Origin of the sequence: Ruegeria sp. HKCCA5491 (genome assembly GCF_013034565.1) — a bacterium.
In the GTDB taxonomy this organism is placed as follows: Bacteria; Pseudomonadota; Alphaproteobacteria; order Rhodobacterales; family Rhodobacteraceae; genus Ruegeria.
Window position 1 is genome coordinate 57,672 of sequence record NZ_WQGG01000007.1, and the last position, 113,615, is coordinate 171,286.

The window sequence follows — 113,615 nt, forward strand, 5'->3', positions numbered from 1 at the left end:
CGCGCCCGTTTCTAGCCCTGCGATCAAGCGCAGGACTGTGGTCTTTCCAACACCCGACCCCCCCAGCAAACAGGTCCACTGTCCCGACCCAAGGGTCAGGCTAAGCGGCGCGAACAGCGTCGCTCCGTCAATGGTGGCCGTGCCGCTTATGGTTAGATCCGGTGCAGAGGTCATGGTGTCAGGCCCATTTGCCAGAAATTGACCTCTAGCTCTGTGGCGGTTCGGAAGGTCTGGCACAGCCTGTCCCACCGGGGCGAAGTTTCAAAATCCGGTCCAATACGTCGTGTTAGAGCCTGATCCAGCAATGTTCCCACCGCCTTGCATGCGTCTTGGTAGTCTGGGCCTGCATAGGTGTTGATCCAGTCGCGATAGGTCTCCGACGTGGCCTCGATCGCCAGCCGTGCTCCGATCTCGCCATAGCCCATCACGCAGGGCGCTAGGGCCGCTAGCAGATCCAGCAAATCGCCGCTATAGCCCGCCTCGAGCACGAACCGCGTATAGGCCAAATTCTCGGCACGTTCAGGGGTGGCGAACAGTTCCTCGCCCGAGATACCTTCGGCCTCGCATATACCAATATGAAGCTGCATTTCCTCGGCCACCAGCGCGTTCACGGTGCCGACTGCAGTCAGCATCTCGGAATGGGTTTCCGATTTTACCACCGCCAAGGCCCAGGCACGAGAAAAGTGGATCAGAAACACATAGTCCTGACGCAGATAGTGCAGGAACGCGTCACGCGGCAGGTTTCCATCCTTCAGCCCTTCGACAAAAGCGTGGCGGGTATAGTCCCGCCACGGCCCTTGCGCCGCGTCGCGCATCAGCGCGAAGGCCTTGCCGTACTCGCTCATTGTGCCGTCACGTCGATAGTGATGTCGCTGACTGGGTTGATGCTGTCGATCATGCCGCTGTCCTTGAGGAATTCTTCGAACCGGGCATAACGGCCAGCGTCAAAACCCGCTGGACGCAGGGCAAAACGGGGCAGAGTGTCGACCCATGCGCGTGCATTCAGTTCGTCCTGCAGCTCAGGCGACGTGGCGGCGAAAATTTCCCAGCTTTTTTCGGGGTTGTTGACGATGTACTGGGTGGCTTTCTCGGTCGCTGCCAGAAAACGGGCGATCATGTCGGTGTCCATCTTGTCGGGATTGGCGACATAGATCAGTTCATCATAGGGCGGAACGCCTTCTTCCTCGATATAGAAGCAACGGCCTGCGACGCCTTCGATATCCATCTGGTTCAGCTCAAAGTTACGGAACGCGCCGATCACAGCATCGACCTGACCGGTCATCAGCGACGGCGACAGCGAAAAGTTGACGTTGATCAGCTCGATATCGTCCAGTGCAACACCATGTGCGTTCAGCATCGCAGTCAGGATCGCCTCTTCCACGCCTGCGACCGAGAATCCAACCTTCTTGCCCTTCAGATCGGCAAGCGATTTGATCGGGCCGTCCTCAAGCACCAACAGACAGTTGAGCGGCGTCGCAACCAGAGTGCCCACCCGCTTGAGCGGCAGCCCCTCGTGGATCTGCAGATGCAGTTGCGGTTGATAAGACACGGCCAATTCCGCCTGACCCGCAGCAACCAGACGCGGAGGCGCAGACGGGTCCGCTGGTGGGACGATCTCGACCTCAAGCCCCTCATCTGCGAAGTAGCCATTTTCCTGAGCGACGATGATGGGACCGTGATCAGGGTTGATGAACCAGTCCAGCAGCACGGTCATCTTGTCCTCGGCCCATGCAGGCGCGGCGGCCAGCAGAGCGATGGCTGTGATCAGCTTTTTCATGTCTCGCGTTTCCTTCTGTTCACGAGGTTGCGGCCGCGACGAGGACAATCTCGCCGGACCAATCCGGTTGTAATTCTTCAGCGGCGCGCCAGGCGCGCAAACCTGTGGCGCAGCACAAAGCCAGTGTTTTCTCTTTGCTAGGCTCTGATTTTAAGGCGTTGAGCGACAGGCGCTGCGCATTCGGATGCACGGGTTTCGGTGCTTCGTCTTCGCCGCGTAGTTCAACGATCAAGTCGTCCTCGGTCAGATCGCCCGGGGAGACAAATCTGAAATGCCGATCGGGCTCGGGCGCATTGTCAAAGCGAAAAGTGGTGCTGCGCAGGGTTCGCGCGTCGAACTGAACCATCTGACCCAAGGGCGAGGGGTCCAGCCCCAATATCAGGTTCAGCGTCATTTGCGCCTGCATCGCACCGATCATTCCCACAACGGGCCCCAAAACGCCCGCTGTTGCGCAACTTGCCCCATTGTCCGGCGCATCCGGAAACACAGCGCGCAATGACGGGGCACCGCCGCAGAACCCGCCGACATAACCCGACAGACCCAGAACCGACGCGGTGATCAGTGGTTTTCCCGCGCCAAAACACGTGTCGGACAGGATATAGCTGGCGGCATAACTGTCAGCACAATCCAGAACCACATCTGCCTGCGCCACCAAGTCGGCTGCGTTTTCGCTTGTTAGGGCCTGTTCACTCGCAATTACGTTGATCTCGCCATTCAACGCGCGGCACCGTTCAGCAGCGACCGCAGCTTTGGGCCGCCCACAATCCGCTTCGGCAAACAACGTCTGGCGGTGCAGGTTTGACAAGGCAACCGTGTCACCATCTACAATCGTGATCTGCCCGATACCGGCACCGGCAAGTAGGGGAAGAACCGGTGCCGCCAGACCTCCGGCGCCAATCACGATAACCCGCGCGTCGGACAAGCGCGCCTGACCTTCGGCCCCGACTTCGGACAACAGGGTTTGACGCGCGTACCGGCTCATCGCGTGACCTCGATCCATTGGCGCACGCGGGCTTCGGGATCGTCGTTCAAGGTGATGTCGGTCACAACCGAAACAATATCAGCACCCGCCTGCAATACGCTCTGTGCATGCTCCACACTCATGCCACCGATACCGACAAGGGGAATGTCGCCTACCCGTGCCTTCCACTCTGTTACGCGCGGCAAACCCTGCTGTTCCCATTTCATTTTCTTCAGAATCGTCGGGTAGACAGGGCCAAGCGCCACATAATCCGGGTCCATCGCCAGAACACGCTCCAGCTCATCATCGTCATGGGTGGACACACCCAGCTTCAACCCAGCCTTACGGATGGCTTTCAGGTCGGCATCGTCTAAATCCTCCTGACCCAGATGAATCCAGTCACACCCCGCATCAATGGCGGCCTGCCAATAGTCGTTCACTACCAGCACCGCGCCGTGTGCTCGACAGAGGTCCAGTGACGCAGAAATCTGTTCCCACACCACCTCATCCGGCTGATCTTTGATCCGCAACTGGACCAGTTTGACGCCCAGCGGCAACATGCGGCGCAACCAGTCGGAGTGATCGAAAATTGGGTAAAACCGGTCCAGCGTCATGACAGAAACGCCTTTCCGATCACTGGGGTCGAAGGTTCGGCCATATCTCGGGCCTCGATCGGATCGGCCTCATGCGCCAGTTGCCCCGCCTCGATCGCCAACATCATAGCCCGCGCCATCGCCGCCGGGTCGCCCGCCCGCGCCACGGCTGTATTGAGAAGCACCGCGTCATACCCCAGCTCCATCGCGTGTGCCGCGTGACTTGGCAGGCCGATCCCCGCATCAATCACCAACGGGACATCAGCAAACTCGGCGCGCAGCGCGCGCAGCGCGTATTCGTTGTTCAGCCCGCGCCCCGACCCAATCGGCGCGCCCCAGGGCATCAGCACCTCGCACCCGGCCCCCAACAGGCGTTCTGCCACAACCAGATCGTCAGTGGTGTACGGGAAGACCTGAAACCCATCTCCGGTCAGGATGCGGGCCGCCTCGACCAATTGAAACACATCCGGCTGCAGGCTGTCGGTATGGCCTATCAGTTCAAGTTTGATCCACTTGGTATCAAACACCTCGCGCGCCATATGCGCCGTAGTCACGGCCTCTTTAACGGTATGGCAGCCAGCGGTGTTGGGCAGAACCAAAACGCCAAGGTCGCGGATAATTTGCCAAAACGTCTGCCCGGTACCAGATTCGCGCCGCAAGGACACGGTGGCGACCCCGGCTCTACTTTCCCGAAATGCTTTTTCTAGTATTGCCGGGCTGGGATACTGCGCAGTCCCCAGCATCAATGGATTCGGCAGTTTGGTGCCATAGAACGTCTTCACCTTCAGCCCCCCTGCATCGGCGCAACAACTTCGACCTTGTCGCCGTCAGTCAGTTTATGGGCGACGCGTAGGGTCGACGGTACAAAGTCTTCATTCACCGCCGTCGCGACACGACCGGTAAACCCGCATTCCAGCAACAAGTCCGACAAGGTTTCGGCGCGCACCTCGCGTGGTTCACCGTTAAGCACGATCTTCATCGACCATCTCCGAATGTTTGTTCTCAAGCGCCAGATCAGCCACACCCTGCGCAAGTGCCGGGGCCAACAGGTAACCATGACGATACAGCCCGTTCGCATAAATCGTATGCCCCAGACGCCGAATGCGCGGCAGGTTGTCGGAGAAAGCCGGGCGCAGGTCGACACCGATTTCCAGCACCTCCGCTTCTCCGAAGGCGGGGTTTAGCGCGTATGCGGCGCTTAACAATTCCAACATGGACCGCGCGGTGATGCGGCTGCTGTCCTCAGATTCGATCATTGTCGCGCCCAGCATGTAGACGCCATTGCCGCGCGGCACGATGTAAAGCGGCATCCGCGGGTGCAACAGGCGTACGGGCCGAGACAGGGTAACGTCAGGGCACCGGATCACAAGCATCTCACCCTTGACCCCACGAAGGTCATGCAATGTCTCGCGCGCGTGCAAACCCCGACAATCAATGGTGTTTTTCAAACCCGACGGGGCAAGTTTCTGATGAAATACCACACCCTCTGATTGCAACCGCCGATACAGGTCCAGCAGCGCGCGACGCGGATCCAGATGCGCCTCGTTCGAAAAGAACAGGCCCTTAGGAAAACCCGTTAAATCAGGCTCTAATTCGACTATTTCCGGCTGATCGACGTCCTTAAATTCACGCGTCCGACGCGAGAACCGGCGCAGATCAGGCAAATCTCTTGAATTGGCAACAACCAGAGTGCCGCGCCGATGTACCACGGTGCGCGTGCCCCACCATTCCAACGCGCCTTGCCCCAGGCGCAGCACTGGTTCCTCGGCATTTTCATACTCGCACCACGGAGCCAACATACCGCCAGCCCACCAGGAACACCCATGCGCACCCGGAGGGCCGCCGGGGTCAAAAACCTGCACCTTCGCGCCACGCGACACAAGCTCGCTGGCGACGGTCAAACCGGCAACACCGGCCCCTATGACCGACCAAAGCGTCATGCCGTCCACACCCGATGAAAGTGATGAACCGGCCCGTGGCCCTGTCCGATATTCAGCTCATCCGCCTTAGCGATTGCCCCCTGAAGATACTCATGCGCCTGCGCGACCGCATCGGGCAGTGCAAGAACTTTGGCCAATCCCGCGGCAATCGAGGATGACAACGTGCAACCGGTGCCGTGCGTGTTGCGGGTCTCAACACGTGGGGCTGTATATTCGCCAACAACGCCCGAAGCGTCCAGCAGTACATCGTGGCAAAAATCCCCTACGCCATGACCGCCCTTCATCAATACGGCCTTTGCCCCCAATGCACACAAGCTACGCCCCTGATCCGCCATTTCCGCAGGAGACGTAGCCGCTGCGCTGCCCAACAGACACGCAGCTTCCGGCAAATTGGGCGTCAATACCGAAGCGCGAGGTAAGAGCACATCCCGCAAGGTTTGGACCGCGTCCTGCGCCAACAAGGCATCCCCCGACTTGGCGACCATCACGGGATCCAAAACAATCGGACCTTCAAAAGCTGCGATGCTGTCGGCCACGGTATGGATAATCTCAGGTGTCGCCAACATTCCAATCTTGATGGAAACAACCTTCAGATCAGTCAGAACAGCATCAATCTGCGCGGCGATAACCTCCAGCGGTATTCCATGCACGGCGGTCACCGCACGGGTGTTCTGCGCCGTTACCGCCGTAACAACACTCGCGCCAAACACACCCAGCGCCGACATCGCCTTAAGATCGGCCTGTATTCCGGCGCCGCCGCCGCTGTCCGATCCTGCAATTGTCAATGCAATAGGCGCCATTTGGTTGCTCCAGTTCAGTAGGGGCAACGGTGGCGTGGATAACGTCAGTAAACTGTACGACCGTTCCCTCCGCCGGTATTGCCCGGATCAGGTTCGATGGGTTGGCGCATTTGCACCTCTCAGCCCCATGATCAGGGCACCCCAACGGTTGGCGCAGAACATCTCAGGCGCGGTCGGATTAATCAAGAGGATTCTGCGAGGCTCTGCCTCGCGCTCCGGGATATTTCTGGCCAGATGAAGAACGGATCCCCTGCTTCATCTGGCTAAAAGTATCCCGGGGGAGTCGCCCGAATGGGCGGCGGGGGCAGAGCCCCCTGACTGAAGGCTTCAGCCCTTCATCCCGTCCCAGAACGATTTCACTGAAGAGAAGAAGCTTTTGGATTCGGGATGATTGTCTTCGCCCAAGTCGTCGAACTCTTTCAAAAGCTCTTTCTGACGGCTGGTCAGGTTCACCGGTGTTTCCACAGCCAATTCGATGAACATATCGCCGACACCGCCACCGCGCAGCGCGGGCATACCCTTGCTGCGTAGACGCATCTGTCGGCCCGACTGACTTCCAGCCGGAATCTGCACGCGACCACGGCCGCCGTCGATCGTCGGCACCTCGATCGACCCACCCAGCGCGGCCTTTGCCATGCTGACAGGTACACGGCAATAAAGGTTCACGCTGTCACGTTCGAACAGTTTGTGGTCCGAAACCTCGACAAAAATATAGAGATCGCCAGGAGGGCCACCACGCATCCCGGCCTCACCCTCGCCTGCCAGACGAATGCGCGTACCGGTTTCAACACCGGCAGGGATGTTCACGGACAATGCGCGCTCTTTTTCGACGCGGCCTGCGCCGCCACAGGATTTACAGGGATTCTTAATGATCTGGCCAAGGCCCGAACAGGTCGGACAAGACCGTTCTACCGTGAAAAAGCCCTGTTGCGCGCGGACCTTGCCCATGCCGGAACATGTGGGGCAGGTTGTAGGCTCGACGCCACTTTCCGCGCCCGAACCGTCACAGGCGGAGCAGGCAACTGCAGCGGGGACGTTGATGGTTTTCTGAAGCCCCGAGAATGCCTCTTCCAGCGTCACGCGCAGGTTGTAGCGTAGGTCTGATCCACGTGCAGCACGACGGCCGCCGCTGGCCCCGCCACGCTGACCACCCATGAAATCACCGAACAGGTCGTCAAATACGTCAGAAAATGCGCTGGAAAAGTCGCCCTGACCAAACCCACCACCGGGACGGCCACCACCACCCATGCCGTTTTCAAACGCGGCATGGCCAAAGCGGTCATAGGCGGCCTTTTTTTCGGCATCGCGCAGAACGTCATAGGCTTCGTTCGCTTCCTTGAACTGCGCCTCGGCATCCGGGTTGTCCTTGTTGCGGTCGGGATGCAATTCCTTGGCTTTCTTGCGAAAGCCTTTCTTGATCTCGTCCGCTGATGCGCCCTTTGATACGCCGAGCACATCATAGTAGTCGCGTTTTGACATCAGTATTTCCTTCTGCCTCAACGTAATCGGGCCGGCCCGACAACCGGACCGGCCCGAATTGGCCCGGTTACCCGTTAGTTACGCTTGTCGTCGTCCAGATCTTCGAACTCGGCGTCGACAATATCATCATCGCCCGGCGCTGCGTCTGCCGCTGCAGGCTCATCCTCACCTTCTTCGGCTTGCGCCTTGTAGATGGCCTCGCCCAGCTTCATGGCCGCTTCGGTGACGTTCTGGATGCCCGACTTGATCTTGTCAGCATTCTCGGTTTCCAGCTCGTCTTTCAGCGCGGCAATCGCCAGCTCGATGGCTTCGATGGTGGTCGGGTCGACCTTGTCGGCATGCTCTTCCATCGACTTCTCGGTCGAATGGATAAGGCTTTCCGCCTGGTTCTTGGCGTCCACCAACTCGCGGCGTTCCTTGTCGGCCTCGGCATTTTCCTCGGCGTCCTTGACCATCTTTTCGATGTCCGCGTCGGACAGACCGCCCGAAGCCTGGATAGTGATCTTCTGCTCTTTGCCGGTGCCTTTGTCCTTGGCCGAAACCGACACAATGCCGTTGGCGTCGATGTCAAAAGTCACCTCGATCTGAGGCATACCGCGCGGTGCGGGCGGGATATCTTCCAAGTTGAACTGACCCAGGATCTTGTTGTCCGCAGCCATTTCACGCTCACCCTGGAACACGCGAATGGTCACGGCGTTCTGGTTGTCCTCGGCGGTCGAAAAGACCTGAGACTTTTTCGTCGGGATGGTCGTGTTGCGGTCGATCAGACGGGTGAACACGCCACCCAGCGTTTCAATACCCAGCGACAGTGGGGTAACGTCCAGCAGAACCACGTCTTTAACGTCGCCCTGCAGAACACCGGCCTGAATGGCGGCGCCCATGGCAACCACTTCGTCCGGGTTTACGCCTTTGTGCGGCTCTTTACCGAAGAATTTGGTGACCTCTTCGATCACTTTCGGCATCCGGGTCATACCACCGACCAGGACAACCTCATCCACGTCGCCAGCCGACAGACCCGCATCTTTCAGTGCAGCCGCGCAAGGCTTCATCGACTTCTTGATCAGATCGCTCACCAGCGATTCCAGCTTGGCACGGGTCAGTTTCATGACCATGTGCAGCGGCTGGCCGTTGGCGCCCATCGAGATGAACGGCTGGTTGATCTCGGTCTGCGAGGTCGAGGACAGTTCGATCTTGGCTTTCTCAGCGGCTTCTTTCAGACGCTGCAGGGCCATTTTGTCGCTGGACAGATCGACACCGTGCTCTTTTTTAAACTCATCCGCCAGGTAGTTGACGATGCGCATGTCAAAGTCTTCACCACCCAGGAAGGTGTCGCCGTTGGTCGACTTGACCTCGAACAGGCCATCGTCGATTTCCAGGATGGTCACGTCGAAGGTACCGCCACCAAGGTCATAAACCGCGATGGTTTGGGTTTCTTCCTTGTCCAGACCATAGGCCAGAGCGGCCGCTGTCGGTTCGTTGATGATCCGCAGCACTTCCAGACCAGCGATTTTACCAGCGTCTTTGGTAGCCTGACGCTGTGCGTCGTTGAAATAGGCTGGAACGGTGATAACCGCCTGCGTGACTTCCTCACCCAGATAGCTTTCGGCGGTTTCCTTCATCTTGCCCAGAGTGAAGGCCGAGATTTGGCTTGGGGAGTACTTTTCACCACGGGCTTCAACCCATGCGTCGCCATTGCCGCCATTGACGATGGCATAAGGCACCATTTTCTTGTCTTTTTCGACTTCTGCATCATCCACACGACGGCCGATCAGACGCTTGACGCCAAAGATCGTGTTGTCGGGGTTGGTGACCGCCTGACGTTTTGCAGGCTGACCGACCAGTCGCTCATCTTCGGTGAAGGCGACGATCGAGGGCGTGGTCCGCGCCCCTTCGGCGTTTTCGATGACCTTCGGCTGCGAGCCGTCCATGATGGCCACGCACGAGTTGGTGGTTCCGAGGTCAATCCCGATTACTTTACTCATATGTTCAATCCCTTTCTCTTCAAGGCGATGTCCGAGGTCCGGACCCGTTATGGCACCCGCCCCCGATCTGATTTGCGCAATAGCCCTACACCATCACGCGTCCCGGCGTATATAAGGGCGGGACCAAAAGCCTGCAAGCGGTGTAAATCGCAGGTTTTCGGGATTCTGTGGCCTTTTTTCGCAAGGTTTTGGCAAGGATTGAGGATTCTGCGATGGCGCGGCTGATTTTGCGCGATTTCGACATCAGAAAAGCCTATCTGGACAGCACTGAACAAACAGGGCTGGTCGAGGTACTGCGCCCGATTCTGAAGTCCGCGCCTTTGTTCCGGCCCGTTACGCCTTCGGGCAAGGAAATGTCCGTTCGCATGACCTCGGCCGGATCGTTGGGTTGGGTGACAGATCGCGCGGGCTACAGGTATCAGTCGCAGCATCCCAAAGGGGTCGGTTGGCCGTCAATCCCCGAACCCATTCTTGCAGTCTGGCGCGATCTGGCCAGCGCGGAACGTGACCCGGATTGCTGCCTGATCAACTATTACGGCGAAAATGCCCGAATGGGGCTGCATCAGGACAAGGACGAAGCAGATTTTTCCTGGCCGGTTCTCTCAATTTCGCTTGGCGATGACGCCTTGTTCCGCATTGGCAACAGCGCCCGAGGCGGCAAGACCGAGTCGATCTGGCTGAACTCGGGCGATGTCGTGATTATGGGTGGCCCTGCGCGCCTGACCTATCACGGCGTGGATCGCATCCGGTTCGGGTCATCCAAGCTGTTGCCGAAAGGCGGAAGGATCAACCTGACCCTGCGCGTAGCCAGTTAGCGGCGCGCGTTCCAGCTCTGCGAGATTTGCTGGCGCGTGTAGAAAATTCCCAACAGACCAATCAGCAACAGCGTCAAGCCAACCCAGATTGGATATTCCCAGTTGGTGTTGCGCGGAAAATAGTTCCGAAACACAAATCCGCGGCACTGGTCGATGATATGAAACAACGGGTTCCACGCAAACATCGTCAACATGAAACCGCCCAGCGCGTTTGCCACGAACATCTTTCCCGAAAAGACCATGTTCAATCTGCGATAAATCGTGCTCAGAATCGTCGAAGTCGTTGGAAACCACGGCTTCAGGGCCATGAACACCACACCTACAGCGCACCCCGTGAACCAGGCCAATATCAGCATGTAGAACGCACCGCCTGGATCTTGAACTTCCAACGGGGCAACGACGACTATGTAACCGAACAGGATCACGAAAATGGATACCAACTGCGTATAAAGCGTTCCAAACGCGGCAGCCAACAGAACCACCATCATGTTCATCGGCGAATGCAGCATCATCGGGTTGTCGCCGGTACCAACACCGGACACTGCACCAACCGCTTTGACATGTGTGAGGAACAGAAAGATACCCGACAGCAGAAACAAAATGAACTCACCCCGAACCTTCGCAACGCGGGTCCCAAGAAAGGACATTATCAGGTAAAAGACAGTGAGCAGTGCCAGAACCTGAATGACATTCTTCACAATTGCGATAATTGCGTTGGAATGACCCGCGCGGATGTTGCGCACGACGGCGTGAAACACCAGTTCAGCCGTTGTGAACGCGCCACCCAAAAGGGTCTGATTTCGCTTAAAATAAAACACGCGTGCGTCGTTTCCTGCCCAATCGCCTGTAAACTGTCACGAAATTCTTGCCGATCCGTAACTGGCACATCATAAGGCCGACAGAATATTCAATCAACAAATCACAGGAACGGAGCATTTTTGTGACGTACGACGCCCTTATCCCCGTCATCCGCCGATTGGCTTTGGAAGCTGGCGACAAGATCATGGAAATCTATAATTCGGATGATTTCGACGTGAAGGTCAAATCCGACTCCAGCCCAGTGACCGAAGCTGATGAGGCCGCAGACGCCCTGATCTCGGCGGGTTTGCGCGACGCTTTCCCGAATATTCTGCTGGTGACCGAGGAACAGGCAGACTCGCACTCGGAAAAAGGCGACACGTTCCTGATCGTCGACCCACTGGACGGGACCAAGGAATTCATCAACCGCCGCGGCGATTTCACCGTGAACATCGCACTTGTTGAAAATGGCACGCCGACCCGAGGTGTGGTCTATGCCCCTGCCAAAGGACGCATGTTTTACACGCAACCCGACGGACAATCGGTTGAGGAAACCGGCGCGCTCGATAAGGACAATATCGACGAAACGACCTCGATCTCAGTCTCTAAACCGGACAATTCCGCACTTTTGATCGTGGCTTCGAAATCACACCGGGATCAGGCGACCGAGGATTACATCAATAAGTATCAGGTGCAGGACAGCAAAAGCGCCGGCTCATCGCTGAAATTTTGTCTGGTGGCAACGGGTGAGGCCGATCTGTACCCCCGCGTCGGCCGCACGATGGAGTGGGACACAGCCGCAGGTCACGCCGTTCTGGCAGGCGCTGGCGGTAATGTGGTTCGCTTTGACGACCATACACCTCTGACCTACGGCAAGGACGGCTATGCAAACCCGTTCTTCATCGCCTACGCTCCGGGTGTTGACCTGAAGGAAGCCTGATGTCCGTTCTGATCGCCATTCCCGCCCGCTATGCCTCGACCCGCTATCCGGGCAAACCCCTGGTTCCCCTGACCGGAGCAAGTGGCAAAGCAATGACCCTGATTGAACGGTCATGGCGCGCGGCCTGTTCCGTATCCGGTGTGGACAAGGTGGTTGTCGCCACCGATGACGACCGCATCCGTGACGCGGCCGAAGAATTCGGGGCCGAAGTTGTCATGACCTCGGAATCTTGTGGAAATGGCACCGAACGCTGTGCAGAAACCCACGCCAATCTGGGCATGGGCTATGACATCGTGGTCAACCTACAGGGCGACGCACCGCTGACCCCGCATTGGTTCGTCGAAGACCTGATCGCAGGGCTGCGCGACGCACCAGATGCAGGCGTCGCCACACCGGTTCTGCGCTGCGACGGTGATGCGCTGAACAGCCTTCTGAACGATCGCAAGCACGGGCGCGTCGGCGGCACGACCGCCGTCTTCGCCGCAGATCACAGCGCCATGTATTTTTCGAAAGAAGTGGTTCCCTATACCGCCCAGACCTATGCATCGGCGGACGACACCCCAGTTTTTCACCACGTCGGCGTTTATGCCTATCGTCCCGATGCTCTGGCTGCTTACCCCACATGGCCCGTTGGCCCGCTGGAACAGTTGGAAGGTCTGGAACAACTGCGCTTCATGGAAAACGGGCGCAAGGTTCTTTGCGTCGAGGTTGAAGCCAAGGGTCGTCAGTTCTGGGAACTGAACAACCCGCAGGACGTGCCGAAACTGGAACAGATGATGGCCGCCATGGGGCTGGACTGACCGCGGTGCATATCAGAAATAATCGGCCTTTCTGGGCGGCAAGACAAATTGGACTTTTGAATGACTAATATTCTTGTGACCGGCGGAGCCGGCTACATCGGGTCGCATGCCTGCAAAGCGTTGTCGCAAGCAGGATACACGCCTGTGACCTTTGACAACCTGATTACCGGTTGGCAGGACGCTGTGAAATTCGGCCCCCTTGAACAGGGCGACCTATTGGACCGCGCCCGGCTAGACGAGGTTTTCGCCAAATACCAGCCCGCCGCCGTGATGCACTTCGCGGCCCTCAGCCAGGTGGGTGAGGCGATGTCGGAACCGGGCAAATACTGGACCAACAATGTCACCGGATCGCTGTCTCTGATCGAGGCCGCCGTTGCCGCCGGGTGCCTGAACTTCGTGTTCTCATCGACCTGCGCCACTTATGGCGAACACGACAATGTCGTGCTGGACGAAAACACGCCGCAGGAACCGCTTAACGCATATGGTGCATCCAAACGGGCGATCGAAGATATTCTGCGCGACTTTCAGGCAGCGCATGGTCTGAACCACGTGATTTTCCGGTATTTCAACGTTGCAGGCGCGGACCCTGACGGTGAGGTGGGCGAATTCCACCGCCCTGAAACTCATCTGATCCCGCTGATGCTGGATGCCATCGACGGCAAGCGCGACGGCCTGACGGTGTTTGGCACCGACTATGACACACCGGACGGAACCTGCATCCGCGACTATGTCCATGTCTGCGATCTGGTCGATGCGCATGTTCTGGGTCTGAACTGGCTGGAACAGGACAAGGGCAGCCGCGTGTTCAACCTTGGGACAGGCAGCGGATTTTCCGTGATGGAGGTTATCGGACATTCCAAGTCCGTCACCAATCGCGACGTGCCCTATTCCATCGGACCGCGCCGGGCCGGGGACTGCACCAAGCTGGTCTCAGGGTCGGTGCGCGCCGGTGACGAACTAGGCTGGGCGCCGAATAGATCTACGTTAGAGACGATGATTGCCGATGCGTGGCGCTGGCATCAAAACGGCCATTACGAGAAATGAGCCCCCTGTGACCGGTACCGAGGATATTCTGCCGCCCCTTTCATGGGTGCAGAAGTACCGGCTGCGCCTGAAACGACGGCGGCTGTTGTGGAGATCATTTCGCAGCCGCCGCCAGTTGACTCCGCTATTGGATCGAACCCGCGCGATCAAACCGGGCGACATTCTGGCCTTTACGACCCTTCGGAGCGAAATTACCCGCCTGCCCTGGTTTCTGCGGCACTATCGGGCCTTGGGTGTGGATCACTTTCTGATTGTGGATAACGGCAGCGAGGACGGGTCGGTCGTGTTTCTTTGCGACCAGCCGGACGTGTCGCTGTGGCAGACGCATGCCGGCTATCGCGATGCGCGGTACGGGCTGGACTGGCTGACCTGGTTACAGATGCGGCATGGGCACGAGCACTGGACGCTAATGGTGGATGCCGATGAGCTGCTGATCTACCCAGAGCATGATACGCAATCCCTTCATGATCTGACGTCCCTTCTGGACCAACAGGGTCGCGACGCGTTTGGCGCGCTGATGCTGGACCTTTATCCCAAGGACCAGCTGGGGGTTCAGGGCTATGAACCCGACACTGACCCAACTGCAGTTCTGAGCTGGTTTGACCCCGGTCCTTACCGCGCAAAACGGCAATCTCCCTTGGGAAATCTATGGGTACAGGGCGGCGCGCGCGAACGAATGTTCTTTGCCGACACGCCGCGGCAGTCCCCGACGTTGAACAAGCTTCCTCTGGTTCGGTGGTCCCGGCGGTATGCCTATGTCAATTCGTGCCATTCGGCCTTACCGCGAAATTTGAACGCGGCCTATGACGGCCCAGATGACAGCAGACCGTCGGGCGTATTACTGCACACCAAGTTTCTGCCCGAGGTGATCGAGAAATCGAAGGTCGAAAAAACCCGGCGGCAGCATTTCCATAACCCCGATCAGTTCGCGGACTATTATGACGGAATAATTAATCGCCCCTTAATGTGGACACCTCAGTCAGAGCGTTACACAGGCTGGAGGCAACTGCAGCAGCTTGGGTTGATGGGCAATATTGATTGAAAATTCGGCCTCTTCGGCTAACGGCTTGTAAATGCGTTGCCTCGATAGATGGAAAAGTGGCATAACCCGATAATGACCCGGCACCACTCTGGCTGATCCAGGCACCGGGTATGCTCGCGTAAATCAAAAGGTAGGGCAGTCACGTGAGCCTGTTGGATTCTTACCGAATGAGATTGCGGCGCAAGCGCCGTATTTTGCGCTGCCTTAGAAAACGGCGTGATCTTACGGCCGTTTCGACGAAAACACAGAATATCAAACGGCGTGATGTCCTGTTGGTGAGCGTCGTGCGAAACGAAAAAATTCGCCTGCCATTCTTTCTGGAATATTACCGCCGTCTGGGGGTCAATCACTTTTTGTTCGTCGACAATGACAGTGATGACGGAACCGGCGCATTTCTAGCCGATCAACCGGATGTTTCAGTCTGGCGGGCTGATGCAAGCTATAAGCGGGCTACGTTCGGCATCGACTGGTCGAATTACCTGCTGCGCAAATACGCGCATGGTCATTGGGTTCTGACAGTCGACCCGGATGAGTTCTTTATTTACCCGTTCTGCGACACCCGCCCGGTGCGGGCATTGACCGATTGGCTGGACGGATGCGCCGTACGCAGTTTTGGCACGATGCTGATCGACATGTACCCGCGTGGCCCTGTTGAAGCCGAACCCTATAATGAGGGTCAGGATCCGTTCGAAATCGCCCGCTGGTTCGACTCGGGCAACTACATGATCACAAAGAACCACGACTACGGAAACCTGTGGATTCAGGGCGGCCCACGCGCGCGGGTGTTTTTCCGGGACAACCCATCCAAAGCCCCCGCGCTGAACAAGATACCGCTGGTCAAGTGGGACCGGCGCTATGTTTATGTCAGTTCGACCCACTCTCTGCTGCCGCGCGGCCTTAACCAAGTTTATGACGAATGGGGCGGCGAAAAGACCAGCGGGGCGCTGCTGCATGCCAAGCTGATCGACACTTTGGGAGATAAGGCCCGAGAAGAAATGGAGCGCGGCCAACACTATCGAAGATCGGGGGAATACCGCGCCTATGCCCAAGGGTTGGACGACCAGCCCGTCTTTTGGTGCGACTGGTCCGAGAAATACATCAACTGGCGGCAGCTCGAAATTCTGGGGCTCATGTCCAAAGGAAACTGGGCATGAGCAAACTTGGCATCGTCATGCTAGTTCATTCTGCGCTGCACCGGGTCGAGCAGGTTGCGCGACATTGGGCCACCGCCGGGTGTCCTGTTGTCATTCACGTCGATCAAAAAGTCTCGGACAAGGCATATTCCGATCTGGCCACATCCTGTGCGGACACGCCGCTCATCCGATTTTCCGAGCGACACACGTGCCAGTGGGGTGGGTGGAGCATCGTGGCAGCCTCGCAATCCGCGGCCGAACTGATGCTGGACGCGTTCCCGGATGTTCACCACGTTTACTTGTCGTCGGGTGCCTGCCTTCCACTGCGTCCCGTTTCCGAACTTGTCGACTATCTTGCGGAACGTCCGCGTGTGGATTTCATCGAAAGCGCAACCACTGCCGATGTTAGCTGGACCATCGGAGGGCTGGATCAGGAAAGGTTCACGCTGAGGTTTCCGTTCTCGTGGCGCAAGCACCGCAAGCTGTTCGATCTGTACGTCCGGCTGCAACGAGCGCTTGGGATGCGGCGCCGCATCCCCAAAGGATTGGTGCCACACATGGGCAGCCAATGGTGGTGCCTGACCCGTCAGACGCTGTCCGCCATTTTGCAGGACCCCAAGCGCAAGGTGTATGATCGGTATTTTCGCCGGGTCTGGATACCCGACGAAAGCTATTTTCAGACATTGGCGCGCCTTTATTCGATCCAAATCGAAAGTCGGTCACTCACCCTGTCTAAATTCGACTATCAGGGGCGTCCGCATATATTCTACGACGACCACCTGCAGCTTTTGCGCAGGTCTGATTGTTTTGTGGCCCGTAAGGTCTGGCGCGACGCGGATCGACTGTATCAGTCCTTTCTCGCCGATCAGGCTGGCACAATGAAACTGGCAGAACCCAATCCGGGGAAGATCGACCGCGTATTCTCGAAGGCGGTCGAACGCCGCACACGGGGACGGGACGGGCTGTATATGCAAAGCCGCTTTCCCCGTCATGGCAGCGAGAATGGCCTGACCTGTTTCCCATATTCCGTCTTTCAGGGCTTTGCTGAACTGTTCGAGGATTTTGAGCCTTGGCTGACTGAGACAACAGGCGGGCGCGTGCACGGCCACCTTTTCGCACCCAGCCGGGCAGAGTTCTCGGGCGGAGAAACCATCATTAACGGCGCGTTGAGCGACTGTGCAAAATTGCGGGACTATAACCCGACCGCCTTTCTATCCAACCTTGTCTGGAATACCCGAGGCGAGCGGCAATGTTTTCAGTTCGGGCCCCGTGATACGCAAAAGATCAGCTGGTTTCTGGCACGTGATAAGAATGCCCAAGTCTCAGTGATCACTGGCGCATGGGCCATCCCGCTGTTTCGGTCCAACCTGAATTTTTCGGATATTCGCAACGAGGCCGCCCGGCTTCAGCAGATCGAAACCAAACAGCTTGAGGTTTTGAACTCGGTGTGGACTAAGGCACGGGTTCGAACGTGGTCTCTTGCGGAATTTGTTGAAACACCGATGGAACCACTTCAGGCGGTGGTCGGGGAAATAGGCATTCAAAACCAAAGCCATCTCACACAGACCCCGACCATGGTTGACCTTTCGGGATTTGGCCAATTCCTGCAAAACCTCAAGAACCAGGGGATGCATCCCTACATGATGGGCGACTTTCCGTCAGACGACGTGTTCGGAAAACAGGTCAGGCCATATCCAAAACCTTATTTGGTGCGATAACCGGATATGAGCCAAAAATTCGACTATTTCGTTATTCTTGCCGCCATGCGCACGGGCTCAAACCTGCTGGAGGCCAACCTGAACGCATTGGACGGGGTCACCAGCCACGGCGAGGCGTTCAACCCGCATTTCATAGGGCGATTGAAAACCGAAGAACTGCTGGGCATTTCGATTGAGCAGCGGGACCAGAATCCGACCGACCTGCTGGACGCGATCCGCGAGGCGCCTTTTGGCCTGAATGGTTTCCGCTTTTTTGATGGCCACGATCCACGCGTGTTAGAGCCTGTTCTAAGCGATCCCCGCTGCGCCAAGATTATCCTGACGCGAAACCCCTTGGACAGTTTCATATCGTTGCAAATTGCGCGGGAAACCAAGCAGTGGCAGCTAAAAAACGTGAAACGCAGGCGTGAGGCCCGCATCGAATTTAAAGTGATCGAGTTTCAGAAATACCTGGACCAACAGCAGAATTTCCAACTTTTGCTGCTTCATCACCTGCAAGACTCGGGTCAGACCCCATTCTACATCGCGTATGACGATTTAAATCGGCTGGAATCGCTGAATGGTCTGGCAGAATGGCTGGGTGTTGCCGGGCGGCTTACGGAACTTGATGACACGCTGAAACCTCAAAACCCCGAGGCGACCCAGTCCAAGGTCACAAACCCGGATCAGCTTGAGCGTGACTTGTCCCAAGTCGACAGGTTCAATCTGTATCGCACCCCCAATTTTGAACCCCAGCGTGGTCCGGCAGTAGCCAACTACGTGGCCGCGCCGAACACACCACTGATGTACCTGCCTGTGCGCGGAGGGGTTGAAGCACAGGTTTCGCAATGGCTGGCTGATCTGGATGGGGTGGACATGGATGCCCTGATCACCAACCAGAACCGAAAGCAGGCACGGAGGTGGATGATTTCCCATCCCGGTCACCGGAAGTTCACCGTGCTGCGCCATCCGTTGGCCCGTGCGCATTCCGTTTTTTGTTCTAAAATCCTAAGCACCGGACCGGGTTCTTATCTGAAGATCCGCAATATGCTGCGCAATCGGTTCAAAATTCCCATTCCAGGCCAATTGCGCAAAGACAACTACCCTATCGACCAACACCTAGAGGCATTTTCCGCTTTCTTGCAGTTTCTGCGCCAGAACCTTGCGGGTCAGACGCCGGTTCGCGTTGACGGAATGTGGTGCAGTCAGGCGCAGGTGTTGGAAGGAATGGTGTCATTTGCCCTGCCCGATGTGATCCTGAGGGAAGAAGAACTGGCATCAGCCCTTCCCAATCTGGCCCGGTCGCTGGGGCACGAAACCCCGCTGGTGCCAACAATAACCGACCCTGACAGCCCTTACACGCTGGGCGAGATCTACGACGAAGCGCTCGAAACGCTGGCGGCAGATGCCTACCAGCGCGACTATATGCAATTCGGATTTGGTGCGTGGAAACCTGTTAAGGGCGCAGAGTGATCAGCGTACCGCGGTTCACCATTGCGTAGATTTCTTCAATCTCTTCATTCTTGACCGCAATGCATCCGGCCGTCCAATCCGGCGTCTTTTTCGCGCGTTTGCGTTCAGATCGCTTGTTGGGCTGGCCGTGGATAAAGATATCGCCACCGGGATCAACGCCTGCTGCCTTTGCCTGTGCAACGTCATCCGAGTTTGGGTAAGAAATCCCGAGGGACAGGTGATAACTGCTGTTGGGATTGCGGCGGTCGATCAGGTACGTGCCTTCGGGCGTGCGACCATCACCGCGTTTGGTCTTGGTCCCCGCGGGCGAAAAACCCAGATCCACCTTGTATTCTTTTAGAACGTGTTCGTTGTGCAGAAGATACATCTTCCGCGCACTTTTGTTGATGACCAAAGATGTCACTTCGGGTCCATCATATGTCAGAAATCTGGGGTTTGCAGAGGCGCAGGCCGAAAGGCCCAGCGTTGCCATAGCACCCAATCCAAATGCTCGACGATCCATGTTTCACTGCCTGCCGTTTTGTTTTTTTCAGGATTATGCCAGAAATCCGAAAAACTGAAATCACTTTTTGATGTTCGACTGCTCAATTAAGCGACGTTCGATGGTTTCAAGGCGCTCTAGCACCTCATCGCGGTAGGCATCGGTCTTTACCTCATCCTCGGCGTGGTGGGCATCTTGCATCGAGTTCACGATCAAACCCACCAGCAAGTTCACAACGGCAAAGGTCGTGACCATGATGAATGGCACAAAGAAAACCCACGCATAGGGATAAACCTGCATAACCGGGCGCACGATGCCCATCGACCAGCTTTCCAGCGTCATGATCTGGAATAGCGTATAGGCTGACAGGCCAAGATCGCCGAACCAGTCCGGGAAAGACTCCGAGAACAGCTTGGTCGAAATCACCGCGCCAATATAAAACAGGATCGCCATCAGAAGGAACACACTGGCCATGCCCGGCAAGGCTGAAATGAACCCTTCGACCACCCGGCGCAAACGGGGCGCAACCGAAATCACGCGCAGCACCCTGAGAATACGCAGCGCCCGCAAAACCGACAGGCTGCCCGCACTGGGCACAAGGGCGATGCTCACAATCAGGAAATCAAAGTTGTTCCACCCGTTCTTGAAAAAATTCCGCCCCGTGGCAATCAGCTTCATCGAGATTTCGGCAACAAAGATGGCCAGACATAGCTGATCCAATGTCACGATCACCGGGCCTGCCAGCTCCATCAGGGTCGGAGATGTCTCCATCCCCAGCAGGACCGCATTGAACAGGATGACTCCGGTGATGAAATGGCCAAAAGCCGGGGCGTCGATGATTGTCTGCAGGCGTTGGGTGATCCCCATTCGGGTGCTCTCCTGTCAGGGTTATGAGTTCAGAGTAAAGCGGGCGGCAAGTTCGACATGTGACGACCACCGAAACTGGTCAACCACTTGTACCCATTCAAGGGTGTAACCCGCGTTAACCAGCGTTTTTGCGTCACGGGCGAATGTAACCGGGTTGCAAGAGACATAAGCAATCACTGGGCGTTTTACCTGCGCCAGCTCGGACACCTGCGCCTCGGCCCCTGCGCGCGGCGGGTCCAGCACGATCGCGTCAAAATACCTAAGTTCATCCGGCATCAAGGGTCGGCGGAACAGGTCGCGCGCCTCGGTCGTTACCCGCTTCAGCCCTTTAGCCTTGCGCCACCCCTGATCCAGCGTGGCCGACATGTCGGCCTCGCCTTCCACTGCGTGAACTTCGGCGGTCTGCGCTAGTGGAAGCGAAAAGGTACCGCTGCCTGCGAACAGGTCGACAACGCGCTTTGCCCCCTCGGTTGCCTGCAAAACAGCCTGTAATAGAGCCTGTTCGCCGTCCTTGGTGGCCTGCAGAAACGCGCCGGGCGGAGGTACGACTTCGGCCGTCCCAAAGCGTTGAACCGGCTGCTGCCGCGTGGCGATAACCTCGTCATCCCAACTGAGCCGTGCAAGACCATGGTGTTCGGTCGCCTGCGCAAGGGCCAGCTCAAGCGGGCCGTCCAATGGCTTGCCGCCTTTGACTGCCACGTCCAGACCACCCTCGGACAGGGTCAGCGTCACAGCCAGAACCCCTTTTCGGCTGCCCCCCAGCAGGGCCAACGCCTCGGCCACCGGGATCGCCGCGATCAGGTCGGGATGCAGCAAATGGCAATCCGGGATTTCGGAAATCGTATCGGATGCGCGGCCATGGAACCCAGCCAAAGTGCCCTTTTTCGTGCGCCGCACAGCAACGGTTGCCCGACGCCGGGACCGTTCGGGTGAGGTATGGATCGGGCGCATGTCCGCTTCGATCCCCTGCGCATCCAGCGCCTTGCGCACAATTTCGACCTTCCAGTCGGCGACAAATGCGTCTGATGCATGTTGCAGTTGGCATCCGCCACAAGACTTGTAGTGGCGGCACAGCGCCTTGACCCTTTGATCCGAGGGGGTTTCGACCCGGACCTCGGTCAAAAGCTGCCCGACAACGGTGCCGCTGACCGCTTCACCCGGCAAGGTGCGCGGTGCAAAAACGGGGCCTTCGGCAATGCCATCCCCCTGATGACCAAGGCGCGTTATGGTGAATGTCTGCGTCATGATCCGCCTGATACCGGGGCTTTGCCCGCAACAAAACCCCTTTGACACCGTCACGGTCGGGTTGAACATAAAAACGCCGCCGGACCACCCGAGCCAATCAGCTAAAAGCTATTCCGCAGCCTCTGCTTGAATGAAGCCACCAGACTGACGATGCCAGAATCGTGCATAAAGGCCGCCCTGTTCCAGCAGATCGTCATGAGTGCCGGATTCGACAATGCGCCCCTGATCCAGCACGATGATCCGGTCCATCTCTCGCAGCGTTGAAAGCCGGTGTGCAATCGCAAGGACGGTCTTGCCCCGCATCACGCGGTGCAGGGCGGCTTGGATCGAGGCTTCTACCTCGGAATCCAGCGCAGATGTCGCCTCATCCAATACAAGGATCGGCGCGTCTTTCAGGATCGCACGCGCCAGGGCGATCCGCTGGCGCTGTCCCCCGCTGAGTTTTACGCCACGCTCACCCAGATGGGCATCATATCCTGTGCGACCGTGGGCGTCCTGCAAGCCAAGAATAAATTCGTGCGCCTCTGCCTTTTGTGCCGCGGCGATCATCTCGGCTTCTGTGGCATCAGGACGGCCATACAGGATGTTTTCACGCGCCGAGCGGTTGAACATCGCAGTTTCCTGCGTGACCATCCCGATATGCCTGCGCAAGCTGTCCTGTGTCACTTGGCGAACATCCTGACCGTCGATGCGAATTGTGCCCTTTTCCCCGTCATAGAGCCGCAATAGCAAGGAAACCAAAGTTGACTTCCCTGCCCCGGATGCGCCGACGATGCCCAACTTCTCACCCGGATATACGGTCATATTCACATCGCTTACACCGCCGACATCGCGCCCATAAGCAAAGCTGACATGGTCAAACTCGATCCGACCGTCCTGCACCTGCAGATCGGACGCGTTTGCTGTGTCCACAATCCGGTCCCGTTTGGCAAGAGTCATCATTCCATTCTCAATCTCACCAACATTCGCATAGAGGCCCATCAGCGTGAAACTGACCCAGCCTGTCATCTGGGCAACACGGATCGAAACTGCGCCCGCCGCAACGATATCGCCTGCCGTTGCAGTTCCCGCCTGCCACAACCCGATCGTTGCGCCCATCAGCACAACCGGCAGCACACCTGCCAGCGTCATCAGAATGAACCTGAAACTAGCGGAAAGACTGCCGAACTCCAGCGACCGTTCCCGCAGGTCGACCATCGCATTGCGGGCAGCCTGATCTTCATAGGCAGAATGCGCAAACAGCTTTACGGTCTTGATGTTCGTGATGGTGTCGACCACCTGCCCCGACACCATCGCCCGCGCCCCAGCCCGCGCGGCCGAGCGTTTGCGGATGCGCGGCAGATACCAGCGGACAAGCAGGAAATAAACGGTGAGCCAAGCCGTGAAGGGTAGCATGACAAGCGGATGAATAGACCCTAACAAAAGGAACGAACCCACAAGCGAGGCGAGGGCAAAGACGATCGCACTGATGGTCTCGGACACGACCGACGCCATCGCATTCGAAGTTTGCATCTGTTTCTGGGCGATCCGTCCGGCGAAGTCGTCGTCGAAATAGGTGATGGACTGCCCCAATGTCCAACGGTACAGCTTGGCCAGAACCAGCGGCGTGATATTGGGCATTACGATGTAATTGTTCGACAGTGAGGACAACCCGAACAATGCCGGGCGCAACAGCATGAAAAAGGCAACTGCGCCGAGTATCATCCACATGTTGCTAGCGGTCAGAAAGTTCTCGGGCCCGCCTGCGGTTGCAATGTCGACCACCAATCCCAGAATCCAGGCAGTTCCGGCCTCCATCGCGCCAGCGGTTGCGGAAAAGAAGGCCGCGACAAACAGCATGGGCCACGCGCCGGACAAGCACCAGCGAATGAACGCCCCCAGTGTTTGCGGCGGGGGCGTTTCGATGTTTTTGAACGGATTTATGAGGTCGGCGATCCTCATTCCGCGGCCTCCGGGTTCAGGAAGCCCCCAGATTGCCGCGCCCAGAACTGGGCGTAAAGCCCACCATGGGACAACAGCTCGGCATGGCCGCCTTGCTCTACAATTCTTCCGTCGTCCATGACCAGAATGCGGTCCATCTGGGCAATGGTACTCAGCCGGTGGGCAATGGCGATCACGGTTTTACCTTGCATCATGCCGTAAAGAGTTTCCTGTATCGAAGCTTCAACCTCGGAATCTAGAGCAGATGTCGCTTCATCCAACAGCAGGATCGGCGCATCCTTCAGGATCACGCGCGCCAAGGTCACCCGCTGACGTTGCCCGCCAGACAGTTTAACGCCCCGCTCACCCACATGCGCGTCATAGCCCGTGCGCCCTTGTGGGTCTTGCAGATCAAGGATGAACTCATGCGCTTCGGCCTGTTTGGCAGCGGCGATCATCTGAGCCTCGGTCACGTCAGGACGACCATAGAGGATGTTATCTCGGACCGAGCGGTGCAGCAGCGCGCTGTCTTGTTGCACCATGCCGATATGACTGCGCAAACTGTCCTGCGTGACCTGCGCGATGTTCTGACCGTCGATCAGGATCGCACCCTGCTCGACGTCGTAAAACCGCAAAAGCAGCTTTACTAGGGTCGATTTCCCGGCCCCGGACCGCCCGATCAGACCGATCTTTTCACCCGGCTGAATGGTCAGATTGATGTGGTCCAAACCCCCGGTCTTGCGCCCGTAATGGTGGGACAGATCGCGAATGTCGATCTGACCATTGGACAATTGCAACGGTTTGGCGCCGGGCAAATCCAACAGATCAATGGGTTGCGCAATCGTCTGCATCCCCTCGGCCACAACACCAAGCTGACGGAAAAAGCTGGTCAGCGCCCACATGATCCAGCCAGTCATCGCGTTCAGCCGCAGGGTCAAAGCGGTAGCAGCCGCAACCACCCCGACCGAGGCGCTGCCTTGCATCCACAGGGCGATCGCCCATCCGACAACGCCAACGATCAGCAGACCGTTCAGCGTGACCAGAACCGCATCCATGATGGTGAAGATCCGCATCTCGATCTGAAAGGTTCGGCGTGTTTCTTCGATGGCTTCGCGGGCATAGTCCAGTTCCTGCGCGTCATGGGCAAACATCTTGACCGAGTGGATGTTGGTGTAGCTGTCGACCACCCGCCCCGTCACGGCAGACCGCGCATCGGACGCCGCCTGCGACGCGGGACCTACCCGAGCAACCGTCCAACGAACCAGCAATCCATACAGGACAAACCAGACCAGCAGTGGCAGCAAAAGGCGCGGATCAGCCGCCATAAGCAGCACCGCCGCCCCGATCAAATAGGCCAGCGAGAAAGAGATCGCGTCAAAGACCTGAAACACCGCCTCGCCCGCTGCCGGGGGCGTTTGCATGATCCGGTTGGCGATGCGGCCCGCAAAGTCATTCTCGAACCAGCCCACGGACTGACGCAGCACATGTTTATGCGCGCGCCAGCGGATAAGGGTGCCAAAGTTCGGCAGAATCGTGTTGTTCAACAACAGCACATCCACGACATGCAACATGGGCCGCAGCAAAAGGACAAAAAGGGCCATCAGGATCATTTCAGTCCCGTGGGCCTTCCACACCTCGGCCGGCGGTCCGGTCAACAGGTCAACTACGCGACCCATATAGTAGATCAGCCCGACCTCAACTGCCGCTACGATGACTGAAATCAGCCCCGCCCAGAAGAATACCCGATAGAACGGCTTGGAGTATTCCAACATGAATGGCCACAACCGCGTGGGCGGCGTGTCAGATTCCTTGTAGGCGACAAAAGGGTCAACGAGGTTTTCGAAAAAGCGAAACATGGAGAGTGCTCCGATTGAGCAGAAAATTGGTCATGCGAAGAAAGATGGCGCTAGAACACCACCCCAACGGGTCAAGGTGTCCCGGCTTTAGCCGAACCAGATCCCGTAATACATTCGCATCCCTCCATTTAAGTGACAGGCGAACGTAAGCACAAAGACTGCGACTTGTCATCCCTTTTTGAGACTACGCCTCAGCCGCTCAGCAAATCGTCGCGGGTCAGCACGAAACCCGAAGCAATCCAGCGGGCCTCAAGCTCGGCCAGTTTCCGGCCCAGCGCGGGGCCGGTGAATTCGGGGATCAGGTCTGACGCGGTGATTGGAAATTCGGCTTTGGCCCCGGCGTGAAGGTCGGTGCGCATCTCCTCGGACCAGGGCTGTTCGAAAAAGGCGCATCTCAGAAGCACTTTGTGCAGACCGCTTTCCTCGCCATATCGGAACCCAAGCTCTGCGGTAGACGCGTTCCCGCTTGCCTCATCCCGCATCTGAGTAAGTCGCTGAAGCTGCGCCTTGCTCAGGCGCAGGGTCTTTGCAATTTCGGGCGTCGCAATCGCGGCGAGCCGCCGGATGGGATCTGGTGCGGCTCCTGCCTGCTGCTCCAACATAATCAGTGGCGCAAGGGCCCGATCATCTGCACCCGGCACAAGTTGCGCCAGAACGCCGACGCTGCGCATGGCCGCGACAGAGGGTGCAGGATCGGGGGCACCCAGCAATTTCAAAAGCTCGGCCCCGACACGTTCGCGGGACAAATCCGACAATCCGTCCAAATTGGACGCAATCGCCGCCAGAGCATCCGCGTCAAACCCAGCCTCTGCATCACCATACCAAGCGTGGAACCGAAAATAGCGCAAAGACCGCAGGTAATCTTCACGGATGCGGTGTTCTGCGGTTCCGATGAAGCGCACCCGCCGTGCCCGCAAATCCGGCAGGCCATTCAGCGGATCCAATACCGTCCCGTCAGGCTGCGCATAAAGTGCGTTCATGGTGAAGTCCCGGCGTGCCGCGTCCTCTTGGATATTGTCCGAGAACGCCACAACCGCGCGGCGGCCATCAGTTTCGATGTCACGGCGGAAGGTGGTGATCTCATGCGGGACGCCATCACAGACCACCGTGATCGTTCCATGATCAATCCCGGTTGGGATCGCTTTCAGCCCCGCGTTTTGCGCAAGCTCGACAACCTGCTGCGGGCGGGCGTCCGTCGCAATGTCGATATCGGACACGGCCGCGCCCAAAAGCGCATTTCGCACACAGCCACCGACAAACAGCGCCTGCGCCCCGCCGTCCGTCAACACCGCGCAAACCTTTTGTGTCGCCGGATCGGAAACCCAGCTTTCGGAAATTTGCGTCATTCGCTCACCCGCGCGGCCAGACCCCGTAGCATGCGGGCCGTCGCGCCCCAAATATAATAGGGACCGAACGGCACCGTAAAATAATACCGTTTGTGACCCCGCCAGCGACGCGACTCAATAATGTAGTTTGCGGGATCAAGGACATGCGCCAGCGGGACCGAAAACACCTCAACCACTTCGCCCGGTTCCGGTACCGGTTGAAACCTGTCCCGCAGAATGGCGAGTACCGGGGTGACCGTGAAGGATGTCACTGTCTCATGGGTCGGCAAATGGCCCAGAATGTCCGGCAGGTCCGGAGGCAAACCGATCTCCTCCTGCGCCTCACGCAGGGCGGTGGCCGTGACATCGGCGTCACCTTTGTCCTGCTTGCCGCCCGGAAAGGCAATCTGACCCGGATGATGTTTAAGCGCTGACGAACGCTTGGTCAGGATCACACGCGGAGTGTTTCCGACAACGGAAACCGGAACCAAAACCCCCGCCGGGCGCAGCTTCCGACCTTCCGGCAATACAGTGTCGGGGTTCAGGTCAAAATCACTTGACCCGTCGCCGGGGCGGCTCAGCGCCGCCCGCAGCACGTCTGTCGGATCAGGGCCGGTCAGCATCAAAACCGACGGTGCCGGGATCCAGCACGTAATGCGCGCCGCAGAACTGGCAGTCTGCGGTGACTTTGCCCTCGGGCGTCGTCATCTTTTCAATGTCCTTCGCCGAATAGATCGACAGGCTCTGCCGCACGCGATCTTCAGAGCAGGTACATCCGAATTGCACCGGCTGGGCGTCATAGACGCGGGGCTGTTCTTCGTGAAACAAGCGCACCAGCAAGTCGGTCGGCGCGGTTGACGGGCCGATCAGTTCCAGATCCTCGACCGTATCCAGCAGGATATTCACGCGGCCCCAGTTTTCACCTTCCTCGCCATCGACCAGATCGCTGGCGGTCAGAATGTCTCCGGTGCCTTCGCCCGTTGCCGCAAACGGCGAGGCTTTGGGCATATGCTGCAGCATGATCCCGCCCGCGCGCCAATGTTCGCCAACGCCCGGTTCGGTCGATTTTCCAAAACTCAGCGAGAACCGTGTCGGCAACTGCTCGGACTGGGCAAAATAGGCTTCGGCACAGGCGCTGAGCGACCCGCCGGCCAAGGGAGTGATCCCTTGATAGGGATGCGTACCTTCGCCCTGGTCGATCATGATCGCAAAATACCCTTCGCCCACCTGATCGAACGGGCTGGCATCGGTCAGCCTGTCCCGATCAAAGCTGGCATAAGCCCGAATGCGCGCCGGTTCGCCTTCTTCGGTGGGCGCATAGTAATCGGTGGCAATCATGCGAACGGCGCCCTTGGACTGTACCTGAAGGGACAGCTTCCAGCGCAATGACACCGTCTGACCGATCAACGCGGTCAGCAGGGCCATCTCAGCGACCAGAGCCTCGACCTTTTCGGGATAGTCGTGTTGTTTCAGGATGCCATCCAGCACCCCGTCCAGACGGGCCACGCGGCCACGCATGTCCGATACATCGAGTTGAAAGGGCAGGACGGTATCGTCCCACGCGATTTTGGTTCCAAGAGACATGGGGTTTCCTTACACGCCATAGGTTGGCATACCGCCAGCATATAGGTCGAACAATTCGGGTTGTAAGGGGCAATACATGATCAGACGGTTCGGTGAAACCCCACAAGCGGGTCGTAAATACATACGAAGGGTCGGCGTTTACGCGTTGCTGCCCCGGGGTCGGCACCTTTTGCTGACTTGTCAGATGGAACCCGGCCCTGATCTGCAATTGCCCGGCGGCGGTAATGATCCCGGCGAATCGCCTATAACGGCCCTTCACCGAGAGGTTTTCGAAGAAACAGGCTGGCTGGTGGCCAATCCACGTCGTGTCGGCGCATTTCGCCGGTTCACCTATATGCCGGAATATGACTTATGGGCAGAAAAGGTCTGTCTGATCTACCGCGCTCGTCCCGTCCGCAATATCGGCGCCCCGACCGAACCGTTTCACGAAGCGTTGTGGATGGATACTGCAGACGCGGTTGAGATGTTGGGCAATGGCGGCGACCGTCATTTCGCCAGTTTGCATCTGGATACGCTCTAGGGCCCTCCGTATTCGAAAAATACGGCCGAGACATCGTCACCCATGCTGCTGCCGGGGGCCATGGCTTGGGTCAGGTCTCGAAAGATGTTGTCAAGAAAATCGGACCCTGCGGCACCCTTGGTGCATTTGATCGCCATTTGACGCAGCCCTTCTTCTTCAAGCAATTGCCCATCCGCCATTGTGCATTCCGTAAAGCCGTCGGAATACAAAAGAAGCCTGTCGCCGGGGTTCATATAGGTTTCAATCCGCTGAAAAGACACGTCCGGCAACAACCCGATCGGCAGCCCGCCTTCGCCCAGAAACGCAGTTCCTCCATCCTGACGAAGCACCAATGGGTGGGGATGGCCCGCCTGCACCATTTTCAAGTGCCCGTTGCGCAGGTCGATGATCCCATAGACCATGGTAAAGTATTCTTCGATCCCGGCATCCGCCATCAATCGGGAATTTAGGGTCTCGGCGACCTTCTCGGGCTGCAACAGCGCATAGAATTTATCGAACCGCTTTTCCATCGCTACATTCTGATCGAAATGCTTGCTGGACAGATACCCGCCCAGCCGCGCTGTCATCATGGCCGAGGTGATGCCGTGGCCCGACACATCAATGCTATAAAATCCCAACCTGTTCACACCGGGTGAGAACATGCCGACAAGATCGCCGCCGATGTGACCGCAGGGTTTCAGCAACAGGCTGACTCGGGAATTCCCGAAGCTGCGCGTCAGTTCCGGCACCAGAGATTCCTGAATCTTGCGGGCCTGCATCAGGTCTTTGTCGATGGCGTCATGCGCCAGCTTCAGGTCTTCCAACGCTGATTCAATCAGGCGATTTTTCTCGGACAACTCGCGCTGCATATCCAGAATTCGGGCGCCTGCTGAAATACGGGCTCGCAGTTCGTCCGCCTCGAGCGGCTTAATCAGAAAGTCGTCTGCCCCGGCGTCCAGCCCGCGCGCGACCTCTTGCTTTTCGCTCTTGGAGGTTAGCAGGATGAAATAGCTGTACACCTCTCGATTCAACGACCGAAATGCCCGACAGAATTCCAGGCCGCTCATCCCCGGCATGACCCAATCGCTCAGGACCAGGTCCGGCGATTCCTTTGCGCAGATTTCCAGCGCGGCAGCGCCATTATCCGCCTCAAGAACCTGAAACCCCCATTTCTTGAGCGAGGCCACAAGAATGCGCCGCTGAAGTCGGCTGTCATCTACGACAAGCACCTTCTGGATCACTCCAAAATCCAACTCTGACCTGGCTTCTGCTTGACTGACCTCTGCTCCCTAGCTGCACCCCCAGCGCAATAAGACTGTAGGCTTCGGCTGTTTAACATCAGGTGAAGGTTGATTTTTGCGTCGCTTAACCTGCCCTTTACCGGTACAACGCTACCAAAATCATGTCGCGGTTTTGTTTTGGAGATTTCGGGCATGATCAACTGGTCCAGGGTCAATCAGTTGCGGAACGAAGTGGGCAGCGCCGAGTTTGACGAGGTCGTTCAGATCTTTCTGGACGAAGTGCAAGAAGCGATCGACCGACTGGAACAGGACACGTTGCGGAAAGACTTGGAACAAAACCTGCATTTTCTCAAAGGCAGCGCCCTGAGCCTTGGGTTTGACCACTTCTCAAGGCTGTGCCAGGACGGTGAGCGGTCGGCGGCCTCTGGCCAAGCGGTCGAAGTCAACCTGCCTGAAATTCTGACCGCATTTGAAGAATCTCGCGCCCGTTTCTTGACCGAAAAGGCGCAGAACCTGACTTAGATGACAAACTGCGCCAGCGTTTCGTCGTCTGTTATGTCGGTATAGGTAAACCCCGCTTCGTCCAGATGCGCGAAAAGACGTGCAAAATTCTCGGGCTTCCGGGTTTCGATACCAATCAGGACCGAGCCGAAATTGCGCGCGGATTTCTTCATATACTCAAATCGGGCAATATCGTCATCCGGGCCGAGGATGTTCAGGAATTCCTTCAACGCGCCGGGACGCTGCGGCAAGCGCAGAATAAAGTACTTCTTCACGCCCGAGTAGCGCTGCGCCCGCTCTTTCACTTCGGGCAGACGCTCAAAATCGAAATTCCCGCCCGAGGTGACGCAAACCACGGTCTTGCCGCGAATGAAGCTTTGCACATCGGCAACCGCCTCAACCGCAAGAGCACCCGCAGGTTCCAGAACAATGCCTTCGACATTCAGCATTTCAATCATCGTGGCACAGATGCGATCTTCGGACAGGACCAACACATCCGAAAGATGGCGTGACTTGAGCAATTCAAACGGCTTGGCACCAATCCGACCAACCGCGGCGCCATCAACGAAATTGTCTACGTGGTCCAGCGAAACCGGGTGACCCGCCGCCATCGCCGCATGCAGGCACGCCCCACCTTTGGGCTCGACAAACAGGCAATGCGTTCGATCGCCAAACCACGTCGCCACACCTGATGACATTCCTCCACCCCCAACCGGCAGGATGACGTGGTCTGGCACGCGGCCCAGTTGCTCTTCGATCTCAACCGCAAGGGACGCCTGCCCCTCGATTACGTCCTCATCATCGAAGGGTGACAGAAAATAACCGCCCTGCTGCGCACACCACTGTTGCGCCGCTGCCAGAGTATCATCGAAATAGTCTCCGGACAGATGAACCTCGATATTGTCGCCGCCGAAGATGCGGGTTTTTTGAATTTTCTGCTGCGGCGTTGTCACCGGCATGAAGATCACACCGCGCACGTTCAGGTGTTTGCACATGAACGCCACACCCTGCGCATGATTGCCTGCGCTGGCGCAGACGAAAAGGTCATACCCCTTTTGCTTGCGCATGGCGTTGAACGCACCGCGAATTTTATATGACCGCACCGGGCTGAGGTCTTCACGCTTGAGCCAGATATCAGCCCCATAGCGGTCAGACAGGTGGGCATTCCGCTGCAAGGGCGTCGGCGGAAAAACCAATCGCATTTCCTGTTCGGCGGCGCGGGCACGGGTCATGAAGTCACTCATGACGGTTTCACTGCCGCATCACCGCCGAAAGCGCAAGGAATACATATGTGTACGAGCGGCTAGGTCAGTTCGCGCTTTTCGATGAACACACCGAACATCGTGGTCAAAATACTGACGTTGATCAGTGGCAACACCAAAGTACCGAAGAACAGGGTCAGCAAGATGCCCAGCAAGGGAATAAACGCGAGCGCGGTGAACGCAAGCTGCACCAGAAACTGAAACAGAAAGTTCACGATAAGAAGCAGGATGATTGCACCGCCCATTCCTTGTGTGCTGTTCCACGCATCCCTAAGCGTTACTGGATGGCCAATCGCAGCCGCTGGCAGAATGATCGAAAGGCGATAGAATGCAACGATCAGAAAAAAGGCGAAAGCGACCATTACCACCAAAGTCAGTGCGCCAGCTCCCATCGCGGCCATAACCATGCTTAGCGGCAAGAAGGCAAGGCCCATCAGCAGGCCCAACAGCAACACGCGCCCAAAATACGCGAGAATCCTGTCAAACCGGAAAGTCGGAAAAATACCGTGGGGGTATTCTTCCAGCAGGATAAAACGATGCCAGGACACGGCGATCCAGAACATCGTGATTATTCCCACGATGGCCACGCTTGCGACGAAGAACACCAGCGATCCGTATGACGTTCCCGGTGGCAAGGTACCGCTTTCCGGATCAAGCTGATCCCAGGGTATATCCAGAACCATAAACAGCGCGACGATGGCGGCGGTTGCCGCAAGTGCCGGCCCAAAGGTAACTTGCAGAACCTGCTTAATATTTCCAAAAACCATTCGCACGAAATGCACAAAAATCTGCCAGCCCAACATCGTAAAAACTGCCCTTTCAACCAATCCTTGTTCTCTATCCGTCCGTTTCACCTGAAATCGCTGCCTGCGTCAACGCAGATAACTTGCCCCCGCTTTCAAAACCCGTTAGGGGCCAATAGTTCTACGCATAAAGGGAAGTCAGATGTCCGCGCCCAAGAAAGTTGTTCTGGCCTATTCCGGTGGCCTTGATACCTCGATCATTCTGAAATGGTTGCAGACCGAGTATGGCTGTGAGGTCGTCACCTTCACCGCCGATCTGGGTCAGGGTGAGGAACTGGAGCCTGCCCGCCAGAAGGCCGAACTGCTGGGGATCAAGCCCGAGAACATCTATATCGAAGATATCCGCGAGGAATTCGTCCGCGATTTCGTCTTCCCCATGTTCCGCGCCAATGCGCAGTACGAAGGTCTGTACCTGCTGGGTACGTCCATTGCGCGCCCGCTGATCTCGAAACGTCTGGTTGAGATCGCGGCTGAAACCGGTGCCGATGCCGTGGCCCACGGCGCAACCGGCAAGGGCAACGACCAGGTTCGTTTCGAATTGGCAGCCTATGCTCTAAACCCTGACATCAAGGTCATCGCGCCGTGGCGGGAATGGGATTTGACCAGCCGCACCAAGCTGTTGGAATTCGCCGAACAGAACCAGATTCCGATTGCTAAGGACAAACGCGGTGAGGCTCCGTTCTCGGTCGATGCGAACCTGCTGCATACCTCGTCCGAGGGTAAGGTTCTGGAAGACCCCGCCGATATGGCGCCGGATTACGTCTATCAGCGCACCGTCCACCCCGAAGATGCGCCGAACGAACCCGAATTCATCGAAATCGGCTTTGAAAAAGGCGACGCAGTCAGCATCAATGGCGAAGCGATGAGCCCGGCCACCATCCTGACCAAACTGAACGAATATGGCGGTAAGCACGGCATTGGCCGTCTGGACCTGGTCGAAGGCCGTTTTGTTGGCATGAAGTCGCGCGGTATCTACGAAACGCCCGGCGGCACCATCCTGCTGGAAGCGCACCGTGGCATTGAATCCATCACCATGGACCGCGGCGCGATGCACCTGAAAGACCAGTTGATGCCGCAATATGCTGAGTTGATCTATAACGGCTTCTGGTACTCGCCCGAACGCGAAATGCTGCAAGCGGCCATCGACAAGAGCCAGGAACACGTAACCGGCGCCGTGCGGGTGAAACTGTACAAAGGTCTGGCCTCGACCGTGGGCCGCTGGTCGGATCACTCGCTCTACTCCGAGGCGCACGTCACCTTCGAGGAAGACGCGGGTGCGTATGACCAGACAGATGCGGCGGGCTTTATCCAGTTGAACGCCCTGCGTCTTAAACTGCTGGCAGCCCGCGACAAGCGTTTGTCCAAGTGACCGAAGACGACGGCATCGGTGATGAGCTTGATCTGTTCATCGAAGCGCAGGACACGGTTTGGTCCGACGTCCTGCGCGAGTTGAAGCAGGGGCAGAAAACCAGCCACTGGATGTGGTTCGTCTTTCCGCAATTGGCCGCGCTTGGCCGGTCCGACATGGCGCAGCTCTACGGCATTGAAGATCTGGACGAGGCGACCGCCTATCTGGATCACCCAGAACTGCGCAAACGCCTGATAGAAACAGCGCAGTTGATGCTGCTGCACAAGGGCCGCGATGCCACGGACATTCTGGGCGGGATAGATGGCAAGAAGTTGCGGTCTTGCATGACGCTGTTCTCATCCGTACCCGATGCCCCGCCGGAATTTCTTGCCGTTCTGGACGCATTCTATGACGGTCAGCGGTGCGAACGCACTGTCCAGCTTTTGCAGGGGTCATAGGCAGTGGTTCTCGTGGGGTCATCCTTGCCTGGCTAACCGGTTTAGCCTTACGCACAGGTCAACCGAGGAGAGATACCATGTTGCAGTCAATTGCGGACGACATTCAGAAAAACCTGGTTGGCAAAAGCTTCGAAGGCTCGTTGAAGTTCGATTGCGGCGATGACGGTGTGATCGTCCTGTCTGACAATCAGGCCACCACACAGGATCGGGAAACCGACTGCACCATCCGTATTTCGCAGAAGAACCTGACCAAACTGCTGACCGGCAAGCTGAACCCGATGACAGGAGTGGCTTTGGGCAAGCTCAAGATTTCGGGAAATATGGGCGTTGCGATGAAACTAGGGCAGTTGCTCGGATAAACTCCTCTCACCAGCGCGTGACAAACGATGTCAGGTGATTGCGTCGGGCAAAAAGACAAGGCAGCTTAATCTCAGAAGGAGACCTGCCATGACCCGCATCGCTTATCTCGACTACGTCAAACCGACGCTTCTTTTTACTTTGATCGCAATTGCCGCTCTGTTGCGAGCGACCCCGGCACCCGCCGCGGGAACCGAAACCCTGACGGTAGCCGGCGGGTGTTTCTGGTGTGTCGAATCCGACTTTGAATCCGTGAAAGGTGTGACAGGGGCAGTTTCCGGATTTACCGGCGGCAAAACCGCAAGCCCTACGTATGATCAGGTCTCCAAAGGGGGCACCGGTCATTACGAAGCCGTCCAGATCACCTTTGACCCATCGGTCGTTTCCCGTGAAACGCTGTTGAACCTCTTTTTCCGGTCCGTAGACCCTACCGATGCCGGAGGGCAGTTCTGTGATCGGGGGGATAGCTATAGAACCGCCATTTTTGTCTCTAATGCAGGCGAAAAAGCGTCTGCTGAACAGGCCAAGGCAGATGCACAACGTGCGCTGGGGCAGACCGTGGTTACGCCGATCCTGCAGGCTGGCACGTTCTATCCTGCCGACGCATATCATCAGGATTACTACAAAGGGTCCAAGCTGGTTCTCACGCGGTTTGGCCCCAAACGCCAACACAGCGCATACAAGGCTTACCGCAAAGCCTGCGGCCGGGACGCCCGTGTCAAGCAACTTTGGGGCGGCGACGCGCCATTTGCCGGATCCTAATCGAGCTTCGCGTCCCGGACCTCTTTCAAATCCGGGATGACATCTGCTGTACCGTGCCGCGTGACCATCAGGGCCGCGGCACGGTTTGCTTGGGAAATCGCCTGCGGGATCGGCATCCCGCGATCCATCCCGGCCAGAACATAGCCGGTAAAGGTATCCCCCGCGCCGGTCGTATCCACAGGCTGCACTTTATAGGCCGGGAAATCCGACGTCGCAGCGCGATGATGGTACCGCGCGCCTTTTGATCCCAAGGTGACAATTACATGCTCGACCTTCAAATCCGAGACCGATTGACCGGTGGCTTGACGCAGTTGATCGGCCTCAACTTCGTTCAATATCAGGAAATCCAGATAGGACAGCACGGCCTGCACCGCATCGGCCTGAAACGGGGCTGCGGCATAGCAGACAGTCAAACCCATCTCACGACCCATCTTCGCGGCCTCAACCTGAAGATTGGTTTCGTTCTGCATCACCAGCAAATCACCGCGCGAAGCTGAAGACAGCGCCTGCCCCAACTGATCCTGCGAGATTGCGTGGTTCGCCCCCTGAAACAGGATGATGTTGTTCTCACCTTCGGCATCCACGGCAATGATGGCGTGACCTGTCGGCACGTCGACCTGGGCGATATGGCGTGTGTCCACGCCATATTCCGTCAAACGATCCAACGCCCAGCGCCCATCCGACCCCACGGCCCCAACATGCGACACCTGCGCCCCGGCCCGCGCCGCCGCCACGGACATGTTCGCGCCTTTGCCGCCCAGACAACGATCCAAACGGTTGGCCGAGAGCGTCTCCCCCGGCCCGGGAAGGTGCGGTACGTCGTAAATCATGTCCGCGTTGATCGAGCCGAGGTTCCAGATCGTCATCGCTTATCCAATGTCACAAGACGCCAGGATAGCCATGTTCAAGATGTCATTCGCCGTCGAAACGGTCGAGCAGATCTGAATCGGCTTGTCGACACCTGACAGGATCGGACCGATGACCGTAGCACCGCCCATTTCCTGCATCAGCTTGGTCGAGATCGACGCCGAATGGCGCGCGGGAACGATCAGGATATTTGCCGGGCCTGTCAGACGCTGGAATGGATAGCTGGCCTGTTGATCCACATTCAGGGCTACGTCGACGGTCATCTCGCCCTCATATTCGAAATCAACGCCACGCTGGTCCAGAACCGCAGGCGCACGGTGCATTTTTTCAGCCCGCTCCGACATCGGATAGCCGAATGTCGAAAAGCTGACGAAGGCCACGCGCGGCTCGAGCCCCATGTGGCGCGCAACGGCGGCCGAGCGCTCAGCGATGTTGGCCAGATCATTCTCGTCAGGCCATTCATGAACCAGTGTATCGCCGATCAACACGATCCGCCCCTTGTGCAATAACGCCGTTACACCAGCCGCGCCATGCGCCGCGTCCGCGTCGAACACGTGATTGATCCGGTCCAGAACATGCGCCGACTTGCGCGTGGCCCCGGTCACAAGACCATCGCCATGCCCATGCGCAAGCATCAGCGAGGAAAACACGTGACGGTCCCGCGCGGCAAGGCGGTGAATGTCCTTGCGGTCGAAACCCTTACGCTGAAGCCGATCGTACAGGAAGTTCGAGTAGGTCTCGAGATGCGCGGTATTGGCAGCGTTTACCACCTCAAGCTCACGCACGGCATCGCCCAGACCGGCCTCTTCCAGCTTGGCCTTTACGTCATCGGCACGCCCCACAACCAGCGCCTTGCCAAAGCCCGAACGCTGATAGGTGACAGCCGCGCGCAGCACGCGGGGATCGTCGCCCTCGGCAAAGATCATCCGGCTTTGCGCCTGACGCGCCCGCGCATTAAGGCCCCGCAGAATGCTGGCGGTCGGGTCCATGCGGGACTTGAGGCTCAGCTCATAGGCATCCATGTCGATGATCGGACGCCGCGCGGCCCCGGTATCCATACCGGCCTTAGCGACGGCAGGTGGAATACGGTGGATCAGGCGCGGGTCAAACGGCGTAGGGATGATATAGTCGCGCCCAAAGGTCAGCGATTTGCCATAGGCCATCGCAACCTCATCCGGCACATCCTCGCGCGCCAGGTTGGCAAGCGCGTGGGCACAGGCGATCTTCATCTCATCATTGATGGCGCGGGCATGGATATCCAGCGCGCCGCGGAACAGATAGGGAAAGCCCAGAACATTGTTCACCTGGTTCGGATAGTCGCTGCGCCCGGTGGCAACAATGGCATCAACACGAACTTCGTGCGCCTCTTCCGGGGTGATCTCGGGGTCGGGGTTGGCCATGGCGAAAATCACCGGGTTATCGGCCATCGACGCAACCATATCCTGCGTCACGGCCCCTTTGACCGACACGCCCAGAAACACATCCGCGCCCTTCATGGCTTCTTCCAGCGTGCGCAGTTCGGTCGTGATCGCATGAGCCGATTTCCACTGGTTCATACCTTCGGTCCGACCCTGATAGATCACGCCCTTGGTGTCACACACGATGCAGTTCTCGTGCCGCGCGCCCATTGACTTAAGCAGTTCGATACAGGCGATCCCCGCCGCACCCGCACCGTTCAGAACAATCTTCACATCTTCGATCTTCTTGCCCGAAATATGCAGCGCATTCAGCAAGCCCGCCGCACAGATCACCGCTGTACCATGCTGATCGTCGTGGAAGACGGGGATATCCATCTCTTCCTTGAGGCGCTGTTCAATGATGAAGCACTCGGGCGCTTTGATGTCTTCAAGGTTGATGCCGCCAAATGTTGGCCCCATCAGGCGGACCGCGCGACAGAACTCATCCGGATCTTCAGTGTCCAGTTCGATGTCGATCGAGTTCACGTCGGCAAAACGCTTAAACAGAACGGCCTTGCCCTCCATCACCGGCTTGCCGCCCAGCGCGCCCAGATTGCCGAGACCCAGCACAGCCGTCCCGTTCGAGATCACGGCGACCAGATTGCCCTTGTTGGTATAGTCATAGGCAGTCTCGGGTGCTTCGGCGATAGCTTCACAGGGAACGGCCACGCCAGGGCTATAGGCCAATGACAGATCGCGCTGCGTGGTCATGGGAACGGTGGCCTGCACCTCCCACTTGCCGGGGGTGGGGTCCAGGTGAAAGGCCAGCGCCTCTTCTTTGGTGATCTTCGCTTTGGGCATCTTATCGGTCGTTTCCATGAATTCGGGGCTGTTGCGTCATAGCGCAGGCGAGGCTGCGCCTCAACGACAATACGTTTTCACCTTTCGTCGCGGTTGGGGGATTTGTAAGGTCGCCACCGGAAGACGCCAAAAGGGGGCCGCTTTTGTCCACAGTCACGCCAATGATGGCGCAATATCTTGAGATCAAAGAGGCCCATTCAGACGCCCTGCTGTTCTACCGCATGGGTGATTTCTACGAGATGTTTTTCCAGGACGCGGTGAATGCCGCCGAGGCGCTGGACATCGCCCTGACCAAACGCGGCAAGCACAATGGCGAGGATATCCCCATGTGCGGCGTTCCCGTTCATGCGGCCGAGGGCTATCTGCTGACGCTGATCCGCAAAGGCTTTCGCGTGGCTGTGTGCGAGCAGATGGAAAGCCCGGCCGAAGCCAAGAAAAGAGGCTCTAAATCAGTGGTTCGGCGGGATGTTGTGCGTCTGGTGACGCCCGGCACACTGACCGAGGACGCCCTGCTAGAGGCCCGTCGCCACAATTTTCTGGCCGCCTACGCCGAGGTTCGTGATGAAGCCGCGCTGGCCTGGGCCGATATTTCGACCGGAGCGTTCCACGTGATGCCTTTGACCTCGATCAGGCTTAGCCCCGAACTGGCGCGGCTTGCTCCGTCCGAGCTGATCGTGGGCGACGGGATGGAGCAGGCGTTAAATGAAACCGTCCGCGATCTGGGCATTTCGCTGACCCCGATCGGACGCGCCAGTTTCGACAGCACTGCGGCGGAAAAACGCATCTGCGGGTTGTTTCACGTGGGCGCTTTGGATGCGTTCGGGTCATTTGGGCGCGCCGAAGTGTCGGCTATGGGCGCGCTGGTCGACTATCTTGAGATCACGCAAAAGGGCAAACTGCCCCTGCTGCAAACGCCGCTCAAGGAATCCGAGGACCGCGTGGTGCAGATCGACGCCGCCACGCGCCGGAATCTGGAGCTGACCCGGTCGCTCTCCGGTGGGCGCGCCAGATCACTGCTGTCAGTGGTTGACCGTACCGTAACCCCGGGTGGTGCCCGGCTGCTGGAACAGCGTCTGTCCAGCCCGTCCCGCAATCTGGACGTGATCCACGCCCGGTTGGACGCGGTAAGTTTTGCCGCCGAAGACAGCCTGACCACCTCGGACTTGCGCGAGATCCTGCGCAAAACCCCTGATTTGGACCGTGCCCTGTCGCGCCTGTCGTTGGAGCGCGGAGGCCCCCGCGATCTGGCTGCCATTCGCAATGGGCTGACACAGGCATCGGCGATCGCTGAATTGTGCGAAGGTCAGGATCTTCCGGTCCTGCTGGCAACCGCAGTACAAAACCTTGTCGGCTTTGATGATCTACTGAACCTGCTGGACGAGGCGCTTGTTGCTGAACCACCCTTGCTTGCGCGCGATGGTGGCTTCATCGCCCCCGGTTTCGATGCCGAACTGGACGAAGCGCGCACGCTGCGCGACGAAGGTCGATCCGTCATAGCCGGGTTTCAGCAAAAATACGCAGAGCACACGGGCATCACATCGTTGAAGATCAAGCACAACAACGTGCTGGGCTACTTCATCGAAACCACGGCCACTCATGCCGAAAAAATGCTGAACCTACCGTTCAGTGAAACCTACATCCATCGTCAGACCACTGCGAACCAAGTCCGGTTCACCACGGTAGAACTGTCCGAGATCGAAACCCGCATCCTGAACGCCGGAAATCTGGCTTTGGAAATCGAAAAGCGGCTCTATCAAAGGCTTTCTAGCGAAATTCTGTCCCTCGCGGCCCGCCTCAACCAAGCGGCCCGAGGGTTGGCCGAACTGGATCTGACTACTGCTCTCGCTGATCTGGCGCGCGCAGAAAACTGGTGCCGTCCGCAGGTCGACAATTCGCGTGCATTCGGCATAAAAGGGGGTCGCCACCCGGTTGTAGAACGCGCGCTCCGCCAGCAATCAGGCGATGCCTTCATAGCCAACGACTGCGACCTGAGCGCCGATCAGGGTTCAGCGATCTGGCTGCTGACTGGTCCCAACATGGCCGGTAAATCAACCTTCCTGCGCCAAAATGCCCTGATCGCCCTGCTGGCCCAAATGGGCAGTTACGTTCCCGCCGAACGGGCCCATGTCGGCTTAGTTAGCCAACTTTTCAGCCGAGTGGGAGCGTCAGACGATCTGGCGCGGGGGCGTTCGACTTTCATGGTCGAAATGGTGGAAACCGCCGCAATCCTCAATCAGGCCGACGACCGCGCGCTGGTGATCCTCGACGAAATCGGGCGCGGCACCGCCACCTATGACGGCCTCTCTATCGCTTGGGCCACACTGGAACATCTGCACGCCGCCAACCAATGCCGCGCGCTGTTTGCCACCCACTACCACGAACTCACCGCCTTGGCCGGAAAACTCGAAAGCGTCGACAACGCCACTGTCGCTGTCAAAGAATGGGAGGGCGAAGTCATCTTCCTGCACGAAGTCCACAAAGGCGCCGCCGACCGATCTTATGGCGTGCAGGTCGCGCAATTGGCTGGGCTTCCCGCATCCGTGGTCGACCGCGCCCGCGTCGTGCTGGACCAATTGGAAAAAACTGAACGTGAAGGCGGAAAGCAAAAGGCATTGATCGACGATCTCCCCCTATTCTCAGCCGCATCACCCCCGCCGCCGCCCGCGCCAAAAACCTCACCAGTCACGAATATGCTGGACGACATCCTGCCCGATGAACTGACACCCCGCGAAGCGCTCGACCTGATCTACAAACTGAAAGAGGCGGCCAAATCCTGACCACCCCTTCTTCTGTTCAAAAATACTTCCGCCGGAGGCTTGGCCTCGCAGAGGTCAATCAGCTTGCTGGTGTTGAAGAAACGCCCACCTGCGCCGGACGCAGCAAACGGTCGTGCAGCATGAACCCCTCAGCCGAGACCTGAATGATATCGCCAGCCTTGGTGCCCGGAACAGGGGCCTCGAACATGGCTTCGTGAAGATTGGGATCAAACCGGTCGCCGACTTCGGGTGTGATCACCTCGATCCCGTGTTTCTGGAACACGTTCGTCAGTGCGCGCATGGTCAGCTCGACACCTTCGATCAAACCGGCAGCAACCTCTTTCTGCTCGTCGGTTGCGGCCTCAAGCGCACGTTTCATGTTGTCATATACCGGCAGCATATCGCGCGCCAGCTTGGACCCGCCATACTGCTCTGCATCCCGACGCGCTTTGTCGCCCCGTTTGCGCGCGTTTTCAGCATCAGCCAGTGCGCGCATGAACTTGTCCTTGAAATCATCACGCTCAGCGCGCAGGGCATCAATTTCCAGCGCCTCTTCACTGATTTCAGCAAACTCCTCGGCCAACTCTTCTGCCTCGGCTGTTGCGATATCGTCCAGAAAATCTTCGTTTTTGGGTTCCGCCATCTCTTACCCTCTAGCTCCGGTCGGAAATAAGCTTGCCGACCAGTTGCGCCGTATAATCCACGATCGGCACGATCCGTCCATAGTTGAGTCGTGTGGGTCCAATAACCCCGACCGCACCGATTATCTTTCGATCAGCGTTCATATATGGAGACACCACCAAAGAGGAACCCGAAAGTGAGAAAAGTTTGTTCTCAGAGCCGATAAAAATGCGCACACCCTCGCCTTCCTCGGTCAATTCAAGGAATTCGGCAATATCGCGCTTACGTTCCAGGTCATCAAACAAGGTGCGGATTCGATTCAGCTCTTCCGTTTGACCGGGTTCATTCAGCAGATTCGCGCGTCCACGCACAATCAATCGCGCTGAATCGCCTCCGTCTCCGTCCCAGGCGGCAATGCCGCTCTCGATCATCTCGCGCGCCAGTACGTCGATTTCCTGCTTACGGGCGTCAATCTGCGTCTGCATCTGCCGGCGGACTTCGCTTAGCGTTCGCCCCTCGATCAGCGCGTTCAGAAAATTCGCGGCCTCTCGCATCGAACTGGGTGTCTGTCCCGGCGGAGGAGTAAACAGCCGGTTTTCGACAGTTCCATCAGCAAAGACCAGCACGACGAGGGCGCGGTCATGAGCCAGAGAAACAAACTCGATATGCTTGATCTCGGATTCCTGTTTGGGCGTCAAAACCAATGAGGCACCATGGGTGACATGTGACAAAGCCGATCCCACACGATCCAGCATACCGCCCACATCGCCTGCGTTAGAGCCTAAAGTCTCATCCAATTTCTGCCGATCATCTGCCCCCAGATCGCCGACCTCAAGCAGCCCGTCGACAAACATCCGCAGTCCTTGCTGCGTAGGAATCCGCCCCGCGCTGACATGGGGGCTGTCCAACAGGCCCAGAAATTCCAGATCCTGCATCACATTGCGCACGGTCGCGGCGCTGACTTTTTCCGACAAGGTGCGGGTCAGGGTGCGGCTGCCCACCGGTTCTCCGCTATCCAAATAGCTTTCGACGATCAGCCGGAAAACCTCACGCGACCGGTCGTTCATCTCGTTCAGAATTTTGCTCGCTTCGCTCATCGGCGGTCCCCTGCTGGATCATCATTAAATCGCAGGCAAATGAAAGGTCAATCGGGGTTGCATCGTAACGCCACGGGGCGGTATCCCCAACCCAGCAAACAAAGGATTTTCCATGCGACCCTCAGGACGTAATCTAGACGAAATGCGCGCTGTTTCCATCGAGACAGGTTTCACCAAACATGCCGAAGGTTCCTGCCTGATTAAAATGGGCGATACCCATGTGCTGTGTACCGCCACGATCGAGGACCGCGTACCGCCCTTCATCAAAGGCTCGGGCCTGGGTTGGGTGACAGCGGAATACGGGATGCTGCCCCGCGCAACCAACACACGGATGCGGCGTGAGGCGGCAAGCGGCAAACAAGGTGGCCGCACCGTGGAAATCCAGCGCCTGATCGGCCGGGCGCTACGCGCTGGTGTCGACCGGGTTGCTTTGGGCGAACGTCAGATCACCGTCGATTGTGACGTGATCCAGGCCGATGGCGGCACGCGCTGCGCTTCGATCACCGGGGGCTGGGTCGCGCTGCGTCTGGCTGTGAACAAGCTGATGAAAGCGGGTGATGTAATTTCTGATCCGCTGGTCGATCCCGTCGCTGCTGTGTCCTGCGGCATCTACGCAGGTCAGCCGGTTCTAGATCTGGACTACCCCGAAGACAGCGAAGCAGGCGTTGATGGCAACTTCATCATGACCGGCTCGGGCAAGCTGATCGAAGTGCAGATGAGCGCTGAAGGTTCCGTCTTTAGCCGCGCGCAGATGGACCAGCTTATGGATCTGGCCGAAAAAGGCGTCGGTGAACTGGCCGCCACGCAAAAGGCCGCCACCGCATGACCCGCAAGTTCGACGGTGACAGGCTGCTGGTCGCCACGCATAATAAAGGCAAGCTTGAGGAGATGGCGCATCTGCTTGAGCCCTTTGGCGTGACCGTGGTCGGAGCGGCAGAGATGAACCTGCCCGAACCGGACGAGACCGAGGATACATTCGTCGGCAATGCACGCATCAAGGCGCATGCCGCCGCCAAGGCCACCGGCCTGCCTGCCCTGTCGGACGATTCAGGGATTACCATTGATGCGTTGGACGGCGCGCCTGGTGTTTACACCGCCGATTGGGCTGAAACCGGTAATGGCCGCGATTTCCTGATGGCAATGACCCGCGCGCATGATGAGCTGGAAGCAAAAGACGCCCCGCACCCCCGCGCCGCTCAATTCCGATGCACTCTGGTACTGGCCTGGCCCGACGGTCACGACGAAGTGTTCGAGGGTATAGCCCCGGGCCATCTTGTCTGGCCGATCCGGGGTAAAGACGGGTTCGGTTATGACCCGATGTTTGTCCCTGACGGCCACGATATTACCTTTGCCGAAATGGATCGCTGGGAAAAGAACAAGATCAGCCATCGCGGCCGCGCGGTTGAGATGTTCGTGAAGGGCTGTTTTGGCGGATGATTGGCGCAACGGGGGCTTTGGCCTGTATGTGCATTGGCCCTTTTGCGAGGCCAAATGCCCCTATTGCGACTTCAATAGCCATGTTTCCAGAAATATTAATGAAAAACAATGGCTTAACAGCTATTTAGGCGAATTGCGACGCTCCGCCCTGGAAACGCCAGATCGGGTGCTGAATACGATCTTTTTTGGCGGTGGTACGCCGTCCTTAATGCATCCAGACTCCGTAGCCGCCATTATTGATGAGGCCCGCAGCCTGTGGCGACCTGCCAATGACATGGAAATCACGCTTGAGGCCAATCCCGGTTCGGTTGAGGCCGGGCGGTTTGCTGCCTATCGCGACGCTGGGGTCAACCGGATCTCGATGGGTGTACAGGCGCTGAATGACGATGACCTACGCAGATTAGGTCGAATCCACACGGTCGCTGAAGCACAGGCAGCGTTTGATATCGCCAGAACTTGCTTTGACAGAGTCAGCTTTGACTTGATCTATGCCCGCCAGCACCAAACCCTGGCCGCTTGGCGTGCTGAACTGACCCAAGCTTTGTCCATGGCCGTCGACCACCTGTCCTTGTATCAACTGACCATCGAAGACGGCACCGCTTTCGGCGACAGATATGCCGTTGGGAAATTGCGCGGCCTGCCCGAGGATGACAGCGCAGCCGACATGTATCTTGCAACACAAGAAATTTGCGAAGCCCACGGCCTGCCTGCTTATGAGGTTTCTAATCACGCCCGACCGGGGGCAGAATCCCGGCACAATCTGATTTATTGGCACTATGGCGATTACGTTGGCATCGGTCCCGGTGCCCATGGCCGAATTACGCTTGGCGATAGAAAACTGGCGACTGAAACCCACCTGATGCCGAACACTTGGCTGGACGCTGTGCGTAACGGCAGTGGAGAGCGGGAAAGAACCGAGCTTTCAAATCAGGATCAAGCAGTTGAATACCTTATGATGTGCCTAAGGCTAAAAGAAGGTCTATATATAGATCGTTATGAAGCCTTGTCTGGTTCTTCATTGCCGCAAGCAAAATTGGACGATCTGAGTGCCATCGGTATAATCGAACAGGTAAGCGGACGGGTCATCGCCACCAAAGATGGGCGTGCAGTATTGAACTCCATAATTCGCGAATTGTTGGGATAAGACATGCAATACGTCTGGGCGGCATTGGGATTGTTGAGCGTTGCACTTGCCGTCGTCGGCATCGCCCTTCCATTGCTACCGACCGTTCCGTTCCTGCTGTTGGCCGCTTTTTTCTTTGCACGCTCGTCTTCCCGGCTTCACAACTGGCTGATCACGCACCGGGTCTTTGGCCCGATGATCCTGGATTGGCAGAGTTCCGGTGCCATCCGTCCCGCAGCAAAAAAGGCGGCAACCCTCTCGATTGCCGCCGTTTTTGGAATTTCGATTATTCTCTCGGTCCCGAATTATGTATTGGCAATTCAGGCGATTGTCTTGGGGGGTGTTCTAACCTTTATCTGGACTCGGCCTAGCGGCTGAGCTTTGCACAAAGATCGTCAAGCTGGTCCAGATTTTCATATGTCAGAACGACCTGCCCGGTTTCTGTCCCAGACTTGTGGTTGATGGCCACTTTCATCGCCAAGATAGCAGAAAGGTCTTTTTCAAGCGCCCGCGTATCGGCGTCTTTACCTGCATCCAGATTTCTGGATTTCGGCGTAGCTTTAACCGGGTCGGCCTGCTCTTTTTTAACAAGCGCTTCGGTCGCACGAACCGACAATCCGTCGCGTACCACGATCTTCGCCAATTCAGAGGGGTTGCTTGACGTAATCAACGCCCTTGCATGCCCTGCAGAAAGCTTACCTTCGACCACCAATTGCTGAACATCCATCGGCAACGACAGCAAACGAAGAAGATTCGCAATGTGACTGCGGCTTTTGCCAAGGGCCTCGGCCAGCTTTTCCTGCGTGTGCCCGAAACGATCCATAAGCTGCTTGTATCCGGCCGCTTCTTCGACAGCATTCAAGTCAGCTCTTTGAATATTCTCAATAATCGCAACTTCCAACACTTCGGTATCGTCGAAATCACGAACAATGACAGGAATATCATGCAGTTGCGCCATTTGCGCAGCACGCCAGCGGCGCTCACCCGCGACAATCTCATAGTCGCCTTCCGCAATCTCGCGGACGATCAGCGGCTGAATAATGCCCTTTTCCTTAACCGAAGCAGCAAGTTCATCCAGTTGTTCACGCGAAAAGGTACGGCGCGGCTGATTTGGGTTCGCATGAAGTTTTTCGATCGGAACCTTCATGTCCGCACGCCGCGGTTCAGATGGGCGCAACCCTTCTGTTTCCTGCGTTACGTCGGCCATCAAAGCCGATAGACCGCGGCCCAATCCCCTAGGTTTTGTTTTCTTAGCTGCCACTGGACCCTCCTACTGCCACTTATGCGGCTTTCTTGTTCTTGTGCATGACTTCGCGCGCCAAATGCCGATATGCCATCGCCCCCAGAGATCCGGAATCATATTGAAGTACAGGCAATGCGTAAGACGGCGCCTCACTGACCCGCACATTTCTGGGTATTTTGGTTTTAAATACCATCTCGCCCAGATTGTCACGCGCGTCTTTTTCGACCTGACGGGACAAGTTGTTGCGGTTGTCATACATCGTCAACACAACACCTTCGATCCGCAGGTCCGGATTGGCAGTTTGGCGGACCTCGCGAATAGTCAGCATCAACTGGGACAAACCTTCCAACGCGAAGAACTCACTCTGCAATGGAACAAGCACAGAATGCGCCGCGACCATCGCATTGACGGTCAACAAATTAAGGGACGGTGGACAATCTATCAGGACATAGTCCAGCTTGAACTGGTCAACTGACGTTTGCCGCAGCGCGTCGTGCAGCAGATAGCTTCGCTTTTCGTTGGAAATAAGCTCAATATCGGCTGAACTCAGGTCGACTGTGGCAGGGACCACGTATAAGCCGCCAATTTCAGTCTCCTGAATGACGGCTTCCAACGGGGCGTCGTCCAATATCAGGTCGTAGGTTGTCCAATCCCTGTCTTCAACGCCCAGACCTGTTGACGCGTTGCCCTGAGGATCCAAATCAACCACAAGAACGCGGCATCCGGCTTCGGCCAATCCCGCTGCAAGATTTATCGCAGTCGTCGTCTTCCCAACCCCACCCTTCTGATTGGCTACCGCAATAATCCGGGGCCCTGAGGGACGAGACAGATCAACCACGTGATACTCCTTTGATTTTAAGGATAACGGCCTGAGGTTCAGTTAAACTTGTAATCGGCTCGGCTTGGAAATTCCATTCCTTGCGCGCGTCTTCCAGTTCTTTTTTCCACGTTGCGCCTTTCGGCAACAGAGCCGTTCCAGAACTGCCTAAATGCCTGTCACAAAAGGACAATAAGACCGTCAGATCTGCTAAAGCACGCGCAGATAGGACATCCGCACCCAAGGGATCCACGGTTTCGATTCGTTTGGAAACAACGGAACACTTTGCACCACATTCCCGCGCCACTGTTCGCAAAAAGGCGGATTTCCTTTGATCACTTTCCACAAAAGTGAACTGCGCATTCGGGTTCTCTTCTATTGCCATGATCGCGCAAACCATTCCGGGGAACCCACCCCCGCTTCCCAAGTCCGCCCAATTCTGAAAGAATTCAGTGCAACGATATACCTGGATAGAATCTTTTATGTGCCGCGTCCAAATCTCGGGCAGGCTATTTCGGGAAACCAGGTTAATTTTCGGATTCCATCGCTTTACCAACTCAACATATTTGGCCAAACGCTCAAATGTTTCACGTGAAACATCCAAATCGCCAAATTGCACGTCACTCATGCCTTGCGGACCTTTTGTTCGCGACGCAGTTTCGCAAGAACAAGCGTCAAAGCGGCCGGAGTAACTCCTTCAACGCGACTGGCTTGCGCTATATTCTCTGGTCGCGCATTCGACAACTTTTGCTTCATCTCTGAAGACAAGCCATCCAGAGCGAAATATTCGAAATCCCTTGGAATTTCATGAGATTCGTCGCGCTTCATAGCTTCGACGTCCCTTTGCTGGCGCGCAATGTAGTTTGCGTACAGGGCATCCCTTTCAACCTGCTTCTGGATTTCAGGATCTGTATCCCCCAAGCTTGGAACCAGTGGTATAAGATCCCCAAACGAAACATCCGGGAATGCGAGAATAGCCATCCCATTTCGCCTATTTCCGTCCTGATTGACGCTGATACCAACTGATCGCATGTCTTTTGGGGTATAAGTCCTGTCCATCAGAATGGATTTTACCGCCGTCAATTTTTCCATCTTGTCGGAAAAGTGGCGCTCTCTAACGTCCCCTACGCAACCGATTTTCAAGCCAATCGGTGTTAACCTTTGATCTGCATTATCTGCGCGTAACGACAGTCTGAATTCCGCACGAGACGTAAACATACGGTAAGGTTCTGCTACTCCGCGCGTCGTCAAATCGTCTATCATTACACCGATATAGCTATCTGCACGCGTGAAATGAACCGGATCCCGATCAAATGAAAACAAGGCGGCATTCAAACCGGCGACCAAACCCTGTGCCGCGGCTTCCTCGTATCCAGTGGTACCGTTAATCTGCCCCGCAAGATATAGGCCCGAGATTTCCGGAACGGACAGGGATGAAGTTAAAACGCGCGGATCTACATAATCATATTCAATCGCGTAACCCGGTTGCAGAATTTCTGTATTCTCTAGCCCCTTAATGGACCGGACATATTGAAGTTGAACATCCTGGGGAAGCGATGTCGAAATCCCATTCGGGTAGATCGTATGATCATTAACACCTTCAGGCTCAAGGAATATCTGATGAGAGTCCTTATCGGCAAACCTGACTATTTTATCCTCAATTGAAGGGCAATACCTTGGGCCAACCCCATCAATATGCCCCCCGTACATTGCTGAACGGCTTAGGTTTTTCTCAATAATTTCATGCGTTCGCGCATTTGTATGCGTTATACCGCAAGAAATTTGGGGGGCCACAACAGACTTAGACAGAAATGAAAATAATGTAGGTTCATCATCTCCATCCTGGCGCTCCAGATCGGACCAGTCGATCGTGCGGCCATCAAGTCGGGGCGGAGTACCTGTTTTCAATCTTCCCAACGGAAGCTGAAAACTGTCTAAGCGTTGCGCCAATTTAACTGACGGATTGTCCCCCATTCTTCCGCCAGGGCGGGAAACGTCTCCAATATGTATCACACCCCGAAGGAACGTACCGGAAGTAAGTATGACTGCCTTGGCTCGAATCTCGGAACCATCTGCCAATCTGACTCCGCGCACGCTCTGCCCTTCCATCAGAAAATCGACAACTTCGCCTACCACAATCGAAAGACGTGGCTGGGCGTCGGTCTCTTTCTGCATCGCTGCGCGATACAACGCGCGGTCCGCCTGTGTCCTCGGCCCTTGAACTGCGGGTCCTTTGCGCCGATTCAACAGACGGAATTGAATTCCGGCTTTATCCGCTACACGGCCCATAACTCCGTCCAGGGCATCAATCTCTCTCACTAGGTGACCTTTTCCAAGGCCTCCAATCGCTGGATTGCAAGACATCACCCCGATGTCAGAAGCAGACAAGGTGACAAGCGCCGTTTCCGCCCCCATGCGGGCAGATGCATGTGCAGCCTCAGTTCCGGCATGACCCGCGCCGATAACAACAACATCAAAGTCTGAATGTTTCACGTGAAACACTCCCTATTTTCCCAGACAGAAGCTTGCGAAGATTTCATCCAAAAGATCTTCCACGCCTATTCTACCGACCAATGCCTCTAGCGCACGAATGGCTGTGCGCAATTCTTCGGCAGCGATATCATACAAGTCCGGGCCTGATTCCAGAACAGACATTGCTGCACCCAACGCCTCCTGAGCATTATTGAGCGAAATACGGTGCCTTTCGCGGGTTGCAATACCATAACTTGTGGCACGGCCACCCAATATACGCGATATATCGGAGATCAACTGATCCAAACCCTTACCAGTTTTACCTGATATCCCACCTTTTATATCATCCCTGAGGTCAGCCTTCGGCAAAACCTGAATATCACCGTCGCGCACTGAAACACCCAAAGACATCGGGTCCTCGGTCAGGAATACCCGTAAATCCGCGGCCTCTGCACGTTTAATCGCCAATTCGATTCCAAGGCTTTCAACATGATCTTCGGTTTCGCGAAGCCCGGCTGTGTCCAAAAGCGTGACTGGCAACCCCTCAAGATCCATTCGGACCTCAATCACATCGCGGGTCGTTCCGGCATATTCCGACGTTATCGCCGCATCTCGCCCGGCAAGTGCATTCAGTAAGGTGGACTTCCCTGCATTAGGAAGGCCGACAATTGCGACTTCGAACCCTGAGCGAATACGCTCCGCAATTCGAACTCCGTCGGCTTCGCGTTGCACATCAGCCATGACACCAGTGACCAAAGAACGGACTTCGGGCGTAACATCCGTCGGAACCTCTTCGTCAGCGAAATCAATGACAGCTTCCAAAAGGGATGCGGCGCGGATCAGATCACGACGCCAGCGTTCTGCAAGGGAACCCAGTTCGCCGGCTAATATTGTCTGTGCCTGTTTGCGCTGCGCTTCGGTTTCGGCATCAATCAAGTCGGCCAAGCCTTCGACCTGCGTCAAATCCATCTTGCCGTTTTCAAGCGCGCGACGCGTGAATTCCCCCGGCTCTGCAAGCCGCAAACCTTCAGTATCGCCAAGACTGCGCATCACCGCATTCACAGATGCCATACTTCCGTGAACCTGCAACTCTGCCACATCTTCACCGGTAAAGCTCGCAGGGGCCTGGAATGTTAGTACCAGACCCTCATCCAGAATTGAGCCGTCAGTTGCAAACAAGGCGCGCACACGCATGCCGCGGGCTGGCAGAGTATCCCTGGTTAATGCAGCCGCTGCGGAATGCGCCAAATGACCAGAAAGGCGGATGACCGCCACCCCGGCTTTGCCCTGCGCGCTGGCCAAGGCGAATATCGTATCCATTCGAAGGCCTCGCGTCAGTTAAGACCTGTGTCAGGTGTTCATTGAATCGAAGAACTCGCCATTCGTCTTCGTCTGCTTCAGCTTGGATAGCAGGAACTCGATCGCGTCGGTCGTACCCATCGGGTTGAGGATACGGCGCAGAACGAAAGTTTTGGCCAAATCGCCCTTGTCGACCAGCAAGTCCTCTTTCCGGGTACCGGATTTGAGAATGTCGATGGCCGGGAACACGCGCTTGTCGGCAATTTTGCGATCCAGCACGATTTCCGAGTTACCGGTGCCTTTGAATTCTTCAAAGATCACCTCATCCATCCGGCTGCCGGTGTCGATCAGCGCGGTGGCGATAATGGTCAGCGAACCGCCCTCTTCGATATTCCGCGCGGCACCAAAGAACCGCTTGGGCCGTTGAAGGGCGTTCGCATCAACACCACCTGTCAGAACCTTGCCCGACGATGGTACCACTGTGTTAAACGCCCTACCAAGTCTTGTGATCGAATCGAGAAGAATAACAACATCTCGCTTGTGCTCGACCAGACGCTTGGCTTTTTCGATCACCATTTCCGACACGGCCACGTGGCGCGTTGCGGGTTCATCAAAGGTCGAGGATACAACCTCACCCTTTACCGAACGCTGCATGTCGGTCACCTCTTCCGGGCGTTCGTCGATCAGCAAGACGATCAGATAACATTCGGGGTGGTTCTGCTCGATCGAGTGCGCAATGTTCTGCAAGATCACCGTCTTACCCGTCCGCGGGGGCGCCACGATCAACGACCGCTGGCCCTTACCAATCGGTGCCACAAGGTCGATGACACGAGCAGATTTATCCTTGATGGTAGGATCCTCGATCTCCATCTTCAGACGCTCTTCTGGATACAAGGGCGTCAGGTTGTCGAACAGGATCTTGTGCTTGGCCTTCTCGGGCTCTTCAAAATTGATCTTAGTAACCTTGATCAGCGCAAAATAGCGTTCGTTGTCATCAGGTGCCTTGATCTCACCTTCAACCGTGTCGCCGGTACGAAGCGAATGCTGGCGGATCATGTCGGGTGAAACATAGATGTCGTCTGGACCCGGCAGATAGTTCGCCTCGGGCGAGCGCAGGAAGCCGAACCCGTCCTGCAAAACTTCCAGAACGCCGTCACCACCGACGGTCCAACCCTCATCCGCGCGTTCGCGCAGAATCTGGAACATCATCTCGCCTTTACGCATGGTCGAGGCGTTCTCGATCTCCAGCTCTTCGGCCATTGCCAGAAGGTCTTTGGGGCTTTTGGCCTTAAGGTTGGCCAGATTCAGAGTTTCATTGGACATGATACAAACCTTCACCGCTGTCAGCGCGGCACGAAGTGGAATTTCAGTACGGAAGATACGCCGCCCGGACGGGCGTGTTGACCCCTACATAAGCGTGGCTTCAGGTGGAGTCAAACCACCTGTCTGACCCTTATACGCAAAAAAGCCCTCAGAACTTCAGAATGACCGCCAGAACGATGATCACCATCAAAACGGTCGGAACCTCGTTCATCATGCGATACTGCCGCCCAGTGAGCTTATTTTGCCCCTCAAGGAAGTCTTTGCTCCGAGCCATCAGCCAATGATGAAACCAGGTCATACCAATCACGGATACGCCTTTGACCCAAGGCCATGCAAAATCCCAACCGACAATACCCGGTGTAAACACCATGATCAGGCCACAGACCCAAGCCACAATCATTGCGGGGCGCATGATCACACGCAGTAGCTTTTCTTCCATTTCAAAGAAGATTGCCTCAGCCCCTTCGACAGTCTGTGCTTTTTCGACGTGATAAACGAATAGTCTAGGCAAATAGAACAGGCCCGCCATCCACGAGATCACTGCCATGATGTGAAGAGACTTCACCCATGGGTAAATCGTGAAAAGAAAATCCGTCATCTTGGCTCCGAAGATTACTCGGAACCCTCCCTAATAAAAAAATAAGAAAAGAAAAAGGAAGATGGTTTTGTAGGGTGAACAAAATCAGTGGATTACTTTTTTACACATCTGTTTTCCCCAGGTGGATAGAATCCGGTTTAGATACGGTGATTCTGTTGAGGGAATAAATTTCACAACAATTACAGTATTTTATATATTAACCGAGTATGAACTTCTGGGGATAAGTCTTTGGGTAACCTTGGAAAACCGGGTTATTCCTGTTCTTGGACTTATCCTTGTCCCTGCTGGATACCATTCGGGCGAATCCGGGAAGTTTAGCGTGAAAATCCCGGGCTTGCGTGTCAACTGGAAAACCATACAAACCATCCCGGAACAGTTAACGGTTTACTCAAGGGGTTTTCCACATGTCTGTCCCCATCATTCTGGCCTCTGGGTCGTCGATACGAGCGCAGCTTCTCAGGAACGCGGGCGTGCCCTTCACCGTGCAAACCGCGCGCGTGGATGAAGAGACAGCCAAACGGGCATTGCTAGCCGAGGATGCAAGCCCGCGCGATATTGCGGATACGCTGGCCGAAATGAAAGCACGCAAAGTCAGTGACAAATTTCCGGGTGCAATGGTGCTGGGCTGCGATCAGGTGCTGAATTTCGACGGTCGGTTGCTGTCCAAACCCGAAACGCCAACGGATGCACTGTCGCAACTCAGGGCGATGCGTGGCAAGCGACATATGCTGCTGTCTGCCGCTGTGATTTATCAAGACGGGGAACCCATCTGGCGACATGTGGGTCAGGTTCGATTGCGGATGCGGATGAGCTCGGACGCATATCTGCGAGATTATGTTGATCGCAACTGGGACAGTATCCGGCACGCGGTCGGGGCATATAAATTGGAGGAAGAAGGCGTGCGTCTGTTCGCAACCATTGACGGAGACTATTTTAACGTCTTGGGTATGCCCCTATTAGAGCTGTTGAATTTTCTGGGGGTCAAAGGGGTGATTGATCAATGAGTGAAGGCCGTATTCCTCTGGCAGGTGTGATTGGACACCCGGTTGCGCATTCAAAATCCCCGACCCTTCATGGACATTGGTTAAAATCCTATGGTCTGGCTGGGCACTATATTCCAATGGATGTTGCCCCGGATGATCTTGAAGTTGTCCTGCGCAGCTTACCTAAGGCTGGGTTTGTAGGGGCAAATGTAACGGTACCCCATAAAGAAGCGGCCTTGCGATTGGCGGATAACGTATCGGATCGGGCGCAGAAAATCGGTGCTGCGAACACGCTGGTCTTTCGTGAAGATGGCGCGATCCATGCCGACAATACCGATGGCTACGGATTCATGGAAAACCTGCGCAGCGGGGCACCGGATTGGACGCCGGGCGATGGTCCGGCCGTGGTGTTTGGCGCTGGCGGAGCTGCGCGCGCCGTTTTGCAAGCATTGGTCGAGGCCGGAGTGCCTAAGATCATGCTGACCAACCGAACACGGACCCGGGCGGATAAGCTGAAGGACGAATTCGGCCAAACCATCACCGTTGTCGATTGGGTGCAGGCCGGAAATGTGATCGAAGATGCCGAGCTGGTGGTCAATACGACGTCACTTGGGATGCAAGGGCAGCTTGAGCTGCGGGTCCCTTTGGATGGGTTGCAGCCGGGTGCTGTTGTCACTGATCTGGTCTATGCGCCGCTGAAAACCCATCTTTTGCAAACGGCCGAAGAAGCCGGATGCACGGTCGTGGATGGGTTGGGTATGCTGCTGCATCAGGCCGTTCCTGGATTTGAAAGCTGGTTCGGGGTGCGGCCCGAGGTGAATCTGGATTTGCGCGCGGCTGTTTTGTCATGAGTTTCGCGCTGGGTCTGACCGGCTCGATCGGGATGGGGAAAAGCACGACGGCCCAGATGTTCGTCGATGAAGGCTGTGAGCTATGGGATGCGGATGCCGCGGTACATAGACTCTATTCAAGGGGTGGAGCGGCTGTTGAACCGATGCAGACGGCTTTTCCAGACGCAATTGTTGATGGGGCTGTCAGTCGTGATGCGCTGAAACGGATCATTGCGCGGGACGTATCCGCCTTAAAACAGATCGAGGAGATTGTTCACCCGCTGGTGGCGGCGGATCGGGCTGCGTTTCGGCAAAACGCGACCGCGGATATACTGGTTTTTGACATCCCTTTGTTGTTTGAAACCGGGGGTCATGTAGCGATGGACGCCGTGGCCTGTGTTTCGGTACCTGCCGATGAACAAAAACGCCGGGTGATGGATCGCGGCACGATGTCCGATGCGCAGTTTGAACAAATCCGCGCCAAGCAGATGCCGAACGAAGAAAAATGCGCCCGGTCAGATTTTGTGATCGTGACAGACAGTCTGGACCATGCCCGCGAACAGGTGCAGGATGTGGTCAAACAGATACGAGCGGGGCTGGCAGATGCGTGAGATTGTACTCGACACCGAAACCACGGGGTTCGATCCAGAAAGCGGTGACCGGATCGTGGAAATCGGTGCGGTTGAACTGTGGAACCACGTCGCCACAGGCGAAACCTATCACGTCTATATTAACCCCGAGCGCTCTATGCCTGAAGAAGCCTTTGGTGTGCATGGCATTGGCCCGGATCTGCTAGATAACCCGCGCCCGCCGGAAAAGGGTGAGGTGACGCTGAAAGACAAGCCGGTTTTCGCCAAGGTCGGTCAGGGATTTCGCGATTTCATCAAGGATTCGAAACTGGTCATTCACAACGCCTCGTTCGATATGAAATTCCTGAACGCCGAGCTGAAATGGATGGGTCTGCCCCCGATCCCGATGGATCAGGCGCTGGATACGCTGGCGATTGCGCGCAAACGCTTTCCCGGCTCACCTGCTTCTTTGGATGCGTTGTGCCGCCGGTTCAATATCGACAACTCGAATCGAGCGCTGCACGGGGCGCTGCTCGACTCCGAAATTCTGGCCGAGGTTTATCTGGAACTGATCGGGGGGCGACAGCCGGATTTCGGATTGTCGACTGCGGCATCCTCATCTGTGGGCGGCGGCGATGAATGGCGCCCAACAGCGCGCCCAAATGCGCTGGCGTCCCGTATTACCGAAGACGAACGCGCCGCGCATGATGCTTTCGTGGAAAAACTGGGCGAAAACGCATTGTGGACCCGCGCCTGAGAAACATCCCGGCGCGGGTCCGGAGCTTTAGGCTTCGGTTTTCTGGGCTTCGGCTTGGCGACGCATCAGTTCGTTGCGGTACAGGCTGACAAAGTCGATGTTGTCCAGATTTACCGGCGGGTAACCACCGTCGCGGGTCACATCGCTGACGATACGGCGCAGGAACGGGAACAGCATCCGGGGGCATTCGATCATAAGGAACGGATGCAGCTGATCTTCGGCAACACCTTCCACGTGGAACAGGCCGCAATAGTCCAGCTCACACAGAAACAGGATGTCTTCCAGACCCTTGGCCTTGGACTTGAGGTTCAGCTTGATCGACACTTCGTACTGATGGTCTGCCGGGCGCTTTTTCGCATCCAGATTGACCTGTACGGAAATCTCGGGCTGAACGTCGCCCGATACGCCCTTTTGGGCCATCACGTTTTCAAAAGACAGGTCACGGATGAATTGTCCCAGAACGCGCATCTGGACTTGCGGGGCGGCCTGGGCCGCGGTGTTTTCTTTGGCGTCTTCTTCGGCCATGGATCTACTCCGAAAATAAAATTCGTCACTGCTTAACAAGTTGGGGCAGACACCTCAATGCAGGTCACGGCCCTTCGACCCATTTCGATGGCTTTGATGGGTTCTGACGGGGGCTAACTTCGGTAAATTCGCCGTCAATCACGTCGTCTTGTTGAAACGGATCAGCCCCGGAGCGAAATTGTGCGCCAGTTCCCATCTGAAACTGCGTGATGGTGGCTTTGGATTTAAGGTACCGGAATATAGCAACCCAGACGCCGGGAATTAGTAAAGCAAAACCAACGGCATCGGTGAAAAACCCCGGCGTCAGTAGCAAAACGCCCGACAGCAGGATCATTGCGCCATGGGCCAGCGGCTCGGTCGGGTCGTCCAGTTCAGCAAAGGAACGTTGCAGGTTTTCCAGCGCCATGCGACCTTGTGTCCGTACCAAAACAGTGCCCAGAATGGCTGTCAGGACTACAATGGCAAGCGTTGGCCACAGGCCGATCAAGCCGCCAACCTGAATGAACAGAGCGATCTCGATGATCGGGACCAATAAAAAAGCCAAGAACAGATACATTTGCGCTATCCTTTACAGCAGGGCGGACTGTGGACTTGCCGCCTTGTGTCACCTACATAGTGGCTTGAGGCCGCGTACACAAAGTCCCGGCACTGAAAAGAGAATGAAATGAGCGACAACCCAATGATCCAGTTGCTGGTCCTGGCCGGAATTGCCGTTTTCCTGATCCTTCGCTTGAAAAGCGTTCTGGGCACGCGTGAGGGGTTTGAAAAACCCCCGGTTCAGCAGCAACCAGAGGCGCACAAGTCGCGCCGCGACTTCGAGGTGATCGAAGGCGGCCCGGATCACGACATCACCGACCACGTCGCCGAAGACAGCGAACAGGCGCAAACCCTGACTGCGATGAAGCGGGTCGAGCCCAGCTTTTCTGTCAGTGAGTTCGTTCAGGGTGCGCGTGGCGCTTATGAGATGATCGTCATGGGGTTTGAAAAGGGCAATCTGGATGAAATACAGCCCTTCTTGTCCGAAGAGGTGTTCGACACGTTCGTATCCGTAGTCGCTGCCCGCGAAGATCAAGGTCTTACGATCGAGGCTGAATTTATTGGCGTGCGCGAGACATCCTTGGCAGATGTGAAGTTCGACAAGGATACCAACCAGGCCGAGATCACCATGAAGTTTGTTGGTGAGCTGACTTCGGTCGTGCGTGATCGCGGCGGGGACATCATCGAAGGCAACCCCAACACCGTCAAACGCCAGAAGGACAGCTGGACCTTTGCCCGCGTCATGGGCGCGGACGATCCGAACTGGCTGCTTGTCGCCACGGACGCATGATTGCTGCGCTTCGGTCGTTTTTTCTGGGGGTTGTGATGGCAACCTCTGTCAGCGCCGAAGCGACGCGTTCCATACTGACCTTTGACGATCTTGATGGCTGGGCCGAGGATGACCACGGCGCAGCCCTTTCGGTTTTTCTGAATACATGCGGTGATCTGGACGACCCTGACTGGCGTGCGCTGTGCGCCGTTGCCCGGGCCTATGAATCTGACGCTGCCCGATTGTTCTTTGAGCTGTTTTTCCGTCCTGTTCTGGTCGAAGACGGCAAAGACGCCCTATTTACCGGCTATTTCGAGCCCGAGCTGGATGGATCTCTGACCCGATCCGAACGTTTCAGATATCCGATTTACAAGATGCCGCCGGAAGCTCGCGCCGAAGGTCCGTGGCTGAGCCGCCGCGAAATTCTGACCGGCGACAGCATGACCGGCCGGGGTCTGGAGATTGCCTGGGTCGATGACCCGGTGGAATTGTTCTTTTTACAGATTCAGGGCTCTGGCCGTATTCGTCTGCCGGATGGGGGCGCGGTGCGCGTTGGGTATGGCGGGGCGAACGGCCACCCCTATCGGTCTATCGGGTCGGAACTGATCCGTCGCGGAGCGTTGGGTGCGCATCAGGTCAGCGCGCAGATGATCCGGGCTTGGGTGCGTAAAAACCCCGAAGCGGGTGCCGAACTGCTGTTCCACAATCCGTCATATGTGTTCTTCCGCGAAGTAAACCGCGTCGCGCCAGAATTGGGTCCCTTGGGCGCAATGAATCGGTCTGTCACCACACTGCGCAGCATTGCCGCTGATCCGGCCTATACGCCTTTGGGCGCGCCGGTTTGGGTTGAGAAAAACGGCAAAACACCGCTACGCCGATTGATGATCGCGCAGGACACAGGCGCCGCCATCAAGGGCGCCCAACGTGCAGACATCTTTTTCGGCACCGGGGATGAAGCCGGGGAAGCTGCCGGTCGATTAAAGGATTCGGGTCGAATGGTGCTTTTGCTGCCGATTCAACGCGCTTATGCGCTGTTGCCGGATGAGTTCTGATGACACGCCGTAAACTGACCGCGGAAGAAATTGAGCTGTGGCGCAAGGTGACCAATCAGGCCGAGCGCCTGCATCCCGAAGTGCCGCAAACTGTGCACCCGACGACGTTGCCCAAACCCAAGCCAACCAAAACGCCCAGGGTGCGGATTGAGCGGTTCGAGGTCGGGCAGAACGCCTTGGGAAAACCTGCGCGCAACGCGTTGAAGCCCACGGTCACAGAAAGCCTGCGCGCGACGCCGGTCCAGATGGATACCAAGGCTTTCAGCCGCATGAAACGGGGCAAGCTGAAGCCAGAGGGCAAGCTGGACTTGCATGGAATGCGCGTGGATACGGCGCATCCAACATTGATCCGGTTCATTCTGTCAGCGCAAGCATCAGGCAAACGTCTGGTTTTGGTCGTAACCGGAAAGGGCAAGGACCGTGATGAGCCCGGCCCCATTCCCACGCCGCGCGGTGTGTTGCGCAATCAAGTGCCGCAATGGTTATCTCTGCCACCCTTGGCGCAGGCTGTTCTGCAAGTGACACCTGCGCATGTCAGCCATGGCGGTGACGGGGCCTATTACGTGTATTTGCGCCGCGTTCGTTAAAGGGTTTGAGCGGCTCTTGCGATGCCAATGCGGGCAAGGACACTGACCAGTACGAAAAAGCCTCCGATCCACAGAAACTGGATGTCCAGCGGCACACCCAGATCAATCATCACGCCGGTCAACCCCGGCCCGATGGCTGATCCCAGAACCATGACCGCCGTTGCCATCGCCTTGATCGCGCCGATATGCCGGGTGCCATAGAATTCGGCCCAGAACGCGCTGGGCAGGGTGCTGTTGGCACCAACTGTCAGCGCCAGAAACATCAAGGCCAGCGTTGCGCCCCCGATCGACGATGTCATCCCCACGATCCCAAACCCAACGGCCATAGGCAGTTGATAAAACGGCATGATCCTAGCCGTGCCCCATTTATCCAGCGCCCAACCCCCCGCAAACATCGACAACATGGAAACGCTGGTGAAAATTGGAAACAGGGCAACCAGTTCGATATGCTGCCAGCCCTTCGAGCCCGCCAGATGAACCTGATGAAAGAAAAAGGCGGTGATAAAAGCAGACGGGCCCAGCAAGGCCGGTGCCATGAACCAGAACAGCGGATGAAAGATCGCTTCTTTCCGGGTCCAGTTACGACCTTCCATTCCCGTTGCCGAATATTCGCTGGACAGGCTTTGCGGGGTTCTTTCCTGACGAAGCAGCCGTAGCAGCGCAGGGATCCCCAAAAGGGTGACACACGCGGCAATCACCCAAAGCCACCGCCAGTCCAAGAAGGCCATGGCAGCCACAAAAGTGACCGGCAGCAACGCTTCGCCCACCGAGAAACCCAACGACGTGATCGCCAGTGCTTTGCCCCGTGTGGCAGTGAACCATCTGGCCATTGCCACCATCGCCAAGTGGGTGCTCATCCCCTGCCCAAACAGACGCAACAGAAACACCACAACAGGCAGCAAGGCAAGCCAGGCGTTCACCGCCATCGCCAACGCTGCCAGTGCCAGGCCTGCCAGAACCGCGGGGCCCAGAACCCTTACTCGAAAGATGTCGGTCAGCCCTCCGGCCCAGATCATCACGACGGCCGATATGGTGGTTCCAAGAGAATACAAACCGCCCCACGCGCCATGACTCAGACCAAAAGCGGCGCGGATTTCCCCAGAAAAGATCGAAATGAAAAAGGTCTGCCCAAAGCTGGACATGAAGGTCAGCAAGACTCCGGCACTTAACCATGTCGCGTTGTCCCGAAGGTATTGCCCCAACCGGAACCGCGTCACGGAGAGCTGACCCGCGCCTGCCCCGTTTCGCTTAGAACGATTTCAGTTGCACCCGTCGGGTTGCGAACGCTGTTGGGGGCGATCACATCAAACCCGCGACCGTCCGGGTCGAAGGTTCGGCTCACCCTTCGGGCGGAATTGATGATGGCCAAAAGCGCGGGCGACGTCGCGGCCACGAAATGCGAGGAATCCGCATCCTTGTTGAACGCCGTCGTGTCCAGAATGCTGATCTTGTAGTCCGCCAATGCATCAACGGAACTGATATTGCCAAGGCGCTCACCTTGAGTGGTGCCGCGCAGCCGGGCCGAAATGTTCAACAGTTTGTCTTTCCGCGACACCATCACGATGAAAGGGTCCGGTGGCGTTTTGATCGTATCCATTTGCGTCCGGAACAGATCGACATCCAGATCGGGGGCAATCAGTACGACACCTTCGATATTTTTGCTGGCCCAACCGGGTTCGCGCAATTCGGCCTGTCGCATCATCTCCATCGTCAGGGCTGTACCCATGGAATGGGCCACCAGAATAACGCGCCTTACACCCATTGCCTTAAGCTGTCGCACAGTCTGCTCTAATCCGTCGCGCGCAAACAGCATACTATCCAGATCATAGGCATATCCGGCACCACGGGCCTGGCTGGGCCAGGAATACACCATGATTGCACCGGGGATGTTGATGTCACGGCTTAGCTGGGCCGCGCGGAACGTGGTCTCGAACTGGGTTGTGTTATAGCCATGGATAAAGATGGACACCTCATCCTTGCCCCCCAATCGCGCCTTCATCTCACTTGGCCCTTGCAACTCATCCACACCGGCCATGACGAATTGCTTCTCGGGGTTCGGATTGGCATATGAAAAATCAAGGGTCCCGGGTGTGTGATTGGGCGGGATCGAAACCGTCATTTCCAGATATTGCAACGCCTCGCCCCGCTTAAATCCATAAGAACCGTCCGGCTCTCGCGCACGCGTTGTCGTTGCAAAAACGGTTTCAGGGCTTCCGACGGACAGCGCAGTTGGCACCGTCTCGGATATCGTACGGTCGACACAGGCGGTTAGAGGCACCGCCAGCAGGAAAATGAAAAAATAGCGCAGCAAAGGATTGGTCCTCGGGACAATATGCGCCCACGCTATCTGATTTTCGCCTCAGGTCCAGCGGTGCCGTACAGAATGACCGGCGGAAACCGGCTGGACCTATTACAAGACGTAACGGCTAAGGTCTGTGGACTTGGTCAGCTCACCCAGATTGTCATCGACGAATTGCGCGTTCACCGTGATCTTGGCCCCGGCCTGATCTGGGGCGGTGAAGGACAGTTCTTCGAACACACGCTCCATCACCGTGTACAAACGCCGCGCACCGATGTTTTCGACGCTTTGGTTCACGTCCGCCGCGATTTTGGCCAAGGCCGCGATGCCATCGTCGGTGAAGCTGACCGTGACCGCTTCGGTGCCCATCAGGGCGGTGTACTGGCGGGTCAGGGCGTTGTCTGTCTCGGTCAGGATACGCACGAAATCCTCTTCGGTCAGCGCGCGCAGTTCAACCCGGATCGGCAGACGGCCCTGCAATTCCGGCAACAGGTCCGAGGGTTTGGCGATGTGGAACGCGCCCGAAGCGATAAACAGGATATGGTCGGTTTTGACCGCACCGTGTTTGGTGCTGACAGTTGTGCCCTCAATCAGGGGAAGCAGGTCGCGCTGTACCCCTTCCCGGCTGACGTCGCCGCCGCGTGCATCTGATCGCGCGCAGACCTTGTCGATCTCATCCAGAAAAACGATGCCATTCTGTTCGACCGATTCCAAAGCCACGCGGTTGACGGTTTCATCATCCAGCAGCTTGTCGGCCTCTTCCCCGATCAGCGCGTCATAGCTTTCGGCGACAGTCATCTTCTTTTTGACGGTCCGCCCACCGAACGCCTTGCCGAAGATGTCGCCCAGATTCATCATACCCATCTGGCTGCCGGGTTGACCGGGAATGTCGAACATCGGCATTGGGTTCGCGCTGTCGGACAACTCCAACTCGATCACCGTATCATCCAGCTCGCCCGCTTTCAGTTTCTTGCGGAACATCTCGCGCGTGCCTTCCCGGGCATCGGTACCGGCGATGGCTTCGATCACGCGATCTTCGGCGGCCTGATGCGCCTTGGCTTTGACGTCTTCGCGCATGAATTCGCGGGTCTGGATAATCGCGGCATCTGCCAGATCACGCACGATCTGTTCCACGTCGCGCCCGACATACCCAACTTCGGTAAACTTGGTGGCTTCGACCTTGATGAATGGCGCGCGGGCGAGTTTCGCCAGTCGGCGGCTGATCTCGGTCTTGCCAACACCGGTGGGGCCGATCATCAGGATGTTTTTCGGATACACTTCATCCCGAATGTCATCGGTCAGTTGCTTGCGCCGCCAGCGGTTGCGCAGCGCGACGGCGACTGCGCGTTTGGCATCCTTCTGCCCGATAATGAAACGGTCCAGTTCCGAGACAATCTCGCGCGGGGTCAGGTCGGTCAAGGCGCAGTCCTTTCGGTCGGCATATGGAAACTTGGGCTTAGGTAATCACCGCTGGATCGAAAACAACAGCGGCAGCGTTGGTTAGCAATGCCCTATCCGGTTTGCAAATGCTTTCCTTAGGTGAAACGCACCCCCTCTGATACAGTAATTTCAAGGTGTTGAGGGTCAGGAGCGCGCGGATGACGAAAATTGCCAAGATCACCCTTCTGTTCGTGGTGTTTGTGGACCTGCTTGGGCAGGGGCTGGTTTTCCCGATCATCAACTCGCTGATCATGGAGACGAAATCCAACTTCCTGCCCGAAAGCACCGCAATGGGTATGCGGCATCTGTACTATGGGCTGGTGATCGGTTGTTTCTTTCTGTCCTGGTTTCTGGGCGTTGTGTATGTCTCGAAAGTCTCAGACTCGATCGGGCGCAAGAACGCATTGCTGGTCTGTCTGGGTGGAGCGTTGGCAGGCTATGCGCTGACCATTACGGCGCTGTATCTCAACAGTCTGATCCTGTTGATTATCGGTAGGTCGATCACGGGCTTTACGGCTGGGAACCAACCTATTGCACAGGCGGCAATGATTGATGGCAGCTCTGACGCCGCCGATCGCGACCGCAATATGGGATATATCATCACTGGCGTTAGCTTTGGCCTTGTCGGAGGTCCGATCATTGGTGCCGTCCTGTCCGATGCCAACCTGCTGGGCAGTTATGCGACGCTGAAAACACCGTTCTACGGGGCCTTCGCTCTGGTACTGATTGCGATTTTCCTTGTGATGTTCTTTTTCAAGGACACCCGCACGGAACGCGCAGCCTTTGTTTTTCGCCCCCGCGATATCACCGACAGCCTGATCGCGGTCCGCACGCATCCGTTGGTTCTGAAAATCCTGCCGGTTTATGCCTTGTTCATGATCGCGAATGTCACCTTCTATGTCTTCGTCGACAATTTCCTGACATCTGCATGGGGCTATGGCGTGATCGGCGGAAGCATGGCGATGGTGGTGATCGGATTTGCGCTGGCGTTCTCAAGCACTTTCCTTGTGAAACCGGCACAAGAAAGGTTCAGCAAGCATCAGATCATCTACACATCGCTGGTGGTCATGGTGATCTGCGGGTTTGGTTTTGCCTTCAGTCCCAGCGGTGTGCTGAGTTACATCCCGGTCTTCTTCTTCTATTTCTTCTTTGGCGTATCCTACCCAACCTTGCTGGGCCTGTTTTCTTCGGCCGTCAGCGAAACCGATCAGGGTTGGGTGATGGGCGTGACCACGGCTGTCTTCTGTCTGGCCGGAGGGGTCATGTCCCTGATCGGCGGCGGGTTGATGAGCATCGACATCCGGGTGCCGTACTACATCGTCATCCTCGCCGCGATACTGGGCCTGATCGGGATGCACCTGCGGTGGAAGGGGAAAGAGATCAAGGCGCTACTGGCCTGAGATTTCCTCAACCGTCAGGTTGCCATTGGTATAGACGCAAATATCGGCGGCAATCGCCATTGCCTCACGCGCCACCGTTTCGGCGGGCTTGTCGCTGTCCATCATCGCGCGCGCTGCGGCCAGAGCGAAATTGCCGCCGGATCCGATGGCGGCGACGTTGTGTTCCGGCTCCAGCACGTCCCCTGCCCCTGTGATCACTAGCAGATCCTTGCCATCCGTGACGATCAGCATCGCCTCAAGCTTTTGCAGGTATTTATCCGTCCGCCAGTCTTTCGCCAGCTCGACCGAGGCGCGGGCCAGTTGGCCTGGCGTGGCCTCCAACTTGGCTTCCAGCCGCTCCAGCAAAGTGAAGGCATCGGCTGTTGATCCGGCGAAACCCGCGACAACCTCGAACCCGCCCGGCGACAGGCGGCGCACTTTCCGGGCGGTGCCTTTGATCACGGTTTGACCCAGGCTGACTTGACCGTCCCCGGCAATCACCACTTGGCCGCCTTTCTTGACGCCAATAATTGTCGTGCCGTGCCATCCGGGATAATCGCTGTCTGCCATGGAAGCCTCCGTTTTGTCTGGTCCCCTATATGGGCCGGGCGCGCGTACAGCGCAACAGTTCACAAACCGCTTAAAAGATATGCATTAAGTGCAATTCGGGGTTACCAGACTAGCAATTGTGAGTCTCAGGCAATGCTCCTACATGAGCCTTACAACCGACACGAGGTCGGCTGTTTCAGTCACAAGGAAATGCGCAAATGGCAACTACTGCAAATATCCATGCGCCGCTCGGAGCAGCTACCATCCTGCATGTAGTGGACGCGATCTACGGAACATTCGAAAAAGCGGCTTTGTGGAATGAATCCCGCAAGACACGCAAGCTTTTGTCGAACCTGAGCGACGCCCAGTTGGAAGATGTCGGTCTGACCCGCGCGGAAATCGAGACGATCTGACCCGCACGATCATTACAAGAATAGTTGAGCCGCTCAGACTTGGGCGGCTTTTTCTTTTTCAGGATAATTTGTATCGGTCGGAAAGATCCGGCAGAAACGCCTCGACCGCAGCGGTGGCCACCACATGCCGCGTCCCGTCTTTGTCGTCGATATCCAGCCCGCCCTTTACGGCACGTACCTTGGCCCGCCCGCGTGGAAGATCTGCAGCGACCTGATCACAATCCACAGCTTCGGGATCTTGAACACCGATTGTCACCTGAACGCGCATCTCGTGGTGATCCACGCCCAGCTTGGAAAACAGCGTGATCGACGAGTGATGCAAGGCGTCTTGCACGGCCCGTCGTGCGGCCTTGGTGTAATCCTGTCCATACAGATCGTTGCCAGTACCCATTTCCAGAATGATACGTTTTTCGCTCATGTCGCAGGCTCCATGTCGAACGAGACTATAATGGCCGCGTTTGCGATGACGGTGCGCCCCTCGGCGTGGGGTTTGTCGATATCCAGTCCGCCTTCGGTGACAGTCACATTCGGCTGACCATAAGGAAATACGGCTTTCAGCGCATCCTGGTCCACCTGATCGGGCTTCTGCACCCCGATTTCAGCATCAATGATCATTGCCTCTTTCGGGAAATCGAACAATTCTGCCATGTTGACAGAGTTGTGCCAAAGCGCATCCTTGATCGCACGCAGAGCGGCCTCGGTATAATCCTCGCGGCGCAGCGACGTTCCCATTCCAAATTCAACAAGAACCCGAGTTTTTGTCATGTGCCCTCCCGGCAGAAAGAAAGGCGCCCCGGTTGGGACGCCTTTGAAAACAGTCTGTCCAATCAGATCAGATGGACTCGTCAATCCAGCTTTGCAGCGCGGCTTTGGGCGCGGCACCTGCGCGGTTCGAAACAACCTGACCGTCTTTGAAGATGAACAGTGCCGGAATACCGCGCACGCCCATGGCGGCGGCTGCGTTCGGGTTGCTGTCCACGTCTACCTTGGCAATCTTGACCTTGCCGCCATACTCAGTGGCCAGCTCTTCCAGAGCGGGGCCGATCTGTTTACAGGGGCCACACCATTCGGCCCAGAAATCGACAACAACGGGGATGTCGGAATTCTTGACTTCGGCGTCAAAGGTATCATCGGTTACGGCTACGGTCGACATATTCTGTCTCCTGAATGGGGAATGCTTGGTCACTGAACCTAGGTGCGAGGTTTTCCAAGGTCAAGGCATCGGCGCACGGGCCAGTGCATCCGTCACAAGATCGTGTGGAAACCACATCAGCCCGGCGGTTCTGGTCCAGAGGATTGCAGTTCGGATATCCCGGTCCGGATAGATCTGCGACAGGGCTTGTGCATAAGCGCCCATCTGACGCAACAGCCCCTCAGGGCAGGCGTTCGCATCCTCGGGGATTGTGGCATTGGATTTGAAATCAATGGCTTGCACAGTATCGGCCGTGACGATCAACCGATCTATGACCCCGTGCATCCGGTGGCCGTTCAGGTCGGCGGTAATCGGAACCTCGGCCAGTGCGTCCGGACCAAATATGTCCTGCAGATGTTCTGCAGTCAGGACTGTATGGGCTTCGTCAAACAGCTCTTGTCGGTCCTTTTCCTGCATATCGGGAAGAACGCGGGCGCAGAGCTGCGGCCAGTTGTCCCGTGGCACCGGCGGCAAATGCTCAAGCAGCAGGTGCAGGCGCGTGCCGCGAAGTTTGGCTGCGTCTTCGTCCTGACCGCTGTCACCCGGCAACGCCTTAGGGCCACCCAGATCCGATGGGCTGATCGTTTGTTGCGCCGGGGACGGGGTTGCAGCCGCCGCTAGAAACGCGGCAGGCAAATCGGCGTCTTCAACAGGTGCCTCTGCATGAGAGACAAGCGGCAAGCTGGTCCAGTCCCCATGTGACAGCCTTAATGTATCAGACCCCGGCTCTTGAGTAGCCCCTGCCCGGCCCATCGCGGCCTCAACCATCTGATACCAACTGGTTCCGTCCTTTCCGACATCCCCAGCGGCCCCAACGATCAGCCATTTCTCTGCCCGTGTCAGCGCAACGTAAAGCAGCCGGAGGCGTTCATTTTCCTCCCGCGTTCGCGCCTCGGTCCGGGCCTGCGCGATCAGGCTGGGGGACGCATCTGAGGGAACCTTCCACAGTGGCGTGTCATCGGCCACCATGATTTCGGCATCGCGCGGGGCTTGCCGCTTGCCGGTATCCGGCAGGATGACAATCGGTGCCTCAAGACCTTTGGACCCATGTACGGTCATCACGCGGATCATGTTGCCCACACCGCTCATCTGCCGCTTGATTTCCAGATCATCTGTCTGCATCCAGACCAGAAAACCCGTCAGGCTGGGTATATCCGTCCGCTCATAGGCAAGCGCCTGAGAAAGCAAGGCGTTGATGCCATCCTCAGCCTCGGCCCCCAACCGGCCCAGCAGGTTTCGCCGCCCGTGATGGCGGGTCAAGATGCGTTCGATCAAGTCATATGGGCGAAGAAAGTCGATCTGGCTGCGTAGGTCATTCAGCACGGCCAGCGTTTCGGGAAACTCTTCGGCGCGGTTGCGCAGCGCTGCCCACAGGAATTGTTCCTGCCGTCGATGCGCCAGATCGAAAATCTGCTGCTCGGTCCACCCAAATAGAGGAGATTTCAGCACAGTGGCCAGCGACAGGCTGTCTTCGGGCGTGGCCAGAAAACTCAGCAACGCAGCAAGGTCCTTCACGGCCAACTCCGCGCCGACCTTCAACCGGTCGGCCCCAGCGATTGGCAGGCGCAATGCTTTGCAGGCACGGATGATCTCGGCAAACAGATCCGAGCGGCGCTGCACAAGGATCAGAAAGTCCCCGGGCTGCACCTTGCGGCGAACGAACGTACCGGGGGTTTCACCGTCCTCGGGGATCGTTTCGCCAGTGTCGATCATCGACTTGATCGAATGGGCTATCTTTTCCGCAAGAATGACAGTGTGATGCCGCGCACCGGGGCGGTCTACCGGATCGGTCCAGTCGGCTTCGTCATCGTCGGTCACCTTTTCGATCGCAGGCCAAAGGTCTACGCGACCCGGCAGGCTGGACTTGAACGCGCGGTGCAGGGCTTTGTCCTGAAACCCCGCCTCGGCGTGGCCTTCAAACAGGATATTCACCAAAGACAAGATCGCACTGGACGAGCGGAAGGAGTATTCCAGCTCTAAACTCCCCAATTTAGAGCCTGAATTGATCAGTCGCCGCCCAAATTCCTGCTGCATCCGGTCAAAGGCTGCGGGATCGGCCCCCTGAAAGGAATAGATCGACTGTTTCTTATCCCCGACCACAAAGATCGTGCGTTCGACCCCGGATCGGGCGCCCTCCCCGCTGGTAAATTCCTGCGCCAGCTTTTCAACCACGTCCCATTGATCTGGGCTGGTATCTTGCGCTTCGTCCACAAGAATATGGTCGATGCCGCCATCCAGCCGATACAGCACCCATTCTGCGACCGCCGGGTCGTTCAGCACCCGCCGTGCGCGCAGGATCAGGTCGTCGAAATCCAGCCACCCACGCAACTGTTTACGACGTTCATATTCGGGCAGGAAAGCGGCGGCAAAGCGATGCAGTACATGGGTCTTACGTGCGGCAACCAAGGCCAAACGCAGCTCACGCGCGGCCTCGATGCGTAGCATCAGCGCCTCAAGCTGGGGCATTCGATCAGCCAACGCGCCTTCGCGCAGCGCCTTGGTCGAGAAGCTGTTAACCTTGGCCGAGAACGGTTCTTTGGCCCCTTTGCCGGTTAGAAAGACGCTTTCCAACATAGGCAGACTGGTCAGCCGGGGCTCGGTGAATGCCGCCAGTTTCGCCGCAGTTTTAGCGTTGGTGTTTCCGCCTTCGGAAAGCGCAGGCAGGATTGACTGAATAAATTCAACTTCTCCACCTAAAAATACTCGCTCCAGCAGCGCGTCTTCGTCAAACCCTTCGGGCAGATCAAATCGCCTTTGAATTTCCGCCCAGTCTAGCGCCTGCGCAAACAAGTTGCGTTTTTGGGTGATCGCAGCCGTTAGATTGTCGAACCCGGTATCTGTTACAAACCGGGCCACGTCTTCGATCAAAGCGGCTTGCGGTCCTTCTGCAAAATCTTCAACGATTTCCTCGCGCAACAGGGCGGCGGCGCGGTCTTCCATTTCCGCGAATTGCGGGCTGACCCCGGCTTCAAGCGGAAATCGACGCAGCAATGAGGCGCAGAAAGAGTGGATCGTCTGAATCTTCAGCCCGCCCGGTGTTTCAATCGCGCGCGCAAACAATGTTCGCGCCTGCGCCAGGCGACCGGAATTAATTGCGCCGGGCACACCCAGTTCCGTCAATTGCGCGCGCAAGGCGTCATCGCCCAGCATGGCCCATTCACCCAGTCGTTTGAACAGACGGTTCTGCATCTCGCTGGCGGCGGCCTTGGTGTAGGTCAAGCACAGGATATGCTGCGGCTGCACACCATCCAGCAGCAGGCGCGCAACCCGGTCCGTCAACACCCGCGTTTTGCCGGAACCCGCGTTCGCCGCAAGCCAGGTCGATGCATCGGGCCGTGCGGCTTGCACCTGCCGTTCGGTCGCGTCGTTGCGGTGGCTCATGTCAGAACCTCCGGCGCAGAGTCGCTGGTCCGATCCCATTCGCCGAAGCGGGCAAGATGATCATAGTCGCCGACATCCGTATCTTTGTGCAGCATCCTCCGCGCCGTGAAGCCCTGATCAGGCTCTAAATATGCGGAAATCAGTTCTCTTAGCTCTGCAATGACCTTATCTGGCGGTTCTTTTGCCAAGGGCGCAAGGACCTCTTTATACGTTCCGCCCATCCCCACAAACACGGCCTCGGCCACGGGCAGCGGATTCAGCCCCTCGATCCCGCCTTGTTCGGCGATGGCTGCCTCGATCAGCAATTGTTTTTCAAACTTCGCCTGCTGGCTTTCGCTCGGAGGTGCGCCGGTCTTGTAATCTATCAGACGCACTGCACCCCTGCTGTTCAGGTCGACCCGGTCGGCGCGGCCCACGATGGCGAAGTCCAAAGGAGCAAGAACAAGGTTCATTTTGGCCTCAAACGAAACCGGCCCCCCATCCCCGTGCCGAGCAGTTTCTGCGCTGAGAAAGTCATCCGCGATCCGGTCTAGCCGCGCCAGCCACAGCTTGCGCGCTGTCGGCCACGCGACGTGTTGCGCAAGCAGGTTTTCGGCGCGTTTCAGGAAATTCTCGCGTGTCAGCAGGGCTGTATCCAGAACACTGTCCTTGACGAAATGCTCCAGAATTTCATGAATCACGATCCCCCGTAGCAAGGCATCGGGGGCCTGAACCAACGGATCAAGGGGCCTCAGGCGCAGCACGTGCTTAGCGTAGATTGCGTATGGATCACGGATCAGACGTTTGATTTCCGTAACGCTCAGGCGGCGCGGTCGCGCAGCGACCGGCGGACGCGGAGAGGGACGCGGCGCGGGTTCAATCCGTGGTGCAGCTTCAAGCTGTTCCGACCAGCGCAGCCATTTCCTGCCGCGGGCGCGCATCTGGGACAGCGCCTCGCGGCCTCCCTGATCCGGTAACCCCTGCAGCAAGTTCGTCAAACGGTTCAACCAGCGGGACGGTACGGTTTCGGCATCATCAGACCGGGTTGCGCGCGTCAGCCACACTTCGGGCGCGCCGATCGCCTGTTGGAAATCATGCGCCGACAGTCCAATCCTACGTTCCGGAAGCAATAGGCCGACCTTGTCGCGCATCTGCCGGTTCAGCCACGGGTCAGGCGCTGCAGCTTCGGGCCAACTGCCTTCATTCAGTCCGCCCAAAATCAGCAGATCGGCCCCCTGTACACGCGCCTCAAGCGTGCCCCAGATCATGATATGCGGATGTGGTGCGTCCCTGTCGCGGACCTCTTCTCCCGCCAGCAAAGCGCCAAGAAGATCCGCAAAATCACGCGCATTCATTGACCCGCCATGATGCGCTTCTGCCTCCAGCGCGCTTAGAACGGACAGTGCCTTTTGCCCGGCGTTCTTGTCCCACAGCGTACCTGCGTCCCCTGCACTTCCAGCGGAAATGCTTTCGGCCAGATCGCGCAGCCGCGCCACCCAATCTGGCAGTGCAAGCTCGTCACCGATCGGTTGATCGCAGAAATGGCGTACAAGCCACTGCATCCATGCGTTTGGCGCTTCTTTTCGGATAGCAAATTCGGTCAGGCTGCGCCCGTCCGGAAACGGCGGGCCATTGCGACGAAGATCCAGTTCAAGATCCCGCGTATGCAGCAGATGCGCCCCCCGATCGCCACCGTCATGGCACAGGGGGTGTTTCAAAAGGGTTAGCAGAGCTTCGCCGTCCAACCGCCGTGCAAACAGGTTCGCAACGTGCCGCAGGAATCGGCCGGGCGGCGATAACTGCAACGGAAGGCCTGCGCTGTCATCGGGCAGGATGTCCCAGCGGTCCAGCGCTGCGCTGACCTGACGCGTCAACATCCGGTCCGGGGTTATCAGGGCAGCGGTTTGGCCCGATTCCGCAGCCTCGCGCAGGCGCAGGGCAATCGCTAAAGCCTCGGCGCGCGGAGATTGGGCCTCGACCAGAGTCAGGTCTGCAGCCGCGCTGTCCAGACCAGTAAGTTGCGGGCCTTCGGACATCCACGCATCCGTGATCGGCGCAGGACGCAACGCCAATGTAACCAGCCGGTTACGGGCAGGGGAAGGCGGGGTATCCTGTGTCCATGGCCTGATCTGATCGGGTTTTAACCCAAGTTGCGCCATCAGTTTGCGGAACCGGTATTGTGGGTGATCTTCTGATGTCAACGCATCATCCAGATCTGTCCAGACATCGGCGGGCTGATCGAAGTCGAACCCGGGCAGGATCAGCGCGCCCTGCGGCAACCGCGCGACAGCCTCCATCAGCATCAGGGTCGTCCCCCTTGATCCCGTGGACCCGGCAAGAATAACCGGATGTTGCGGCGGTTCCGCCGTCCAGCGGTCGATCAGGTTCAGGACGACGCGCCGTTGTCGGGCCTGCATGTCAAGCGCATCGACCCCGGTGTCGATGAAATTATCCGCGATCCCGATAAACGCCTGTGCTCGCGCCCAGTGTCCGGACAGATCGCTGATGTCCAGATTCCGGATCGCGTCAGGTGACACACCTTCGCCCTGCATTTCATCAATCAAAGCGGCCAAACTGTCGGACAGGTCAAACACGGATGACCGCGCCGCCAAATCCGGCTGCTGGTCCAGCAGCTTAGAAACCAGCTGCGTCAGTTCCAGGCGCCGTCGCAGGGGCGGGATTGCGGGCGGAACCTGCGCCAGATCAACACTTTCACCCAGATCGGTGATCAGCGACAGACGTGGCAAAAGGCAGGGTGGGCCTTGATCAAACAACTCTCGTACACGCCGGGCCATCCTTCGTGTGTTGACCACCAGTTGCACGCGGGCAAGGGCCTCGGGCGGGGTACCTTCGTGGCGGGCCTGCAGCCCCCGAACCAGCGCCTTGGGAAAGTCCGTACCGGGTGGAACCGCAAAAACGCGGGGTAGGGCGCTAGGCTCAAACACTTGCCAAAAGCTCCTCGGCGAGGGCGATCCCTTCGGGCCTTCCGACATCGCACCATCGGCCTGGATAAGACAGGGCAAACAGGCGGTTCTGACTGTGCATCTGGTCCCATAACAGGTTTAAAGAAAAAGACTTTTGCTGAAAATTCATCAATCCATCTGTCTTGGTGATTTGGATTCCGCCATAGATCAACCCCGGCCCACGCGTAATCCGGCCTGACGCGTCGGCGGTGAAATCTCCTGTCCCCATATATCCAATGGTCCGAGTGACGGGCACACACATCAACAGGGCGTCCATTCTGTCCGGGTCCCATGCGTCGCGCAGCAGCGCAAGTGGGTTCGGCCCGGCCCAGATCGCATCCGAGTTTGCCGTATATACGGGTTCTGTGCCCAACATCGGCAGGGCCGCGCGCAATCCGCCACCGGTTTCCAGAATCTCGGCGTCTTCGCGGGACAGTAATACACCCTTGGGGGCCAGATGCGCCTCAAGCTGATCGGGCAGGTAATGCAGGTTTGCGACAATCCTTTTGGGGTGAACGTCGTTGATCAGGTCCAGCGCATAATCGATCAAGGGCCGACCTGCGACCTCAATCAGCGGTTTGGGCGTCGTGCTGGTCAACGCGCCCATTCGGGTACCAAACCCGGCTGCGAACAGCATGACGGCTTCGGGAGTTCGGGTCATGCCTGTCTGAGCCTTTCCAAAGCCTCGGGTGTTGGGGCGGGTAGGGCGCGCCGCAGCAGATCGGCGACTGAAACCAGCGCCGGGTGTTCCAGATCGCGCATCAGGTGGGACCAAGTTGCCGGGATCAGGTCAATATACTGGGGCTTGCCGTATTCTGTTGCCAGCCGTGCAAACACCCCCAGAATTCGCAGGTTTCGCTGGGCGCCCAAAACGGCATAGGCCGTGCGGAAATCGTGGTCGTTGACACCCGTTTCTGTGATGTATCGTGTGATCATCCGCATCTCGGTGCCGGGTGCCACGTCGCGACGAACGTCCTGTAGCAGGGACACCAGATCATACGCCGGATGACCCAGCATAGCTGTTTGAAAGTCCAGAAGGCCGACGCGCTGAACCCCTGTGCGATCCGGCAGCCAGATCAGGTTTTCGGCATGATAATCGCGCTGGATGACTACCTTCTGGCCAGACGTTTCGGTGTGCAGGATATCGGCGAACCGATTCTCAAAACGGGCCCGCATATCTTCGTCATAAGCCCCCTGCACTGCTTGCGCGTATTTTGTGAAGGACAGCGCGGCCAGCTCGGTCATCAGGGATGGGCCGTAAGACCGCAAAGACAAGGTCGGCGCGTCGTGCAATGTGATTAGAACATCCGTGGCGGCCTCGTAGAGTTCACGCTCTTGCTGCGGATGGTGTTCGAGAACGCGCGCAAACAGATCGTCGCCCAGATCCTCCAGCAATAAGAACCCGAACTCTGTGTCTTCTGCATAGATCTTGGGTGCGCTCAAGCCAACTGACCGCAGGTATTCGGCCATGCGCACAAAAGCCTCCACCGGTTCAGCCTGACCTGGGGGGGAATCCATCAAAACAGCCGTATTTCCGGAATCAGGGTCCGTCAGGCGCTCGTACCTGCGGTTTGACGCATCGCCAGCCAAAGGCGCGCGCCGGGCATTTGCCCATGGCGTTTGGGCAATCAGGGCTTCGGCCAGAACCGCCCGGTTCGTCATGAGCAGGACTCCAACTTTTCTGACCATCTCGGGTCCGACCACGTCAGGGTCAGCATTCGTTTTTCCATCATATTAGGGTCTGTTTCGAACGTTAGTGTGAGGGCATTTTCAGGCCGAAGCGGACCCAGCTTGTCGGGCCATTCGATCAGGCAGATCGACGTGTCGAAGGCTTCGGTCAGGCCGAGTTCTTCAACCTCTTCTACCGCGGATAGGCGATAGAGATCGGCGTGCCAGATTTCGGCGGCGGCTGTGTCGTACACCTGTACCAACGTAAATGTTGGTGAGGGCACATCTTCCGGAATTGTCATCAATGACTGGATGAGGCTGCGCGCAAAATGCGTTTTACCGCTGCCAATCTCGCCCTCAAGCAGCACAATGTCACCGGGCAACAGTTTTGAGCCCAATCGAGCAGCAAACCCGGCTGTTTCTTCTGGGGAATTCAGGTCAATCGTCAGCGGCGCAGTCGTCATGGCGCCACAATGACCCTGTGTCCGGTTGGCTGCAACCCGGTTCAGGCGCTGATCTGTTGTATCTCGGCCGGACGGATAACCTGGGCGTCCGTGGAAAAGCGTATGATTGTGGCCCCGTTGTGCAAAGGGCTGACAGTGCAGGTCAATGAAGTGCCGTCACGCATTTCGACGAAATCGCGAATTTCGCCCAGGATGGGTGTTGCGGCGCATTGTGTCTGCCACCCGCGCGTCACCTCCAACACAGAATCCGAGTCAAACCCGGTATCCGAACTTTCCCCCCAAAGCTTTTGGTAAGCATAGTTTGTAAAGGCCAATGTTCCGTCATCGCCAAACACGGCGATCGCGTCGGCCAGTTTGTCCAGAATGGATTGCATCAGGTCCATTTCCGAACGGAAGCGGCGGGTCAACGTGATCTCGGCCGTGATATCCTCGAACAAAAAGGCCACAGCACCATCCGGGTGCGGGCGTCCGCTGACCGAGTAGACAGAGCCTGACGGCAAAGACCATGTCTCTTGGTAGTTTCCGTCTTCGGCTGCCTCAAGAAGATCGTTCATCTGACTGCGCCATGTCCGGTAGTTCTTGGGCTCAGGCATCATGTGCTGGTCGCGCAACCTGTCAAAAAAGCTGGACAGGCTCGGGCGGCAACTCAGGAAATCGGGGGGCAGGGTGGTCAGGTCGATCAGGGCCGGATTGAACAGCGCCAATTGACGATTGCGATCAAATATCGCCAGCCCGATTGAAAGCTGGGCAAATGTTTTGGTCATGGTTTGTACGAATTTGCGTTGGGCTGTCTCAGCATCAACAATTGCGTTGATGTCCACCGCATAGCACAGATGCCCCTCGGGATGGTCTACAAGGGTCAGGTCAAACCACAGCTTGTTTTCACTTTCCTCGGGTGAGATTGAAACCCGTGTCTTCGTGCTTAGACGCGTGTCTTCGTCTGATCCGGGAAACAGCGACGCCGTGAGATCGGTATCAGGGCCGCGCACCTTGCGCACCAATGAGATATAGGCCGCATTGCACCACCGTACATTGTCCTGATGATCCAACAGCCAGACCGGGTAGGGCGCCCGATCCATTGCTTGACGAATGGGATCGCTTGCATCCCGGTGAATGGTTTCCGGGCGTTCGGCGTCGTCGCGCAACTGAATCCTGACGATACCGTCGATCCATTCACACAGAACATCACGATTAACGGTGCAATCAATTGCCGGGACAACCAGATTTCCTTCCTTTTGAATTGGGTCCGGGGTTTCCGGAAAGGTTGGAAAGTCCCGTTTCAACAGACGGCGCAGGTCGGGCCAGTGCCGGACCTCTTCAAATCCGTCCAGCGCAATATCGGAATGGCTGATCAGTCGGTCCCCGTCGAACAGAAAGACTGTGTCAAATAAGGAGGATGGTGACGAAAGACCAAAGTTGTCGCCGCTGTGTCTGCGGCGGGGCAACAACCAATGGACGGCGGCACTGGCAGAAACCAGGCTGATAATGGCCAGAATGATCCAGTCGACCATGGACGCTCCGCAACAGAAATGACTGTTTCAGATTATGGTTACCATTGGTTAACGGAGTCTTAATTCAGATCTGAAAGCGCTGGTTTGCACCGGACGGGACGGGCGTGTCACCGATCTGGGCGTCCACCAGTTTGCGGGGCCATGCGACTTTGACGATCGCGCCCCGGTGTTCGGGATTGTCGGACAGGTTCTGATAGGGATCCGAGCCGTTGGCGAATTCCAGTTCAGCGCCGCTTCGCTCCAGCAGGGTTTTGGCGATGAACAGACCGAGGCCCATGCCTTCGTATTCTGGCCGTGCGCGTTGTTCGGTCTCGGCGCGGCGACGGCGCATGAAAGGGTCCCCGATCCGGCCGATCATGTGTGAAGGATAGCCGCGCCCATCATCCATGATACCGATCGAGATCTGATCGGGTGTCCATTCGGCTTCGACCCAGACATTTGCCCGAGAAAAATCCACGGCATTCTGGATCAGGTTTCTCAGCCCGTGGACGATCTCGGGTTTTCGCAGGATTGATGGCTGCTGCACGTCGCCTTCGCCTGCGGGGCCTTCAGTGAAATGAACGATCTTGCCGCGGTTGATATGGGGTTCGGCCGCTTCGTGAATGACGGTGGACAAAGGTGCCTGCCGAAGATGCAGGTCGTCTTTGCCCGCACGCCCCATGTCCCGCAGGATGTCCCTGCAGCGATTGGCCTGCTCACGGATCAGGGCGGCGTCGTCCTTCAGATCGGGGCGGTCATCCAGTTCCTCGATCAGTTCCGAACTGGTCAGCTTGATCGTGGCCAGAGGTGTACCCAACTCGTGCGCGGCTGCGGCGACAACACCGCCCAGATCGGTCAGCTTCTGTTCTCGTGCCAGTGCCATATGGGTGGCGGCCAGCGCCTCGGACATGGATTGCACCTCTGAACTGACGCGGTGGGAATAGGCACCAATAAAGACAATGGCGATCACAACCGCAGCCCAATTGCCGAATAGCAGCATGTCGGGGATTTCAAGCACCTGCCCAGTTTCGGTGCGCAGCGGCAGGTGGAACTCGACAAGCAGCGAGGTCAGCGTAATGGCCACCGCTCCCACGATCAGGGTCGAGCGGGTGCTCATTACGTTGGCCGAGATCGTCACCGGGCCCAACAGCAGCAATGCGAAGGGGTTGTTCAGGCCGCCGGTCAGATATAGCAGGATCGCCAACTGCATCAGGTCGAACAGCACCATCAGGAAGTTCTCGAACTCGGTCAGACGCTTGTTTTGCGGAAACAGCAGAATCGCAGTCATGTTGCCCAGAACCGACACGCCAATGGCGAGATAGCACAGCGTCAGCTCAAGCTGCAGGTCGAAATACTGCTGCGCCACAGTGATGGCGGTGAACTGGCCGATAATGGCGACCCATCGCAACAGAATAAGGGTACGCAGGCGAATCCAACTGCTTCGTTCCTGACCGCGCCATAATGTGATGTTGGAATTTGCCATTGGTCGATTATGTCCTGTTGCATAGGCTGCTCATCTTGATAGGTGTCCGGGCCGAAACGATCAACAACCCCTTTTTCTTTCAGGAAGCCCGCCATGATCCGTCTGTATGCCATTCTTGCAACCGTGGTTCTGGCCATAGGCGTTGGTACCATGTGGCTGCTGACAAGAGGTGGCGGATCAGATGACAAGTTTGCACAATGCCGCTCCAGCCAAATTGCCGGCGGGTCGGCGGCAATCGGCGGGCCGTTCGAGTTGATCAACGGTGCGGGTGAAACGGTTACCGACGTGGACGTGATCACCGAGCCTACGTTGGTTTATTTCGGTTACACTTTCTGCCCGGATGTCTGTCCTTTTGACATGTCACGCAATGCCGAAGCTGTCGACATTCTGGCCGAACGCGGCCAGTCGGTGACGCCATTGTTCATTTCAATTGACCCGGATCGCGACACGCCCGAAGTGATGAGCGACTATGCGTTCAATCTTGGCGGAAAAACCATCGCCCTGACCGGATCGCCCGAGCAGGTCAAGGCGGCCAGCCAAGCTTACAAGACCTATTACAAGGCGCATGACAAAAGCGATGAGTTCTATTTGGTCGACCACTCGACCTTTACCTATCTGGTGACGCCGGAAGACGGATTTATCGAGTTTTTCAACCGCAACGATACGGCTGACCAAATGGCGGATAAGGTTGGCTGCTTTCTGGACCAGCTATAGCCGACGACTCTGCGCCGCCGGAACTATTTTTCTCTACATGCACATATTCACATAAAAAACACGCATGGTTGCTTGCTTGATTGACAGTCGCCTTACTGTGCGACGAAATAGTATTATGTCTAAGAACGAGTGACTTGCCGAACCGAACGTGACGGCCGATCGGGAAATGTAGTGATATGGGTTTTATATTTTATAATATCAGCGAGGTGACGGGGTTCACCGGTAGCGGCACTGCTAATCTGGATATCTGGACAACCTCAGCGGACTTAAGCGACCCTTCTGTAACAACGGTCACTGGCGACTTTGATCTGGACAACAATTTGGATGGGGTTGGCGGGAGTGAAGCGCAAGACGGTTATGTCTTCAATTTACCTGTAACCCCCTACGGTACATTTGTTACGAATTCCACAACCGGTGAATTCACCTTCATAATCGACCGGGCTGCAGTAATTGCATCCGGGTCTGATCAGGTTGTCAGCTTCACGGTTACAGGCAGTGATGCTTCTGGAGCCAGCGATACAGACACCGTTGTCATCAACCTGCTCATCTGCGTGTCCCGAGGCACGCTGATTGCGACTCCGGCTGGCGAGCGCCCGGTTGAGGATTTGCTGATCGGGGACGACGTTCTGACGGCGGATGGCCGGACGGAACAAGTTCGTTGGATCGGCAGTCGCTGCATTGATGCGGCAGAGTTGGATCGAAACGATAGCCTGTTTCCAGTAAGGATACGGGGCAACGCCTTTGGCCACGATGCGCCTAATGGCGATCTTTTGGTTTCTCCTCAGCACCGAATTCAGGTTCAGGACCCCTTGGCAGAGATGCTGTTCGGCCATCCGGCAGTTCTGGCCCCCGCTAAAGGCTTGCTGAATGATTCAACGATAACTGTCGATCGTTCGGTTGCTGAGGTCGAATACTTCCATTTGGCCTTCGATCAACACGAAGTCATCGTAACCAACGGGCTTGCAACCGAAAGCTTCCACCCCGGCCCGACCAGCTTGGACGGAATTGATCGGGATGCCGCCAATGAGCTGTACGAGATTTTTCCCGGCCTTAAGTCCAACGCCAATGAATTTGGCCCCTCAGCGTTGCCCGGCCTCAAGCCGTGGGAAGCGGCCTTGCTCAGTAAATCTTCGAAAGTGGCATGAAACAGATCCTCGATGCCTCTGGCAAACCTCTTCCGCGTGAAGAAGCACCCGACCCGAAACTTTTGCGCGCTTATGGCGACGCAATGTTTCTGGCCTTTCGCAGCAGCTATCACAATCGGATGACTGTTGCGAACCTGCGACTGGCGTTTGAACCGCCGCTTGTACTGGGCCAGTACAGGATATTCCGGTTCGATGAGGTTCCCCGCGCGATCTTCACCTGGGCCTTTCTGTCGGAGGACGCGGAAAAGAAACACATTCGGGGCGAACCGCTGATGCCGGAGGATTGGAAAGCCGAAGGCGGGCGGATGTGGGTGATTGATCTGATTGCCCCATATCGCAAACTTATGCCGAGCATATGGAACTGGGCCATGATTCCGGGAAATGTCAGCGATGAAGGGTTTCGTTTCTGTCGACATCAGACCGAAGACAGGAACCGCAAGATTGTGGACATCGACTTTGGCCGTCGGGGTCGCAAGCAGCGTATTCTGACGGAAAAGGACTTCTTCTGACTTCGCGGAATGGGAATGGTTAACAACGCCGAACCTAAACAAATAATGAAGGCCCCTGTCTCCAGGAAAGACACACTCTGAAACCGGAAATCAGTATGATTGAATACAAACCAGATGAAGATGTGGGGTCGCTTGAGCCCTGGCCTTTCGACAACCCCGAAAGCGACTATGTCATCAAGTCGGGATCGCCCACTGTTTTTGGGCGCATGGATGCTGGTGGGTCAGGCCATACGATGCGGGCCGGTATTTGGCGTTGTACTCCCGGCGTGTTTGAGTGCACCGAACAAGGTGATGAATTGATGACCATTTTGTCGGGCAAATGCCAGTTGACGGACAAGACCACAGGTGAGGTCAGCACCCTGTGCACAGGAGATAGCCTTTTCATCCGCGATGGCAGTCGCGTGGAATGGAACGTCACCGAAGAGGTCACCAAAGTTTTCTTCGGACAAAAGCGGGACGGCTATTAACAATTCAGGCATCTGCCAAGAGGCCGAATCCGGCAACAGTAAGGTGATATCGGGCCTATCGGATTGAGTTTGAACGCTAATAATGCTGTCTGATTCCGGACTGAACTCCTTTCGGCCCAATCAGGATCTAAATGGGCTTTCTAGTTTGCGCTTTCGCAGTTTTCACACCTTAACAATCTGAAAAATATATAACTTTTTTAGGACCGAGAATGCGCAATCCATTTGGGTGGACCTTCTCATCCTGTGCAGAATTTTGACTTAATGGCAAAATTGTGTTCATAATCCGTCTTGCTCCGTTCATTTTTGGTTCATTTTCGGTTAACTTTGCAGTAACGAATCGAAAGATTTTTCAGTGTTCTGGCCTCACCAAATCGTGTGAATGCGCCAGAGTTTGTGAGTGTTGAAAATGGTTAAGACGTATATTCAGCTTCCCGAGGACTCAATTTCCGAGTCAAAATCAAAAGAAAACTATCTGGACAAAAACAGCGCCCGCGATTTGTTTTCGCGGTTTCGCCAAGAGTCTGAAGGCGCGGTTCTTATCCTGCTGGCGATCTTCCTTGTCCCCATGATGGTGTTCATCGGGCTTGCCATGGAGCTTGCGCTGACGGAAGACATTAGGGTCAAGCTTCAGAACACATCGGATTCAGCCAGTCTTGCGTCGGCGGACCTTGAACAGGTTCTGGAACCTGAAGATGTGGTAAACGACTTTTTTGCGAAAGCGGGACTAGGCGATAATCTTCGGAACGTCACTGTTGTAAACACCGCCACCGAAAGAACGGTGGCGGTTGAATCGGATGCCTTTGTTCCAGCTTTGCTGACAAGGTTGGCTGGGCGCAACGGTTGGGATGTACCGGTTGTTGGTGCCGCGACCGAGTCCCGCCGTGATCTAGAAATCGCAGTTGCACTGGACAATTCGGGTTCGATGTCCTGGGCACCTGGATCGACCAGCGGACCTGCCGCCAACCCGTCGCGCATGGACCTGCTTATTCCTGCAGCCGAAGCTTTCGTCGATGCGGTGCAACCGAAACCTGGGCAGCCGGGCACGACGACGATTTCACTTGTCCCTTTTGCCACACAAGTCTCTGTGGGTGAGGATTTGCTGAACAACTTCACGGTGTCGGCTGAACATTCGACATCGCATTGCGTGACGTTCAACTCCACCGCAGACTATACCACCACGGCCGTTCCGACGAATACGTTGCTGAACCGAACGGCGCATCACGATCCCTCCAGCACGGGATGGAACCTGAGTACATACAACACGGTTTGCCCAACGGATTCAGCACGACGCGACATCGTTGCGTGGTCGGAAGATCCGGATGTTCTGAAAACCCGTATCCGGGCGATGCAGCCTTATGGCTACACATCCATCGAGATGGCAGCGAAGTGGGGCGCTGCAATGCTGGACCCAACCATGCGTCCGGTCTTGTCGTCCTTGTCGGGAATGACAGGCTATGAACACCTGTCTGGCCCTGCAGGGCGCGGGATGCCTTATGATTTCGATAATCCCGACGCTATTAAGTACCTGATCGTGATGTCTGATGGTGCAAACACTCTTAACTTCGATATCAGACCGCCCTATCGCGAGGGTAACTCGCCGCTGTTCCGTTTGCCGGGCACGAACAACTATAGCTATTACCGGAACCGCCCCGGAACAGGTCGGGATTTCTATCGGGTTTCGGGCGATTTTTGGAGCTTCACACCCGGTAGCGGCGCGGTACAGATGACTTGGCCTGAGGTTTGGGCCGATATGCCGGTGGACAGGTTCGTGGACAGCATCCTGTCCGAGGCAGACACCAGCCGAAGCGCGAATGGTCACTATAATCGGATCGTGCGGACTCGGACGGGTACGTGGAAAAACAACCGTACCTCTGCCATCTGCCAAGCCGCCAAGGACAATGACGTGATCGTCTTTACGATCGGAATGGATACCTATGGTCAGGGCGATGCAACTTTGGCTGACTGCGCGTCCTCGCCCTCGCATTTTTACGATGTCGATGGGTTGGACATTGATGATGCCTTTGCGTCCATTGCGCGTCAGATCAACAAACTACGGCTTACGCAGTAATTCGGCAGGGGGATTGATCTGATGACGCGATACCAGACGATAGCCTATGCAACCAAAACGCCCGATGGGACATCGGCACAGCGCGACGGAGCCTTTTCCGGTATCGCCCGGCGATCGCGACGCTGGTGGCGGGACGAAGACGGTACGACACTGGTTGAATTCTCTGTTTGTCTGCCGCTGCTTCTGCTGTTTCTGTTCATAACGCTCGAATTCAGTTACTTGATCGTGCGCCAAGTTGCATTGGATCGCTCGACGGACGAAACCTTCCGCGAGCTGCGGCTGGGGCTGATCTCTGATCCGACGCACGAAAAGGTAAAGACCGCCATTTGCGCCAAATCTCTGGCGCAAGTGTCCTTGTGGGATTGCGACGAAAATCTGCTGCTGGAGGTGCGTCAGGTCGAGAAGTCGGATTGGGAATTCAACCTTAATGGCCGCGCGAATTGCCTGAATACATCGCCCCCGGATGGATATGAGCCGCCGATCGACTTCACGGAAGGGACCGAAAATCAGTTGATGATCGCCCGCGCGTGCCTTGTCCAAAGGTCACTTTTCCCACCTATGCCGATGCTGGCATCGCTTCGGCGCTACGATGACTTGGGCAATTTCGCTCTTATCTCACGGTCAGCCTTTGTGAACGAGCCTTTTTGATATGTTTGTTTTGAATAACGAGTTTAAGTTCAGGTTGCGGCGCGCAATAGGCCGTTTTGTACGCGACACAAGCGGTGCGGCCCTTGTCGAAATGGGGTTTGCCTTGCCCATTCTGATCCTGCTGACGACGGGTGCGTTGGTGGTGCAGGATGCGGTTCGCATGTCCTATTTGCGGTCTAAGGCGACCTATACAGTATCGGACATGATCAGCCGCGAAGATACCTTTATCGACGCGGATTACTTTAATGGTCTGAACAGCGTTTTCCGATATATCGTAGGGCCTCAGCATCCCAGCGAGCTGCGGATTTCTACGATTGAATGCACAGCGGATTGTCAAGATGAGGCCCAGCGCGTGCTCGAGTTCTGTTGGTCGCATCCTTCTTCGGGATTGTCAGCGCTGACCAATGATCAGATCGCGAGTTACGAGGCGCGAACACCACTCTTTTCCGAAGGTGACACGCTACTTATGACCGAAGCGTTTTTGGATTATACGCCCTTGTTCGGCGACTTCATTATGTCGCCCCAAACCTACCAGACCGTCGCGTTTACCCGTCCACGGATTGCCGGACAGATTAAGTTTGATACCGGCGCTGTGGATACAGATGGTAGCACAATCGTCAGAGACTGCTTTAACAACTAAAGTGCAACATAAGATAAACTGTGCACGACTTTGCAGGCGGGATCGCCGCAATGTGCCGGGATATTTTGGCGCTGGTTAAGCGACTGGCGAACGGGTCAGATACTCTGCTGTTAAACTCGAAGACATGTGTGAAACAGTAGAACGCTCCCGCTGGCGTCATGGTCAAAAAACTAGAAAATACGGTTGTTTATTCGCCTTGTGGTTCACGGCGTGGGAGGTATTGGCCTTGCCTTCCAAGTGTCTGCGAAAATACTTGACCATGCGAGTGGGCCGGGGCGCAACCGGCCTGTGATCAGGGGCGGATGACTTTCCGAGTTGTTCGTCGAAGACCCGCGAGACTCTACTACTCAAGGCCTGTTTGACCTTTCTCATGGCGCTGCTATTACTCATAAACTAGCCAAAGGCGTGAAATAGCGGAAAGAACGGAATATGGCGGACAGCTCTAACCTGGATATCGGCCCGGATAAATCCCTGCTTCTGGTGGATGATGACGAGCCATTTCTGAGACGTCTCGCCAAGGCGATGGAAAAGCGCGGTTTCGAGGTTGAGACCGCAGGCTCGGTCGCGGCAGGCCGCGCAATTTCTACCGCCCGTCCGCCGGCCTATGCGGTTGTGGATTTGCGGCTTGAGGATGGCAATGGGCTGGACGTGGTCGAAGTGCTGCGTGAGAAGCGCCCCGACAGCCGCGTTGTGGTTCTGACCGGTTACGGCGCCATCGCCACGGCTGTTGCTGCCGTCAAAATTGGCGCGACCGACTACCTGTCGAAACCCGCCGACGCCACTGACATCACCAACGCTCTGCTGACAAAAGACGACGAACTGCCTCCGCCCCCCGAAAACCCCATGAGTGCGGATCGCGTGCGGTGGGAGCATATTCAGCGGGTTTATGAGCTGTGTGACCGCAATGTCAGCGAAACTGCCCGTCGCCTCAACATGCACCGCCGGACGTTGCAGCGGATTCTGGCAAAACGCAGCCCCCGGTAGTGGTCACAGTTTCTTGACTTGTTATCTTTCGTCCCTTTGGCAAAGTTTTCGCTTTGGGACATCAGTTGCTAGACAGGGACCTTACAAATGATCGGTTACGTGACCATCGGCGTGTCGGATATGGAGCGCGCAAAGAAATTCTATACCGGCCTTTTCTCGGATCGTGACGCGAAGGTGATTATCGACGCGAGACGCATCGCCTTTATCGGCAGCAAGCTCGGTGAACCTATGCTGGCTGTTTGCGAGCCCTATGACGGGGGCGAGTGTTCGGTTGGTAACGGCAGCATGGTCGCTTTTGCCGCTCAGTCCAAAGAGGAAAGCAAGGCGTTGTATGACAAGGCTATCAGCCTTGGTGCAACCGACGAAGGCGAGCCCGGTCAGCGTGTGCCTGACCGTTTCTACGGGTCGTATGTCCGTGACCCGGATGGCAACAAGCTGTGCTTCTTCGTTTTCGGCTAAAGCTGACGTAACAGGGCTGCGTGCCGTTCCGTGTACGCCTGTCGCACCTCTACCGGTGGGCGTAAGACGATCTCCAGCTCCTCCATTACAGTCTTATCTGGGCGGCCAAAGAACTTGGTCGCCTCTGCCTCAGAAAACCCGGCGATCTGCGTGGCCTCCATCCAGGCGCTGATCTTGTCGGCCTTTTTGATCTGTCGCTTGATCGTTTTGGGCACAGCGGCGGGCAGTCCGAACCGGATGTGGATCGCCGCCGCCAGCCTGTCATCCAGCGCGCCGTAATCCGGGCCGACTGCGGATTTGACCGGTGAAATCATGTCCCCAATCACATATTCAGGCGCATCATGTAACAAAGCGGCAAGCTGCCATTTAATGGGTGCTTTGGGGGCGATCCGGCGAAAAAGCGCCTCGACCAGTAGGGAATGCTCGGCGACCGAATAGGCAAAATCCCCTGCGGTTTGACCATTCCAGCGCGCCACAAACGCCAGACCGTGCGCTATATCTTCGATTTCAATGTCAACTGGCGTCGGATCCAGCAGGTCCAGCCTGCGACCGGATAACATTCTCTGCCACGCTCTGGGTTGTGTTGCCATTATACCATGCCCGATTTCAACAGCGGCGATTGCGCAGCAGTTTTGTGGTATGGTTTACCTGTCAAGATCACCAGCTGCCAACTTTTTCTTGAGCGATCGTGCTTTGAACAAGTGCGCGGTGATACCGACATCTAGTACCGAGGGGGGCGCATGCTCCTCCCGGTGTGCCCCTCTCGATCGTAACACGTATCGAAAGGAGCTTGCTATGTTCAAGCGTTTGTTTGGAATTGCACTGGCCTTTGGAATGGCCGCCACCGCCCCTCCGGCTTTTGCCCAGAAAAGTACGTGCGCACAGCGTGAACACGTGATCGCCAAGCTTCAGGACAGCTACTCGGAACAGCTGGCCTTTGGCGGATTGCAGAAATCGCGCGGCTCGCAATCGTTGATGGAGGTCTGGACCTCCGAGGAAACGGGAAGCTTTACCGTTCTGGTGACGCATGCAAATGGCATCAGTTGCATCGTCTCTGTTGGCACCGACTTTTTCGAAGCCATTCCCAAGATCAAGGTAGACGGCACGCCAAGCTGATTTAGGCGTTAACAATCCCGTTTCCGGCCATCTGCGTTGCCACGTCCCCAAAGGGATGTTAGGGGCAACCCGGACCAAGATTTACCGGAATGGAGTACCTGATGGCCGGGGACTATATCGTCAAAGACATTTCATTGGCCGGGTTCGGCCGCAAAGAGCTGGATATTGCCGAAACCGAGATGCCGGGTCTGATGGCTCTGCGCGCGGAATACGGTGACAGCAAACCTCTGTCCGGTGCGCGTATCGTTGGCTCGCTGCACATGACCATCCAAACCGCTGTTCTGATTGAAACACTGGTGGCGCTGGGCGCAGATGTACGCTGGGCGTCGTGCAACATCTTTTCAACCCAGGACCACGCCGCTGCCGCGATTGCCGAGGCGGGTATCCCCGTTTTCGCCATCAAGGGTCAGACGCTGGAGGAGCATTGGGATTATCTGGACAAGTCCTTCTTGTTCGACCAAGGCCCCAACATGATCCTTGACGATGGCGGCGACGCAACGCTGTACATCCTGTTGGGCGCACGCGCTGAGGCCGGCGAAGACATCATCCCTGTTTCGGGTTCGGAAGAGGAAGAGGTGATCAAGAAACAGATCGCCAAGCGTATGGCCGCCAGCCCCGGTTGGTTCACCAAAATGCGCGATCAGATTCAAGGCGTGTCCGAGGAAACCACCACCGGCGTGAACCGTCTGTATCAACTGGTCAAAGATGGCCACCTGCCGTTCCCGGCGATCAACGTGAACGACAGCGTTACCAAGTCGAAGTTTGACAACAAATATGGCTGTAAGGAATCGCTGGTCGACGGTATCCGCCGCGCCACCGACACGATGATGGCCGGTAAAGTTGCCGTGGTCTGCGGTTATGGCGACGTGGGCAAAGGCTCGGCCGCTTCGCTGCGTGGTGCAGGTGCTCGTGTGAAAGTCACCGAAGTTGACCCGATCTGCGCACTGCAGGCTGCGATGGACGGGTTCGAAGTTACCCTGCTGGAAGACGAAGTCGCCAGCGCGGATATCTTCATCACCACAACCGGCAACAAGGATGTGATCCGCATCGAGCATATGCGCGAGATGAAGGACATGGCCATCGTCGGCAACATTGGTCACTTCGACAACGAAATCCAGGTGGCCAACCTGAAGAACCACAAATGGACCAACATCAAGGAACAGGTGGACATGATCGAGATGCCCTCGGGCAACCGTCTGATCCTGCTGTCCGAAGGCCGTCTGCTGAACCTCGGCAACGCCACCGGCCACCCTTCGTTCGTGATGTCGGCGTCCTTCACCAATCAGGTGCTGGCCCAGATCGAGCTGTTCACCAAGGGTGATGAGTACGAGAATAAAGTCTATATCCTGCCCAAGCATCTGGACGAAAAAGTCGCCCGCCTGCATCTGGACCGTATCGGCGTGAAGCTGACCCAGATGGACAGCGAGCAAGCCGCCTATATCGGTGTAAAACCAGAAGGCCCGTACAAGCCTGAACATTATCGCTATTGATTTCGGCGATAACGGAATTGAAACGGCGGCCCGTCAGGTCGCCGTTTTTTTTGTGCCTGATATTCAGCGCAAGGACGGAAAGAAATCGCCGCGACCTTCGGGCGTCAGGTCCAGAATATTCCAAAGCGGCCACGCGGCATCAATGTGCCGTGGGTGCCAGTCGCTGGGCTGGAAGAAAAGCTCAGAACTCCAGAAATGGCAGATTCCGTCCTGTGTACGTCGAAAGACGTTCAGGATGGGCAATTGGCTTCCGTCTTCGGCTTCGGCCAGATAGTCGCGCTGGTACTCGGTGCCCAGCGCGGACAATAGCGGCAGTTCATGCCAACCGATCTTTGCTTGTAGGGCTGTTAGCTTTTCCGGTGTATTCTGGGCAACCACGGCAAAACTGATCTTCTTTGAAAGGTGCGCAATCTGCCCGTTCAGCCCGTCCAGAAAGGCCGAGCACATCGGGCAGGGTAACTCTGCATTTGGGCCGTACATCAACGAATAAATCGCAAGCGTATCATGTGAACCAAAGAGCGAGGACAAAGGCGCATCATCGCCCTGAAGGTTTCGGAACGCGTAGTCCTGCGGAATCTGGCCACCCGATGGAAGTTTGCGGCGCAGATTGGCGACATCTTCTATCTTGGCGCGCAATTCTACTTCGGCGGCCAGCAGGCGGTTTCGCGCTTCGCGATACGCGGGGCTTTCGTTGGGCAAGGAAACGGTCATGGCACCCTCCTGATTTAATAATTTAACTTATATGTTAAATAATGGATGATTTGAAATCAAGGTCGGGTTTTCTTTGCGGGGAAAGCCGGTGATTTTTCCCTTTGTTCAATTCCGTCTGCCCATTACCGTGATTGGGGTGATGGGGAATTTGAAATCTACCCAAATCAGGAGATGACTATGGGAAAGCGCGATGAGCTGATTACCAAATATGCAGAGGACCTGAAATCCAAATGCGGCATGGACGCGGATATGGATCTGCTGACCAAAGTCACCATCGGTTGTGGACCGGCGATCTATGACGCTGATGCGTCAACGGTTGCGGCCACTCAGGAAGGTGAGCTTGAAACGGTCAAGAACAACTTTTTGATCAAGAAACTGGGTTTGTCCGATGGTCCGGAACTGATGGACGCGATCAACAAGGCCCTGGACACCTATGGCCAGTCCGAGCGCAATAAATATCGCGCAGTCGTCTATTACATGCTGACCAAGCATTTCGGGAAAGAGTCGGTTTACGGGTAAGTTTCCGCGCCACGGTCGCGCCCGCCGTACTAAAAGGGCGACTTAAATTTTAGATACTTGAGGTTTGAACTGCGCCCAAACCTTCGGCTAATGTCAGGGTGTGACCAGGACGGTCAGAACCAGACATTTCCATACGCGTGTGGTGAGTAGGGAGCACGCGGGGTAGGGAAGGTTCTGCATCCGTCAGAGCCTTCCCTTTAATTATTCCGCTTGCGTCTGACCCAGATCGCAGATCACTTGCCATTCCGCCTCGGTGACCGGTTGAACGGACAGTCGCGAGTTCTTGACCAAAACCATATCGCCCAGACGCTCATCCGCTTTGATGTCGTCCAAGGTCACCGGCGCCGTGAATGGACGTACCGCCTTGATGTCCACACATTCCCAGCGGTCATCATCCGTGGTGCTGTCGGGATGGGCCTCGGCGCAGACTTCGACGATGCCAACGATCGCCTTGTCTTTTTGCGAGTGGTAGAAGAACCCCCTGTCGCCAACCACCATCTGGCGCATGAAGTTTCGCGCCTGATAGTTGCGCACGCCGTCCCATTCTTCACCTGCGTCCCCTTTGGCGACCTGCTGGTCCCAACTCCAGGTCGAGGGTTCGGATTTGAACAGCCAATACGTCATCAGCCCACGACCTTTTTCCACGCGATCAGGTCAACCGACTGGAACAGACCGGCCTTGGCATATGGGTCATTGTCTGCCCAGGCTTGGGCGGCAGCCATGTCCTCGACCTCGAGAATGATCAATGAACCGATCATCGCGTCACCGTCCAGCAAGGGCCCAGCCTGTGCGACAACGCCGGTTTCCTCGATATAGCCGAGATGCGCGGCGCGGTTGTCCAAACGGGTTTGTAGGGCGCCGTCCTTGTCGCGGGCGATAAGGGCAATGAGCATATTATTCCTCCTTCAGGGGTCGGTTTAGCAGGGATTGAATGGCCTCGGGCACACTGTAGGCGCCACGGCTCAAGTCTGCCACTGTTGCGCTTATGGGCATATCCAGCCCTTCTTGTGTCGCGATGTCGGACATCGCACGCGCTGTAGCGACGCCTTCGACTGTGGTCGCAGTGTCGAAAGGCAGATTTCGACCCAAAGATAGGCCAAAACGGTAATTTCTGGACAACTCGGACGAGCAGGTCAGGACCAGATCGCCCAGACCAGACAACCCCATCAGCGTGTCGACCTGCGCGCCTCGCATAAGCGCAAATCGCTGCATTTCAGCAAAGCCCCGCGTCAAAAGGGCGGCACGGGCGCTGTCACCCAGTCCCGCACCGATGGTGGCCCCGCATCCGATGGCTATCACATTTTTTAACGCTCCGCCCAGTTCGGCTCCGGTGACGTCTGTTGTGCGATACAGGCGCAGGTTGGGCGTTGTCAGGGCGTGCTGCAATTGTTGGCTCAGATTTTGATCGGCACAGGCCAGTGTCAGGGCGGTCGGCAGCCCGCGCGCGATGTCGTCGGCGAAACTCGGGCCGGTCAGCAAGGCCGGACGCGCATCTGGAACAACCTGTTGAATGACCGAGATCGGCCCAAGCCCAGTTGATAATTCAATGCCTTTACAACAGGCCACCAAAGTCTTGCCCACAAAAGAAGAGGCGTGATCCAAAAGGGCGCTGCGTAGTTTCTGCATGGGCACGGAAACCAGCAGAATCTCGTTCGTTGCTGCCTCTGCGATGTCAGAGGTAACGGTGATCGCGCTGGGCAAGGACACGTTGGGCAACCGCGCCGTGTTTTCGCGGTCTCTTTGCATCGAACGCGCTTGATCCACGTCGCGTGCCCAAAGTGTGATTGGCCCATTCCCGGCTAACGAAATCGCCAACGCTGTCCCAAAGGCACCGGAACCCAGAACGGAGATACTCATGCCTTGGCACCTTTCTTACCGCTGCCCAGCATGGCAGGGCTGGTTTGGTCCAGAGGCCAGCGCGGACGTGCGGCCAGGTCCAGTCCGTCGCGGGCACCGGTGCGAAACCGCTCGATCCCGGCGTAGGCGATCATTGCGGCATTGTCGGTACAAAAACGCAGCGGAGGTGCGGTAAAGCGGGCCCCGTTTTCGGCCGCAACAGTCTCTAACGCGGATCGAATGGCAGAATTGGCCGCGACCCCGCCCGCAACGGCGATGACGGGATCAGGCGGGCTTTGTTGCAGATACAGGTCGATGGCCCTGCGGGTCTTCTCAGCCAGCGTGTCCACGACCGCTTGTTGAAACCCGGCACACAGGTCTGCCCGATCCTGACGGGTGAGCCCACCTTTCTCCGCGGCGATCTGGTCGCGCATTCGCATAAGGGCCGTCTTCAATCCAGAGAAAGACAGGTCGCAGTCGGGCCGATCCAGCAAGGGCCGGGGAAAACGGAACCGTTTCGGGTCACCTTTGCGCGCTTCGGCTTCGACCGAAGGGCCGCCGGGCTGCGGCAGACCCAAAAGCCGCGCGGTTTTGTCGAACGCTTCGCCGGGTGCATCGTCAATCGTACCGCCCAGCCGCGTGAACTTTTCCGGTCCATGGGCGATCAGATACTGACAATGCCCACCCGACACGAGCAGCATCAAGTACGGAAACGCGATCCCGTCTGTCATCCGAGGGGTCAGCGCGTGACCGGCCAGATGGTTCACTCCGATCAGGGGCAGGCCGGTTGCAGCGCTGATGCCCTTGGCGCACATGACACCGGACATGACCCCGCCGATCAGACCCGGACCTGCGGTAACGGCAACGGCGTCGACGTCATCCAGGGTCATCCCAGCGGATTCGAGCGCCTGCAACACGCAGGTATCCAGTTTTTCGGCATGGGCGCGGGCGGCGATCTCGGGGACGACGCCGCCAAAGGCGCTGTGCAGATCCGTCTGGCCAAAAACAACCGATGACAGCACCTCGGCCCCGGCGCCATCACGTTGGCGCACGACTGCGGCGGCTGTGTCGTCACAACTGCTTTCCAGCCCGAGGACAGTAAGTCTTTGCACCATTGGCCTGATCCGTTACACCTTGATTGCAAAGCGGGGTATCACCCTGCGCGGATGCAAACAATCCCAAGGCCAGGGGCACCGCCGTTGTATTTGTTGATGACCCGCCCTCGCGCCGCCTCGGAAAGGTTCGTTGCGCAATTGCCAACCCGGGTCAGGTCACGGGTTCAGGTCATCTATTCCCCGATCCTCGAAATCAAGCCCTTGCCGGTTCAGGTAAACGACACGGATGTGCGCGGTCTGATATTTACGTCGGCCAATGCGGTTAATGCCGCGGCGTCTATGGGCGTGGATCGCGCTCTGCCTGCTTTTTGTGTTGGCCCTGCAACCACTGGAACGGCCAAAGGTGCAGGATGGCAGGCGCAGATGGTGGGCCAGACTGCCGAAGAACTGGTTGCCGCCCTGCTGCAAGCCAGACCCGACAGCCCGCTTCTGCATCTGCGCGGAGAACACACGCGTGGAAGTGTCGCTGAACGGCTGACCGAATCCGGCCTGACTGTGCGCGAACTGCCCGTGTATCAGCAGCGATTGTTACCGCTGACATCCGAAGCCGAGGCCGCCGCGTTCGAAAAAGAGCCCGTAATTGCCCCTATTTTTTCACCCCGAACAGCGCGACATTTTGCCGACATCTGGCATGGAACGGCACCCTTGATGCTGGCTGCAATCAGCGCTGCGACAGCCGAACCCCTTTATTCCTTGGGCTCTGAACGCCTGAAGATTGCCAAGGAACCGACTCCGAAGAAAATGCGGAAAGCCATTAAAAAGCTTGTGAAACATGCGTTGCGGGTTGAGGGCGACGAGGCCACAGATTAACTTAGTTGGGTCTGTAGTTCAGGTCATTTCGGATTCGATAAAGGGAATATTGCGTTGGCTGGTAGTAAGAAAACCGATCAAAAGCCGGTGGATGACCCCAAGGTCGACGACGTAGCCGATGCTGCTGCGACGGCCGAGGAAACGCCGGTTGACGAGGTTAAGCTCGTAGAAGAACCGGTTTCCGAAGCCGAAGCCGAAGCCGAAGCCGAAGCCGAAGCCGAAGCCGAAGCCGAAGCCGAAGCCAAGCTTGAACGGTTCAAGGAAAAAATTGCTGAGCGCAACACCAAGAAGCGTGGTGGGTTTTTGCCCGCGTTGCTGGGCGGCGTATTGGCCGCAGCCATCGGGTTTACGGTTGGTGACAGCAACATGTTCTCATCCGACGGGTCAGATCAGATCGCGGCGTTGGAGGCCAAGCTAGCCGAACAGGCCAGCCAGATTGAATCCCTGACCAAGTCGGTTTCCGGTGGCTCGGAACTTGCCTCAAAAGTCGATGCGTTAACTGGGCAACTGGCCCCTATCACCGCTGATCTGGATACCGTTAAGTCCAGTCTGGCGGGATTGGCCGAGAAGATTGAGCCGCTGACCGCCCGGTTGGGTGAGATTGAAAGCGGGGCCTTGACGCAGGGCGCGTCACCCGAAGCAACGGCTGCGTTTGAAGCAGAGTTGAAGAAATTACAGGATTCTCTGGCCGCCCAACGTGCAGAAGTTGAAAAGATGGTGGCAGACACGCAGGCGCTTGAGGCGAAAGCCTCGGCCGAGGCGATGGCCGCAACAAATGCCGCGATTCTTTCAAAGCTGCGCGGTGAGCTGGACTCGGGCCAGCCTTACCCGGACCTGATTGCCGAACTCTCGGCCGGTGGTGTTGACGTGCCCGAGGCTTTGAGCGCCGCGGCGGATAAGGGTGTCGCAACACTTGCGGAGCTGCGCGAGTCGTTTGAACCATCTGCGCGCGCGGCGCTTGCTGACGCACGAGAGGCTGACAAAGGCGTCGGACTGGTTGCCTTCCTGCAGCGCCAGACAGGCGCGCGTTCTGTGACGCCGCAGGATGGGGATGGCCCGGATGCAGTACTGTCCCGTGCGCAGGCCGCGTTGTCAGACGGTGACCTGTCCGGCGCGTTGAATGAACTCAAGTCCCTGCCAGAGGCGGCAAAAGCTGCGATGGCCGATTGGGAACAGGCGGCACAAACGCGGGGTGCCGCGGTCGACGCCGCATATGCGCTATCCTCTGGCGCGAACTCGAACTGAAGGACCTGCCATGCTGTGGTCACTTTTTAAGATTCTTGTTTTTGTAGCGATTGTCGGCTTGCTGGCTGTGGGCGCGGGCTTCCTGATGGAAACCAGCGGTGGCGTGCAGATCACCGCAGGTGGAATGGAATATACGCTGGGACCGTTGCAGTCGGTCATCGCGCTGGGCGTGATGGTTGTTGCGATCTGGCTGTTCTTCAAGCTGCTGACCCTGTTGATTGCCACGCTGAAATTTCTCAACGGTGATGAAACCGCGTTATCGCGGTATTTCGACCGCAGCCGGGAACAGCGTGGGTATCAGGCATTGGCTGACGGGTTGATGGCGTTGGCCTCGGGTGAAGGCCGCGTTGCCATGAACAAGGCGACCAAGGCTGAAAAACTGCTGAACAAACCTGAACTGACGAACTTGCTGGTGGCGCAGGCCGCCGAGATGAACGGCGACACCAAGAAAGCGTCCGAGACCTATCGCAAGCTGGTCACAAATAACGCCACGCGCTTTGTCGGTGTTCGCGGTATCCTGAAACAGAAGCTGGCCGAAGGTGATGATGACACCGCCCGCAAGCTTGCGGAAAAGGCACTGGCGATCAAGCCGCGGCATCAGGAAACGCAGGATATTTTGTTGGGATTGCAAACCAAGTCGCAGGATTGGGCCGGGGCCCGGTCTACCCTGACCGCCAAGCTGAAGGCCGGTCATTTGCCGCGCGACGTGTACAAGCGTCGCGATGCGGTGCTGGCACTGTCCGAAGCCAAAGGGATTCTGGACGAATCCGCAACGGTTGAACAACGCGAACATGCGATTGAAGCCAACCGTTTGTCCCCTGATCTGGTACCAGCGGCAGCAATGGCCGCGCGCGCGTATATCGAAAAGGGCAAACCACGTTCGGCAACCAAGATCCTGAAAAAAGCGTGGGAGGTTCAGCCCCATCCAGATCTGGCCCATGCCTTCGCCGAGATCGTTCCGGATGAAACCCCAGACGAGCGCATCAAGCGCTTTACCGCGCTGACCCGTGTGCACCCCGAAGATATTGAAACCCGCCTGATCCTGGCTGAATTGAACATCGTGGCCGAGGATTTTCCCGAAGCCCGGCGTGCGCTGGGTGATGTGGTCGAAAAGCAGGGGGATGCGCGGGCCTATACTCTGATGGCCGCAATTGAACGCGGCGAAGGCGCATCAGACGCGGTTGTGCAGGGGTGGCTGGCCAAAGCCCTGAATGCGCCGCGCGGACCGCAATGGGTCTGTGACAACTGCCATGACATTCAGCCCGAGTGGGCCCCTGTCTGTCAGAACTGCCACAGCTTTGACACGCTCAGTTGGCAAACACCGCAAACGCCCGAGATCGCCTCGGCCACCGGGGTTCACATGTTGCCGCTGATCGTGGGTGCGCTTGAGGACAAACCCGAGCCAGAGGTTGACGAACCGGAAGCAGAGGCTGAGTCCGAGGTGATTGAAATGGAGGCTGAACCCGTGCGCCCAGATATCGAGCCTGCAATCGAAGAAAAGGTCTGAGTGCGCGGTTCAAAAGACCCTTTAGAACCCTTTTACCCTTCAAGTGGCGTTGGGCCGATACGTCCAGCGGTACTTTGGTGGGGTCGGACCCTTGTTTCGGCCACCCTGCTGAGTTTGCTCCCAAGCGTGTGCCAGAATGCCGACAGATCGGGACAGGCAAAAAAGGCCGCGCGCCAGCGGTGCGTCAAAACCAAGCTCGGCATAGATCACCGCTGTGGCACCGTCGATATTCATCGGAACGGGCTTGCCTTTGCGCCGGGCCAGGTCCTCTTCGATGTCATGCGCTACGGACTTGTAGCGCCCGTCACAGGCACCTGCCTCAATCGCTTCGTCCACAAGATGCATTAAACGCGGGGCGCGCGGATCGGTTGGGGTGTGAAAACGGTGGCCAAACCCGGGCAGAATTTTCCCCTGCGCGGCGATCCAGTCATCCAGTGCCGGGCCAACGGCGGATGAGTGCGCGTTGACGAACTGATACAGGTTCACCGCTTGCTCACCAGCACCGCCGTGAACGTCACCCAGCATATTCACCGCGCTTGCCATGGCGTTGTTGAGCGGCAGACCGCACGTCACCGCCATACGCGCCGTAGCAATCGAAGGGGCTTGCGGCCCGTGATCCACGGCTGCAACCAGCGCGGCCTCGAACAATTTCAACTGTGCGGGGGATGGTCTGTCGCCGCGCACCATGAACCAGATCATTTCCGCAAAACCAAGGGTGCCGATAAGGTCCTGAATGGGTGTGCCCCGCAGGTTTATTCGTCCGGGTTCCATGTCGATGATGGATGTTGTCCACCAGTCGGCGACATCGCTCATATGACCCCCTCCTTCACCAATGCGTTGATTTCGTCACGAGTCAGGCCAAGCTCTGACCAGATCGCGACATTATCCGCCCCTAATTCCGGTGGCGAGGTCCGGGGCATTCTGCGTTGACCGTCCCTTACGACAGGGCTGCCGGTCAGTTTCAGTTTTTCGTTCTGAACTGGCAGAGTGCCAATCAATCCGCGGCCTGCAAGCTGTTCGTCGTCCAGCGCCTCGGGCACGGTCATTACCTGCCCGGTCGGGACGCCTAAGGCGTTCAGCTCACCAACCCATTCCCGGGCGGGTCGGGTGCGCAGAGTGGCTTCCAGATCGTCCTTTAGGGCGTGGCGGTTCCTCTTGCGATCTTCGCGCGTGGCATAGTCAGGGTTGTCCAGCAAATCGTCCCGCCCAAGGTGCCGGGCGAGCGCCTGCCATTGTTCGTCGCGGTTGGCCGCGATGTTGATCGGATTATCCGCTGTGGCAAAAGTTCCTGACGGGGCAGACGTGGTGTTTTCGTTTCCATGCGCCCCCGGCGTGACGCCCCCGATCAGGTAGTTCGATACCACCCAACCCATAGTGGAGACCACGGCCTCGGACATTGCGATATCCAAAAACGCGCCGCGCGGCCTCGCGTTCAGGGCGGCACTGATTGCGAAGGCGGCCGTCAGCCCTCCGACGGTATCGGCCAGCGGGTAACCGACGCGATAGGGCGCTGTATCGGCTGCTCCGGTGATCGACATGACACCGCTGATACCCTGCACGATCTGGTCGTAGGCCGGGTCTTTTTTGCGAGGACCGTCCTGCCCAAAACCGCTGATCGCGCTATAGATCAGATTGGCATTTTCAGCGCGCAGCACGTCATAGCCAAGGCCAAGGCGGTCCATGACACCGGGCCGGAAGTTTTCGACCAGCACGTCGGCGGTTTGCACCAGCTTCTTCAGCAAGGCTTTGCCTTTGGCGGATTTCATATTCAGTGTGACGGATTTCTTATCCGCGTTTTGTGCAAGAAAGCTGATCCCCATCCCGGCCGTGTTTCGATCCGGGTCAGCCCCCAACACCCGAGCAAGGTCGCCGCCCTGTGGACGTTCGACCTTGATCACTTCGGCGCCCATCAGGGCAAGTTGATAGCAGCAATACGGGCCTGCCAGAACATTCGTCAGGTCAAGAACCCGTATCGCTGCCAGAGGCTCAGTCGCCATCAGCGATACCGGCAGCCCGTGCCCGCGCGCGGCGCGCGCGATAGCTGGGCAGCAGCACCAGCAGCGCGGCGATGACCAGCAGGCCCAGCGTCATGGGACGTTCCCAGATAAACGCGATTCCGTCATAGAGCTGCATGGACCTTGCAAAGTTGTCCTCCATCATTCCGCCGAGGATGAACCCAATCAGAAGCGGGGCCAGCGGATAGTCGGCAAACTTCAAAGCCGTGGCGCAGACGCCGAAGCCAACAAGGATCAACAGCTCGGTCGCATTGTTCTGCCCGATATAGGCCCCCATCAGGGTAAAGAACAAAATGAACGGGATCAGGTAGTTGCGGGGAACCGACAGCACCTTGGCGATGTAGGGGATCAGCGGCAGGTTCAGGATCAGCAGGACAAGGTTGCCGATGAACATCGACATGATCACCGCCCAGAAGATCTGTGGCTCGTCCAGCATTAGTCGCGGTCCGGGTGTCACGTTCAAGGCAATCAGCGCGCCCAGCAGGATCGCAGTTGTGCCGGAACCGGGAATACCCAGCGTCAGCAGCGGAACGAATGATCCGGTACAGGCGGCGTTGTTTGCTGTTTCCGGGGCTGCCAGACCCTTGATCGAGCCTTTGCCGAATTCTTCCTGTTCCTCTTTCGGGGCAATGTTGCGCTCAACAGCGTAGCCAAGGAAGCTGGCGATTGTCGCGCCCGCGCCGGGAAGAACACCGATGAAGAAACCTTGTACGGATTGGCGACCCACGACAGGTGCGATAGCCTTGGCTTCTGCCTTGGTAATGCGCAGGTCTTTGATCTCGCCATCATCACCTCTCAGATCTTTTGGCTTCAGGACCAGAAACAGCGCCTCGGGCAGGGCGAACATGGCCATGGCCAGCGTGATGAACCCAAAACCGGATTGCAGGTCCATAATCCCCATGGTGAAACGGGGTAGGTTGAACAATGCGCCTTCGCCTACGGTTGCCATGATAAGCCCAAGAACGGTCATGATGACGGCCTTGGCGACTTGCCCGCTTCCAGCAAAGGCAGCGATGGCCGACAGACCGACAACCATCAGCGCGAAATACTCGGCTGAATGGAACAAAAGCGCCACTGATGAAAGGGCAGGGGCAAACACCATTAACAGCACGGCACCCAGCGTGCCGCCTGCGAAACTGGCGATCGCGGCGATTGTCAGTGCTTTGCCTGCTTTGCCTTGTCGCGCCATCGGGTAGCCATCGAAACTTGAGGCCACCGTCCCCGCGACCCCCGGCGCGTTCAGCAGGATCGAGGATGTCGAGCCACCAAAGATCGCGCCATAGTAAACCCCGGCCAGCAGGATCAGCGCGGCGGACGGGTCGCCCATCGAGATCGCAACCGGGATCATGATAGCGATGATCGACATGGGTCCAAGACCGGGCAACATCCCGATGAATGTGCCGATCAGACATCCCGCGATGACCATCAGAAGGTTTTGGATTGAGAATGCCGTTTGCAGGCCGATCAGAAGTCCTTCAAGCATGTCAGCCTCCGAAAAAGCCCGGCAGCGGGCGCATGTAGATGCCAAGAACTTCCTGGACCAGATACCAGACCGCCCCCGTCGCAATGAAGGCAACAGGCAGCATGATGTGCCACTTGCGCTCGCCCAGAATGAATGAGCCAAGGATCAGGAATGCCGACGTCGAAATCAGGAAACCGACAGGACGCAGGCACAGGGCATAGATCACCATCAAAGCCAGCAGCATCAGCGCCTGATCCAGGTGGTATTCGCCCAGACGCCGATAGTCGATATCGGCTTCTTTCACCTCGGACTTTTCAAAGCCCAGCAGGATGATCGTTGTGGTGATGATCCCCAGAATGGACAGCACTTTGGGGAAGGTGCTTGGCCAGATTGGATTTCGTTGCATGAAAGGGGGAAGGCTACTGTCCATCGTGAACCAGGCGGCGTAGCCATATGTTAAACAAACACCCAGCAGAACGAGCGCGATCCAGCGATCCAACGCCATGATGCCCCCTCCTATTTTGTTGTCTTTGGGGAAGGCAGAGCGGCGGTCCGCTCTGCCAGTTTTCAGTTAGAGGAAGCCCAGCTTCTTCATCAGATCACCGATCTGCTGTTCCTGCTGCTCAAGGAACGTCTGGAAGTCAGCGCCCGAGTTGTGGATGTTCACCCAACCGTTGCGCGCCCGAACCTCTTCCCATTCAGGAGTGTCGTACATCTTGGCGATTGCGTCTTGATATGCCGCCAGCTTGTCTTCCGGCAGGCCGGGTGCTGCGAAGAAACCGCGCCAGTTGACGAAGGTGGTATCAATACCCTGTTCCATCATGGTCATCGCATCAGGAGCGGCGTCAACGCGTTCTTCCGCGGTTACGCCGATGATCTTGACCTCACCTGCATTTGCCAGATCGACGGCTTCCGAGAAACCGGTCGACAGCGCCGCAATCTCACCGGACAGCAGGGCTGCCATGGCTTTGCCACCTGCGTCATAGGGGATGTATTTCACGGCCAGAGCGTCTTTGCCTGCCGCTTCCATCACCATAGCCGCCACCAGATGGTCCATACCACCCGGAACCGAGCCACCGCCGATTGCCGTCCCTGCGGGGTCAGCGTCAAAGGCAGCCAGCAGATCGTCCATCGAGTTGATGGGGCTGTCCTTGCCCACAACAATCGCCGCATAGTCGCCGATTGTGCCGGAAACCAGAGTCAGGTCGCGGAAGTTATGCGGGAACACGCCGGTCAGCGAACGGATCACGATGGGGGTCGAGTTGACCATCAGCGTGCCGTGATTGCTGTCGGCGTTTTCGATTAGAAAGCCGATGGCTTTGCCGCCGCCGCCACCTGACATGTTTTCGTAGGATGCGGTTCCGACCAGACCTGCGTTCGTCAGCGCTTCGCCCGTGCCACGGGCCGTGCCGTCCCAGCCGCCGCCAGCGCCACCGGGAATCAGAAAGTGGATACTGTCTACGACCTGATCTTCGGCCAGCGCCGGACCGGTCAGGCCGATAGCGGCCACAGCTGCGATTAGGGCGCGACGGCCCAGTTTGAATGTCGTCATGGTTTCCTCCCGTTTGACAACCGGCCGCATGGCGGCTCAGATTGGACGGAACAAAAACACACCAACCTGACATCAACCTGTCACGCGGCAAAATACTGTTTGGGCCCGATGAAATTTCTGCTTGTCGAAGACAATCTGGATCTCGCGAATGCGGTCAGTTCGCGCATGCGGCTGGACGGCCATGTCATTGATCATGCATCGAATTTGGAAGACGCCACTGCCTTTGTCGAAACCGAAGAATACGACCTGATTCTGTTGGACATCATGCTGCCGGATGGGGATGGCCGGGACTTTCTGAAACGGCACCGGGCCAGCCGTCTGGACACGCCGGTGATCGTTTTGACTGCGCGCAGTCAGGTTTCGGATCGAATCGGTTCACTTGATCTGGGGGCGGATGACTACGTGACCAAGCCGTTTGATCATGCCGAGCTTGAGGCCCGCTGCCGCGCCGTCCTGCGCCGGAAATCCGGCAGCGCCAAATCCACGATCGAGATCGGCGGTGTCGTGTTTGATCCTGTGGCCGGTCATTTAACCGTGGCCGGGGAAACCCTTTCGCTGCGCAATCGGGAACTGCGCATGATGGAGTTGTTCATCAATGCGCCCGGCCACGTGTTTTCGAAACAGAAACTCGCTGACAGGCTGTTTTCTTATGATGACAGCGTGACGGATAACGCGATTGAGGTTTATGTCGGTCGCCTGCGCAAACATCTTGAGCCTTCGGACTTGAAGATAACCACGCTGCGTGGTCTGGGGTACAGGTTGGACCATGACCACTAATCCCAACGTTTCAGGGTCGCTCAGAAACAGGCTTGTTCTGACCCTGATCGGCGGTGCAGCGGTTCTGGCCGTGTTGTTGTTCTTTGCGGTTCGGAACTATGCCGCACAGGTGGCCCAACAAGGTCAGGACAACATCCTTGAGGCGTCCGTGACGTCCATTCTTGATGCCGCCGCGCTGCGGGATGGGGTGCTGGAGGTGGATATTCCCTATGCCGCGTTCTCGATGCTGACTACCCCAACCGATGATAGGGTGTTTTATGCCATTTATCAGGACGGTGTGTTTCTGTCCGGCTACGAAGATTTGCGGCTGGCAGCGGCCTCAGCCCAAAGCGATTGGTCCTTTACATCCGGTGAATTGCGCGGCGAACGCATTCGACAGGTCAGCGCAAGCCGAACGCTTGTGGGGCTGGGCCGGCAGACTGAAATCGAAGTTGTACTTGGTCAGACGCAGGACGCACTTTCACGGACCCTCGACCAGATCTCGCGCAATGCCGCATTTCTGGGGCTGGGGTTCTTTCTTTTGACGGCGGCGCTGTCTTTCTGGATCACGTCGACCACGATCGGACAGCTTAACAAACTGACGACATCCGTCACGCGGCGGGGTCCTCAGGACCTGAGCCCTTTCAAAAAGCCGGTGCCACGGGAAATGGCACCTTTGGTCATGTCTCTGAACTCTCTGATGGGGCGCTTGGATCAATCGCTCAGCCAGTCCGAGGATTTCATCGCTGAGGCCGCACATCGTGTCCGCACCCCTTTGGCAACCGTGCGGTCTTATGCCGAAGCGACGCTGCACCGTGTTGAGCGCAAGGAAAACCGCGAGGCGCTGCGGGCGATGGTGCGGGCAATCGACGAAAGCTCGCGCGCGGCGGGGCAGCTTTTGGATCATGCCATGATTACATTCCGCACGGACCACCTTGTGCGTGAGGATGTGGATTTGGTCGAATTGATCCGTGACCTTGTTCAAAGACTGACACCAATCGCGGAAATGAAGGAGTTGTCTTTGTCCATGACAGGTGATCCTACGGTCCCCTATTCCGGCGATCCGATTCTGATCCAGAACGCGGTGCGAAACATGATCGACAACGCGTTGAAATACGCTCCGTTGGACAGCACGGTCGAGATTGAGATTACCGGAAAGCCCGAAATCAAGGTGAGCGATTCCGGCCCCGGTTTTCTTCCTGAAGAGATTGAGACACTGACCCGCAGGTTCGAACGCGGCAAAAACGCGGCCGGAACAATCGGCTCGGGTCTGGGGCTGACGATCGCTCAGGACGTGGCGATTGCACATGGCGGCACGCTTGTTCTGACAAATCAGCCATCGGGGGGCGCATGCGTTATCTTATCGCTTTAGTTCTGCTTGTCCTGCCTGGACTCGGATGGGCCGACGATTGGGAAGATCAACTGATCTTCAACGAAGGTGCAGACGGTCCGCGCCTGCGCGTCATTTCCAGCACGGACACGGTATTGTTCGCCCCTTTGATTGATGGATTTGTCGCACAGAACCCCAATATCAGTGTCGAATACCTTGTTTCGGGGACTGCCGATATCAATCAACGCGTCCGCGCCACGCCGGATGCCTTTGATATTGTCGTTTCAAGCGCGATGGACCTGCAGTTAAAGTTGGCAAATGACGGGTTTGCCCTGCCATTAAAGGATATCGAGACACCATCGTGGGCCCAGTGGCACCAAAGCCTGTTTGCCTTTACGACCGAACCCGCGGCCATCGTGATCAACCGCGCAGCGTTCGAGGGTCAGGACATTCCGCAGACGCGTCAGGGCCTGATCGAGGCGCTGCGCAAACGGCCTGAAGAGTTTCGGGGCAGGATCGGAACCTATGATGTGCGCGACTCGGGTCTTGGCTACCTTTTTGCAACTCAGGACGCACGTGCGTCCGAGACATTTTGGCGGCTGATGGAGGTCATGGGCGGCCTTGATGTGCGCCTGTATTGCTGTTCCGGCGAGATGATCAACGATCTTGCCGATGGTACAATTCTGGTGGCCTACAATGTTCTTGGCAGCTACGCAGCCGTTCGCGCCGAGCGCAAGGATGCCCTTGAAGTGATTTTTCCGACCGATTTCCAAACGATCATGATGCGCACCGCGCTAGTGTCCAGGGCGACTCAGCAACCGGACGCGGCCGAGGCTTTTATCCAGTACCTTGTCGAAGAAAGGCCAGTGGCGCAGGGCAGCCAGCTATCTCTTCCTCCGCTCATGTCTCAGGGTGAGTCAACGGATCATGAGACAATCGGGTTGAATCCGGCCTTGCTGACATTTCTGGATGATTTGAAACGAAAAAAGTTTCTGTCTGCGTGGGAAAATGCGGTCATCCAGTAGGCGCGCCGTTGTAACCATGACGTGCGCATGAATGGTTTGTTTTCCACCTTTCAGCCAATTGTCCCAATCAAATCCGTTTGCTAACGTCGCCCTCGCGTCGAGGAGGGCGCGCAAACCGAAATGCTGGACTATTCGCATAACGCTTGGCTTGTGGCGGCGTCGTTGGCCGTAGCGCTGATGGCGGGCTTCACTGGCCTATACCTTACGCATGGCGCGTCCAAGTTGGATGATCAGAGGCGCAAGATTGTTGTCGCTCTGGCTGCGGTGGTTCTGGGTGGCGGGATTTGGTCGATGCATTTCGTGGCCATGCTGGGCCTGCAACTGCCTATCCTATTCTATTATGATGCACTGATCACACTGATCTCGGCTTTGGTGGCGATCCTTATGGTCGGTCTGGCGCTGTTGCTGCTGCATTTCAGGCCACGCTCGGTGCAAACGATTGTTGGCGCGGGCGTCATCGTCGGCCTTGGCATCGTGGTGATGCACTATATTGGCATGGCTGGGATGGAGCTGTGCCGCCCGGTCTATAACGCCTGGGATGTTGCGATCTCGACCTTGGCCTCGGTGGGGCTGTCGGTGGTGGCAATCTGGGTAGCTTATGACAACCGCACCCAGCGCAATATCCTGCTTGGTACGGCTTGTTTTGGGCTGGCCGTGTTTTCAATGCATTTCGTAGCCACCGGCCTCACGGATTTTGTTGCCAGTGACAGCGCCGGCGGTGCAGGTCCCGCGCTGAACAATCAGGTTCTGGCGATGGGCGTGACCGTAGCCGTGTTCCTGATCTGCGGTGCCTTCCTGCTGACCGGCGTCAGTTTCCTTGAGCCGGCTGTGGCGGAGCCTGCGCCTGCCCCAACCCCGGAACCCGAGCCTGCGGTGCTTCGGGCGGGGGTTCCGTTTGAACGGGAAGGCCAGACCTTTTTCGCCGAACCCGCCCGTATCGCCGCCATCCGTGCCGAAGGGCATTACACCGTCTTGTACATGGGTGCGGAAAAGCTGTTCTGCCCGTGGTCGATCACCGAAGCAGAATCCCGACTTGCGCCCGACGGCTTTCTGCGCGCCCACCGCAGTTATCTGGTGAACCCCAAACATGTCTCAAGTTTCGAGCGGCACAAGGACAACGGCACCTGTTACTTTGACGATGTTGATGCTTTGACCAAGGTCCCTGTCAGCCGATCGCGACTTTCTGATATTCGCGACGCGCTGGGCCTTTGATCGCAACTCGTGCAGCCCATTCGCATTTCGTGAAACAACCTGCGCGCCCCGTTCCCCTTAACTGGAACGGCTGATGTGACCGTTCTTTCCTTACCCTAGGTCCCCCAAGGCATATCGCTTCGGACCCAGGGAGGAAAAACATGATACCAGCCGGTTTTGAGTATCACCGGCCAGGCGACATCGCCTCGGCCATCGGCATTCTACAGGAACACGGAGACGAGGCGCGGGTGATCGCGGGCGGGCACAGCCTGATCCCGATGATGAAGCTGCGTATGGCAGAGATGGGCCACTTGGTTGACCTTCAAGCCATTGATGAGCTGAAGGGCATCCAGATCGGGTCCGACACCGTCACGTTGGGCGCGATGGTCACGCAGCATGAGCTGATCACCCATGACGGTCTTGCCGCCACTATTCCGCTGATCCGCGAGGCGGCGTTGCAGATCGCCGATCCGCAGGTGCGGTATATGGGCACTGTCGGTGGCAACGTGGCCAATGGCGATCCGGGCAATGACATGCCGGGGTTGATGCAGTGTCTGAACGCGACGTTTGAACTGTCCGGTCCCGATGGCAACCGCAGCGTGGCTGCGCGCGAATTCTATGAGGCCGCGTATTTCACCGCGCGCGAGGATGAGGAAATCCTGACACGTATCTCGATCCCGGTTCCGGGCGCTGGCGTCGGTCAGGCATATGAAAAGCAAAAGCGCAAGATCGGGGATTATGCGACGGCTGCGGCTGCGGTGATGGTGGGCAACGGAACGGCGTCGGTCGCGATGACCAACCTGGCTGACACGCCGATCTGGTCCGAAAGCGCAAGCGCCGCGTTGGCGGACGGTGATGCAAACGGGTGCGTCGCGGCAATGCTGGATGCGATTGAACCTGTGGCTGACAACCGCGGCCCCGTCGAATTCAAGAAACATGTGGCCGCTGTGATGCTGCGCCGCGCCATCGACCGCGCACAAAACCGCGCGGGTTGAGGAGGGGATAACATGTCAAAAATGCACGTCAAACTCACCGTGAACGGGCGCGAGGTCGAAGGTCTGGCCGAGCCGCGCACGTTGCTGATCCATTTCCTGCGGGAAGATCTGAAAATCACCGGCCCCCATATCGGTTGCGAGACCAGCCATTGCGGCGCTTGCACCGTTGATATCGATGGCAAGTCCGTCAAGTCCTGCACTACCTTTGTGGCGCAGGTGAACGGGTCCGATATCACTACCGTCGAAGGGCTCACTAACGACGATGGCAGCCTTGGTGTCTTGCAGGAAATGTTCCGCGAACATCATGGTCTGCAATGCGGCTTCTGCACGCCGGGCATGATCACCCGCGCGCATCGCCTGCTTCAGGAAAACCCCAACCCAACCGAAGAAGAAATTCGTTTCGGGATGGCAGGGAACCTGTGCCGCTGCACCGGGTATCAGAACATCGTCAAGGCAATCTCGGCCTCGGCTGACATGCTGAACGCTCAGAAGGAGGCCGCGGAATGAACGACCAAACAATGACCCCCGAAGAACGCGCCGCCAACCTCAAGGGCATGGGCAGCTCGCGCAAACGCGTCGAGGATGTGCGCTTTACCCAAGGCAAGGGCAATTATGTCGATGACATAAAGCTGGATGGCATGCTGTTCGGCGACTTTGTGCGCTCCCCCTACGCACATGCCCGCGTTGTCAGCGTGAACAAAGAGGCCGCCTTGGCGCTGCCCGGTGTGATCGCTGTTCTGACGGCCGAAGATCTGGCCCCGCTGGGCCTGCATTGGATGCCAACGCTGGCCGGTGACAAACAAATGGTTCTGGCCGACGGAAAGGTGCTGTTCCAAGGACAGGAAGTAGCCTTTGTCGTGGCCGAGGATCGCTATATCGCGGCCGATGCGGCGGAACTGGTCGAGGTCGAATACGAAGAACTGCCCGTTCTGACCGATCCATTCGAGGCGCTGAAATCCGATGTGGTCCTGCGCGAAGACATCGCGGATCAAACCGAGGGCGCACACGGCCCCCGCAAACATCACAACCACATTTTTACCTGGGAGCAGGGCGATAAAGACGCGACCGAGGCTATTCTGGCCGAGGCTGACGTGGTCGCCGAAGAGATGGTGTATTACCACCGCACCCATCCGTGCCCGCTTGAGACCTGTGGGTCCGTGGCCAGCATGGACAAAGTGACAGGCAAGCTGACGCTGTATGGTACGTTTCAGGCCCCGCACGCGATCCGCACGGTTGTGTCGCTGATCTCGGGCATTGCGGAACATAACATCCGTGTCGTCAGCCCCGATATCGGTGGCGGGTTCGGCAACAAAGTTGGGGCTTATGCTGGCTATGTCTGCTCGGTCGTGGCCTCAATTGTCACTGGCAAGCCAGTGAAATGGGTCGAGGACCGGATGGAAAACCTGATGTCCACCGCCTTTGCCCGCGATTACTGGATGCAGGGCAAGATCGCCGCCACCAAGGACGGCAAGATCACCGGTCTGTGGTGCCACACCACGGCGGACCATGGCGGGTTCGACGCCTGTGCTGATCCAACCAAGTTCCCGGCGGGGTTCATGAATATCTGCACAGGGTCTTATGACATCCCGACCGCCTATCTGGCCGTGGATGGGGTCTATACCAACAAGGCTCCGGGCGGGGTGGCTTATCGCTGTTCCTTCCGTGTGACCGAGGCGGCCTATTTCATCGAACGCATGATTGAGGTTCTGGCGATTAAGCTGAACATGGACGCGGCTGAACTGCGCCGGATCAACTTCATCAAGGCCGATCAGTTCCCATATCAGTCGGCGCTGGGCTGGGAATATGACTCGGGCGATTATCACACCGCTTGGGATAAGGCGCTGAAGGCCGTGGACTATGAAGGTTTGCGCGCGGAACAGGCGCAGCGGGTTGAGGACTTCAAGGCAGGTAAAACCCGCAAGCTGATCGGTATTGGACTGACGCATTTCACCGAGATCGTAGGCGCTGGTCCGGTGAAGAACTGTGATATCCTTGGGCTTGGCATGTTCGACTCGTGCGAAATCCGCATCCACCCGACGGGTTCGGCCATCGCGCGGCTGGGGACGATCTCTCAGGGTCAGGGCCACGCCACGACCTTTGCGCAGATCATTGCCAGTGAGATCGGCCTGCCTGCGGATGACATCACTTTGGAAGAAGGCGACACCGACACCGCACCCTATGGTCTGGGGACTTACGGGTCCCGGTCTACGCCTGTGGCGGGGGCGGCGACCGCCATGGCTGCGCGTAAAATCCGCGCCAAGGCGCAGATGATCGCGGCTTATTTGCTTGAGGTCCATGACGACGACGTTGAGTGGGATGTGGATCGGTTCTCGGTCAAGGGCGCGCCCGAGCGGTTCAAGACGATGAAAGAAATCGCCTTCGCCGCCTATAATCAGGCGATCCCAGGGCTGGAGCCGGGTCTGGAGGCCGTCAGCTACTATGACCCGCCGAACATGACTTACCCGTTCGGGGCCTATATCTGCGTCATGGAGATCGACGTGGACACCGGCGAATGGGACGTTCGGAAGTTCTATGCGCTGGACGATTGCGGCACCCGGATCAACCCGATGATCATCGACGGGCAGGTTCATGGCGGCGTAACCGAGGCGTTGGCTATCGCGATGGGGCAAGAGATTGCCTATGACGAGATGGGTAACGTTAAGACTGGCACGCTGATGGATTTCTTCCTGCCGACCGCGTGGGAGACGCCGAACTATATCACCGACTATACGGTGACGCCGTCTCCGCACCATCCAATCGGTGCAAAAGGCGTCGGAGAAAGTCCGAATGTTGGGGGCGTGCCTTGTTTCTCGAACGCGGTGCATGATGCGTTCCGGCCCTTTGGGTTGGTGCAGAGCCATATGCCGCATGACCATTGGCGGATCTGGAAGATCGCCAATGGGTTGGGGATGCATGGGTGATTGGGTTCGGACCGGCCTGGGCCGGTCCGACCGGACGGAGGGGGCCAGCCCCCTCCGAACCTCCCCCGGGATATTTTTAGCCAGATGAAGAATGGATCCTGGTTTTGACTTTGAGTGATGTGCAGAACGGATTGGCCGCGCAGGGCTATGTTGCTGATAATCGGTTGGCAATGGCGCTGCACTTGGCGCAGGCTTTGGGGCGACCATTATTGCTGGAAGGGCCGGCAGGGGTTGGCAAGACCGAGGTCGCCAAGGCTATGGCCGCATGGCGGGACACGCGTCTTATTCGGTTGCAGTGTTACGAAGGGCTGGACGCCAGTCATGCCATCTATGAATGGAACTATCAGCGTCAGTTATTGGCTATTCGCGCGAGTGAAGCGCAGGGCGGAGCCAGCGAAGCACAAGTATTTTCGGACGAGTATCTGCTGAAAAGACCTTTGTTAGAGGCTATTGGGGAAGAAAAACCACCGGTTTTGCTGATTGACGAAATTGACCGGGCGGATGAGGAATTTGAAGCTTATCTTTTGGAAATCCTATCTGATTTTCAGATCACGATTCCGGAATTGGGGACGATTAAGGCGCGGGTTCGGCCAATCGTAATCCTGACGGCAAACGGCACGCGAGACTTGTCGGACGCGTTGCGTCGGAGGTGCCTATACAGCTTCCTGGACTATCCGTCACGCGAGACGGAACTGGCGATTTTGCGGGCCCGGATGCCTGAGATCGAGGGCGCTTTGGCGCGGCAGATCATTGGTGTGGTGCAGGCGCTTAGGAAAGAAGACCTTGAGAAGACGCCTGGCATTGCTGAAATGCTGGATTGGTCTGCGGCTTTGGCCGGATTGGGCGTGAATGATCTGGCCCAGGCGCGTGATGAGGTTCAGGCAACGCTTGTCTGCCTGCTGAAAACAGCCGCTGACTATGATGCGGCCCCGCCCGAGGTGATGGATCGCTTGATTGGAAAGGTTGCGTAATGCAGGTCACGCGGTTTCCTTCCCGTGCTTCTGGATTTGCGGATCGCATGTCCGGCTTTGTGGCGCATCTGAGGATGAATGGGATGCGGGTAGGGCCAAAGGAAACAGCGGGCGCTTTGAACGCGTTGTCTTTGATTGACGCGACGGATGCGGGTCAGTCCCGGCGTGCTTTGTGCGCCGTGCTTGCAGGAGATGCCGAAGATTGGCGTCGGTTTGATGACTTGTTTGACTCGTATTGGTTCAACGCCGGGAAGCAACGGGAAGGGTCGGCCAAGTCTGCTCATGTTCGCGTCCAGTCGGCCAAACCGATGATCTGGCAGCAACAGGACAAGGCGCAGGACGCTGCGCAATCCGGAACAGATCAACCCACCACGCCGGATCCGGATGAGGGAGAGGCAGAGGGTATGGACGGCAGGCTGATCGCGACCCGAACGGCGAATCTGTCGCGTCGGGACTTGCGAGAGTTGATGGATGATGAGGCTCTGAATAAGGCCGAAAGGACCGCAACGTTGCTTGCCCGTGCTGTCCGTGACCGCCGGTCGCGCAGGCGCAAGCAGGCGTCGAAGGGGCCGGCGCTGGACCTGAGGCGGATACAGCGCGCCAGTCTTGCACGGGGCGGAGAGCCGATTGACCTGTACCGTCGCACCCGCCCACCGCGTCCGATGCGCATTGTTGCGTTATGCGATGTCAGCGGGTCCATGACTGTCTATTCCCGCGTATTCTTGGCATTTTTGAAGGGTTTGATCGGCAGCGGAACGGAGGCGGACGCCTATTTGTTTCACACGCGTCTGATGCGCGTCACCGATGCTCTGCGCGATCGCGATAGCCTGCGTGCGGCGGGGCGGCTTTCGCTGATGGCAGAGGGGTTCGGGGGCGGTACCGATATCTCGGGCAGCTTGGAGCGGTTCGTGTCAGGCTATGGTGCACGCGCGCTGAACGGTCGAACGATCGTGTTGATCCTGTCTGACGGGTATTGCAGTTCGGACCCGCAGGCGCTGGGCGCGGCTCTGGCGCGCATCCGGCGAAAGGCGCGGCGGATCGTCTGGCTGAACCCGTTGAAAGGGTGGGAAAACTACCAACCCATCGCGGCTGCAATGCAGGCGGCCGAGCCCTATCTGGATGCCCATCTTCCGGCCAATACGCTTGAAGCGCTTGCAGCGCTTGAAGCGCAATTCCGGAAATTGTGAAAGGAGCCCCATGGCAAATTTCGACATATTCGACACGATAGAAGAGCTTCGCCGGACAGGCGACGCGTTTTGCGTGGCAACGGTTTTACGAACGGCGGATGCGACCTCGGCCAAGGCGGGCGGCAAGGCGGCGATCACACGGGATGGGCAGATACTGGGCCATTTGGGTGGCGCGTGCGTTCAGCGGGCCGTCAGGACATCGGCGCAGGATGCATTGTCCAGCGGTGCGCCGCAGATGATCCGTATCAAACCTTCGGACAAGGTGGTGAGCATGACGGACCCGGATGGTGTGCAGACATTCAAAAGCGGCTGCCCCTCGGGTGGAACGGTTGATCTGTTGGTGGAGCCTTATCAACATGCGCCACGTTTGGTGATTTTCGGAGGGTCGCCAATTGCGTCCGCTCTTGCCGATCACGCGGCGCTGGCCGGGTTTCGGGTTTGCGTTACGGAAACGGGCGGGGCACATGCACAGTTCGAACCGGATTCTGTCGGCGATCTTGGATTGGAGGCGCGGGATTTTGTTGTTGTGGCGTCTCAGGGGCGCGGTGATGCTGTGGCGCTTGAGGCCGCACTGAACACACCGGCGCGGCGCGTTTCCATGGTGGCCAGCCGTCGCAAAGCGGACACGCTGGTCGACAAGCTGGTGGCAAATGGGCTGGATCCGGCGCGTGCAGGTCAACTGAAGTCCCCGGCCGGTTTGGATATTCACGCTATTGATCCGCATGAGATCGCCCTGTCGATCCTGGCCGAAGTTGTGATGTGGCGGAACACGGACAAGACAAGAGAGGTGTCTGAGGATGAAAAGCTTGCTTAAACGCGTGCGGTCCCTGTGGCCGGCACGCGTCGAACAAACCCCCAAACAAGCGACGGAAACCGCACTTTTGGTTTTCCCGAGATGTTGTTGAACAAAGGAAGTATAAATGGAACTGTCTGACGAAATCCGCATCGCGGCCCCACGTGATGTCGTATACAAGGCTTTGAACACGCCCGAGATTCTGCAGGAATGTATTCCCGGTTGCGAAGAACTGATCCAGCATTCACCCGAGGAGCTTGAGGCCAAAGTTGTCCTGAAAATCGGCCCGGTCAAAGCGCGCTTTGCCGGACAGGTCACGTTGGATAACTCGAACGCGCCCGGTGGGTTTTCGTTGACCGGTGAAGGCAAAGGGGGCGCTGCTGGCTTTGCCAAGGGCGGGGCCGAAGTGACGTTGACCGAAGACGGGGCCG

Annotated in this window: 115 protein-coding genes and 1 riboswitch (2 of these 116 cut by a window edge); of the genes, 54 read left to right on the top strand and 61 right to left on the bottom strand. The window is 57.2% G+C overall.

What is annotated here, in order from left to right:
• From GOV88_RS10740 to dnaK, 11 genes are all read right to left on the bottom strand, one after another.
• On the bottom strand, positions 1–174 hold the 5' portion of the coding sequence (locus GOV88_RS10740) for an ABC transporter ATP-binding protein (protein ID WP_171240419.1). It extends 552 nt beyond the left edge of the window; only the first 174 of its 726 coding nucleotides appear in the window; it begins with the start codon at positions 172–174; its stop codon lies beyond the left edge, outside the window.
• Entirely contained in the window at positions 171–845 is a 675-nt protein-coding gene (gene tenA, locus GOV88_RS10745) for a thiaminase II (RefSeq protein WP_171240420.1), read from the bottom strand. The genes GOV88_RS10740 and tenA overlap by 4 nt, the downstream gene beginning before the upstream one ends.
• Entirely contained in the window at positions 842–1,777 is a 936-nt protein-coding gene (locus GOV88_RS10750; protein ID WP_171123870.1) for an ABC transporter substrate-binding protein, read from the bottom strand. The genes tenA and GOV88_RS10750 overlap by 4 nt, the downstream gene beginning before the upstream one ends.
• A 19-nt stretch (positions 1,778–1,796) precedes the next feature.
• Complete coding sequence (locus tag GOV88_RS10755; RefSeq protein WP_171240421.1) at positions 1,797–2,759, bottom strand: HesA/MoeB/ThiF family protein; 963 nt, start codon at positions 2,757–2,759, stop codon at positions 1,797–1,799.
• Positions 2,756–3,352 carry a thiamine phosphate synthase gene (locus GOV88_RS10760; RefSeq protein ID WP_171240422.1) on the bottom strand — a complete coding sequence of 199 codons (597 nt, stop codon included), beginning with the start codon at positions 3,350–3,352 and terminating at the stop codon, positions 2,756–2,758. Before GOV88_RS10760 ends, GOV88_RS10755 begins: the two co-directional genes overlap by 4 nt.
• On the bottom strand, positions 3,349–4,113 hold the full coding sequence (locus tag GOV88_RS10765) for a thiazole synthase (RefSeq protein ID WP_171240423.1): 765 nt from the start codon (positions 4,111–4,113) through the stop codon (positions 3,349–3,351). The genes GOV88_RS10760 and GOV88_RS10765 overlap by 4 nt, the downstream gene beginning before the upstream one ends.
• 2 nt (positions 4,114–4,115) lie before the next feature.
• Positions 4,116–4,310 carry a sulfur carrier protein ThiS gene (gene thiS, locus GOV88_RS10770; protein ID WP_171240424.1) on the bottom strand — a complete coding sequence of 65 codons (195 nt, stop codon included), beginning with the start codon at positions 4,308–4,310 and terminating at the stop codon, positions 4,116–4,118.
• Complete coding sequence (locus GOV88_RS10775; protein ID WP_171240425.1) at positions 4,294–5,271, bottom strand: FAD-dependent oxidoreductase; 978 nt, start codon at positions 5,269–5,271, stop codon at positions 4,294–4,296. The genes thiS and GOV88_RS10775 overlap by 17 nt, the downstream gene beginning before the upstream one ends.
• Positions 5,268–6,071, bottom strand: a complete 804-nt coding sequence (gene thiD, locus GOV88_RS10780) for a bifunctional hydroxymethylpyrimidine kinase/phosphomethylpyrimidine kinase (RefSeq protein WP_171240426.1) — start codon at positions 6,069–6,071, stop codon at positions 5,268–5,270. Before thiD ends, GOV88_RS10775 begins: the two co-directional genes overlap by 4 nt.
• Positions 6,072–6,118: 47 nt before the next feature.
• A riboswitch (TPP riboswitch) is annotated at positions 6,119–6,225 on the bottom strand.
• 173 nt (positions 6,226–6,398) lie between these two features.
• Positions 6,399–7,550 (bottom strand): molecular chaperone DnaJ, encoded by a 1,152-nt coding sequence (gene dnaJ / locus GOV88_RS10785; RefSeq protein WP_171240427.1) that lies wholly within the window; start codon positions 7,548–7,550, stop codon positions 6,399–6,401.
• Between the two features lie 74 nt (positions 7,551–7,624).
• The gene (dnaK, locus tag GOV88_RS10790) at positions 7,625–9,532 is read right to left on the bottom strand and encodes a molecular chaperone DnaK (RefSeq protein WP_171240428.1); all 1,908 of its coding nucleotides are present in this window, start codon (positions 9,530–9,532) and stop codon (positions 7,625–7,627) included.
• Positions 9,533–9,744: 212 nt separating this feature from the next.
• Between dnaK and GOV88_RS10795 the strand changes: the two genes are divergently transcribed.
• Positions 9,745–10,347, top strand: a complete 603-nt coding sequence (locus GOV88_RS10795) for an alpha-ketoglutarate-dependent dioxygenase AlkB (RefSeq protein ID WP_171240429.1) — start codon at positions 9,745–9,747, stop codon at positions 10,345–10,347.
• Here the strand turns inward: GOV88_RS10795 and GOV88_RS10800 are convergent.
• On the bottom strand, positions 10,344–11,165 hold the full coding sequence (locus GOV88_RS10800; RefSeq protein WP_171123850.1) for an ABC transporter permease: 822 nt from the start codon (positions 11,163–11,165) through the stop codon (positions 10,344–10,346). The genes GOV88_RS10795 and GOV88_RS10800 overlap by 4 nt on opposite strands.
• A gap of 122 nt (positions 11,166–11,287) precedes the next feature.
• Between GOV88_RS10800 and cysQ the strand changes: the two genes are divergently transcribed.
• From cysQ to GOV88_RS10835, 7 genes are all read left to right on the top strand, one after another.
• Entirely contained in the window at positions 11,288–12,085 is a 798-nt protein-coding gene (cysQ, locus tag GOV88_RS10805; RefSeq protein WP_171240430.1) for a 3'(2'),5'-bisphosphate nucleotidase CysQ, read from the top strand.
• Positions 12,085–12,885 (top strand): manno-octulosonate cytidylyltransferase, encoded by an 801-nt coding sequence (locus GOV88_RS10810; protein ID WP_171123846.1) that lies wholly within the window; start codon positions 12,085–12,087, stop codon positions 12,883–12,885. Before cysQ ends, GOV88_RS10810 begins: the two co-directional genes overlap by 1 nt.
• A gap of 60 nt (positions 12,886–12,945) precedes the next feature.
• The gene (gene galE, locus GOV88_RS10815) at positions 12,946–13,929 is read left to right on the top strand and encodes a UDP-glucose 4-epimerase GalE (protein WP_171240431.1); all 984 of its coding nucleotides are present in this window, start codon (positions 12,946–12,948) and stop codon (positions 13,927–13,929) included.
• Between the two features lie 7 nt (positions 13,930–13,936).
• Entirely contained in the window at positions 13,937–14,971 is a 1,035-nt protein-coding gene (locus GOV88_RS10820) for a glycosyltransferase family 2 protein (RefSeq protein ID WP_371808233.1), read from the top strand.
• A gap of 167 nt (positions 14,972–15,138) precedes the next feature.
• Positions 15,139–16,125 carry a glycosyltransferase family 2 protein gene (locus GOV88_RS10825; protein WP_171240529.1) on the top strand — a complete coding sequence of 329 codons (987 nt, stop codon included), beginning with the start codon at positions 15,139–15,141 and terminating at the stop codon, positions 16,123–16,125.
• Positions 16,122–17,822: a beta-1,6-N-acetylglucosaminyltransferase gene (locus GOV88_RS10830; protein ID WP_171240433.1), complete on the top strand. Its 1,701-nt coding sequence runs from the start codon at positions 16,122–16,124 to the stop codon at positions 17,820–17,822. The genes GOV88_RS10825 and GOV88_RS10830 overlap by 4 nt, the downstream gene beginning before the upstream one ends.
• A gap of 6 nt (positions 17,823–17,828) precedes the next feature.
• Entirely contained in the window at positions 17,829–19,274 is a 1,446-nt protein-coding gene (locus GOV88_RS10835) for a nodulation protein NodH (protein WP_171240434.1), read from the top strand.
• Here GOV88_RS10835 and GOV88_RS10840 read toward each other — a convergent pair.
• From GOV88_RS10840 to GOV88_RS10875, 8 genes are all read right to left on the bottom strand, one after another.
• The gene (locus GOV88_RS10840) at positions 19,258–19,776 is read right to left on the bottom strand and encodes a murein L,D-transpeptidase family protein (RefSeq protein WP_171240435.1); all 519 of its coding nucleotides are present in this window, start codon (positions 19,774–19,776) and stop codon (positions 19,258–19,260) included. The genes GOV88_RS10835 and GOV88_RS10840 overlap by 17 nt on opposite strands.
• Before the next feature lie 60 nt (positions 19,777–19,836).
• Complete coding sequence (locus GOV88_RS10845; RefSeq protein WP_171240436.1) at positions 19,837–20,622, bottom strand: ion transporter; 786 nt, start codon at positions 20,620–20,622, stop codon at positions 19,837–19,839.
• Between the two features lie 21 nt (positions 20,623–20,643).
• The gene (locus tag GOV88_RS10850; protein WP_171240437.1) at positions 20,644–21,867 is read right to left on the bottom strand and encodes a class I SAM-dependent RNA methyltransferase; all 1,224 of its coding nucleotides are present in this window, start codon (positions 21,865–21,867) and stop codon (positions 20,644–20,646) included.
• Between the two features lie 108 nt (positions 21,868–21,975).
• Positions 21,976–23,808, bottom strand: a complete 1,833-nt coding sequence (locus GOV88_RS10855) for an ABC transporter ATP-binding protein (protein WP_171240438.1) — start codon at positions 23,806–23,808, stop codon at positions 21,976–21,978.
• Positions 23,805–25,643 (bottom strand): ABC transporter ATP-binding protein, encoded by a 1,839-nt coding sequence (locus GOV88_RS10860; protein WP_171240439.1) that lies wholly within the window; start codon positions 25,641–25,643, stop codon positions 23,805–23,807. The genes GOV88_RS10855 and GOV88_RS10860 overlap by 4 nt, the downstream gene beginning before the upstream one ends.
• A 191-nt stretch (positions 25,644–25,834) precedes the next feature.
• The gene (locus GOV88_RS10865; protein WP_171124125.1) at positions 25,835–26,989 is read right to left on the bottom strand and encodes a CCA tRNA nucleotidyltransferase; all 1,155 of its coding nucleotides are present in this window, start codon (positions 26,987–26,989) and stop codon (positions 25,835–25,837) included.
• Complete coding sequence (locus GOV88_RS10870; RefSeq protein WP_171240440.1) at positions 26,986–27,591, bottom strand: CoA pyrophosphatase; 606 nt, start codon at positions 27,589–27,591, stop codon at positions 26,986–26,988. Before GOV88_RS10870 ends, GOV88_RS10865 begins: the two co-directional genes overlap by 4 nt.
• Positions 27,575–28,552 carry an Hsp33 family molecular chaperone HslO gene (locus tag GOV88_RS10875; protein ID WP_171123823.1) on the bottom strand — a complete coding sequence of 326 codons (978 nt, stop codon included), beginning with the start codon at positions 28,550–28,552 and terminating at the stop codon, positions 27,575–27,577. Before GOV88_RS10875 ends, GOV88_RS10870 begins: the two co-directional genes overlap by 17 nt.
• A 76-nt stretch (positions 28,553–28,628) precedes the next feature.
• Between GOV88_RS10875 and GOV88_RS10880 the strand changes: the two genes are divergently transcribed.
• Positions 28,629–29,072, top strand: coding sequence for an NUDIX hydrolase (locus GOV88_RS10880; RefSeq protein ID WP_171240441.1), 444 nt, complete (start codon positions 28,629–28,631; stop codon positions 29,070–29,072).
• On the opposite strand, the gene GOV88_RS10885 is transcribed toward GOV88_RS10880, so the two are convergent.
• On the bottom strand, positions 29,069–30,292 hold the full coding sequence (locus GOV88_RS10885) for a PP2C family protein-serine/threonine phosphatase (RefSeq protein ID WP_371808234.1): 1,224 nt from the start codon (positions 30,290–30,292) through the stop codon (positions 29,069–29,071). The genes GOV88_RS10880 and GOV88_RS10885 overlap by 4 nt on opposite strands.
• Positions 30,293–30,484: 192 nt before the next feature.
• Here GOV88_RS10885 and GOV88_RS10890 point away from each other — a divergent pair, with 192 nt between their 5' ends.
• On the top strand, positions 30,485–30,814 hold the full coding sequence (locus GOV88_RS10890; RefSeq protein ID WP_171240443.1) for an Hpt domain-containing protein: 330 nt from the start codon (positions 30,485–30,487) through the stop codon (positions 30,812–30,814).
• Here the strand turns inward: GOV88_RS10890 and ilvA are convergent.
• Positions 30,811–32,037: a threonine ammonia-lyase IlvA gene (gene ilvA / locus GOV88_RS10895; protein WP_171240444.1), complete on the bottom strand. Its 1,227-nt coding sequence runs from the start codon at positions 32,035–32,037 to the stop codon at positions 30,811–30,813. The genes GOV88_RS10890 and ilvA overlap by 4 nt on opposite strands.
• Before the next feature lie 59 nt (positions 32,038–32,096).
• Complete coding sequence (locus GOV88_RS10900; RefSeq protein WP_254449219.1) at positions 32,097–32,882, bottom strand: hypothetical protein; 786 nt, start codon at positions 32,880–32,882, stop codon at positions 32,097–32,099.
• A gap of 118 nt (positions 32,883–33,000) precedes the next feature.
• Here GOV88_RS10900 and GOV88_RS10905 point away from each other — a divergent pair, with 118 nt between their 5' ends.
• The 4 genes from GOV88_RS10905 to msrA all read left to right on the top strand — a co-directional run bounded on the left by GOV88_RS10905 (position 33,001) and on the right by msrA (position 35,783).
• The gene (locus GOV88_RS10905; RefSeq protein ID WP_171240445.1) at positions 33,001–34,227 is read left to right on the top strand and encodes an argininosuccinate synthase; all 1,227 of its coding nucleotides are present in this window, start codon (positions 33,001–33,003) and stop codon (positions 34,225–34,227) included.
• A complete protein-coding gene (locus GOV88_RS10910) occupies positions 34,224–34,664 on the top strand; it encodes a DUF1810 domain-containing protein (protein ID WP_171240446.1) in 441 nt (146 codons plus the stop codon). The genes GOV88_RS10905 and GOV88_RS10910 overlap by 4 nt, the downstream gene beginning before the upstream one ends.
• Positions 34,665–34,741: 77 nt before the next feature.
• A complete protein-coding gene (locus GOV88_RS10915) occupies positions 34,742–35,023 on the top strand; it encodes an SCP2 sterol-binding domain-containing protein (RefSeq protein ID WP_171123810.1) in 282 nt (93 codons plus the stop codon).
• An 88-nt stretch (positions 35,024–35,111) separates the two neighbouring features.
• Positions 35,112–35,783 (top strand): peptide-methionine (S)-S-oxide reductase MsrA, encoded by a 672-nt coding sequence (gene msrA / locus GOV88_RS10920; RefSeq protein ID WP_171124105.1) that lies wholly within the window; start codon positions 35,112–35,114, stop codon positions 35,781–35,783.
• Here msrA and GOV88_RS10925 read toward each other — a convergent pair.
• Both GOV88_RS10925 and GOV88_RS10930 read right to left on the bottom strand, forming a co-directional pair.
• Positions 35,780–36,649: a ribokinase gene (locus GOV88_RS10925; protein ID WP_171240447.1), complete on the bottom strand. Its 870-nt coding sequence runs from the start codon at positions 36,647–36,649 to the stop codon at positions 35,780–35,782. The genes msrA and GOV88_RS10925 overlap by 4 nt on opposite strands.
• A gap of 3 nt (positions 36,650–36,652) precedes the next feature.
• The gene (locus GOV88_RS10930; protein ID WP_171124101.1) at positions 36,653–38,908 is read right to left on the bottom strand and encodes an NADP-dependent malic enzyme; all 2,256 of its coding nucleotides are present in this window, start codon (positions 38,906–38,908) and stop codon (positions 36,653–36,655) included.
• 161 nt (positions 38,909–39,069) lie between these two features.
• On the opposite strand from GOV88_RS10930, the gene mutS reads away from it, so the two are divergent.
• Positions 39,070–41,685, top strand: a complete 2,616-nt coding sequence (gene mutS / locus GOV88_RS10935; protein WP_171240531.1) for a DNA mismatch repair protein MutS — start codon at positions 39,070–39,072, stop codon at positions 41,683–41,685.
• Between the two features lie 58 nt (positions 41,686–41,743).
• Here the strand turns inward: mutS and GOV88_RS10940 are convergent, their stop codons facing one another.
• On the bottom strand, positions 41,744–42,307 hold the full coding sequence (locus tag GOV88_RS10940; protein WP_171123804.1) for a nucleotide exchange factor GrpE: 564 nt from the start codon (positions 42,305–42,307) through the stop codon (positions 41,744–41,746).
• A 10-nt stretch (positions 42,308–42,317) separates the two neighbouring features.
• On the bottom strand, positions 42,318–43,382 hold the full coding sequence (gene hrcA / locus GOV88_RS10945) for a heat-inducible transcriptional repressor HrcA (protein ID WP_171240448.1): 1,065 nt from the start codon (positions 43,380–43,382) through the stop codon (positions 42,318–42,320).
• A 112-nt stretch (positions 43,383–43,494) separates the two neighbouring features.
• Here hrcA and rph point away from each other — a divergent pair, with 112 nt between their 5' ends.
• Genes rph through GOV88_RS10965 form a run of 4 tightly spaced genes read left to right on the top strand, consistent with a single transcriptional unit; the run spans position 43,495 to position 46,320 of the window.
• Positions 43,495–44,208 (top strand): ribonuclease PH, encoded by a 714-nt coding sequence (gene rph, locus GOV88_RS10950; protein ID WP_171124098.1) that lies wholly within the window; start codon positions 43,495–43,497, stop codon positions 44,206–44,208.
• Positions 44,205–44,819, top strand: a complete 615-nt coding sequence (rdgB, locus tag GOV88_RS10955; RefSeq protein WP_171123799.1) for an RdgB/HAM1 family non-canonical purine NTP pyrophosphatase — start codon at positions 44,205–44,207, stop codon at positions 44,817–44,819. The genes rph and rdgB overlap by 4 nt, the downstream gene beginning before the upstream one ends.
• Complete coding sequence (hemW, locus tag GOV88_RS10960; protein ID WP_171240449.1) at positions 44,809–45,963, top strand: radical SAM family heme chaperone HemW; 1,155 nt, start codon at positions 44,809–44,811, stop codon at positions 45,961–45,963. The genes rdgB and hemW overlap by 11 nt, the downstream gene beginning before the upstream one ends.
• A gap of 3 nt (positions 45,964–45,966) precedes the next feature.
• On the top strand, positions 45,967–46,320 hold the full coding sequence (locus tag GOV88_RS10965; protein ID WP_171123795.1) for a YbaN family protein: 354 nt from the start codon (positions 45,967–45,969) through the stop codon (positions 46,318–46,320).
• Here GOV88_RS10965 and GOV88_RS10970 read toward each other — a convergent pair.
• The 7 genes from GOV88_RS10970 to GOV88_RS11000 form a co-directional block, all read right to left on the bottom strand.
• Entirely contained in the window at positions 46,310–47,203 is an 894-nt protein-coding gene (locus GOV88_RS10970) for a ParB/RepB/Spo0J family partition protein (protein ID WP_171240450.1), read from the bottom strand. The two genes, GOV88_RS10965 and GOV88_RS10970, sit on opposite strands and share 11 nt — an antisense overlap.
• 19 nt (positions 47,204–47,222) lie before the next feature.
• Complete coding sequence (locus GOV88_RS10975) at positions 47,223–48,023, bottom strand: ParA family protein (protein ID WP_171123791.1); 801 nt, start codon at positions 48,021–48,023, stop codon at positions 47,223–47,225.
• Positions 48,016–48,630 carry a 16S rRNA (guanine(527)-N(7))-methyltransferase RsmG gene (gene rsmG, locus GOV88_RS10980; RefSeq protein ID WP_171240451.1) on the bottom strand — a complete coding sequence of 205 codons (615 nt, stop codon included), beginning with the start codon at positions 48,628–48,630 and terminating at the stop codon, positions 48,016–48,018. Before rsmG ends, GOV88_RS10975 begins: the two co-directional genes overlap by 8 nt.
• The gene (gene mnmG / locus GOV88_RS10985; protein WP_171240452.1) at positions 48,627–50,495 is read right to left on the bottom strand and encodes a tRNA uridine-5-carboxymethylaminomethyl(34) synthesis enzyme MnmG; all 1,869 of its coding nucleotides are present in this window, start codon (positions 50,493–50,495) and stop codon (positions 48,627–48,629) included. The genes rsmG and mnmG overlap by 4 nt, the downstream gene beginning before the upstream one ends.
• Positions 50,496–50,507: 12 nt before the next feature.
• Positions 50,508–51,794, bottom strand: coding sequence for a tRNA uridine-5-carboxymethylaminomethyl(34) synthesis GTPase MnmE (mnmE, locus tag GOV88_RS10990; protein WP_171240453.1), 1,287 nt, complete (start codon positions 51,792–51,794; stop codon positions 50,508–50,510).
• 30 nt (positions 51,795–51,824) lie between these two features.
• Positions 51,825–53,096 (bottom strand): transcription termination factor Rho, encoded by a 1,272-nt coding sequence (gene rho / locus GOV88_RS10995; protein WP_171240454.1) that lies wholly within the window; start codon positions 53,094–53,096, stop codon positions 51,825–51,827.
• Between the two features lie 148 nt (positions 53,097–53,244).
• The gene (locus GOV88_RS11000; RefSeq protein WP_171240455.1) at positions 53,245–53,694 is read right to left on the bottom strand and encodes a CopD family protein; all 450 of its coding nucleotides are present in this window, start codon (positions 53,692–53,694) and stop codon (positions 53,245–53,247) included.
• Between the two features lie 404 nt (positions 53,695–54,098).
• Here GOV88_RS11000 and GOV88_RS11005 point away from each other — a divergent pair, with 404 nt between their 5' ends.
• From GOV88_RS11005 to dnaQ, 4 genes are read left to right on the top strand one after another with little or no spacing between them, the layout of a single operon-like run.
• A complete protein-coding gene (locus tag GOV88_RS11005; RefSeq protein WP_171240456.1) occupies positions 54,099–54,698 on the top strand; it encodes a nucleoside triphosphate pyrophosphatase in 600 nt (199 codons plus the stop codon).
• Entirely contained in the window at positions 54,695–55,528 is an 834-nt protein-coding gene (locus GOV88_RS11010) for a shikimate dehydrogenase (protein ID WP_171240457.1), read from the top strand. The genes GOV88_RS11005 and GOV88_RS11010 overlap by 4 nt, the downstream gene beginning before the upstream one ends.
• Positions 55,525–56,118: a dephospho-CoA kinase gene (gene coaE, locus GOV88_RS11015; protein WP_171240458.1), complete on the top strand. Its 594-nt coding sequence runs from the start codon at positions 55,525–55,527 to the stop codon at positions 56,116–56,118. Before GOV88_RS11010 ends, coaE begins: the two co-directional genes overlap by 4 nt.
• A complete protein-coding gene (gene dnaQ / locus GOV88_RS11020) occupies positions 56,111–56,833 on the top strand; it encodes a DNA polymerase III subunit epsilon (RefSeq protein WP_171124073.1) in 723 nt (240 codons plus the stop codon). The genes coaE and dnaQ overlap by 8 nt, the downstream gene beginning before the upstream one ends.
• Before the next feature lie 27 nt (positions 56,834–56,860).
• On the opposite strand, the gene secB is transcribed toward dnaQ, so the two are convergent.
• Positions 56,861–57,358, bottom strand: coding sequence for a protein-export chaperone SecB (gene secB, locus GOV88_RS11025; RefSeq protein ID WP_171240459.1), 498 nt, complete (start codon positions 57,356–57,358; stop codon positions 56,861–56,863).
• Positions 57,359–57,422: 64 nt separating this feature from the next.
• Positions 57,423–57,914, bottom strand: a complete 492-nt coding sequence (locus GOV88_RS11030; protein WP_171240460.1) for an FxsA family protein — start codon at positions 57,912–57,914, stop codon at positions 57,423–57,425.
• A gap of 108 nt (positions 57,915–58,022) precedes the next feature.
• Here GOV88_RS11030 and GOV88_RS11035 point away from each other — a divergent pair, with 108 nt between their 5' ends.
• Genes GOV88_RS11035 through GOV88_RS11045 form a run of 3 tightly spaced genes read left to right on the top strand, consistent with a single transcriptional unit; the run spans position 58,023 to position 60,303 of the window.
• The gene (locus GOV88_RS11035; RefSeq protein WP_171123768.1) at positions 58,023–58,685 is read left to right on the top strand and encodes a Tim44/TimA family putative adaptor protein; all 663 of its coding nucleotides are present in this window, start codon (positions 58,023–58,025) and stop codon (positions 58,683–58,685) included.
• Positions 58,682–59,716 (top strand): murein transglycosylase A, encoded by a 1,035-nt coding sequence (locus tag GOV88_RS11040; RefSeq protein WP_171240461.1) that lies wholly within the window; start codon positions 58,682–58,684, stop codon positions 59,714–59,716. The genes GOV88_RS11035 and GOV88_RS11040 overlap by 4 nt, the downstream gene beginning before the upstream one ends.
• Positions 59,716–60,303 carry a Smr/MutS family protein gene (locus tag GOV88_RS11045; RefSeq protein ID WP_171240462.1) on the top strand — a complete coding sequence of 196 codons (588 nt, stop codon included), beginning with the start codon at positions 59,716–59,718 and terminating at the stop codon, positions 60,301–60,303. The genes GOV88_RS11040 and GOV88_RS11045 overlap by 1 nt, the downstream gene beginning before the upstream one ends.
• Here the strand turns inward: GOV88_RS11045 and GOV88_RS11050 are convergent.
• From GOV88_RS11050 to hslU, 3 genes are all read right to left on the bottom strand, one after another.
• The gene (locus GOV88_RS11050; protein ID WP_371808235.1) at positions 60,300–61,520 is read right to left on the bottom strand and encodes an MFS transporter; all 1,221 of its coding nucleotides are present in this window, start codon (positions 61,518–61,520) and stop codon (positions 60,300–60,302) included. The genes GOV88_RS11045 and GOV88_RS11050 overlap by 4 nt on opposite strands.
• On the bottom strand, positions 61,517–62,614 hold the full coding sequence (locus GOV88_RS11055) for an alpha/beta hydrolase (protein ID WP_171240463.1): 1,098 nt from the start codon (positions 62,612–62,614) through the stop codon (positions 61,517–61,519). The genes GOV88_RS11050 and GOV88_RS11055 overlap by 4 nt, the downstream gene beginning before the upstream one ends.
• Positions 62,615–62,713: 99 nt before the next feature.
• Positions 62,714–64,021, bottom strand: coding sequence for an ATP-dependent protease ATPase subunit HslU (hslU, locus tag GOV88_RS11060; protein WP_171240464.1), 1,308 nt, complete (start codon positions 64,019–64,021; stop codon positions 62,714–62,716).
• 179 nt (positions 64,022–64,200) lie between these two features.
• Here hslU and GOV88_RS11065 point away from each other — a divergent pair, with 179 nt between their 5' ends.
• The gene (locus tag GOV88_RS11065; protein WP_171240465.1) at positions 64,201–65,442 is read left to right on the top strand and encodes an MFS transporter; all 1,242 of its coding nucleotides are present in this window, start codon (positions 64,201–64,203) and stop codon (positions 65,440–65,442) included.
• Here the strand turns inward: GOV88_RS11065 and hslV are convergent.
• On the bottom strand, positions 65,431–65,991 hold the full coding sequence (gene hslV / locus GOV88_RS11070; RefSeq protein WP_171240466.1) for an ATP-dependent protease subunit HslV: 561 nt from the start codon (positions 65,989–65,991) through the stop codon (positions 65,431–65,433). The genes GOV88_RS11065 and hslV overlap by 12 nt on opposite strands.
• Before the next feature lie 197 nt (positions 65,992–66,188).
• Here hslV and GOV88_RS11075 point away from each other — a divergent pair, with 197 nt between their 5' ends.
• Positions 66,189–66,383 (top strand): DUF1127 domain-containing protein, encoded by a 195-nt coding sequence (locus GOV88_RS11075; RefSeq protein WP_171123756.1) that lies wholly within the window; start codon positions 66,189–66,191, stop codon positions 66,381–66,383.
• Positions 66,384–66,441: 58 nt separating this feature from the next.
• Here the strand turns inward: GOV88_RS11075 and GOV88_RS11080 are convergent, their stop codons facing one another.
• From GOV88_RS11080 to regB, 10 genes are all read right to left on the bottom strand, one after another.
• Positions 66,442–66,801, bottom strand: a complete 360-nt coding sequence (locus GOV88_RS11080) for a Lin0512 family protein (RefSeq protein WP_171124046.1) — start codon at positions 66,799–66,801, stop codon at positions 66,442–66,444.
• On the bottom strand, positions 66,798–67,148 hold the full coding sequence (locus tag GOV88_RS11085) for a Lin0512 family protein (protein ID WP_171240467.1): 351 nt from the start codon (positions 67,146–67,148) through the stop codon (positions 66,798–66,800). Before GOV88_RS11085 ends, GOV88_RS11080 begins: the two co-directional genes overlap by 4 nt.
• 67 nt (positions 67,149–67,215) lie before the next feature.
• Positions 67,216–67,536 (bottom strand): thioredoxin, encoded by a 321-nt coding sequence (trxA, locus tag GOV88_RS11090; RefSeq protein WP_039542610.1) that lies wholly within the window; start codon positions 67,534–67,536, stop codon positions 67,216–67,218.
• Positions 67,537–67,596: 60 nt separating this feature from the next.
• On the bottom strand, positions 67,597–70,956 hold the full coding sequence (addA, locus tag GOV88_RS11095) for a double-strand break repair helicase AddA (protein WP_171240468.1): 3,360 nt from the start codon (positions 70,954–70,956) through the stop codon (positions 67,597–67,599).
• Positions 70,953–73,880, bottom strand: a complete 2,928-nt coding sequence (gene addB / locus GOV88_RS11100) for a double-strand break repair protein AddB (protein WP_171240469.1) — start codon at positions 73,878–73,880, stop codon at positions 70,953–70,955. The genes addA and addB overlap by 4 nt, the downstream gene beginning before the upstream one ends.
• Entirely contained in the window at positions 73,873–74,559 is a 687-nt protein-coding gene (locus GOV88_RS11105; protein WP_171240470.1) for a nucleotidyltransferase family protein, read from the bottom strand. The genes addB and GOV88_RS11105 overlap by 8 nt, the downstream gene beginning before the upstream one ends.
• A complete protein-coding gene (locus GOV88_RS11110; protein WP_171240471.1) occupies positions 74,556–75,560 on the bottom strand; it encodes an aminoglycoside phosphotransferase family protein in 1,005 nt (334 codons plus the stop codon). The genes GOV88_RS11105 and GOV88_RS11110 overlap by 4 nt, the downstream gene beginning before the upstream one ends.
• On the bottom strand, positions 75,557–76,030 hold the full coding sequence (tsaE, locus tag GOV88_RS11115) for a tRNA (adenosine(37)-N6)-threonylcarbamoyltransferase complex ATPase subunit type 1 TsaE (protein ID WP_171240472.1): 474 nt from the start codon (positions 76,028–76,030) through the stop codon (positions 75,557–75,559). Before tsaE ends, GOV88_RS11110 begins: the two co-directional genes overlap by 4 nt.
• Before the next feature lie 41 nt (positions 76,031–76,071).
• Positions 76,072–77,541: a PAS-domain containing protein gene (locus tag GOV88_RS11120; RefSeq protein ID WP_171240473.1), complete on the bottom strand. Its 1,470-nt coding sequence runs from the start codon at positions 77,539–77,541 to the stop codon at positions 76,072–76,074.
• Between the two features lie 64 nt (positions 77,542–77,605).
• A complete protein-coding gene (gene regB, locus GOV88_RS11125) occupies positions 77,606–79,003 on the bottom strand; it encodes a sensor histidine kinase RegB (protein WP_171123740.1) in 1,398 nt (465 codons plus the stop codon).
• A gap of 93 nt (positions 79,004–79,096) precedes the next feature.
• On the opposite strand from regB, the gene GOV88_RS11130 reads away from it, so the two are divergent.
• The 9 genes from GOV88_RS11130 (at position 79,097) to GOV88_RS11170 (ending at position 86,637) form a co-directional block, all read left to right on the top strand.
• Entirely contained in the window at positions 79,097–79,717 is a 621-nt protein-coding gene (locus GOV88_RS11130; RefSeq protein ID WP_171124030.1) for an SCO family protein, read from the top strand.
• Positions 79,718–79,893: 176 nt separating this feature from the next.
• Complete coding sequence (locus tag GOV88_RS11135) at positions 79,894–80,862, top strand: Hint domain-containing protein (RefSeq protein ID WP_171124028.1); 969 nt, start codon at positions 79,894–79,896, stop codon at positions 80,860–80,862.
• Positions 80,859–81,371: a toxin-activating lysine-acyltransferase gene (locus GOV88_RS11140; protein WP_171240474.1), complete on the top strand. Its 513-nt coding sequence runs from the start codon at positions 80,859–80,861 to the stop codon at positions 81,369–81,371. The genes GOV88_RS11135 and GOV88_RS11140 overlap by 4 nt, the downstream gene beginning before the upstream one ends.
• A gap of 95 nt (positions 81,372–81,466) precedes the next feature.
• Entirely contained in the window at positions 81,467–81,838 is a 372-nt protein-coding gene (locus tag GOV88_RS11145) for a cupin domain-containing protein (protein ID WP_171123723.1), read from the top strand.
• Positions 81,839–82,244: 406 nt separating this feature from the next.
• Positions 82,245–83,906, top strand: coding sequence for a TadE/TadG family type IV pilus assembly protein (locus tag GOV88_RS11150; RefSeq protein WP_171240475.1), 1,662 nt, complete (start codon positions 82,245–82,247; stop codon positions 83,904–83,906).
• 21 nt (positions 83,907–83,927) lie between these two features.
• The gene (locus tag GOV88_RS11155; RefSeq protein ID WP_171212146.1) at positions 83,928–84,554 is read left to right on the top strand and encodes a TadE/TadG family type IV pilus assembly protein; all 627 of its coding nucleotides are present in this window, start codon (positions 83,928–83,930) and stop codon (positions 84,552–84,554) included.
• 1 nt (position 84,555) lies between these two features.
• The gene (locus GOV88_RS11160) at positions 84,556–85,194 is read left to right on the top strand and encodes a TadE/TadG family type IV pilus assembly protein (protein WP_171240476.1); all 639 of its coding nucleotides are present in this window, start codon (positions 84,556–84,558) and stop codon (positions 85,192–85,194) included.
• 429 nt (positions 85,195–85,623) lie between these two features.
• Positions 85,624–86,178 (top strand): ActR/PrrA/RegA family redox response regulator transcription factor, encoded by a 555-nt coding sequence (locus GOV88_RS11165; protein ID WP_171123714.1) that lies wholly within the window; start codon positions 85,624–85,626, stop codon positions 86,176–86,178.
• A gap of 87 nt (positions 86,179–86,265) precedes the next feature.
• On the top strand, positions 86,266–86,637 hold the full coding sequence (locus GOV88_RS11170) for a VOC family protein (protein ID WP_171240477.1): 372 nt from the start codon (positions 86,266–86,268) through the stop codon (positions 86,635–86,637).
• On the opposite strand, the gene GOV88_RS11175 is transcribed toward GOV88_RS11170, so the two are convergent.
• Positions 86,634–87,227 (bottom strand): HD domain-containing protein, encoded by a 594-nt coding sequence (locus GOV88_RS11175; protein WP_171240478.1) that lies wholly within the window; start codon positions 87,225–87,227, stop codon positions 86,634–86,636. The two genes, GOV88_RS11170 and GOV88_RS11175, sit on opposite strands and share 4 nt — an antisense overlap.
• A gap of 205 nt (positions 87,228–87,432) precedes the next feature.
• Between GOV88_RS11175 and GOV88_RS11180 the strand changes: the two genes are divergently transcribed.
• Positions 87,433–87,753: a hypothetical protein gene (locus GOV88_RS11180; protein WP_171240479.1), complete on the top strand. Its 321-nt coding sequence runs from the start codon at positions 87,433–87,435 to the stop codon at positions 87,751–87,753.
• 101 nt (positions 87,754–87,854) lie between these two features.
• On the top strand, positions 87,855–89,243 hold the full coding sequence (ahcY, locus tag GOV88_RS11185) for an adenosylhomocysteinase (RefSeq protein ID WP_171240533.1): 1,389 nt from the start codon (positions 87,855–87,857) through the stop codon (positions 89,241–89,243).
• Positions 89,244–89,306: 63 nt separating this feature from the next.
• On the opposite strand, the gene GOV88_RS11190 is transcribed toward ahcY, so the two are convergent.
• On the bottom strand, positions 89,307–89,954 hold the full coding sequence (locus tag GOV88_RS11190; RefSeq protein WP_171212148.1) for a DUF899 family protein: 648 nt from the start codon (positions 89,952–89,954) through the stop codon (positions 89,307–89,309).
• A gap of 177 nt (positions 89,955–90,131) precedes the next feature.
• Between GOV88_RS11190 and GOV88_RS11195 the strand changes: the two genes are divergently transcribed.
• Positions 90,132–90,473: a DUF2853 family protein gene (locus tag GOV88_RS11195; protein ID WP_171123704.1), complete on the top strand. Its 342-nt coding sequence runs from the start codon at positions 90,132–90,134 to the stop codon at positions 90,471–90,473.
• A 201-nt stretch (positions 90,474–90,674) separates the two neighbouring features.
• Here the strand turns inward: GOV88_RS11195 and GOV88_RS11200 are convergent, their stop codons facing one another.
• Genes GOV88_RS11200 through tsaD form a run of 4 tightly spaced genes read right to left on the bottom strand, consistent with a single transcriptional unit; the run spans position 90,675 to position 93,424 of the window.
• The gene (locus GOV88_RS11200) at positions 90,675–91,097 is read right to left on the bottom strand and encodes an EVE domain-containing protein (RefSeq protein ID WP_171240480.1); all 423 of its coding nucleotides are present in this window, start codon (positions 91,095–91,097) and stop codon (positions 90,675–90,677) included.
• Entirely contained in the window at positions 91,097–91,366 is a 270-nt protein-coding gene (locus GOV88_RS11205) for a YciI family protein (protein ID WP_170386865.1), read from the bottom strand. The genes GOV88_RS11200 and GOV88_RS11205 overlap by 1 nt, the downstream gene beginning before the upstream one ends.
• Position 91,367: 1 nt before the next feature.
• On the bottom strand, positions 91,368–92,330 hold the full coding sequence (locus tag GOV88_RS11210; protein ID WP_171240481.1) for an NAD(P)H-dependent glycerol-3-phosphate dehydrogenase: 963 nt from the start codon (positions 92,328–92,330) through the stop codon (positions 91,368–91,370).
• A complete protein-coding gene (gene tsaD / locus GOV88_RS11215) occupies positions 92,327–93,424 on the bottom strand; it encodes a tRNA (adenosine(37)-N6)-threonylcarbamoyltransferase complex transferase subunit TsaD (RefSeq protein ID WP_171240482.1) in 1,098 nt (365 codons plus the stop codon). Before tsaD ends, GOV88_RS11210 begins: the two co-directional genes overlap by 4 nt.
• Before the next feature lie 96 nt (positions 93,425–93,520).
• Between tsaD and GOV88_RS11220 the strand changes: the two genes are divergently transcribed.
• From GOV88_RS11220 to GOV88_RS11230, 3 genes are read left to right on the top strand one after another with little or no spacing between them, the layout of a single operon-like run.
• The gene (locus GOV88_RS11220) at positions 93,521–94,234 is read left to right on the top strand and encodes a uroporphyrinogen-III synthase (protein ID WP_171240483.1); all 714 of its coding nucleotides are present in this window, start codon (positions 93,521–93,523) and stop codon (positions 94,232–94,234) included.
• A 54-nt stretch (positions 94,235–94,288) separates the two neighbouring features.
• Complete coding sequence (locus GOV88_RS11225) at positions 94,289–95,479, top strand: COG4223 family protein (protein WP_171240484.1); 1,191 nt, start codon at positions 94,289–94,291, stop codon at positions 95,477–95,479.
• 10 nt (positions 95,480–95,489) lie between these two features.
• Positions 95,490–96,986 (top strand): heme biosynthesis protein HemY, encoded by a 1,497-nt coding sequence (locus tag GOV88_RS11230; protein ID WP_171240485.1) that lies wholly within the window; start codon positions 95,490–95,492, stop codon positions 96,984–96,986.
• A gap of 39 nt (positions 96,987–97,025) precedes the next feature.
• On the opposite strand, the gene GOV88_RS11235 is transcribed toward GOV88_RS11230, so the two are convergent.
• From GOV88_RS11235 to GOV88_RS11255, 5 genes are all read right to left on the bottom strand, one after another.
• Complete coding sequence (locus GOV88_RS11235) at positions 97,026–97,799, bottom strand: citryl-CoA lyase (RefSeq protein ID WP_171240486.1); 774 nt, start codon at positions 97,797–97,799, stop codon at positions 97,026–97,028.
• Complete coding sequence (locus tag GOV88_RS11240; RefSeq protein ID WP_171240487.1) at positions 97,796–98,983, bottom strand: CaiB/BaiF CoA-transferase family protein; 1,188 nt, start codon at positions 98,981–98,983, stop codon at positions 97,796–97,798. The genes GOV88_RS11235 and GOV88_RS11240 overlap by 4 nt, the downstream gene beginning before the upstream one ends.
• Positions 98,973–100,484 carry a tripartite tricarboxylate transporter permease gene (locus GOV88_RS11245; protein WP_171240488.1) on the bottom strand — a complete coding sequence of 504 codons (1,512 nt, stop codon included), beginning with the start codon at positions 100,482–100,484 and terminating at the stop codon, positions 98,973–98,975. Before GOV88_RS11245 ends, GOV88_RS11240 begins: the two co-directional genes overlap by 11 nt.
• A gap of 1 nt (position 100,485) precedes the next feature.
• The gene (locus tag GOV88_RS11250) at positions 100,486–100,968 is read right to left on the bottom strand and encodes a tripartite tricarboxylate transporter TctB family protein (protein WP_171123684.1); all 483 of its coding nucleotides are present in this window, start codon (positions 100,966–100,968) and stop codon (positions 100,486–100,488) included.
• Between the two features lie 66 nt (positions 100,969–101,034).
• A complete protein-coding gene (locus GOV88_RS11255; protein WP_171123682.1) occupies positions 101,035–102,015 on the bottom strand; it encodes a tripartite tricarboxylate transporter substrate binding protein in 981 nt (326 codons plus the stop codon).
• A 108-nt stretch (positions 102,016–102,123) separates the two neighbouring features.
• Between GOV88_RS11255 and GOV88_RS11260 the strand changes: the two genes are divergently transcribed.
• The 11 genes from GOV88_RS11260 to GOV88_RS11310 all read left to right on the top strand — a co-directional run.
• Positions 102,124–102,792: a response regulator transcription factor gene (locus GOV88_RS11260; protein ID WP_171123680.1), complete on the top strand. Its 669-nt coding sequence runs from the start codon at positions 102,124–102,126 to the stop codon at positions 102,790–102,792.
• Complete coding sequence (locus tag GOV88_RS11265) at positions 102,782–104,143, top strand: sensor histidine kinase (protein WP_171240489.1); 1,362 nt, start codon at positions 102,782–102,784, stop codon at positions 104,141–104,143. Before GOV88_RS11260 ends, GOV88_RS11265 begins: the two co-directional genes overlap by 11 nt.
• Positions 104,122–105,126, top strand: a complete 1,005-nt coding sequence (locus GOV88_RS11270; protein WP_171240490.1) for an ABC transporter substrate-binding protein — start codon at positions 104,122–104,124, stop codon at positions 105,124–105,126. Before GOV88_RS11265 ends, GOV88_RS11270 begins: the two co-directional genes overlap by 22 nt.
• 120 nt (positions 105,127–105,246) lie before the next feature.
• Positions 105,247–106,338, top strand: coding sequence for an MHYT domain-containing protein (locus tag GOV88_RS11275; RefSeq protein WP_171123674.1), 1,092 nt, complete (start codon positions 105,247–105,249; stop codon positions 106,336–106,338).
• A gap of 140 nt (positions 106,339–106,478) precedes the next feature.
• Positions 106,479–107,312, top strand: a complete 834-nt coding sequence (locus GOV88_RS11280; RefSeq protein ID WP_171240491.1) for a xanthine dehydrogenase family protein subunit M — start codon at positions 106,479–106,481, stop codon at positions 107,310–107,312.
• 12 nt (positions 107,313–107,324) lie between these two features.
• Positions 107,325–107,819 (top strand): (2Fe-2S)-binding protein, encoded by a 495-nt coding sequence (locus GOV88_RS11285; RefSeq protein ID WP_171123669.1) that lies wholly within the window; start codon positions 107,325–107,327, stop codon positions 107,817–107,819.
• Positions 107,816–110,233 (top strand): aerobic carbon-monoxide dehydrogenase large subunit, encoded by a 2,418-nt coding sequence (locus tag GOV88_RS11290; RefSeq protein ID WP_171240492.1) that lies wholly within the window; start codon positions 107,816–107,818, stop codon positions 110,231–110,233. Before GOV88_RS11285 ends, GOV88_RS11290 begins: the two co-directional genes overlap by 4 nt.
• Positions 110,234–110,403: 170 nt before the next feature.
• A complete protein-coding gene (locus GOV88_RS11295; protein ID WP_371808237.1) occupies positions 110,404–111,204 on the top strand; it encodes an AAA family ATPase in 801 nt (266 codons plus the stop codon).
• The gene (locus GOV88_RS11300) at positions 111,204–112,391 is read left to right on the top strand and encodes a VWA domain-containing protein (RefSeq protein ID WP_171240494.1); all 1,188 of its coding nucleotides are present in this window, start codon (positions 111,204–111,206) and stop codon (positions 112,389–112,391) included. Before GOV88_RS11295 ends, GOV88_RS11300 begins: the two co-directional genes overlap by 1 nt.
• Before the next feature lie 10 nt (positions 112,392–112,401).
• Positions 112,402–113,205, top strand: coding sequence for an XdhC family protein (locus GOV88_RS11305; protein WP_171240495.1), 804 nt, complete (start codon positions 112,402–112,404; stop codon positions 113,203–113,205).
• Positions 113,206–113,311: 106 nt separating this feature from the next.
• Positions 113,312–113,615, top strand: partial view of a CoxG family protein gene (locus GOV88_RS11310; protein WP_171123979.1) — the 5' portion only. 149 nt of this gene lie beyond the right edge of the window; 304 of the gene's 453 nt are visible here — the first part of the coding sequence; it begins with the start codon at positions 113,312–113,314; its stop codon lies off the right edge, out of view.

Excerpts from the sequence above, each read along its gene's own strand:
- GOV88_RS11305 (WP_171240495.1), top strand. The coding sequence starts at position 112,402 with ATGGCAAATTTCGACATATTCGACACGATAGAAGAGCTTCGCCGGACA.
- GOV88_RS11210 (WP_171240481.1), bottom strand. The coding sequence starts at position 92,330 with ATGAGTATCTCCGTTCTGGGTTCCGGTGCCTTTGGGACAGCGTTGGCG.
- GOV88_RS10795 (WP_171240429.1), top strand. The coding sequence starts at position 9,745 with ATGGCGCGGCTGATTTTGCGCGATTTCGACATCAGAAAAGCCTATCTG.
- tenA (WP_171240420.1), bottom strand. The coding sequence starts at position 845 with ATGAGCGAGTACGGCAAGGCCTTCGCGCTGATGCGCGACGCGGCGCAA.
- GOV88_RS11140 (WP_171240474.1), top strand. The coding sequence starts at position 80,859 with ATGAAACAGATCCTCGATGCCTCTGGCAAACCTCTTCCGCGTGAAGAA.
- thiD (WP_171240426.1), bottom strand. The coding sequence starts at position 6,071 with ATGGCGCCTATTGCATTGACAATTGCAGGATCGGACAGCGGCGGCGGC.
- GOV88_RS11135 (WP_171124028.1), top strand. The coding sequence starts at position 79,894 with ATGGGTTTTATATTTTATAATATCAGCGAGGTGACGGGGTTCACCGGT.
- GOV88_RS10835 (WP_171240434.1), top strand. The coding sequence starts at position 17,829 with ATGAGCCAAAAATTCGACTATTTCGTTATTCTTGCCGCCATGCGCACG.
- mnmE (WP_171240453.1), bottom strand. The coding sequence starts at position 51,794 with ATGGATACGATATTCGCCTTGGCCAGCGCGCAGGGCAAAGCCGGGGTG.
- hrcA (WP_171240448.1), bottom strand. The coding sequence starts at position 43,382 with ATGAGCGAAGCGAGCAAAATTCTGAACGAGATGAACGACCGGTCGCGT.
- GOV88_RS11035 (WP_171123768.1), top strand. The coding sequence starts at position 58,023 with ATGAGCGACAACCCAATGATCCAGTTGCTGGTCCTGGCCGGAATTGCC.
- GOV88_RS11040 (WP_171240461.1), top strand. The coding sequence starts at position 58,682 with ATGATTGCTGCGCTTCGGTCGTTTTTTCTGGGGGTTGTGATGGCAACC.
- GOV88_RS10940 (WP_171123804.1), bottom strand. The coding sequence starts at position 42,307 with ATGGCGGAACCCAAAAACGAAGATTTTCTGGACGATATCGCAACAGCC.
- rdgB (WP_171123799.1), top strand. The coding sequence starts at position 44,205 with ATGACCCGCAAGTTCGACGGTGACAGGCTGCTGGTCGCCACGCATAAT.
- GOV88_RS11200 (WP_171240480.1), bottom strand. The coding sequence starts at position 91,097 with ATGACGTATTGGCTGTTCAAATCCGAACCCTCGACCTGGAGTTGGGAC.
- GOV88_RS11230 (WP_171240485.1), top strand. The coding sequence starts at position 95,490 with ATGCTGTGGTCACTTTTTAAGATTCTTGTTTTTGTAGCGATTGTCGGC.
- GOV88_RS10850 (WP_171240437.1), bottom strand. The coding sequence starts at position 21,867 with ATGACGCAGACATTCACCATAACGCGCCTTGGTCATCAGGGGGATGGC.
- GOV88_RS10905 (WP_171240445.1), top strand. The coding sequence starts at position 33,001 with ATGTCCGCGCCCAAGAAAGTTGTTCTGGCCTATTCCGGTGGCCTTGAT.
- GOV88_RS11175 (WP_171240478.1), bottom strand. The coding sequence starts at position 87,227 with ATGGCAACACAACCCAGAGCGTGGCAGAGAATGTTATCCGGTCGCAGG.
- GOV88_RS10925 (WP_171240447.1), bottom strand. The coding sequence starts at position 36,649 with ATGACGATCTGGAACCTCGGCTCGATCAACGCGGACATGATTTACGAC.
- rsmG (WP_171240451.1), bottom strand. The coding sequence starts at position 48,630 with ATGAGTGACGTGCAATTTGGCGATTTGGATGTTTCACGTGAAACATTT.
- GOV88_RS10890 (WP_171240443.1), top strand. The coding sequence starts at position 30,485 with ATGATCAACTGGTCCAGGGTCAATCAGTTGCGGAACGAAGTGGGCAGC.
- GOV88_RS11120 (WP_171240473.1), bottom strand. The coding sequence starts at position 77,541 with ATGGTCGACTGGATCATTCTGGCCATTATCAGCCTGGTTTCTGCCAGT.
- GOV88_RS10865 (WP_171124125.1), bottom strand. The coding sequence starts at position 26,989 with ATGACGCAAATTTCCGAAAGCTGGGTTTCCGATCCGGCGACACAAAAG.
- trxA (WP_039542610.1), bottom strand. The coding sequence starts at position 67,536 with ATGTCGACCGTAGCCGTAACCGATGATACCTTTGACGCCGAAGTCAAG.
- GOV88_RS11130 (WP_171124030.1), top strand. The coding sequence starts at position 79,097 with ATGATCCGTCTGTATGCCATTCTTGCAACCGTGGTTCTGGCCATAGGC.
- GOV88_RS11220 (WP_171240483.1), top strand. The coding sequence starts at position 93,521 with ATGACCCGCCCTCGCGCCGCCTCGGAAAGGTTCGTTGCGCAATTGCCA.
- GOV88_RS10775 (WP_171240425.1), bottom strand. The coding sequence starts at position 5,271 with ATGACGCTTTGGTCGGTCATAGGGGCCGGTGTTGCCGGTTTGACCGTC.
- GOV88_RS10840 (WP_171240435.1), bottom strand. The coding sequence starts at position 19,776 with ATGGATCGTCGAGCATTTGGATTGGGTGCTATGGCAACGCTGGGCCTT.
- GOV88_RS10880 (WP_171240441.1), top strand. The coding sequence starts at position 28,629 with ATGATCAGACGGTTCGGTGAAACCCCACAAGCGGGTCGTAAATACATA.
- GOV88_RS11030 (WP_171240460.1), bottom strand. The coding sequence starts at position 57,914 with ATGTATCTGTTCTTGGCTTTTTTATTGGTCCCGATCATCGAGATCGCT.
- GOV88_RS10855 (WP_171240438.1), bottom strand. The coding sequence starts at position 23,808 with ATGAGGATCGCCGACCTCATAAATCCGTTCAAAAACATCGAAACGCCC.
- GOV88_RS11275 (WP_171123674.1), top strand. The coding sequence starts at position 105,247 with ATGCTGGACTATTCGCATAACGCTTGGCTTGTGGCGGCGTCGTTGGCC.
- GOV88_RS11075 (WP_171123756.1), top strand. The coding sequence starts at position 66,189 with ATGGCAACTACTGCAAATATCCATGCGCCGCTCGGAGCAGCTACCATC.
- ahcY (WP_171240533.1), top strand. The coding sequence starts at position 87,855 with ATGGCCGGGGACTATATCGTCAAAGACATTTCATTGGCCGGGTTCGGC.
- GOV88_RS11000 (WP_171240455.1), bottom strand. The coding sequence starts at position 53,694 with ATGACGGATTTTCTTTTCACGATTTACCCATGGGTGAAGTCTCTTCAC.
- secB (WP_171240459.1), bottom strand. The coding sequence starts at position 57,358 with ATGGCCGAAGAAGACGCCAAAGAAAACACCGCGGCCCAGGCCGCCCCG.
- GOV88_RS11155 (WP_171212146.1), top strand. The coding sequence starts at position 83,928 with ATGACGCGATACCAGACGATAGCCTATGCAACCAAAACGCCCGATGGG.
- GOV88_RS10915 (WP_171123810.1), top strand. The coding sequence starts at position 34,742 with ATGTTGCAGTCAATTGCGGACGACATTCAGAAAAACCTGGTTGGCAAA.
- GOV88_RS11180 (WP_171240479.1), top strand. The coding sequence starts at position 87,433 with ATGTTCAAGCGTTTGTTTGGAATTGCACTGGCCTTTGGAATGGCCGCC.
- GOV88_RS10825 (WP_171240529.1), top strand. The coding sequence starts at position 15,139 with ATGAGATTGCGGCGCAAGCGCCGTATTTTGCGCTGCCTTAGAAAACGG.
- GOV88_RS10860 (WP_171240439.1), bottom strand. The coding sequence starts at position 25,643 with ATGTTTCGCTTTTTCGAAAACCTCGTTGACCCTTTTGTCGCCTACAAG.
- GOV88_RS11250 (WP_171123684.1), bottom strand. The coding sequence starts at position 100,968 with ATGGCGTTGGATCGCTGGATCGCGCTCGTTCTGCTGGGTGTTTGTTTA.
- GOV88_RS11270 (WP_171240490.1), top strand. The coding sequence starts at position 104,122 with ATGCGTTATCTTATCGCTTTAGTTCTGCTTGTCCTGCCTGGACTCGGA.
- GOV88_RS11065 (WP_171240465.1), top strand. The coding sequence starts at position 64,201 with ATGACGAAAATTGCCAAGATCACCCTTCTGTTCGTGGTGTTTGTGGAC.
- rph (WP_171124098.1), top strand. The coding sequence starts at position 43,495 with ATGCGACCCTCAGGACGTAATCTAGACGAAATGCGCGCTGTTTCCATC.
- mutS (WP_171240531.1), top strand. The coding sequence starts at position 39,070 with ATGATGGCGCAATATCTTGAGATCAAAGAGGCCCATTCAGACGCCCTG.
- GOV88_RS11260 (WP_171123680.1), top strand. The coding sequence starts at position 102,124 with ATGAAATTTCTGCTTGTCGAAGACAATCTGGATCTCGCGAATGCGGTC.
- GOV88_RS10870 (WP_171240440.1), bottom strand. The coding sequence starts at position 27,591 with ATGCTGACCGGCCCTGATCCGACAGACGTGCTGCGGGCGGCGCTGAGC.
- thiS (WP_171240424.1), bottom strand. The coding sequence starts at position 4,310 with ATGAAGATCGTGCTTAACGGTGAACCACGCGAGGTGCGCGCCGAAACC.
- GOV88_RS10750 (WP_171123870.1), bottom strand. The coding sequence starts at position 1,777 with ATGAAAAAGCTGATCACAGCCATCGCTCTGCTGGCCGCCGCGCCTGCA.
- GOV88_RS10810 (WP_171123846.1), top strand. The coding sequence starts at position 12,085 with ATGTCCGTTCTGATCGCCATTCCCGCCCGCTATGCCTCGACCCGCTAT.
- GOV88_RS11170 (WP_171240477.1), top strand. The coding sequence starts at position 86,266 with ATGATCGGTTACGTGACCATCGGCGTGTCGGATATGGAGCGCGCAAAG.
- GOV88_RS11165 (WP_171123714.1), top strand. The coding sequence starts at position 85,624 with ATGGCGGACAGCTCTAACCTGGATATCGGCCCGGATAAATCCCTGCTT.
- GOV88_RS10930 (WP_171124101.1), bottom strand. The coding sequence starts at position 38,908 with ATGCCCAAAGCGAAGATCACCAAAGAAGAGGCGCTGGCCTTTCACCTG.
- GOV88_RS11105 (WP_171240470.1), bottom strand. The coding sequence starts at position 74,559 with ATGACCCGAACTCCCGAAGCCGTCATGCTGTTCGCAGCCGGGTTTGGT.
- tsaD (WP_171240482.1), bottom strand. The coding sequence starts at position 93,424 with ATGGTGCAAAGACTTACTGTCCTCGGGCTGGAAAGCAGTTGTGACGAC.
- galE (WP_171240431.1), top strand. The coding sequence starts at position 12,946 with ATGACTAATATTCTTGTGACCGGCGGAGCCGGCTACATCGGGTCGCAT.
- GOV88_RS11205 (WP_170386865.1), bottom strand. The coding sequence starts at position 91,366 with ATGCTCATTGCCCTTATCGCCCGCGACAAGGACGGCGCCCTACAAACC.
- GOV88_RS11235 (WP_171240486.1), bottom strand. The coding sequence starts at position 97,799 with ATGAGCGATGTCGCCGACTGGTGGACAACATCCATCATCGACATGGAA.
- coaE (WP_171240458.1), top strand. The coding sequence starts at position 55,525 with ATGAGTTTCGCGCTGGGTCTGACCGGCTCGATCGGGATGGGGAAAAGC.
- GOV88_RS11255 (WP_171123682.1), bottom strand. The coding sequence starts at position 102,015 with ATGACGACATTCAAACTGGGCCGTCGCGCCCTAATCGCAGCTGTGGCC.
- GOV88_RS11240 (WP_171240487.1), bottom strand. The coding sequence starts at position 98,983 with ATGGCGACTGAGCCTCTGGCAGCGATACGGGTTCTTGACCTGACGAAT.
- GOV88_RS10845 (WP_171240436.1), bottom strand. The coding sequence starts at position 20,622 with ATGGGGATCACCCAACGCCTGCAGACAATCATCGACGCCCCGGCTTTT.
- GOV88_RS11245 (WP_171240488.1), bottom strand. The coding sequence starts at position 100,484 with ATGCTTGAAGGACTTCTGATCGGCCTGCAAACGGCATTCTCAATCCAA.
- GOV88_RS10875 (WP_171123823.1), bottom strand. The coding sequence starts at position 28,552 with ATGTCTCTTGGAACCAAAATCGCGTGGGACGATACCGTCCTGCCCTTT.
- dnaQ (WP_171124073.1), top strand. The coding sequence starts at position 56,111 with ATGCGTGAGATTGTACTCGACACCGAAACCACGGGGTTCGATCCAGAA.
- GOV88_RS11295 (WP_371808237.1), top strand. The coding sequence starts at position 110,404 with ATGGCGCTGCACTTGGCGCAGGCTTTGGGGCGACCATTATTGCTGGAA.
- GOV88_RS11145 (WP_171123723.1), top strand. The coding sequence starts at position 81,467 with ATGATTGAATACAAACCAGATGAAGATGTGGGGTCGCTTGAGCCCTGG.
- GOV88_RS11280 (WP_171240491.1), top strand. The coding sequence starts at position 106,479 with ATGATACCAGCCGGTTTTGAGTATCACCGGCCAGGCGACATCGCCTCG.
- GOV88_RS11190 (WP_171212148.1), bottom strand. The coding sequence starts at position 89,954 with ATGACCGTTTCCTTGCCCAACGAAAGCCCCGCGTATCGCGAAGCGCGA.
- ilvA (WP_171240444.1), bottom strand. The coding sequence starts at position 32,037 with ATGAGTGACTTCATGACCCGTGCCCGCGCCGCCGAACAGGAAATGCGA.
- regB (WP_171123740.1), bottom strand. The coding sequence starts at position 79,003 with ATGGCAAATTCCAACATCACATTATGGCGCGGTCAGGAACGAAGCAGT.
- dnaK (WP_171240428.1), bottom strand. The coding sequence starts at position 9,532 with ATGAGTAAAGTAATCGGGATTGACCTCGGAACCACCAACTCGTGCGTG.
- GOV88_RS11150 (WP_171240475.1), top strand. The coding sequence starts at position 82,245 with ATGGTTAAGACGTATATTCAGCTTCCCGAGGACTCAATTTCCGAGTCA.
- GOV88_RS11110 (WP_171240471.1), bottom strand. The coding sequence starts at position 75,560 with ATGACGAACCGGGCGGTTCTGGCCGAAGCCCTGATTGCCCAAACGCCA.
- GOV88_RS10760 (WP_171240422.1), bottom strand. The coding sequence starts at position 3,352 with ATGACGCTGGACCGGTTTTACCCAATTTTCGATCACTCCGACTGGTTG.
- GOV88_RS11300 (WP_171240494.1), top strand. The coding sequence starts at position 111,204 with ATGCAGGTCACGCGGTTTCCTTCCCGTGCTTCTGGATTTGCGGATCGC.
- GOV88_RS11005 (WP_171240456.1), top strand. The coding sequence starts at position 54,099 with ATGTCTGTCCCCATCATTCTGGCCTCTGGGTCGTCGATACGAGCGCAG.
- GOV88_RS11010 (WP_171240457.1), top strand. The coding sequence starts at position 54,695 with ATGAGTGAAGGCCGTATTCCTCTGGCAGGTGTGATTGGACACCCGGTT.
- GOV88_RS11045 (WP_171240462.1), top strand. The coding sequence starts at position 59,716 with ATGACACGCCGTAAACTGACCGCGGAAGAAATTGAGCTGTGGCGCAAG.
- GOV88_RS11285 (WP_171123669.1), top strand. The coding sequence starts at position 107,325 with ATGTCAAAAATGCACGTCAAACTCACCGTGAACGGGCGCGAGGTCGAA.
- GOV88_RS11195 (WP_171123704.1), top strand. The coding sequence starts at position 90,132 with ATGGGAAAGCGCGATGAGCTGATTACCAAATATGCAGAGGACCTGAAA.
- addA (WP_171240468.1), bottom strand. The coding sequence starts at position 70,956 with ATGAGCCACCGCAACGACGCGACCGAACGGCAGGTGCAAGCCGCACGG.
- GOV88_RS11080 (WP_171124046.1), bottom strand. The coding sequence starts at position 66,801 with ATGAGCGAAAAACGTATCATTCTGGAAATGGGTACTGGCAACGATCTG.
- GOV88_RS11160 (WP_171240476.1), top strand. The coding sequence starts at position 84,556 with ATGTTTGTTTTGAATAACGAGTTTAAGTTCAGGTTGCGGCGCGCAATA.
- dnaJ (WP_171240427.1), bottom strand. The coding sequence starts at position 7,550 with ATGTCAAAACGCGACTACTATGATGTGCTCGGCGTATCAAAGGGCGCA.
- rho (WP_171240454.1), bottom strand. The coding sequence starts at position 53,096 with ATGTCCAATGAAACTCTGAATCTGGCCAACCTTAAGGCCAAAAGCCCC.
- hslV (WP_171240466.1), bottom strand. The coding sequence starts at position 65,991 with ATGGCAGACAGCGATTATCCCGGATGGCACGGCACGACAATTATTGGC.
- GOV88_RS10965 (WP_171123795.1), top strand. The coding sequence starts at position 45,967 with ATGCAATACGTCTGGGCGGCATTGGGATTGTTGAGCGTTGCACTTGCC.
- GOV88_RS11290 (WP_171240492.1), top strand. The coding sequence starts at position 107,816 with ATGAACGACCAAACAATGACCCCCGAAGAACGCGCCGCCAACCTCAAG.
- GOV88_RS11085 (WP_171240467.1), bottom strand. The coding sequence starts at position 67,148 with ATGACAAAAACTCGGGTTCTTGTTGAATTTGGAATGGGAACGTCGCTG.
- GOV88_RS10755 (WP_171240421.1), bottom strand. The coding sequence starts at position 2,759 with ATGAGCCGGTACGCGCGTCAAACCCTGTTGTCCGAAGTCGGGGCCGAA.
- GOV88_RS11265 (WP_171240489.1), top strand. The coding sequence starts at position 102,782 with ATGACCACTAATCCCAACGTTTCAGGGTCGCTCAGAAACAGGCTTGTT.
- msrA (WP_171124105.1), top strand. The coding sequence starts at position 35,112 with ATGACCCGCATCGCTTATCTCGACTACGTCAAACCGACGCTTCTTTTT.
- GOV88_RS10830 (WP_171240433.1), top strand. The coding sequence starts at position 16,122 with ATGAGCAAACTTGGCATCGTCATGCTAGTTCATTCTGCGCTGCACCGG.
- tsaE (WP_171240472.1), bottom strand. The coding sequence starts at position 76,030 with ATGACGACTGCGCCGCTGACGATTGACCTGAATTCCCCAGAAGAAACA.